The organism is Pseudomonas fjordensis (genome assembly GCF_976987115.1).
In genome coordinates this window covers 2,546,693-2,662,035 of record NZ_OZ336860.1, presented here as the reverse complement: position 1 = coordinate 2,662,035, position 115,343 = coordinate 2,546,693, and the positions used below count along the sequence as shown (strand labels likewise).

At 61.4% G+C, this 115,343-nt stretch carries 93 protein-coding genes and 2 pseudogenes (2 of these 95 running past the window's edge); 48 read left to right on the top strand and 47 right to left on the bottom strand.

Features of this window, described 5'->3' with window-relative positions:
- The 3 genes from ACWHXD_RS12145 to ACWHXD_RS12135 all read left to right on the top strand — a co-directional run.
- Positions 1–460: the 3' portion of a helix-turn-helix transcriptional regulator gene (locus ACWHXD_RS12145; RefSeq protein WP_192901682.1), read on the top strand. It extends 212 nt beyond the left edge of the window; 460 of the gene's 672 nt are visible here — the last part of the coding sequence; its start codon lies beyond the left edge, outside the window; the stop codon is at positions 458–460.
- A gap of 805 nt (positions 461–1,265) precedes the next feature.
- Positions 1,266–2,660, top strand: coding sequence for a PAAR domain-containing protein (locus ACWHXD_RS12140; protein ID WP_138763510.1), 1,395 nt, complete (start codon positions 1,266–1,268; stop codon positions 2,658–2,660).
- Positions 2,657–3,046 carry a hypothetical protein gene (locus ACWHXD_RS12135; RefSeq protein ID WP_138763511.1) on the top strand — a complete coding sequence of 130 codons (390 nt, stop codon included), beginning with the start codon at positions 2,657–2,659 and terminating at the stop codon, positions 3,044–3,046. Before ACWHXD_RS12140 ends, ACWHXD_RS12135 begins: the two co-directional genes overlap by 4 nt.
- A gap of 204 nt (positions 3,047–3,250) precedes the next feature.
- On the opposite strand, the gene ACWHXD_RS12130 is transcribed toward ACWHXD_RS12135, so the two are convergent.
- The gene (locus tag ACWHXD_RS12130; protein WP_138763512.1) at positions 3,251–14,638 is read right to left on the bottom strand and encodes an autotransporter-associated beta strand repeat-containing protein; all 11,388 of its coding nucleotides are present in this window, start codon (positions 14,636–14,638) and stop codon (positions 3,251–3,253) included.
- A 412-nt stretch (positions 14,639–15,050) separates the two neighbouring features.
- On the opposite strand from ACWHXD_RS12130, the gene ACWHXD_RS12125 reads away from it, so the two are divergent.
- Entirely contained in the window at positions 15,051–16,862 is a 1,812-nt protein-coding gene (locus ACWHXD_RS12125) for a monovalent cation:proton antiporter-2 (CPA2) family protein (RefSeq protein ID WP_032897482.1), read from the top strand.
- Positions 16,863–16,934: 72 nt separating this feature from the next.
- Positions 16,935–17,489, top strand: coding sequence for a DcrB/PsbP domain-containing protein (locus ACWHXD_RS12120; RefSeq protein WP_014718107.1), 555 nt, complete (start codon positions 16,935–16,937; stop codon positions 17,487–17,489).
- A gap of 554 nt (positions 17,490–18,043) precedes the next feature.
- Here ACWHXD_RS12120 and ACWHXD_RS12115 read toward each other — a convergent pair.
- From ACWHXD_RS12115 to ACWHXD_RS12090, 6 genes are all read right to left on the bottom strand, one after another.
- Entirely contained in the window at positions 18,044–18,760 is a 717-nt protein-coding gene (locus ACWHXD_RS12115; protein ID WP_138763153.1) for an alpha/beta hydrolase, read from the bottom strand.
- A gap of 10 nt (positions 18,761–18,770) precedes the next feature.
- Positions 18,771–19,526, bottom strand: a complete 756-nt coding sequence (gene cobF, locus ACWHXD_RS12110) for a precorrin-6A synthase (deacetylating) (protein WP_138763154.1) — start codon at positions 19,524–19,526, stop codon at positions 18,771–18,773.
- Between the two features lie 45 nt (positions 19,527–19,571).
- Entirely contained in the window at positions 19,572–20,126 is a 555-nt protein-coding gene (locus ACWHXD_RS12105; protein WP_138763155.1) for a histidine phosphatase family protein, read from the bottom strand.
- A gap of 151 nt (positions 20,127–20,277) precedes the next feature.
- Positions 20,278–21,597: an MFS transporter gene (locus ACWHXD_RS12100; protein WP_138763156.1), complete on the bottom strand. Its 1,320-nt coding sequence runs from the start codon at positions 21,595–21,597 to the stop codon at positions 20,278–20,280.
- Between the two features lie 33 nt (positions 21,598–21,630).
- Complete coding sequence (locus ACWHXD_RS12095) at positions 21,631–23,160, bottom strand: class I adenylate-forming enzyme family protein (protein WP_138763157.1); 1,530 nt, start codon at positions 23,158–23,160, stop codon at positions 21,631–21,633.
- A 3-nt stretch (positions 23,161–23,163) separates the two neighbouring features.
- The gene (locus tag ACWHXD_RS12090; RefSeq protein WP_138763158.1) at positions 23,164–24,342 is read right to left on the bottom strand and encodes an acetyl-CoA acetyltransferase; all 1,179 of its coding nucleotides are present in this window, start codon (positions 24,340–24,342) and stop codon (positions 23,164–23,166) included.
- A gap of 130 nt (positions 24,343–24,472) precedes the next feature.
- On the opposite strand from ACWHXD_RS12090, the gene ACWHXD_RS12085 reads away from it, so the two are divergent.
- The 4 genes from ACWHXD_RS12085 to ACWHXD_RS12070 all read left to right on the top strand — a co-directional run bounded on the left by ACWHXD_RS12085 (position 24,473) and on the right by ACWHXD_RS12070 (position 28,996).
- Positions 24,473–25,045 carry a LuxR C-terminal-related transcriptional regulator gene (locus tag ACWHXD_RS12085; RefSeq protein ID WP_138763159.1) on the top strand — a complete coding sequence of 191 codons (573 nt, stop codon included), beginning with the start codon at positions 24,473–24,475 and terminating at the stop codon, positions 25,043–25,045.
- Positions 25,046–25,799: 754 nt separating this feature from the next.
- The gene (locus ACWHXD_RS12080) at positions 25,800–26,696 is read left to right on the top strand and encodes a VOC family protein (RefSeq protein WP_032892265.1); all 897 of its coding nucleotides are present in this window, start codon (positions 25,800–25,802) and stop codon (positions 26,694–26,696) included.
- The gene (locus ACWHXD_RS12075) at positions 26,693–28,084 is read left to right on the top strand and encodes an alginate export family protein (protein WP_138763160.1); all 1,392 of its coding nucleotides are present in this window, start codon (positions 26,693–26,695) and stop codon (positions 28,082–28,084) included. Before ACWHXD_RS12080 ends, ACWHXD_RS12075 begins: the two co-directional genes overlap by 4 nt.
- A gap of 93 nt (positions 28,085–28,177) precedes the next feature.
- A complete protein-coding gene (locus ACWHXD_RS12070) occupies positions 28,178–28,996 on the top strand; it encodes an alpha/beta fold hydrolase (protein WP_032892268.1) in 819 nt (272 codons plus the stop codon).
- Between the two features lie 147 nt (positions 28,997–29,143).
- On the opposite strand, the gene ACWHXD_RS12065 is transcribed toward ACWHXD_RS12070, so the two are convergent.
- A complete protein-coding gene (locus tag ACWHXD_RS12065) occupies positions 29,144–29,530 on the bottom strand; it encodes a DoxX family protein (protein WP_056784285.1) in 387 nt (128 codons plus the stop codon).
- A 183-nt stretch (positions 29,531–29,713) separates the two neighbouring features.
- Here ACWHXD_RS12065 and ACWHXD_RS12060 point away from each other — a divergent pair, with 183 nt between their 5' ends.
- A complete protein-coding gene (locus tag ACWHXD_RS12060) occupies positions 29,714–30,712 on the top strand; it encodes an NAD(P)H-quinone oxidoreductase (protein WP_138763161.1) in 999 nt (332 codons plus the stop codon).
- Between the two features lie 42 nt (positions 30,713–30,754).
- On the opposite strand, the gene ACWHXD_RS12055 is transcribed toward ACWHXD_RS12060, so the two are convergent.
- The 3 genes from ACWHXD_RS12055 to ACWHXD_RS12045 form a co-directional block, all read right to left on the bottom strand.
- Positions 30,755–31,882, bottom strand: a complete 1,128-nt coding sequence (locus ACWHXD_RS12055) for an alkene reductase (RefSeq protein WP_138763162.1) — start codon at positions 31,880–31,882, stop codon at positions 30,755–30,757.
- Positions 31,883–31,960: 78 nt separating this feature from the next.
- The gene (locus ACWHXD_RS12050; protein WP_098951893.1) at positions 31,961–32,638 is read right to left on the bottom strand and encodes a type 1 glutamine amidotransferase domain-containing protein; all 678 of its coding nucleotides are present in this window, start codon (positions 32,636–32,638) and stop codon (positions 31,961–31,963) included.
- On the bottom strand, positions 32,635–33,264 hold the full coding sequence (locus ACWHXD_RS12045) for a TetR/AcrR family transcriptional regulator (RefSeq protein ID WP_138763163.1): 630 nt from the start codon (positions 33,262–33,264) through the stop codon (positions 32,635–32,637). Before ACWHXD_RS12045 ends, ACWHXD_RS12050 begins: the two co-directional genes overlap by 4 nt.
- A 173-nt stretch (positions 33,265–33,437) precedes the next feature.
- On the opposite strand from ACWHXD_RS12045, the gene ACWHXD_RS12040 reads away from it, so the two are divergent.
- Positions 33,438–34,376, top strand: coding sequence for a GlxA family transcriptional regulator (locus ACWHXD_RS12040; protein ID WP_056784267.1), 939 nt, complete (start codon positions 33,438–33,440; stop codon positions 34,374–34,376).
- 539 nt (positions 34,377–34,915) lie between these two features.
- Here the strand turns inward: ACWHXD_RS12040 and ACWHXD_RS12035 are convergent.
- Positions 34,916–35,554 carry a GNAT family N-acetyltransferase gene (locus tag ACWHXD_RS12035; protein ID WP_138763164.1) on the bottom strand — a complete coding sequence of 213 codons (639 nt, stop codon included), beginning with the start codon at positions 35,552–35,554 and terminating at the stop codon, positions 34,916–34,918.
- Between the two features lie 48 nt (positions 35,555–35,602).
- On the opposite strand from ACWHXD_RS12035, the gene ACWHXD_RS12030 reads away from it, so the two are divergent.
- Positions 35,603–36,475 carry an undecaprenyl-diphosphate phosphatase gene (locus tag ACWHXD_RS12030; protein WP_032892275.1) on the top strand — a complete coding sequence of 291 codons (873 nt, stop codon included), beginning with the start codon at positions 35,603–35,605 and terminating at the stop codon, positions 36,473–36,475.
- Positions 36,476–36,581: 106 nt separating this feature from the next.
- Here ACWHXD_RS12030 and ACWHXD_RS12025 read toward each other — a convergent pair whose 3' ends face one another.
- The 5 genes from ACWHXD_RS12025 to ACWHXD_RS12005 are packed head-to-tail and all read right to left on the bottom strand — an operon-like array spanning position 36,582 to position 41,020.
- Positions 36,582–37,535, bottom strand: coding sequence for a Dyp-type peroxidase (locus ACWHXD_RS12025; protein WP_032892276.1), 954 nt, complete (start codon positions 37,533–37,535; stop codon positions 36,582–36,584).
- A gap of 50 nt (positions 37,536–37,585) precedes the next feature.
- A complete protein-coding gene (locus ACWHXD_RS12020; RefSeq protein ID WP_032892277.1) occupies positions 37,586–38,404 on the bottom strand; it encodes a sugar phosphate isomerase/epimerase family protein in 819 nt (272 codons plus the stop codon).
- 2 nt (positions 38,405–38,406) lie between these two features.
- The gene (locus ACWHXD_RS12015) at positions 38,407–39,606 is read right to left on the bottom strand and encodes an NAD(P)/FAD-dependent oxidoreductase (protein WP_138763165.1); all 1,200 of its coding nucleotides are present in this window, start codon (positions 39,604–39,606) and stop codon (positions 38,407–38,409) included.
- On the bottom strand, positions 39,603–39,929 hold the full coding sequence (locus ACWHXD_RS12010) for a MocE family 2Fe-2S type ferredoxin (RefSeq protein ID WP_034127287.1): 327 nt from the start codon (positions 39,927–39,929) through the stop codon (positions 39,603–39,605). Before ACWHXD_RS12010 ends, ACWHXD_RS12015 begins: the two co-directional genes overlap by 4 nt.
- Positions 39,926–41,020, bottom strand: a complete 1,095-nt coding sequence (locus tag ACWHXD_RS12005; protein WP_138763166.1) for a fatty acid desaturase family protein — start codon at positions 41,018–41,020, stop codon at positions 39,926–39,928. Before ACWHXD_RS12005 ends, ACWHXD_RS12010 begins: the two co-directional genes overlap by 4 nt.
- Before the next feature lie 161 nt (positions 41,021–41,181).
- Here ACWHXD_RS12005 and ACWHXD_RS12000 point away from each other — a divergent pair, with 161 nt between their 5' ends.
- On the top strand, positions 41,182–42,231 hold the full coding sequence (locus ACWHXD_RS12000) for a LacI family DNA-binding transcriptional regulator (RefSeq protein ID WP_138763167.1): 1,050 nt from the start codon (positions 41,182–41,184) through the stop codon (positions 42,229–42,231).
- An 18-nt stretch (positions 42,232–42,249) separates the two neighbouring features.
- Here ACWHXD_RS12000 and ACWHXD_RS11995 read toward each other — a convergent pair whose 3' ends face one another.
- Complete coding sequence (locus ACWHXD_RS11995; RefSeq protein ID WP_138763168.1) at positions 42,250–44,211, bottom strand: sigma-54 interaction domain-containing protein; 1,962 nt, start codon at positions 44,209–44,211, stop codon at positions 42,250–42,252.
- Between the two features lie 187 nt (positions 44,212–44,398).
- Here ACWHXD_RS11995 and ACWHXD_RS11990 point away from each other — a divergent pair, with 187 nt between their 5' ends.
- The 3 genes from ACWHXD_RS11990 to ACWHXD_RS11980 are packed head-to-tail and all read left to right on the top strand — an operon-like array spanning position 44,399 to position 47,140.
- Positions 44,399–45,418: a Gfo/Idh/MocA family oxidoreductase gene (locus ACWHXD_RS11990; protein WP_138763169.1), complete on the top strand. Its 1,020-nt coding sequence runs from the start codon at positions 44,399–44,401 to the stop codon at positions 45,416–45,418.
- On the top strand, positions 45,415–46,194 hold the full coding sequence (locus ACWHXD_RS11985; protein ID WP_138763170.1) for a TIM barrel protein: 780 nt from the start codon (positions 45,415–45,417) through the stop codon (positions 46,192–46,194). Before ACWHXD_RS11990 ends, ACWHXD_RS11985 begins: the two co-directional genes overlap by 4 nt.
- Positions 46,195–46,213: 19 nt before the next feature.
- Positions 46,214–47,140: a sugar ABC transporter substrate-binding protein gene (locus ACWHXD_RS11980; protein ID WP_138763171.1), complete on the top strand. Its 927-nt coding sequence runs from the start codon at positions 46,214–46,216 to the stop codon at positions 47,138–47,140.
- A 107-nt stretch (positions 47,141–47,247) separates the two neighbouring features.
- Here ACWHXD_RS11980 and yghU read toward each other — a convergent pair whose 3' ends face one another.
- The 5 genes from yghU to ACWHXD_RS11955 are packed head-to-tail and all read right to left on the bottom strand — an operon-like array spanning position 47,248 to position 52,249.
- Entirely contained in the window at positions 47,248–48,078 is an 831-nt protein-coding gene (yghU, locus tag ACWHXD_RS11975; protein WP_138763172.1) for a glutathione-dependent disulfide-bond oxidoreductase, read from the bottom strand.
- 44 nt (positions 48,079–48,122) lie between these two features.
- Complete coding sequence (locus ACWHXD_RS11970; protein WP_138763173.1) at positions 48,123–49,223, bottom strand: agmatine deiminase family protein; 1,101 nt, start codon at positions 49,221–49,223, stop codon at positions 48,123–48,125.
- Between the two features lie 8 nt (positions 49,224–49,231).
- Positions 49,232–50,314 carry an extracellular solute-binding protein gene (locus ACWHXD_RS11965; RefSeq protein WP_138763174.1) on the bottom strand — a complete coding sequence of 361 codons (1,083 nt, stop codon included), beginning with the start codon at positions 50,312–50,314 and terminating at the stop codon, positions 49,232–49,234.
- Complete coding sequence (gene aguB / locus ACWHXD_RS11960) at positions 50,311–51,192, bottom strand: N-carbamoylputrescine amidase (RefSeq protein WP_138763175.1); 882 nt, start codon at positions 51,190–51,192, stop codon at positions 50,311–50,313. The genes ACWHXD_RS11965 and aguB overlap by 4 nt, the downstream gene beginning before the upstream one ends.
- Before the next feature lie 4 nt (positions 51,193–51,196).
- Positions 51,197–52,249, bottom strand: a complete 1,053-nt coding sequence (locus tag ACWHXD_RS11955) for an agmatine deiminase family protein (protein ID WP_138763176.1) — start codon at positions 52,247–52,249, stop codon at positions 51,197–51,199.
- Positions 52,250–52,383: 134 nt separating this feature from the next.
- Between ACWHXD_RS11955 and ACWHXD_RS11950 the strand changes: the two genes are divergently transcribed.
- The 3 genes from ACWHXD_RS11950 to ACWHXD_RS11940 are packed head-to-tail and all read left to right on the top strand — an operon-like array spanning position 52,384 to position 54,407.
- Positions 52,384–53,250 (top strand): LysR substrate-binding domain-containing protein, encoded by an 867-nt coding sequence (locus ACWHXD_RS11950; RefSeq protein ID WP_138763177.1) that lies wholly within the window; start codon positions 52,384–52,386, stop codon positions 53,248–53,250.
- On the top strand, positions 53,247–53,780 hold the full coding sequence (mug, locus tag ACWHXD_RS11945; RefSeq protein ID WP_138763178.1) for a G/U mismatch-specific DNA glycosylase: 534 nt from the start codon (positions 53,247–53,249) through the stop codon (positions 53,778–53,780). Before ACWHXD_RS11950 ends, mug begins: the two co-directional genes overlap by 4 nt.
- Positions 53,781–53,810: 30 nt before the next feature.
- Positions 53,811–54,407: a glutathione S-transferase family protein gene (locus ACWHXD_RS11940; protein WP_138763179.1), complete on the top strand. Its 597-nt coding sequence runs from the start codon at positions 53,811–53,813 to the stop codon at positions 54,405–54,407.
- 132 nt (positions 54,408–54,539) lie between these two features.
- Here the strand turns inward: ACWHXD_RS11940 and ACWHXD_RS11935 are convergent, their stop codons facing one another.
- Positions 54,540–55,307, bottom strand: a complete 768-nt coding sequence (locus ACWHXD_RS11935) for an SDR family NAD(P)-dependent oxidoreductase (RefSeq protein ID WP_138763180.1) — start codon at positions 55,305–55,307, stop codon at positions 54,540–54,542.
- A gap of 138 nt (positions 55,308–55,445) precedes the next feature.
- Between ACWHXD_RS11935 and ACWHXD_RS11930 the strand changes: the two genes are divergently transcribed.
- A complete protein-coding gene (locus ACWHXD_RS11930; protein WP_032892291.1) occupies positions 55,446–56,594 on the top strand; it encodes an aldose epimerase family protein in 1,149 nt (382 codons plus the stop codon).
- A 122-nt stretch (positions 56,595–56,716) separates the two neighbouring features.
- On the opposite strand, the gene araH is transcribed toward ACWHXD_RS11930, so the two are convergent.
- The 7 genes from araH to ACWHXD_RS11895 form a co-directional block, all read right to left on the bottom strand.
- The gene (gene araH, locus ACWHXD_RS11925) at positions 56,717–57,685 is read right to left on the bottom strand and encodes an L-arabinose ABC transporter permease AraH (RefSeq protein WP_032892292.1); all 969 of its coding nucleotides are present in this window, start codon (positions 57,683–57,685) and stop codon (positions 56,717–56,719) included.
- A 9-nt stretch (positions 57,686–57,694) separates the two neighbouring features.
- Positions 57,695–59,197: an L-arabinose ABC transporter ATP-binding protein AraG gene (gene araG / locus ACWHXD_RS11920; protein WP_098951929.1), complete on the bottom strand. Its 1,503-nt coding sequence runs from the start codon at positions 59,195–59,197 to the stop codon at positions 57,695–57,697.
- On the bottom strand, positions 59,194–60,198 hold the full coding sequence (locus ACWHXD_RS11915; protein ID WP_032892294.1) for a substrate-binding domain-containing protein: 1,005 nt from the start codon (positions 60,196–60,198) through the stop codon (positions 59,194–59,196). The genes araG and ACWHXD_RS11915 overlap by 4 nt, the downstream gene beginning before the upstream one ends.
- A gap of 138 nt (positions 60,199–60,336) precedes the next feature.
- Entirely contained in the window at positions 60,337–61,200 is an 864-nt protein-coding gene (locus ACWHXD_RS11910; protein ID WP_098951931.1) for an SMP-30/gluconolactonase/LRE family protein, read from the bottom strand.
- Between the two features lie 16 nt (positions 61,201–61,216).
- The gene (locus tag ACWHXD_RS11905; RefSeq protein ID WP_138763181.1) at positions 61,217–62,797 is read right to left on the bottom strand and encodes an aldehyde dehydrogenase (NADP(+)); all 1,581 of its coding nucleotides are present in this window, start codon (positions 62,795–62,797) and stop codon (positions 61,217–61,219) included.
- A gap of 10 nt (positions 62,798–62,807) precedes the next feature.
- Positions 62,808–63,800: an AraD1 family protein gene (gene araD1, locus ACWHXD_RS11900; RefSeq protein ID WP_138763182.1), complete on the bottom strand. Its 993-nt coding sequence runs from the start codon at positions 63,798–63,800 to the stop codon at positions 62,808–62,810.
- Positions 63,801–63,816: 16 nt separating this feature from the next.
- Positions 63,817–65,139 carry an MFS transporter gene (locus tag ACWHXD_RS11895; RefSeq protein ID WP_032892299.1) on the bottom strand — a complete coding sequence of 441 codons (1,323 nt, stop codon included), beginning with the start codon at positions 65,137–65,139 and terminating at the stop codon, positions 63,817–63,819.
- Positions 65,140–65,331: 192 nt separating this feature from the next.
- On the opposite strand from ACWHXD_RS11895, the gene ACWHXD_RS11890 reads away from it, so the two are divergent.
- Together ACWHXD_RS11890 and ACWHXD_RS11885 are read left to right on the top strand one after the other, a co-directional pair.
- The gene (locus tag ACWHXD_RS11890) at positions 65,332–67,068 is read left to right on the top strand and encodes an IlvD/Edd family dehydratase (RefSeq protein WP_003190553.1); all 1,737 of its coding nucleotides are present in this window, start codon (positions 65,332–65,334) and stop codon (positions 67,066–67,068) included.
- Between the two features lie 48 nt (positions 67,069–67,116).
- Positions 67,117–67,839: a FadR/GntR family transcriptional regulator gene (locus ACWHXD_RS11885; RefSeq protein ID WP_003190551.1), complete on the top strand. Its 723-nt coding sequence runs from the start codon at positions 67,117–67,119 to the stop codon at positions 67,837–67,839.
- A gap of 7 nt (positions 67,840–67,846) precedes the next feature.
- Here ACWHXD_RS11885 and ACWHXD_RS11880 read toward each other — a convergent pair whose 3' ends face one another.
- The 3 genes from ACWHXD_RS11880 to ACWHXD_RS11870 form a co-directional block, all read right to left on the bottom strand.
- Complete coding sequence (locus tag ACWHXD_RS11880) at positions 67,847–68,446, bottom strand: hypothetical protein (protein WP_032892300.1); 600 nt, start codon at positions 68,444–68,446, stop codon at positions 67,847–67,849.
- A gap of 660 nt (positions 68,447–69,106) precedes the next feature.
- Positions 69,107–71,242, bottom strand: a complete 2,136-nt coding sequence (locus ACWHXD_RS11875) for a TonB-dependent siderophore receptor (RefSeq protein WP_138763183.1) — start codon at positions 71,240–71,242, stop codon at positions 69,107–69,109.
- 189 nt (positions 71,243–71,431) lie between these two features.
- Positions 71,432–72,523, bottom strand: a complete 1,092-nt coding sequence (locus tag ACWHXD_RS11870) for an NADH:flavin oxidoreductase/NADH oxidase (protein WP_138763184.1) — start codon at positions 72,521–72,523, stop codon at positions 71,432–71,434.
- 90 nt (positions 72,524–72,613) lie between these two features.
- Between ACWHXD_RS11870 and ACWHXD_RS11865 the strand changes: the two genes are divergently transcribed.
- A complete protein-coding gene (locus ACWHXD_RS11865; protein ID WP_050516211.1) occupies positions 72,614–72,913 on the top strand; it encodes an ArsR/SmtB family transcription factor in 300 nt (99 codons plus the stop codon).
- A gap of 602 nt (positions 72,914–73,515) precedes the next feature.
- Here the strand turns inward: ACWHXD_RS11865 and ACWHXD_RS11860 are convergent.
- Both ACWHXD_RS11860 and ACWHXD_RS11855 read right to left on the bottom strand, forming a co-directional pair.
- Complete coding sequence (locus ACWHXD_RS11860) at positions 73,516–74,544, bottom strand: GGDEF domain-containing protein (protein ID WP_032892305.1); 1,029 nt, start codon at positions 74,542–74,544, stop codon at positions 73,516–73,518.
- Positions 74,545–74,546: 2 nt separating this feature from the next.
- Complete coding sequence (locus ACWHXD_RS11855) at positions 74,547–75,398, bottom strand: hypothetical protein (RefSeq protein ID WP_169918629.1); 852 nt, start codon at positions 75,396–75,398, stop codon at positions 74,547–74,549.
- A 328-nt stretch (positions 75,399–75,726) separates the two neighbouring features.
- On the opposite strand from ACWHXD_RS11855, the gene ACWHXD_RS11850 reads away from it, so the two are divergent.
- The 5 genes and pseudogenes from ACWHXD_RS11850 to ACWHXD_RS11830 all read left to right on the top strand — a co-directional run bounded on the left by ACWHXD_RS11850 (position 75,727) and on the right by ACWHXD_RS11830 (position 82,618).
- Positions 75,727–76,617 (top strand): bestrophin family protein, encoded by an 891-nt coding sequence (locus ACWHXD_RS11850; protein WP_138763185.1) that lies wholly within the window; start codon positions 75,727–75,729, stop codon positions 76,615–76,617.
- A gap of 138 nt (positions 76,618–76,755) precedes the next feature.
- A pseudogene (locus ACWHXD_RS11845) lies at positions 76,756–77,835 on the top strand (HAMP domain-containing protein); the annotation flags it as partial.
- Between the two features lie 327 nt (positions 77,836–78,162).
- A pseudogene (locus ACWHXD_RS11840) lies at positions 78,163–78,699 on the top strand (methyl-accepting chemotaxis protein); the annotation flags it as partial.
- Positions 78,700–78,889: 190 nt separating this feature from the next.
- Positions 78,890–81,298, top strand: coding sequence for a glucose/quinate/shikimate family membrane-bound PQQ-dependent dehydrogenase (locus ACWHXD_RS11835; protein WP_032892308.1), 2,409 nt, complete (start codon positions 78,890–78,892; stop codon positions 81,296–81,298).
- A 57-nt stretch (positions 81,299–81,355) separates the two neighbouring features.
- Entirely contained in the window at positions 81,356–82,618 is a 1,263-nt protein-coding gene (locus ACWHXD_RS11830) for a carbohydrate porin (protein WP_138763186.1), read from the top strand.
- Here ACWHXD_RS11830 and ACWHXD_RS11825 read toward each other — a convergent pair.
- The 3 genes from ACWHXD_RS11825 to ACWHXD_RS11815 form a co-directional block, all read right to left on the bottom strand.
- Positions 82,615–83,790 (bottom strand): XylR family transcriptional regulator, encoded by a 1,176-nt coding sequence (locus ACWHXD_RS11825; RefSeq protein ID WP_138763187.1) that lies wholly within the window; start codon positions 83,788–83,790, stop codon positions 82,615–82,617. The two genes, ACWHXD_RS11830 and ACWHXD_RS11825, sit on opposite strands and share 4 nt — an antisense overlap.
- Before the next feature lie 90 nt (positions 83,791–83,880).
- A complete protein-coding gene (locus ACWHXD_RS11820; RefSeq protein WP_138763188.1) occupies positions 83,881–84,270 on the bottom strand; it encodes a hypothetical protein in 390 nt (129 codons plus the stop codon).
- Positions 84,267–85,685 (bottom strand): PAAR domain-containing protein, encoded by a 1,419-nt coding sequence (locus tag ACWHXD_RS11815; RefSeq protein WP_138763189.1) that lies wholly within the window; start codon positions 85,683–85,685, stop codon positions 84,267–84,269. The genes ACWHXD_RS11820 and ACWHXD_RS11815 overlap by 4 nt, the downstream gene beginning before the upstream one ends.
- Before the next feature lie 292 nt (positions 85,686–85,977).
- Between ACWHXD_RS11815 and xylA the strand changes: the two genes are divergently transcribed.
- The 8 genes from xylA (at position 85,978) to ACWHXD_RS11775 (ending at position 95,415) form a co-directional block, all read left to right on the top strand.
- Positions 85,978–87,294, top strand: a complete 1,317-nt coding sequence (xylA, locus tag ACWHXD_RS11810; protein WP_138763190.1) for a xylose isomerase — start codon at positions 85,978–85,980, stop codon at positions 87,292–87,294.
- Between the two features lie 101 nt (positions 87,295–87,395).
- A complete protein-coding gene (xylF, locus tag ACWHXD_RS11805) occupies positions 87,396–88,397 on the top strand; it encodes a D-xylose ABC transporter substrate-binding protein (protein ID WP_138763191.1) in 1,002 nt (333 codons plus the stop codon).
- 163 nt (positions 88,398–88,560) lie between these two features.
- On the top strand, positions 88,561–90,105 hold the full coding sequence (gene xylG / locus ACWHXD_RS11800) for a D-xylose ABC transporter ATP-binding protein (RefSeq protein WP_138763192.1): 1,545 nt from the start codon (positions 88,561–88,563) through the stop codon (positions 90,103–90,105).
- Entirely contained in the window at positions 90,106–91,242 is a 1,137-nt protein-coding gene (locus ACWHXD_RS11795; protein WP_032892316.1) for a sugar ABC transporter permease, read from the top strand.
- 847 nt (positions 91,243–92,089) lie between these two features.
- A complete protein-coding gene (locus ACWHXD_RS11790; protein ID WP_032892317.1) occupies positions 92,090–92,398 on the top strand; it encodes a DUF6124 family protein in 309 nt (102 codons plus the stop codon).
- Between the two features lie 204 nt (positions 92,399–92,602).
- The gene (locus ACWHXD_RS11785; RefSeq protein ID WP_138763195.1) at positions 92,603–93,538 is read left to right on the top strand and encodes an ornithine cyclodeaminase family protein; all 936 of its coding nucleotides are present in this window, start codon (positions 92,603–92,605) and stop codon (positions 93,536–93,538) included.
- A 117-nt stretch (positions 93,539–93,655) separates the two neighbouring features.
- Complete coding sequence (locus ACWHXD_RS11780; protein ID WP_138763196.1) at positions 93,656–94,789, top strand: NAD(P)/FAD-dependent oxidoreductase; 1,134 nt, start codon at positions 93,656–93,658, stop codon at positions 94,787–94,789.
- Positions 94,789–95,415 carry a helix-turn-helix transcriptional regulator gene (locus tag ACWHXD_RS11775; RefSeq protein ID WP_138763197.1) on the top strand — a complete coding sequence of 209 codons (627 nt, stop codon included), beginning with the start codon at positions 94,789–94,791 and terminating at the stop codon, positions 95,413–95,415. The genes ACWHXD_RS11780 and ACWHXD_RS11775 overlap by 1 nt, the downstream gene beginning before the upstream one ends.
- A 124-nt stretch (positions 95,416–95,539) precedes the next feature.
- On the opposite strand, the gene ACWHXD_RS11770 is transcribed toward ACWHXD_RS11775, so the two are convergent.
- The gene (locus ACWHXD_RS11770) at positions 95,540–96,316 is read right to left on the bottom strand and encodes an ABC transporter substrate-binding protein (protein ID WP_014718054.1); all 777 of its coding nucleotides are present in this window, start codon (positions 96,314–96,316) and stop codon (positions 95,540–95,542) included.
- 175 nt (positions 96,317–96,491) lie between these two features.
- Positions 96,492–97,991, bottom strand: a complete 1,500-nt coding sequence (locus tag ACWHXD_RS11765; protein ID WP_138763198.1) for a CoA-acylating methylmalonate-semialdehyde dehydrogenase — start codon at positions 97,989–97,991, stop codon at positions 96,492–96,494.
- A 108-nt stretch (positions 97,992–98,099) separates the two neighbouring features.
- Between ACWHXD_RS11765 and ACWHXD_RS11760 the strand changes: the two genes are divergently transcribed.
- The 5 genes from ACWHXD_RS11760 (at position 98,100) to ACWHXD_RS11740 (ending at position 106,354) form a co-directional block, all read left to right on the top strand.
- Positions 98,100–99,029: a LysR family transcriptional regulator gene (locus ACWHXD_RS11760; protein ID WP_138763199.1), complete on the top strand. Its 930-nt coding sequence runs from the start codon at positions 98,100–98,102 to the stop codon at positions 99,027–99,029.
- An 843-nt stretch (positions 99,030–99,872) separates the two neighbouring features.
- Positions 99,873–100,331 carry a (2Fe-2S)-binding protein gene (locus tag ACWHXD_RS11755; protein ID WP_138763200.1) on the top strand — a complete coding sequence of 153 codons (459 nt, stop codon included), beginning with the start codon at positions 99,873–99,875 and terminating at the stop codon, positions 100,329–100,331.
- Positions 100,331–102,568: a xanthine dehydrogenase family protein molybdopterin-binding subunit gene (locus ACWHXD_RS11750; protein ID WP_138763201.1), complete on the top strand. Its 2,238-nt coding sequence runs from the start codon at positions 100,331–100,333 to the stop codon at positions 102,566–102,568. Before ACWHXD_RS11755 ends, ACWHXD_RS11750 begins: the two co-directional genes overlap by 1 nt.
- Before the next feature lie 16 nt (positions 102,569–102,584).
- Entirely contained in the window at positions 102,585–103,925 is a 1,341-nt protein-coding gene (locus ACWHXD_RS11745; RefSeq protein ID WP_138763202.1) for a c-type cytochrome, read from the top strand.
- Positions 103,926–104,482: 557 nt separating this feature from the next.
- Positions 104,483–106,354, top strand: coding sequence for a D-arabinono-1,4-lactone oxidase (locus ACWHXD_RS11740; protein ID WP_138763203.1), 1,872 nt, complete (start codon positions 104,483–104,485; stop codon positions 106,352–106,354).
- A gap of 275 nt (positions 106,355–106,629) precedes the next feature.
- Here ACWHXD_RS11740 and ACWHXD_RS11735 read toward each other — a convergent pair whose 3' ends face one another.
- Together ACWHXD_RS11735 and ACWHXD_RS11730 are read right to left on the bottom strand one after the other, a co-directional pair.
- The gene (locus ACWHXD_RS11735) at positions 106,630–106,779 is read right to left on the bottom strand and encodes a hypothetical protein (protein ID WP_003190489.1); all 150 of its coding nucleotides are present in this window, start codon (positions 106,777–106,779) and stop codon (positions 106,630–106,632) included.
- Between the two features lie 136 nt (positions 106,780–106,915).
- Positions 106,916–107,359 (bottom strand): DUF421 domain-containing protein, encoded by a 444-nt coding sequence (locus tag ACWHXD_RS11730; protein WP_138763204.1) that lies wholly within the window; start codon positions 107,357–107,359, stop codon positions 106,916–106,918.
- A gap of 235 nt (positions 107,360–107,594) precedes the next feature.
- On the opposite strand from ACWHXD_RS11730, the gene ACWHXD_RS11725 reads away from it, so the two are divergent.
- Positions 107,595–107,813, top strand: a complete 219-nt coding sequence (locus tag ACWHXD_RS11725; RefSeq protein ID WP_032892334.1) for a hypothetical protein — start codon at positions 107,595–107,597, stop codon at positions 107,811–107,813.
- A 3-nt stretch (positions 107,814–107,816) separates the two neighbouring features.
- Here the strand turns inward: ACWHXD_RS11725 and ACWHXD_RS11720 are convergent, their stop codons facing one another.
- Complete coding sequence (locus ACWHXD_RS11720; protein WP_032892335.1) at positions 107,817–108,656, bottom strand: DNA/RNA non-specific endonuclease; 840 nt, start codon at positions 108,654–108,656, stop codon at positions 107,817–107,819.
- Between the two features lie 232 nt (positions 108,657–108,888).
- Between ACWHXD_RS11720 and ACWHXD_RS11715 the strand changes: the two genes are divergently transcribed.
- A complete protein-coding gene (locus ACWHXD_RS11715) occupies positions 108,889–109,581 on the top strand; it encodes an alpha/beta hydrolase (RefSeq protein WP_056784109.1) in 693 nt (230 codons plus the stop codon).
- 59 nt (positions 109,582–109,640) lie between these two features.
- Complete coding sequence (locus ACWHXD_RS11710; RefSeq protein WP_138763205.1) at positions 109,641–110,096, top strand: GNAT family N-acetyltransferase; 456 nt, start codon at positions 109,641–109,643, stop codon at positions 110,094–110,096.
- A gap of 331 nt (positions 110,097–110,427) precedes the next feature.
- Here ACWHXD_RS11710 and ACWHXD_RS11705 read toward each other — a convergent pair whose 3' ends face one another.
- Complete coding sequence (locus ACWHXD_RS11705; protein WP_138763207.1) at positions 110,428–111,963, bottom strand: sensor domain-containing diguanylate cyclase; 1,536 nt, start codon at positions 111,961–111,963, stop codon at positions 110,428–110,430.
- A gap of 418 nt (positions 111,964–112,381) precedes the next feature.
- Here ACWHXD_RS11705 and ACWHXD_RS11700 point away from each other — a divergent pair, with 418 nt between their 5' ends.
- From ACWHXD_RS11700 to ACWHXD_RS11685, 4 genes are all read left to right on the top strand, one after another.
- Positions 112,382–112,558, top strand: a complete 177-nt coding sequence (locus ACWHXD_RS11700) for a con-10 family general stress protein (RefSeq protein WP_003190478.1) — start codon at positions 112,382–112,384, stop codon at positions 112,556–112,558.
- 327 nt (positions 112,559–112,885) lie between these two features.
- Positions 112,886–113,170: a con-10 family general stress protein gene (locus tag ACWHXD_RS11695; RefSeq protein ID WP_003190477.1), complete on the top strand. Its 285-nt coding sequence runs from the start codon at positions 112,886–112,888 to the stop codon at positions 113,168–113,170.
- 53 nt (positions 113,171–113,223) lie between these two features.
- A complete protein-coding gene (locus ACWHXD_RS11690; protein WP_019821492.1) occupies positions 113,224–113,775 on the top strand; it encodes an ATP-dependent Clp protease proteolytic subunit in 552 nt (183 codons plus the stop codon).
- A 40-nt stretch (positions 113,776–113,815) separates the two neighbouring features.
- Positions 113,816–114,205 (top strand): hypothetical protein, encoded by a 390-nt coding sequence (locus ACWHXD_RS11685; protein ID WP_169918618.1) that lies wholly within the window; start codon positions 113,816–113,818, stop codon positions 114,203–114,205.
- A 55-nt stretch (positions 114,206–114,260) separates the two neighbouring features.
- Here ACWHXD_RS11685 and ACWHXD_RS11680 read toward each other — a convergent pair whose 3' ends face one another.
- Together ACWHXD_RS11680 and ACWHXD_RS11675 are read right to left on the bottom strand one after the other, a co-directional pair.
- On the bottom strand, positions 114,261–114,530 hold the full coding sequence (locus ACWHXD_RS11680; protein ID WP_003190473.1) for a DUF6555 family protein: 270 nt from the start codon (positions 114,528–114,530) through the stop codon (positions 114,261–114,263).
- 767 nt (positions 114,531–115,297) lie between these two features.
- Positions 115,298–115,343, bottom strand: the end of a protein-coding gene (locus tag ACWHXD_RS11675) for a hypothetical protein (RefSeq protein ID WP_056784090.1). It continues 269 nt past the right edge of the window; the window shows 46 of its 315 coding nt (coding positions 270–315); the start codon falls outside the window, past its right edge; the stop codon is at positions 115,298–115,300.

Below are 115,343 nucleotides of genomic sequence, written 5' to 3'. Positions count from 1 at the left end.
TGCCGCACAACTGCACCTCACACGCCGCAAGGACGATGTGCGCTACGTACTGTCGGTGTATCGCTCGCACCCGTCCGAGAGTTTTTCTGCGCAAGAACGCAGCATGCTCCAGGACTTCTCCACGCTGTTGCTGCCCATGGTGGAAAAACACATCACTGCGCTGCAGCCATCGCTCCCGGACAGCCCGTCGGCAGTGCCGCAACACCAAGGCATCGACACCCTGCGCCGACGCATCCAGGAGCGCTTGGTGCAATCGGGGCTGACCTTGTCCAACCGTGAACTGGAAGTGTGCGTAGGCCTGCTGGCCGGGCGCACCGCGCCGGAGCTGGCCGAACAACTGGCGTTGAAGGTCAACACCATCGAGAGCTACCTCAAGCGTGCGGCGATCAAGTTGGGAATCAGCGGGCGGCATTCGTTGTTGCGGTGGATGTACTCGACCGAGTCTGACACTGCCCTATAAGCCAAGCAAAAATCCCATGTGGGAGCTGCCTGCGATAGCCATAGGTATCTACACAACTTTGGTGCGACGCCGGACCTGTGGCGAGGGAGCTTGCTCCCGTGACGGCCCTGCAGCCGACGCTGATCTAACTGACGCGCCGAGGTCTAAATGTGGGAGCTGGCTTGCCTGCGAAGACGGCCTGACAGTCGACACAGTCATACCGAGTACATATCCATTCCTGCGGTAACGGCCACCTAGGGTTCCGCCCTGACGGCGGCTCACTTTTGAAAAGCCGGAATGCCGGCAACCCACAAAGTTGTGTAGATACCTATGGCTATCGCAAGCCAGCTCCCACAGGTCAGTCCCTTGCCAATGCCTCTATCGGGTCCAACCGCACCGCATTTCGCGCCGGCACAAAACCGAACACAATGCCGATAAAGGTCGAACAGGCGCTGAACTGCATGGGGAACCTGCCTGATAATTCACGGTTGACGAGAATGTCCGTATTCAGTTTTGCCGCTTGGATCGGCAGTACCGCGCGCCTATAAAAAATGCGGGCGCAGCCGTAGGCCTGGAGGGGCTTCCGGCAGACTTGAAAATTAAGGGATCTGTGGGCTGGGGGGGGACATGGGAAGCGGGGACAAGGAGCGGTACTGCTCTCTCGGAGGACTGTATGGGGTGCTGCGGACTGATCAGATTTGTACGACGAAAAGCCCGGAAACGTCTGACTTTACCCTCAGGAAATCCCTCTCCAAAGTTTGGCTGCCGCTGACTTTCTCACCTCGGAAAGTGCGGCCAAAAACTCTAATGGATAAAGGGCAAAACAATGAGCGTGGGTTATTTCATTGGCAAGGGTGACAAGACCACCTGCGGCGGCGAAGTGCTGGACGGTGATGACAGAGTCAACATGTATGGCCTGCTCCATGCCCGTGCAGGGGATCGAGTCAGTTGCGGGAAAGATGGGCAAATCTATCGGATCGTCGGTGGTATTCATTTCATTAACAGTCATGGCCGGCTTACTGCCGGTACGCTGGACAGCCACAGTGACTGCCCCTGTAAAGCTCGGCTGATCCCTTCGGTTTATAAGGCTACCTATAGGAGCCGAAACGCAGCCCCACAAACCAGCACCGCAGAAACGGCGAGCAGCACCCCAGTGGCGCGTTCTCAGCCCGCCTACCCCCCTTCAAGCAATGCGGCTGCGACTGTCATTAACGGTGTGATGGGCCAGGAGCCAGGTTTTTATATCGTGCCCAAAAGTGTGAGCCGTGAGGCGCTGCAAGCCACACTTTTTCCAACGCTCGACCCGGCTGTAATGCGCAAGTTTCAAGCACTGAACCCAAATACGAGTCACCTCAAAGCCGGCTCGATGATCGTGCTCAGCGATCCGAACAACACCTCCTGCACCTATCAGGAAGCGCAACTGATGCAGGCTGCACAACACGTCAGCGCATCTCTGGATTCGCTGACGCCAGACGAGGCTGACTTTCTGTATCGCCACGGTGCAGAGATCGCCGGTTTCATCGGCCATACCTCAACCTGGCTAGGCGTCAGCGCTGTGGTGATAGAAACGCACCTGAACAACCTGCGCGACACCCTCCAAGCAATCGAACGTTTACATCAAGAAAATTACCGCCAACACGGCCACCTCAAATCGTCGCAGTTCTTCACCGATCGCCAGCGTCTCATGAGCCAGCTGGATGCCCACCTGCTCAACTCCACGCGCTTACGTGGCCAAACCACCCTGGGCGATCCCCCCAAGTTGAAAACGGCCCTGGGCATTTCCAGTCGCAGTCTGGTGCATCACTGGGACAAAGCGGGTGGGCCTGGGCAGATTCCGGGGTATGCCGCGCATGTGGAAGCCACCAGCCGCGCGGCCAGATACATGAAGGCAGGTGGTTATATCGGAATTGCCCTTGGCGGCGTATCCGCCTCATTGGCGATACAGCAGGTTTGCAATAACGATTCCGGACCGGCTTGCGAAAAGATCAAGTTTACAGAGGTTGGAAAGTTCGGCGGTTCGATTGGCGGCGGTGCATTGGCCGGATGGGCAGGCAGCATTGCTGGTGGCGCGATCTGCCTGGGACTTGGCGTTACGACAGGTATAGGCGGTGTTGCCTGTGTTGCGGCGTTGGTAGGGACAGGGGCATGGGCGGGGACGACTTACGGTGGTGAGTGGGGCGAGTATGTGGGAGACAAGATTTATGAGATTTCTCAACCATGACCAGTATCGACACTTGGTCTCCCTGGGTTGCGATTATTGTCGCGGGCGGCTGGCTTATCCTTGGCTATGCGGGTCTCGGACTTAGCCTGTATCTCACCCATCGTCATCTGGACGCCATAAAGGAAGCGTTGAAGAACAGTCGTTATATCTATCTTTGGGGAGACAGCCTGGGGAAGCGCGGTTTGATTTGGTCTCTTTTGGAAATGTCACAAATAGCCGGAATGATCCTGATGCCAAAGTTGCATATCCGGCATGGCAAATTGGATCCGGTGGACTATGAGAACTTCCCTCCCTATCTAAAACGTCTTCTCACAATCGTTACGACGATGATCCTCACCGCTGCGATTTGGTTGGCGGCTATATCCATTCTGCTGGAGTTCAGGTAACCCAAACGGGCCTCACCCGAGGCCCCACATCAACACAGCCAAGTCCAACCTCCTGTAGGAGCGAGCTTGCTCGCGAAAAACTCACAGGCGCCGCGTTTAATCAGGATGCCCGCGTTATCGTTGAGGTTTTTCGCGAGCGAGCTCGCTCCTACATGGGGCAAAAAAAACCGCCCTTGCGGGCGGTTCAAGAAAACTCGGCCTTGATCAGAAACCGAGGGAGAAACTTACCGTCACGGCGTGGTCCTTGTCGTTGCGCGAGAGTTGGCCCGAATAGCCCAGGCCCAGTCTGCCGTTCTGGCTGATCTGGTAGTCCAGGCCCGCTTCCACCACCGCGCTGTCTTTGGCAATCGGCACGCCCTGGGTGCTGAACGAGCCACCGCCATTGATAAAGCTCAGGTCGGCGTCGGGCTTGGTGTCACCGAAGGCATGGCGCCAGCCGATGCTGCCCCGTGGGGTGATTTTCGAGCCGTTGCCCAGGGTGATGGTCTGGCCAATGCGCACGCCCAAGGTCGAGTAGGTGATGTCTTGGTCGGCATCGCCGCGCAGGGCTGCCGAGCCGCCTTTCTCCTTAATGGTGTCGCTGTCGTAGTTGACGTAGGCCAGGCCGGCGAACGGTTCCAGGGCCACGGTAGGGGTTTGAATGGTGTAGCCGACTTCACCGAACACCTGCGCACTGCGTGCCTTGTAATCGGCTTTGAGGCGTTGGCCCTCGCCACCGACGGCCACGTTGCGTTTGCTTTCGATGTCATGCCAGCTGTACGCCACGCCCATGCGTGCGGCGAAGGCTTCTTGCTGGTAGGCGGTGTAGGCCATCAGGTGGTAGCTGTCCACATCGGCGCTGGAGTTGCGGCGCTTGGCGTCCAGGTCGCTGCGGGTGTAGCCGGCGGCCAAACCGACGCGCCAGGCGTCGTCCACTTGCTTGTCGGTGCCGAGCAGGAAGCCGCTGAGGTTGCGGTCCAGCTTGGCGCTGTTGCTGTCACCGCCCATATGGCCCCAGGTGCCGAGTACGCGCATCCAGCCGACCATCTCGCCGTGGCAACCGGCGCTGCTCAGGTGGTTTTCGCTCGGCGCCAGGGCATTGCGCGGGTCGTCCTCGCGGTAGCAACCGGGTTGGCGCAGGCGCTCGTTGACCGCGTCACGTACGTAACGCGAGTCTTCAAGCATGGCGCTGGCAGTGCTGGCGTGGATTTCGCCGGACAAGCTGTCAAAGGCCGCGCGTGCCGCCGCTGCATCACCGTTAAGCAGTGCGTTTTGCACCGCTGCGCCACCGACTGCGGTACCTGTACCCAACGCCGCCGCCACGCCGCGCTGGTTACCGGTGGCCGCCACGCTGGCATAGCTGACGTCGTTGCGGCTGACCGCCAGGGCCACTTGGGTTGGGCTGTAGTTCAACGCGGTAGTCAGGAATGCCAGGTTCTCCAGGTTGGTGGTGGCGAAGGTGCCGTTGACCGCGCCGGCTGTCAGCAGGGTGTAGGTGGTGGCGCCGGCATAGGGTGCCAGGTTGACCACATTCAAGGTGCCGCCCAGGTTGGCGGTGCCGCCTACGGCCAGGGAGCCGGTGGTGGATGGCGTGATCACCAGGTTCAGCGCACCGGTGCTGGCGTTGGTGAAGTTGCCGGCCACGGTCAGCTTGCCGCCGTCGGGTGTCACCGAGCCGTTGTTGACCAGCGAACCGACACTGCCGTTACCGGTCAGCCCTGCACCGTTGGCCACGGTGACCTGGCCGCCAAGTACCGCGCCTGGGTTGGCCGCGTTACCCACTTGCAACACGCCCTCTTCCACTGCCACGGTGCCGCTGAACGGCTGGTTGCCGGTCAGCAACAGCGCGCCTGCGCCTTGCTTGATCAGCGCACCGGTGCCGCTCAAGGTACCGCTGAACTGGCCATTGGTGCGCTGGGTGAACAACAACCGCGCGTTGTTGAGGATCCTGCCACGCAGGCTGGTGGTGGTGCCCGCCAGCGTACCGCCACTGACGGTGGTGCCGCCGGTGTAGGTATTGGCGCCCGTCAGCAGCAAGGTGCCGGCATCCAGCTTGTTGATGCCGCCGGTTCCCACCAGCGGTGCATCAATCTGAGCGGTCACGCCGGAATTGACCCGCACCGGCGCCAGGCTGCCATCCGCGGCATTGGTGGGGCTCAAGCTGCCGCCTTCACCGGCGACCAGCATGTAGCCGGCGTCCAGCACTTGCAGGCCAGTGAAGCCTTGGTTGCCGACCACGGTCACGGTGCCGCCCTGCCCGCCAAATACCGCGAACTGGTTGGTGGACGCCTGCCCTTGGGTGCCGGTGGGGTCGGTCCAGTTGGTGCCTGGGCCCCAGGTACCGCTGCCGCCGCTGATGCTGCCATCGGGGTTGGTGGTGCCGCCGTTCCAGAACTGGATCTGCCCTGGGGTGGTTTGCACCACCAGGTTGAGCTGGTTGGCCAGCGCCGTTTGCAGGCTCAGGTTGCCCAGTGCCACCGGCAAGGTGCCAAAGGTGAGGCCGTTATCGGTCAAGCTGCCGCCGTAGCGGAACAGTTGGTACACACCGACGCCGAAGCCGCCCGTATCGCTGACGTTGAGCGTGCCGTCCAGGGTCAGGTTGCCCGCCACGTTCACCGCTGTACTGGAGGCACCCGGCGCACCGAGGGCGAAGTCCAGGGTGGTGCCCGACGACAAGGCCAGCGAACCCACCGACAGTGGCGTCGCGGCACCAGCCTTGAGCACCGAGCCGTCGGCCATGTTCACCGCACCGCCCAGGGTGCCGCTGCCGCCGAGGGTCGCGCCGCTGGCGACTTGCACCGCGGCGCTGTTCAAGGTGCCGTTGACCAGCAGGCTGCCGGCATTGACGTTGGTGTTACCGGTAAAGGTGTTGTTGCCGCTGAGCAGCAACGCGCCGGTGCCGGTTTTGTTCAACACGCCGGTACCGGTGAGGTTGCCGGTGTAGGTGCCGTCGCTGGCTTGCTCAAAGGTCAACGCCGCGTTGTTGGCGATAGCGCCTTGCAGGCTGGTGGTGTTGCCGGTGGTGCTGCCGCCGTTGAGCGTGGTACCGCCGCTGTAGGTGTTGGCAGCGGTCAGCAACAACGCGCCGCTGCCATTTTTCACCAGGCTGCCGCTGCCGCTGATCACGCCGTTGAGCGCCAGGTCGTGGCTGCCGGCCAGGGTCAGCGGGCCGCCCAGGTTGAGGGCATTGGCCAGTTGCAGGTCGGTGCCGCCATCCAGTTGCGCCGCGCCGCCGACCGTTAAAGCGCCACTGCCCAGGGCAGCATTATTGCCGAGGATCAATTGACCGGCGTTCAGGCCCGTGCCGCCGCTGTAGCTGTTGACGCCATTGAGCGTCAGCGCGGCCGCACCGTTTTTCACCAGGCTGCCGCTGCCGCTGATAACCCCGTCGAGGGTCAGCGCGTTGCTGCCACCCACCGTCAACGCACCGTTGAGCACGGCCGCATTGGCCAGGCTGACCGCCGCGTTGCTGTCCAGGGTGGTGCCGCCTGCCGCCGTCAGAGCGCCAGTGCCCAGGGCACTGTTATTGCCCACCACCAGGGTGCCGCCGTTTAGCGCGGTACCGCCGGTGTAGCCATTGCTGCCGTTGAGCACCAGGGTACCGCTGTCGAGTTTGGCCAGGGTGCCGGCGCCGTTGAGGGTCACGCCCAGGGTGGCGGTGGCGTTCGGGTCGACGCGCACCGCGGTGTTGCCAGTGCCGCCATTGACCAGGTTGAGCACGCCCGCCGTGCCAGCGCCCAGGGTGTAGCCATCAGTGACGAACTGCATGCCGGTGATGTTTTGCGTGCCGTCCACCGTCACGTTGCCTGCTGCGCCTTGGAACACCGCAAAGCTGTTGACCCAGCCCTGGTTGAGGGTGCCGTCGACATTGGTCCAGTTGGCATTGCCCGCGTTCCAGGTGCCGGTGCCGCCGTCAATCGCACCGTTGCCGATCAGGCTGTTGCCATCCCAGAACTGCACGGTGGTGTTGGGCGCGGTCACCAGCAGGTTGACCTTGTTGGTGATCGCGGTCTGCACTTGCAGGTCGCCCGGCACCACGCTGCCTGGCAGTGTGCCGAGGGCCAGGCCGTTATCGGTCAAGGCTCCGGTGTAGTTGATGAGGTTGTAGACGCCGCTGCCAAAGCCGCCGATATCGGTGACATTGAGGTTGCCGTCCAGGGTCAGGTCGCCGCCGACATTCAGCAGGCCTGTGCCGCCACCCAGCACCGGAGTGCCGAGGCCGACATCCAGGTTCGAGTTGCCCCCCAGCACCAACGAGCCCACCGACAGCGTGCTGCCGGTGGCCAGGCCGATGTGCCCACCGTCGGCCACGGTCACCGCGCTGGCCAATGAACCGCTGCCGGCCAGGGTCGCGCCGCTGTTGACTGCCACCGTGCCGCTGGCCAGGGAACCTGTGACATTCAAGGTACCGCCGTTGACGGTGGCCGCGCCGCTGATGGCATTGGTGCCGCTCAGGTTGAGCACCCCGCTGCCGTTTTTATCCAGGTTGCCGGCGCCGTTGAGCGCACCGCCAAAACTGTTATCCAGGTTGCTGCCACCCACCGCCAGCGTAGCGCCGCCAGCCACCTGCACCGTGCCGTTGCCGGCCAGGCTGTTGAGGTTGGCATCGCCACCCAGGTTGAGGCTGGCGCCGCTGCCGACAGTGACGCCGGAGGTGGTGCCCAGCGCACCATTACCCGTCGTGGTCACGCTGCCCGCCGCCACAGTGAGTGGGCCGTTGAAGCTGTTGTTGCCGGTCAGCAGCAGGTCCGCCGCGCCATTTTTGATCAGCGCTGCGTTGCCAGCGAGTACACCGGCCAGGGTGAGGTTGTTGCTGCCAGCGACAGTGAGGTCGCCATTGAGGTTGACCGCATTGGCCAGCACCAGCGGCGTGCTGTTGGCCAGGGTGGCCGTACCGCCGACGGTCAATGCGCCCGAGCCCAGGGCCGTGGTGCTGCCGAGGGTCAGCGTGCCGGCATTGAGCGCCGTGCCGCCGCTGTAGGTGTTGGCGCCGTTGAGGGTCAGGTTGGCGCCACCGGCCTTGGTCAACGAACCCGTGCCGTCCACCACACCGTTGAGGCTCAGGTCGTTGCTCCCGCCGACCGTGAGCGCGGCATTCAGGCTGGTGTTATTGGCCAGGGCCAACGCCGTGTTGGTGTCCAGGGTGGTTGCCCCATTGACCGCCAAGGCACCGCTGCCCAGGGCCGACGCATTGCCCAGGGTCAAGGAGCCGGCATTCAATTGCGTGCCGCCCAGGTAGGCGTTGGCACCGTTGAGCGTCAGGTTGCCCGCGCCGGTTTTGGTCAGGTCACCGGTACCGCTGACCAGGCCGTTGAGGCTCAGGTCAGCGGTGCCCAGAATGCCTAGGTTGCCAGCCAGATTGACCGTGTTGGCGAGGGCAACCGCCGTGCTGCTATCGAGGGTGGTGCCGGCGGCCGCGTTCAGGGCGCCACTGCCCAGGGCCGTGTTGGAGGCCAGGATCAGGCCGCCTGCGTTGAGTGCGGTTGGGCCGGCATAGGTGTTGTTGCCGCTGAGGGTCAGGTTGGCGATGCCATTTTTGATCAGGCTGCCAGTGCCCGCCACGGTGCCGGCCAGGGTCAGGGCATTGCTGCCGCCGAGGGTGAGGCTGCCGTTGACGTTGAGTGCATTGGCCAGGCTGACCGCGGTGTTGCTGTCCAGGGTGGTGCCATTGGCAGTGGTCAAGACGCCGCTGCCCAGGGCGCTGTCATTGCCGACCACCAAGGTGCCGCCATCCAGGGCGGTGCCGCCGGTGTAGCTGTTGACGCCGTTGAGCACCAGGGTGCCGGTGTCGAGCTTGGCCAGGGTGCCGCCGCCGTTGAGCGCGACGCCCAGGGTGGCAGTGACGCCAGGATCGACACGTACGGCGGTGTTGCCGCCCACGCCATTGAACAGGGTCAAGGCGCCCGCTGCGCCACCGGCCAGGTTGTAGCCATCGGTGACGAACTGCAAACCGGTGACGGCTTGCGCGCCGTCAACCGTGACGGTGCCCGCCGTGCCTTGGAACACGGCAAAGCTGTTGGGCGTCCAGGCGGTATTGAATGCGCCGTTGACGCCGGTCCATTGGCTGCCGCCTGCACTCCAGGTGCCGCTGCCGCCTTCGATGGTGCCGTTACCCGTGGTTTGGCTGCCGTCCCAGAACTGCACATTGGTACTGCCGTTGACCAGCAGGTTGATCTGGTTGCCGATCGCAGTTTGCAGGTCCAGGTCGCTGGCCGGGATGTTCACCGGCAGGCTGCCCAGTTGCAGGCCGTTGTTGGTCAGGCCACCGGTGTAGTCGATCAGGCGGTAGATGCCCGCACCGAAGCCGCCTATATCGGTGACGTTGAGGGTGCCGTCCAGGGTCAGGTTGCCGTTGACCTGAACCAGCGCCGTGCCGCCAGTGGCGGGCGCGCCGAGGCCCGCATCCAGGTTGGAGTTGGCATTGAGCAGCAGCGAACCGGTGGTCAGGGTCGCGCCGGAGTTGACGGCCAGGTGGCCGCCATCGGCGATGCTCACATTACCCAGCAAGGTGCCGGTACCGCCGAGGGTGGCGCCACTGCCCACCGCCACATTGGCGCTGGCCAGGGAGCCATTGACGAGCAAGCTGCCAGCGTTGACCTGGGCATCGCCAGTCACCACGCTGAGGCCGCCAAGGGTCAAGGCGCCTGTGCCGTCTTTGGCCAGGTTGCCGAGGCCTGCCACGATCCCGTCGAAGCTGCTGTCCAGATTATTGTTGCCGACGCTCAAGGTGCTGCCGGCGCCTACGGTGGCAATCCCGGTACCCGTGAGGGCGCCCAGGCTGGCGCTGCCGCCCAGGTTCAGGGAAGTACCGCTCGCCAGGTTGACCCCAGCGCCGACACCCAGTGCAGCATTGCCCAAGGTGGTGAGGCTACCCGATTGCACATCGAACAGGCCGTTGAAGGTGTTAGTGCCGGTCAGGCTCACATCCGCCGTGCCGGTTTTCACCAGGCTACCGCTGCCGGCCAGCACGCCGGCCAGGGTCAGGTTATTGTTGAGACCGCCCACGGTCAGGCCAGCATTGAGGTTGACCGCATTGGCCAATACCAGCGGTGTGCTGTTGGCCAGAGTAGCTGCACCGTTTACGTTCAAGGCGCCGGTACCCAGGGCCGCTGCCGTGCCCAGGGTCAGCGTGCCGGCGTTGAGGGTGGTGCCGCCTTGGAAGGTGTTGACGCCATTGAGGGTCAGGTTGGCTGCGCCGTCTTTAGTCAGGCCCGCCGTGCCGGTGACCAGGCCACCCAGGGTCAGGTCGTTGCTGCCGGCGACGGCAAGGTTGGCGTCAAGCACGAGGCCATTGCCCACTGTCAGCGCCGCCGTGCTATCCAGGGTCGCCGCGCCGCCTACAGTGAGGTTGCCCAGGCCAAGGGCAGTGGCGCCGCCCAAGGTCAGCGTACCGGCGTTCAGGGTGGTGCCACCCAGGTAGGCGTTGGCGCCGCTGAGGATCAGATTGGCCGTGCCCTCCTTGGTCAGGCTGCCTGCACCGTTGATTGCGCCGCCGAGGGTCAGGTCTGCGGTGCCGCCGATGCCCAGGTTGCCCGCCAGGTTGATCGCGTTAGTGGTGGTGAGCGCCGTGCTGGCGTCCAAGGTGGTACCGCCTGCGGCGTTCAACACGCCCGCGCCCAGGGCCGTATTGCTGGCCAGGATCAGCCCGCCTGCGTTCAAGGCCACAGGGCCCAGGAAGGTATTGGTGCCGCCGAGTGTCAGGTCTGCCGTGCCGTTCTTGACCAGGCCACCGATGCCGCTGATGGCGCCATTGAGCGCCAATGCGTTGCTGCCGCCGAGCGTCAGGCTGGCGCTGAGTACCGCATCATTGCCCAGGGTTACGGAGGCGTTGCTGTCCAGCGTGGTGCCCGCCGCAGCGGTCAACGTGCCAGTGCCCAGCGCGGTGTTGCTGCCGACCACCAACGTGCCGCCATTGAGCAAGGTGCCGCCGGTGTAGCTGTTGGCGCTATTGAGCACCAGCGTGCCGGTATCGAGTTTGTTCAGAACGCCCGCGCCGGTGATCTCCACGCCGAGGGTGGCCGTCGCCAGTGGGTCGACGCGCACGGCGAAGTTGCCACTGCCGGTACTCAACTGCCCACCGGTGCCATTGACCAGGCTGTAGCCATCGGTGGCGAATTGCATGCCCGTGAGGGTTTGCACGCCGTCTACGCTGACGGTACCCGCCGCGCCTTGGAACACCGCAAAGCCGCCGCCCCAGGTCTGGTTGGAAAGGCCGTCGGCCGAGGTCCAGTTGGTGCCGCCCGCGGTCCACGTGCCGTTGCCACCGTCAACACTGCCGTTTGCGATGGTGTTGCTGCCGTCCCAGAAACGAATATTCGGCGCCGCTACCACCAGGTTGACCTGACTGCCCACTGAAGTCTGTACCAGCAGATCACCCAGGCCATAACCCAGCGGCACCGTGTTGACGTTCAACGCACCGGTCAAGCCGCCGGTGTAGTTGATCAAGCGATACACACCAGCGCCAAAGCCACCGGCATCGCTCACATTAAGGTCGCCGGCCAGGTTCACATTGCCACCGACATTCATCAGCGACGTCAACGACGGCGCGCCGAGGGCCACATCCAGACTGGCCCCGGCACTCATGTTCAGGCCAGCGGCCGACAAGGTCGTGCCACTGCCCAGCGCCAAGTGCCCGCCACTATTGATATTCGCCGTACCCAATAGCGAGCCACTGCCAGTGAGGGTGCCGCCGCTATTCACGTTGACCAACGCGCTGCCCAGGGAACCATCGACATCCAGGGTGCCCGCGTTGATCGTCGTGTTACCGGTGATGCCATTGATTGCGTTGAGCGTGAGCGTGCCGGTGCCCACCTTGATCAAGCTGCCCGCACCGCTCAGGTCTCCGTCAAAAGTACTGCTGGTGTTCACACCACCCACGGTGAGATTCAAACCGCTGCCGACTGCCACGCTACCTGCACCGCTGAGGCCGGCCAGGCTGGAATCGACGCCCAGGTTCAGCGCAGCGCCAGCGCTGACATCAACGCCAGAGGTGCTACCCAATGCACCGGCGCTGCCGGTGGTGACGCTGCCGGAGACAATATTCAATGGCCCGGTAAAGGTGTTATTGCCGCTCAAGGTCAGGTCAGCCAAGCCATTTTTGATCAGTGCACTGGCGCCGCTGATCACGCCGCTGAGGTTGAGGTCATTGTTACCCGCGAGCGTCAGGTCGCCATTCAAGGCAATCCCGTTGCCCAGGGTGAAGGACGCGCTGGTATCCAGGGTTGCCGCACCGCCGACCGTCAAGGGGCCTGCGCCCAATGCGCCTGCCGAGCCCAAGGTCAGCGTGCCGGCGTTGAGGCTGGTGCCACCGGTGAAGGTGTTGGTGCCGTTGAGGGTCAGGTTGGCCAGGCCATCCTTGATCAGCGCACCCGCGCCGCTGACCACACCGCCCAGGGTCAGCGCATTGGTGCCGCCGACGGTCAGCCCGGCGTTGAGGGCAATGTTATTGCCCAGCGCCACCGCCGAGGTGCTGTCCAGGGTGGCGGCGCCGCCGACAGTCAAGTTGCCCAGGCCAAGCGCCGTGTTGCTGCCGACGGTCAGGCTGCCCGCATTCAGGGTGGTGCCACCCAGGAAGTTATTGTTGCCGCTGAGTGTCAGGCCGGCCGTGCCGTTTTTGGTCAGGCTGCCTGCACCGTTGACTGTGCCGCCCAGGGTCAGGTTGGCGCTGCCACCGATTCCAAGGTTACCGGCCAGGTTGACCGCGTTGGTCAAGCTCACCGCCGTATTGGCATCCAGGGTCGTGCCGGCTGCCGCATTCAATACACCGGCACCCAGCGCGCCATCCGTGCCCACCACCAGCTTGCCGGCGTTCAGCGCGGTATTGCCAAAGTAAGTGTTCGCCCCGTTAAGAATCAGGTCAGCCGGCCCGTTCTTGATCAACCCGCCGATGCCCGCCACGGCGCCACCCAGGGTCAATGCATTGCTGCCACCAAGGGTCAAGTTACCGCCCAGGTTGATGTTATTGCCCAGGCTCACCGCTGCGCTGGCATCCAGCGTGGTGCCCGCCGTTGCGTTCAACACACTGGTACCCAGCGCGGTGTTTGAGCCGACCACCAGCGAACCGGCGTTCAAGGCCGTGGTGCCGGTATAAGTATTGTTGCCAGTAAGCGCCAGGCTCGATGCGCCGGTCTTGATCAGCCCGGAGCCACCGCTGACAACCCCGCCCAGGGTCAGAGGGTTCACGCCGCCTACGGTCAGATTGGCGTTCAAGGTGATCGCATTGCTGGTGGTCAACGCTGCATTGCTCTGCAACGTACCCGCACCCGTCACAGTCAAGGCGCCAGTGCCGAGTGCTGCAGCATCGCCCAGTGTGAGCGTGCCGGCGTTCAAGGTGGTGCCACCCTGGAAGGTGTTGGCGCCGCTGAGGATCAATTCGCCCGTACCGACTTTGGTCAAGCCAGTGCTGCCCGAGATCAGGCCGTTCAAGGTCAGCCCGGTAGCAGCCCCCTGCACCGTCAGGCCACCGGTTCCGAGGGTCATCAGGTTAGCCAGTGTCAGGTTGTTAGTGGTGGCTTCGATAGCGCCGCCGTTGGACGTGAGCACACCGCTGCCGAATGTCGCGTTGTTATTGAATTGCGCCACGCCGCCATTGAGCGTGGTGCTACCGCTGACCAGCGGCCCTAGCAAGGTCCAGGTGCCGCTGTTGATGGCCAGGTTGTTGAAGTTGACATAGTTGGCGCTTGAGGCCGTGCCGGTACCCGTACTGCCACCACCGACACCCGTCGTGTTTTCAAGGATCAGTGAGTTGCTGCCGCCTGCCCCGCCGTCCACCTGGCCGGTGGGCGCAAAGGTGAGGTTCACTCCGATCAGTCCGCCCAGGCTTACGCCAATGCCGCCGCCGTTGGTCACTTGCGACCCCGTGACTGCCGTAAAGGTGTTGGTACTGGCGGTCCCCATCGACACGCCGCCAGAGATGGTGCCGGTGTTGCGGAACGTGTTCCCTGTAGTGGAGCTCTCGAACGCCACGCGCCCGGTCAGGGTGCCATTATTCGTCATATTGACCTGGCCGCCACCCTGGACCGCCACCACCGGGGTATCGGAGGCGAACAGCGTCAGGCCGAGCAAAGAGGAAGAACCAATGACACCGTTGTTAACGATCGTGGTGGTGCCGCCTGCGCCGTTAGTGGCGTTCAGGGCCATGCCGTCCAGCGAGGCCAGGTTCAGCCCCAGCAACGCGCCAGTCCCGCGCATGATGCCGGTGGCGCTGTTGGTGATATTCAACACGCTGGCTGCCGTGTTGCCGATCACCACACCACCGCTCAGCACCGAAACCAATCCGAGGAGTGCCGGGTCAATGGTGCCGGCGTTGTTCAACGTCGTGTTGTTGCCGGTCAGGGTCAGTGCTTTACCGCCCAACGTCGCATTGAGCTGCGCCCCCGCGTTGACGTTGACCGTCAGGCTGTTGACTGCACTGCTGAAGGTATTGAGTAACAGCGGCAATGACGGCACACCCGTACAGGTCACCGTCGCTCCAGCGGTGGGACTCGCCGGGCTACAGGCGGCGAACACATCCGGGCTCGCCAGCCCCATCACCAACCCGGCCACTCCCAGGCGGATCGCAAGAGAAAGCGCAGAAATACGAGGTAAAGCGGCAGTCGCAAGTCTTCTATCCACGTTCTACTCCTTGTGGTCCAAGCCTTTCATCCGTGACTGCGTGTAAGCCTTGTTTCAACGATCCACACGCATCGAATTCGAAACACCTGACCGTGGTGACTACTGATCCAGTTTTTCGAAACGTTAGTAGACCTGCGCGAAAGCCATTGAATTAAATGGTATTAATACTTTCGTAAGACCGGCGTAAGAATGGGATGAGAGCCAACACCCATTGACTGTCGCGACAAAAATACAAGTTTCCAAATGTGAAAAAGCGCTCTAATAGCGCCCTATCCTCCCCCACCGTAGGCGCGAGCTTGCTCGCGAAAATCCTCAACGATGACGCGACAAACCAGACACAGCGCGGTGCCCTTGCGTTTTTCGCGAGCACGCTCGCTCCTACCGTTGATCGATGCAAATGCTGGAGTTCGTGATGCCCCATGAAGGCAACCTGTTACAAGCAGCCGTGGTGTTCCTGTTCGCCGCCGTGCTGACCGTGCCCCTGGCCAAGCGCCTGCAATTGGGTGCGGTGCTGGGCTATCTGTTCGCCGGTGTGATCATCGGCCCGTCGGTACTTGGCCTGATCGGCAACCCGCAAAGCGTGGCGCAGTTTTCTGAACTGGGCGTGGTGCTGTTGCTGTTCATCATCGGCCTGGAGCTGTCACCCAAACGCTTATGGGTGATGCGCAAGGCAGTGTTCGGCGTCGGCCTGGCCCAGGTCCTGCTCACCGGCGTGGTGATGGGTGCGGTCGCGCTGTGGCTGTTTGGCCAGTCGTGGAACAGCGCCATCGTGCTGGGCCTGGGCCTGGCGTTGTCCTCCACGGCGTTTGGCCTGCAAAGCCTGGCCGAACGCAAGGAGCTCAACCAACCCCACGGGCGCCTGGCCTTTGCCATCCTGCTGTTCCAGGACATTGCCGCCATCCCGCTGATCGCCATGGTGCCGTTGCTGGCCGGCAGCGATCACCCAACCACCGAGGCCCAGGGCGTGCAACACGTGTTGCAGATCCTGGGCAGCATCGCCGTGGTGATCATCGGCGGGCGCTACCTGTTGCGCCCGGTGTTTCGCATCGTGGCCAAGACCGGCCTGCGCGAAGTGTCCACCGCCACCGCGCTGCTGGTGGTGATCGGCACCGCCTGGCTGATGGAATTGGTGGGCGTGTCCATGGCCCTGGGCGCATTCCTCGCCGGCCTGCTGCTGGCAGACTCGGAATACCGCCACGAACTGGAATCCCAGATTGAGCCGTTCAAAGGCCTGCTGCTGGGCCTGTTTTTTATCAGCGTGGGCATGGGCGCCAACCTCAGTTTGCTGCTCAGCACGCCGCTGGTGGTGATCGGCCTGACCCTGCTGCTGATCGGCTTGAAGCTGCCGCTGCTGTACGCCGTCGGGCGGATGGTGGGCGACCTCAACCGCGAAAGCGCTTTACGCCTGGGCGTAGTGCTGGCGGCGGGCGGTGAATTTGCCTTCGTGGTGTTCAAGATCGGCCGCGATCAGGGCCTGTTCGAACCGCAGCTGTACGACGTGCTGGTGCTGACTATCACCCTGTCCATGGCCGTGACTCCGCTGCTGTTGCTGGTGTGCCCGAAGCTGTTCAAGCCCAAGGTCAAGCCGGTGGAAGTGCCCGAGGAATACCGCGCCATCGAAAGCGATGCGCCCCGCGTGGTCATCGCCGGCATGGGCCGGATGGGCCAGATCGTGGCGCGTATCCTGCGCGCCCAGAACATCTCGTTCATCGCCCTCGATACCTCGGTGGAAACCATCGAGCTGACCCGCAGTTTTGGCGGCATGCCGGTGTTCTACGGCGACCCCCAACGCCCGGAAATCCTCCACGCGGCCAAAGTCGACCAAGCGGAATTCTTCGTCATCGCCATGGACGACCCGGAGATCAACATCAAGACCGCCGAGTTGGTGCGCAACCTCTACCCGCACATGAAGATCATCGCCCGTGCACGTAACCGCCAGCACGTACACCGCCTGGTGGACCTGGACGCTTCACCGGTACGCGAAACCTTCTACTCCAGCCTGGAAATGAGCCGCCGTACCTTGGTGGGCCTTGGTTTGAGCCAGGCCCAGGCCGATGCGCGCATCAACCGCTTCAAGACGCACGACCAGCAGGTACTTGCCGCCCAACACGCGGTATACGACGACGCGGCCAAGGTCATGCAAACCGCCCAGGAAGCCCGTGCGGAACTGGCGCGCCTGTTTGAAATGGACAGGCTTGAGGAAGAATCTTCCGACAAAGTGTGACGGGGCCGATGAACGAGATTGCGAATTTTCTGACAGAATACGCCGCAATTTCGTTCATCCCCGGAGTGCTTCATGGCCACGTTCACCAAGACCGCAATGCTGCTGGCCCTCGCGCTCACCGCCGGCAGCGTGTTCGCTGCTGCCAAGCCCACCACCCAGACCATCTCCACCTTGGGTGGCAAGTTCACCTTCAAACTGCCCAAGGCCTACAGCGCCGACACCCTGCCCTCCGGCACGGCGCAAGACGGCACCGCCGACACCCAAGGCACCCTGTACGCCAACTCGACGACGAAAAGTGTGGTGATCGTCGCCGAAACCGTGCGCAACGACGGGGCAACGATCCAGGATAACGACCCGCAGTTCCTCGACGGCGCCGTGGCCGATTTCGTCAAGGACCAGAGCGCTGCCCTGCCTGACTTCAAGAAACTGGGCGAGAAGAAACTCACCTACAAGGGGTTGGGCCTGCGCCAAGTGGACAGCAGCGCTACCCAAGGTGGTGGCAAGACCTTGAACTCCACATTCCTGGGTGGTTCAGGCAACCATCTGCTGGTGATTCAGGCCATTTCGCGGGCGGATGATGTGAAGGGGCATGCGCAGCTGGTGAAGCAGATTACAGGCGGCAAGTAACCCCCCTCTTCCCGCCAATACAAAACCCATGTGGGAGCGGGCTTGCCCGCGATGGCCATAGGTATCTACACAACTGTGCCGTTCGCCGCAGCCACCGGTAACCACGATGCGAAGCGAGCCGCTCTTGATCTTGATCTGCTTTTGATCTCAGGCGCCCCGTCAAACCACGCTGGCCGGAATTCGACAGGGATTTGGGGGGTAAACCGGCAGGGATGCCGGTTTAGCCGCCCCGCGCCATGGATGGCGCGTGGCGGCGGCCCCCCAAATCTCTGGCGGATTACGGGCACACCGAGCCTAAGCGAGGTGCCAAGTGGTGGGGCGAGGACCTTTTGGTTACTTTTGGGTCCTTCCAAAAGTGACCCGCTGTCAGAGCGGAACCCTAAGTAGCCGTTACCTAAATAACGGATATATACCCGATCCAACTGTGTTAGCTGCCAGGCCGCCTTCGCGAGCAAGCCCGCTCCCACAGTTTGATCGCGGGGTGTCAGGTAGATAGCCGTAGGCTGGGAGGCCGCCATCGCAGGCAAGCCAGCTCCCACATTTTTAACCGCATTTCACTTCAGGCTTTTCTCTAGCCAGGCTTTCAAGTCCTGGATTTCCGCCGCGCTGATGGTGTGATTCATCCCCGGGTACTCATGAAACTCCGGCTTGAGCCCCAACCCCGCCAGCACCTCGTTCGCCTGCGTGGCCGAGCTAAAGGGCAACGCCTGATCCAAAGTGCCATGGCCAATAAAGATCGCCAGCTTGCCCATCGCCGCATCCGGTTTCAGCGCAGACCTGAGCACCGGTAGCACGCTGCCACTGAGCGCGGCGATACCGCGTACCAATTCGGGTTCACGCAAGGCCACCTCGTAAGACATGATCGCGCCCTGGCTGAACCCTACCAGGAACACCCGATCACTTTGGGTGTGATACTTGGCGGTGGCCTTGAGCACAAAATCCTTGATCAACCGGGCGCTGCTGAACAGTTCATCGGTCTCACCGTTGTACTCAGGCTCATCGGTCTTGGTAAACCAACGATAACCCTGCGGTTCCACCGGCAGCGGCGCGCGCACCGAAAGATAAGTCCAGGTGGATGGCAAGGCGTTCTTGATGCCAAACAAATCTTCCTCGTTACTGCCAAAACCATGCAGGAAGATCACCAGTGGCTGGTTGCGCGTATCGCCCTGGGTCTGCTCCAGGTAGGACAACGGCAAGTCGGTGTGCAAGCCGCTATCGGCATGGGCGGCGCCGGCCACCAGGGCCAAGGCAAAGGCAAGCTGTTTGAGCATCGGGTTTACCTCAGGGTTTGCGCAACAAATAGGTGTCCATGATCCAGCCGTTTTCCAAGCGCGCCGCCTTGCGTACCCGTTCGATCTCTTCTGCCACCTGCGCCACTTTACCGCTGATCAGAATCTCGTCCGGCGTACCCAGGTAAGCGCCCCAGTAAATATCCAGGTCCTGATCCGCCACGCTGCGGTAGGAGTCTTCGGCGTCGAGCATCACCACCAGGGTATCGGCATCACTCGCCTGCCCCGCCGCCAGCCGTCGCCCGGTGGTGATTTCGATCGACTTGCCGATACGGTTGAGCGGCACCTTATGCTGCGCCGCCAGGGCCTGCACACTGGTGATACCCGGAATCACTTCAAACTCGAAGACACAACGGCCACTGACAAGAATAGCCTGCAAAATGCGGATGGTGCTGTCGTACAGCGCCGGGTCACCCCAGGCCAAAAACGCCCCCACTTCGCCGTCGGCCATTTCTTCGTTGATCATGCGCTCGAAGGTGTGCTGCTTGTCGCGGTTGAGGTCTTGCACGGCGGTGGTGTAGTCGATCTCACCGCGCACCCGTTCCGGGCAATCGGCCTCGACAAAACGGTAGCCGGGCTTGGTGATATAGGTCTCGCAGATTTCCCGACGCAGGTCGATCAGCTTGTCCTTGCTCTGGCCCTTGTCCATCAGGAAGAACACGTCGGTACGGTTCAGCGCCTTCACGGCCTGCATCGTGATGTAGTCAGGGTTGCCGGCGCCAATGCCGATGATCAGGATGCGTTTCATGGGGAGCTCTCAGTGCGGGGCGTGGATTTTGCCATGTTCCGGGAATCAGGCGGAAGTTTCCAGGCGCAGGCGCCATACACCGTTGAAGCGTAGCTCGGTGGCCGAGAGGGGTTCGACGTCGATCCGATAGAACATCGAGACAGGCAACTGCATGACGGACAGCATCGCCGCACGGATGACGAACGGGTGGGTCACGGCGATGACATGGCCGGGGTGGGTTTCGAGGGATTTGAGCCATTGGCCAACCCGCCTGCACAACTGATCCACCGACTCGCCGCCGTGGGCTGCGCTGGTGCTGTCGGTGGCCCAGGTGTTCAAGGTTTCGCTGTCGAGTTGGCCGATGCGCTGGCCTTTCCATGCACCCACATCAAGGTCGCATAAGGCGGGGTCGACCTGGGCGTTATCGCCGAACAAGCCCGCGGTTTGACAGGCTCTCACTTCAGGGCCGCACACTAGCCGTGCCGGTTGTTTGTAGCGGCCAGCCAGGGACAAGGCCGCGCCCTGCCAGTCCATCGTGACGGACTCGTCATCCGGAAATCGCCCTTGCTTTTGCAGGGGCGTGAGGGCGTGGCAGATCAGGGTCAAGCGAGTGGCCTGCATGGCGATTCTCTTGTAGGAGCGAGCTTGCTCGCGAAGAACGTCAACGATAACGCGTGTTGCCTGAGTAAACGCGGCGCCTTTGAGTTTTTCGCGAGCAAGCTCGCTCCTACAGGGAGTTGGGGCAAGTTCCGTTCCACAGGGTGTTCGTGAATCAGGCCAACGCAGTATTGGCGGGCACGACTGTCGAGTGACCGCTGGCGACAAAATCTTCCTTGCGCAACACCACCAACGCCAGCAACGACACCACCCCGGTCGCCACGTAGAAATACCACGGCGAGGTAATGTCGCCTGTCACCTTGATCAGCCAGGTGGAAATCAGCGGCGCACTGCCGCCAAACACCGCCACTGGCACGTTATAGGCCACCGCAATCCCGGTGGAACGAATGCGCGTGGGCAGCAGTTCGCTCATCAGCGCATAGGTCGACGACGCATACAGCCCGAACAAAATCGCCACCGCCATCAACGGCACGAAGAAGGTCGCCGGGGTGGCGGTCGGGGCGGATTTGAACAGCCAGAACATCGCCAGGGTCGCCAGTGTGCCGATCACCATCAGGAACGGCTTGCGCCCGTATTTATCGGTAAAGGCTCCGCCAAACGGCATCACAAAAGCTGCCGAGAAACTGGCGACGAACACGTACAGCAAGGTGGTGCCGCTGTCGAATTTGAGGATCTTGGCCATGTAGGTCGAGGCGAAGGTCAGCACCAGGTAGAAGATCGAGCTGTGCAAGGTGATGATAAAGAACACCAAGGCAATCGCGCGCTTCCACTGCCAGACCTCACGCAGCGGCGCGCGAGAAGTTTGCCCGGCGCGTTGCAAGGCGAGGAACTCGGGGCTGTCTTCGAGCTTGAGGCGGATGTACATGGAGATAAAGCCCAGGGGCGCGGCGATCAGGAACGGTACGCGCCAGGCCCATTCCTGCATGACCTCGGCGCCCAGCACCCAGGTCATGCCATTGGCCACAGCGCCACCGAGCAGCAGGCCGAGCACGGCGGTGACCATCAGCCAGCAAGTGGCAAAGCCACGACGACCGGGGCCGGCGTATTCGGAGATGAAGCTGGTGACGGTGCCGATTTCACCGCCCGCCGAGAAGCCCTGCACGCAGCGCACCAGGATCAGCAGGATCGGTGCGGCGATGCCCAGGCTGGCGTAGGTCGGCAACAGGCCCAGCATCACCGTGGAACCGGTCATCATCACCAATGCCATGATCAGGGTTTTGCGCCGGCCGATCTTGTCCGCCAGCGGGCCGAAGAACAGCCCACCCAAGGGGCGGATAAAAAAGCTCAGCGCAAACGCGGCAAAGCTGGCCAACAGGCTGGTGGTGGGGTCATCGGAGACGAAGAACGCCTGGCCGATATAGACGGCGAGAAAGCCATATACGCCGTAGTCGTACCACTCGATCAAGTGGCCGGAGGTAGCGCCAAGAAACGCACGGCGGCGCTTGCGGACGGTGTCTTGTGCGGGATTGCCCATCGTGGGGACTCCTTGTCTGATTATCGATCCATGTTAAAGCGCGGCGATACTCGCGGTTTGCAGCCAATGCCGCAAGTCGGTCTTGAGAATCTTGCCGTAGCTGTTCTTCGGCAAGTCGCTGCGCCACACATATTTTTTCGGCTTTTTGAACGAGGCCATGCGCGCCAGGAACCACGCGGTGAGTTCGCCTTCGTCCAGGGGCTGGCCGCTGCGGGTCACCACGAAGGCCACCACCGACTCACCCCATTGCGCGTCCGGCTCGCCCACCACGCACACTTCGAACACCTCGGGATGCTGGGCCAGCACTTCCTCGACTTCACGGGGGTACACGTTGCTGCCGCCACTGATGATCACGTCCTTGGAGCGGTCCGTGAGGGTCAGGTAGCCGGCCGGGTCGAGGTAGCCGATGTCACCGGTCAGCAGCCAACCGTCCACCAGCGTCTGGCGCGTGGCCTGCGGGTTGCGCCAGTAGCCTTGCATCACCGTGGCGCCACGCACCGCGATTTCGCCACGCTGGCCGGTGGGCAGTGGCTGGCGTTCGGCATCGAGAATGCGGATTTCCACACAGGCTTGCGCGTGGCCCACCGAGGCGGCCAGGTTGGCCCAGTCGGGACGCTGGCGCTCGGCGATCAAGGCGCGGGGCAAGACGCTGATGGTCATCGGGCTCTCGCCCTGGCCGTAGATCTGCACCAGGCGCGGGCCGAAGGTGTCGACCGCTTCACGCAGGTCGGCCAGGTACATGGGGCCGCCGCCGTAGACGATGGTCTTGATGCCGGCGCCGTGATAATCCTGGCGCCGCGCCTGCTCCACCATGCGCTTGACCATGGTCGGCGCGGCAAACAGCGACACATCGCCCATCTGCTCGGCCAGCCCGAACAGCTCGGCAGCATCAAAGCCATGGGAGGCCGGCACCACATGGCGGGCGCCACAGCGCACATGGATGAAGTTGTACAGGCCGGCGCCGTGGGACATGGGCGCGGCATACAGCGCCGCATCGTCGGCACTCACCGCGTCGACATCCGTGGCGTAGCACAGCGACATGGCGATCAGGTTGCCGTGGGACAGCATCACGCCCTTGGAGCGCCCGGTGGTGCCGGAGGTGTAGAACAGCCAGGCGAGGTCGTGATCCTGGCGGGGCACTGGCTGTTCCAGGCCGGGCCAACCATGGCTGGGCGGCAGCGGATGGCCGTCCAGTTCCGTGCAACGCGCGGGCAGATCCCGCGAAGAAAACACCTGGCCGCCGTCGGTAAAGATCAACCGCGCCTCGGCATTATCGGCAATCCACGCCGCTTCGCTGGGGTGCAGCTTGGCGTTGATCGGCACCGCCACCCCGCCCATCCACCAGATGGCGTAGAGCAGTTCCAGATAGTCGCAGCTGTTTTTCATCAGCAGCGCCACCGCGTCCCCCGGCACCAGGCCATGCTGTTCCACCAGCTGCGTGGCGCGTTGGCGCACGTGGGCGGCGAAGGTGGCGTAGTCGGCCACTTGCACGCTGCCGTCGAACAAGGCCGGGCGTTGCGGGGCCCGGCGCTGGGTGTCGTGCAACCAGTTGGCAATGTTCATGGCTCAGCTCCGGCGTGCCTGCAGGACCGAGGCGTAGTTGGCCACCGCCATGCCGCCCATGTTGAACACCAGGCCGAACTCCGGGTTGGGCACCGCCAGGCCAATCGGCTCGCCGGTCAATTGCCGGAACGCCAGGGCATGCATGGACACCCCCGTGGCGCCAACGGGGTGCCCCTTGGCCTTGAGCCCGCCGGAAAGGTTGACCGGCAAGCGCCCGCCGGCGCGCACCACGCCGCTGTCGAGCACGCGATGCCCTTCGCCCTTGGGCGCCAGGCCCATGGCTTCGTAGATCAGCAGCTCGGCAATGGTGAAGCAGTCGTGCACCTCGGCGAAACTCAGGTCAGCCAGGGTCACATTCGCCCCGCGCAGCGCTGCATGAATCGCGCGTTGCGGGCCTTCAAAGGCCAGGATGTCGCGCTGGGCGATCGGCAAGGTGTCGTTGACCTGAGTCATCGCGCGGATTTGCACCTCACGACGAAACGCCCGCGCACGTTTGGGCGAAGCGAGGATGATCGCAGCGGCGCCGTCGCTGATCAGCGAGCAATCGGTCAGGCGCAGGGAGTCGGCCACGAACGGATTGCTTTGGGACACGTTGTTGCAGTGCTCGAAATTCATCTCCCGATGCATCTGCGCCAGCGGGTTGGCCATGGCATTGGAGTGGTTTTTGGTGGCGATGGCCGCCATCGAGCCCAGCGGGCAGTGGTAACGCTCGGCGTATTGGCGCGCGGCGCGGCCGAACAACTGGGGGAAACTCAGGCCGGCTTCGGCCGGGTCGTTCTGGTAGCCGGCCCCGGCCAAGGCTTGGGTGACTGCGACGGTGCTGGTGTGGGTCATCTTCTCGGCGCCCACCACCAGCACCAGTTCAGCGCTGCCGGAGAGGATCGCATTGACCCCCGCCTGAATCGCCGCCGAGCCGGACGCACAGGCGTTTTCACAGCGGGTAGCCGGTTTGAAGCGCAGCCCGGGGTCGGCTTGCAGCAGCAATGAGGCGGCAAACCCGTCGGGCACCAGCCCCGAGTTGAAATGACCGAGGAACAACGCATCGATTTGCGACGCGTCAATCTCGGCGTCGCTCAAGGCTTCCCGGGTAACCTGGACGATCAGGTCTTCCAGCGTCGTGCCTTCCAGGCGACCAAAACGGGAGTGACCAGCGGCAACAATGGAGACGCAATCAGCAGGCATAATCAATTTCTTCTGTTCTTGATTCGGACTTTACTTACAATGACCCACCCCTGATCGTGCGCCAATTCGTGTAACTACTTACACGGGTAAGTAGCGCCCCAGGGCATTGAACAACGAGGCAGGATGCCCCATGACCGCGCTAGCCCAGCAATTCCCCGACCTCGAACGCCTGGCGTTCAAGCTGTCCCCTGCCCCGCAGATCGTCACCAGCGACCGCGTGATACTCGACTGCAACGACGCTTTCCTGAAGCTGTTCGGCTATACGCGCGACGCGTTGGTCAACCAGCTGACCCTGCTGATCTACCCGTCCCAGGCCGACTACCACGCCATCGGCAAGCGCAGCCATGACTGGCTGCTCGACAGCGGCAACGGATTTTATTCCGATGAACGCTTCATGCAGCACCACAACGGCGAAGTGTTCTGGGCCAAGTCCCACGGCTACACCCTCACCCCCAAAGACCCGTTCAAACTGATGATCTGGCACTTCGAACGCCTGGACCGCATGCACCAAGGCACCGGCGACCTCACGCCCCGTGAGCGAGAAATCGCCATGCACATCGTCAACGGCTTCAAATCCAAGGAAATCGCCCTGCGCCTGGCGATCTCCCACCGCACCGTGGAAGTGCACCGGGCGCGGCTGATGAAGAAACTGCAGGCCAAAACGGTGGTGGAATTGGTGTCGAAGATCATTATGGTGGCGTAACAGACAACGGCTGTTTAACTGATGCCCCGTGATCCAAATGTGTGGGCATCCCCAATTTCTGTAGGAGCGAGCTTGCTCGCGAAAAACGTCAACAATAACGCGTGTTTGCTGAATGAACGCGGCGCCTGTAAGTTTTTCGCGAGCAAGCTCGCTCCTACAAAAAAGCTTAACTGACTGGCAGTATGACTTTCCTGCGAAAGCGTTAGTGCAGTAGATGCACAACTTGCACGTTGCACACTCCACGGTAACCACGATGCGAAGCGAGCCGCTCTTGATCTGCTTTTGATCTTAGGCGCCCCGTTAAACCACGCTGGCCGAACGCAGGCTTGAATTCGTGGGTAACCCGGCAGGACGCCGGGTTAGCCGTCCTGGGCCAAGGATGGCCCATGACGGCGGCCCACGGATTCAAGCCGGAGTGAGGGCACACCGAGCCTAAGCGAGGTGCCAAGTGGTGGGGCAAGAGCGTTTTGCTTACTTTTGCGCTGTTCAAAAGTGAGCCGCCGTCAGGGCGGAACCCTAAGTGGCCGTTACCGCAGCAATGGATATGTACACAATCCAACCGTGTCGCCTGTCAGGACGTCATCGCAGGCAAGCCAGCTCCCACAGGTTGATCTCGGGGGTGTCAGGTAGATCGGCGTCAGTTGCCTGGGCAGCGTAGCTGAAACGTTCAACCGAGCACGTCCATACAATTCCCCACCGCCCTGCCCCCCTAACCTCACCGCTTTCAAACCCTCATAAGCGCTGGAGAACGGGCATGGGCAACACAACAACCAAGGTATCGCTGGCATTGACGCTGCTGGCAAGTGCGATGATGAACAGCGCGTTCGCCGCCACCCCAAGCGTGGCCGTGGCGCCGCAGTACGACACCAGCCATGTGTATGTGGCACCGGCCGATGTGGACCGTTTTGCCCAGAGTTTCCTCGCCACCTTCGGCGGCAAAAGCACGCCCCAGGTCGTGGTCAACGTGCTGCCAGTGCCGAGCAGCACCACCTCGCAACTGCTGCAGACCCCGGCGGGCACCGTGTCGTTGTTCGGCTTTACCACCCCCGTGCCTCACCCCTTCGGCCAGGAACGCAACGGCTATCTGGTCAAGGACATGGACGTGGCCCTCAAGGCCGCACGGGAAAATGGCGCCGACGTGATCGTCAGCGATTTCCCCGACCCCATCGGCCGTGACGCCGTGGTGCAATGGCCGGGCGGTGTGAACATGCAGCTCTACTGGCACACCAAGACCCCGGATTACGCCGCCTTCGAGACCGTGCCGGAAAACCGTGTGTATGTGTCCAACGACAGCGCCGAGCGGTTTATCAAGGCGTTCCTGGGGTTCTCCCACGGCAAGGTGTTGAGCGACGACAAGCACGCCCCAGGGGTTGATGTCGGCCAAGCCGGCGGCCACTACCGCCGCGTCGAGATTGAATCGCCGTTCGGGCGCATGGCGGTGCTGGTCACCAACGGCCAACTGCCCTACCCGTTCGGCCACGACACCACCGGTTATCAGGTCAACGACCTGGCCGCCACCCTGGGCAAGGCCACCGGGTCTGGCGCAAAAGTGCTGGTGCCGGCGTTCGACAGCAAAGGTCGGCGCAGTGCCTTGGTGGAGTTCCCAGGCGGTTATGTCGCAGAAATCCACCAACTCAGCGCGGCAAAATGATGCGTCACGCAGGCTGGAGCCTGGCTGTGCTGTGGCCGTTGCTTGCTGGCAGCGTGCAGGCCGACGACCAGCCGGTACGCCCGGCGATCAAGGCCAACCGCTGGCAGGAAGACTGGTCCGTGCTCAAGGACCCGGCCTTGCGCACGCAACCGCTGGACAACCTCAAGTACATCCCGTTGTCCGCGGCCAACCCGTTTACCTACCTGTCGTTGGGCGCCACCTTGCGTGAACGCTTCGAGATGAACGACGCCAGCGGGTTCGGCGTGCGCGATGTACCGCGTGACCGCTACCTGATCCAGCGTTTTCAGGTGCACGCCGACTTGCACCTGAACGAACACTGGCGGCTGTTCACCCAGTTGGAAGATGTGCGGGCCTATGACAAGACCACGATTGGCGGTGCCGACCAGAACCGCGTCGACCTGCGCCTGGCCTTTGCCGAATACGTGAAGACCTTCAACGCCGGCACCTTCAAGGCACGGGCTGGCCGCCAGGATTTCGCTTTCGACTTGCAGCGTTTCATCTCGTCACGGGACGGCCCGAATGTGCGGCAGTCCTTCGATGCGTTGTGGGCGGACTGGGAAACGCCGCAATGGCGCTTTATCGGGATCGCCAGCCAACCGGTGCAGTACCAGGATGGTCGGCATTTCGACGACAAATCCAACAGCGACGCGCGCTTCCACATGCTACGGGTCGAGCGGCTGGTGGGCGGTACCAATGAGCTGTCGGCCTATTACGGCGTGTACGAGCGCAGCGCCGCCCATTACCTGGACGCCGACGGCGACGAAACCCGCCAGTTGCTGGACGCCCGCCTCGGCGGCGCAGCCCAGGGGTTCGACTGGGACATCGAAGCCATGCTGCAACGCGGCTCGGTGGGCAGCAAGACGATTCGCGCCTGGGCCGGTGGCAGCCGCACCGGCTACACCTTTGACACGCTGGCCTGGAAGCCGCGTATCGGCCTGCAACTGGATATCGCCTCCGGTGACCGCAAGGCCGGTGACGGCCGGGTCGGCACCTTCAATCCGCTGTTCCCCAATGGCTATTACTTTTCCCTGGCGGGTTATACCGGCTACAGCAACCTGATCCACGTCAAGCCGTCGATCACCGTCAAGCCCATTGCCAAGCTCAGCGTGCAAACCGCTGTCGGCCTGCTGTGGCGGCAAACCACCGCAGACGCCGTCTACACCCAGCCCAACCTGGCCGTGGCTGGCACCGCGGGCCAAGGTGAGCGCTGGACCGGCGCCTATGGGCAACTGCGCACTGACTACGCCTTTACCCCCAACCTCAGCGGTGCGGTCGAGGCGGTGCACTACGCGGTCGGCCAGACCCTGCGTGATGCCGGTGGGCACGACAGCAACTACCTGGGCATGGAGCTCAAGTTCAGTTGGTGAGACAAGCACACCCATACAAGCCTGGGCCCAGGTTTACGGCAATAGTGAGGCGGTTTTTTCACCGCCCTTTTTCAGCCCTGCAAGGAGTTTCAGATGAGCACATTCATTGCCAAAGACGGTACCCAGATCTACTTCAAGGACTGGGGCAGCGGTAAGCCCGTGCTGTTCAGCCACGGCTGGCCGCTGGATGCGGACATGTGGGAATACCAGATGGAATACCTGAGCAGCCGTGGCTTTCGCACCATCGCGTTCGACCGTCGTGGCTTTGGCCGCTCGGACCAACCATGGACCGGTAACGACTACGACACCTTCGCTGACGATATCGCCCAGTTGATCGAACACCTGGACCTGCAGGACGTGACCCTGGTGGGCTTCTCCATGGGTGGCGGTGACGTGGCGCGCTACATCGCCCGCCACGGCAGTGCCCGTGTCGCCGGCCTGGTGTTGCTGGGCGCGGTCACGCCGATCTTCGGCCAGCAAGCCGATTACCCCCAAGGCGTGCCTGGCGAGGTATTCGATGGCATCAAGGCCGGCCTGTTGAAGGATCGTGCGCAGTTCATCAGCGACTTCAACACGCCGTTCTTCGGTCTCAATAAAGGCCAGCACGTCTCGGAGGGTGTGCTCAGCCAAACCCTGCAGATCGCCATGCTCGCGTCGCTCAAATCCACCGTGGATTGCGTCACCGCGTTCTCGCAAACCGACTTCCGCCCGGACATGGCCAAGATCGACGTGCCGACCCTGGTGATCCATGGCGACGGCGACCAGATCGTGCCGTTCGACACCACCGGCAAAGTCGCGGCGCAGATGATCGAGGGCGCGCAATTGAAGGTGTACAAGGATGCGCCGCACGGGTTTGCCGTGACCCACGCTCAACAGCTCAACGAAGACCTGTTGGCGTTCCTGAACCGCTGATACCTCGATGCACTTGTAGGAGCGAGCTTGCTCGCGAAGAACCTCAACGATAACGCGGGCATTCTGTATGCACGCGGCGCCTGTGAGTTTTTCGCGAGCAAGCTCGCTCCTACAGAAGGCAAAAGGCCGGGTTCACCCGGCCTTTTTTCAGGCAAAGCGCTGGCTCAACACCAGCCGCCCCGGCCCTGCGATCAGCACGCTGGTGAAGATGATCAGCAGCAGCCAACCGAACTGCCCTTCGAACAGCGTCCACTCCGGGTGCACCACCAGCAACGCAATCACCAGCACCGCCAGGATCGGCAGACACGCCAGGCGCACCAGCACGCCCGCGATGATCAGCAATGGACACAGCACCTCGGCGAAAATCGCCAGCAGCAAGGTGATAGACGCGCCCAGGTGAAACGGGTCTTCGATCAGCTTCAGTTGTTCGCTGTAGTGCAGCAACTTGGGCAACCCATGCACCCACAGCAAAAACAATGCCCCGCTGACCCGCAGAAACAACAGCCCGATATCCTGATTTCTTGCTTGGTTCATATGCCACCTATTTGCGTCGAAAATGACCGGCAGCCAGTGTGTCCAACGCCGCGGCTCTGCACTTGCAGGCTTGTGCTGAAATCCTGCGTTTGCATTGCCCAAAGAACCCGGCATGATCTTGCTGAACTGCCGACCCCGCGCTACGGTCCCAACCCATACGCTCATCGCTACAGGAACTTTTCCATGACGCTCCCCAAAGAAATGACCCTGATCGAAATCACCACCCCTGGCGGGCCCGAGGTCTTGCAGCCACGCAGCGCCGACGTACCGGTGGCCGGGCCGGGCGAGATTCTGATTCGCGTACACGCCGCCGGGGTCAACCGCCCAGACGCCTTGCAACGCGCGGGCAAATACCCGATGAAGCCCGGCATGAGCCCGATTCCGGGGTTGGAAGTGGCCGGTGAAGTGGTGGCGCTGGGCACTGGCGTGAACGAATACAGCCTGGGCGACAAGGTCTGTGCCCTGACCAATGGCGGCGGCTATGCGCAGTATTGCGCGGTGCCGGCCAGCCAGGCGCTGCCGATTCCCGCGGGCATGGACTGGATTCAGGCCGCTGCCGTGCCGGAAACCTTCTTTACGGTGTGGGCCAACCTGTTCGGCCTCGGCGGTGCCCATAAAGGCCAGCGCGTCTTGATCCACGGCGGCACCAGCGGTATCGGCACCACCGCGTTGATGCTCTGCCAGGAGTTCGGCATCCAGGCGTTCGCCACGGCCGGCAGCGCCGACAAATGCGCAGCGATTGCCAAGCTCGGCGCCGAGCCGATCAACTACCGCGAACAGGACTTTGCCGAGGTCATCGCCAAACAGACCGATGGCAAAGGCGTCAACGTGATCCTCGACATCATGGGTGCCTCGTACCTGAACAATAACCTCAAGGCCCTGGGCATGGACGGCCACCTGGTGATCCTCGGTTTCCTCGGTGGCGCCAAGGCCAACGACGTCGACCTGCTGACCATCCTAGGCAAACGCGCGGTGATCACCGGCTCACTGCTGCGCGCCCGCACCCGCGAAGAAAAGGCCGAAATTGCCGAGCAACTGCGCGAACACGTGTGGCCGGTACTCAGTGCCGGGCGTTGCCTGCCGATGATCGACCAGGTCTACGCCTACACCGACGCCGCCCAGGCCCATGCGCGGATGGAAGGTGGGGACCATATCGGCAAGATTGTGTTGCGGGTGGACTGAGGCATTTTTGATGTGCAGAGGGGTTGCAAGCCCCCTCCCACACTAGTGTTGGGCATACACCGGATAATCCACATACCCCGCCTCTGTCCCGCCATACAAGCCTTCGGCCTTCAACGCATTCAACGGCCAGCCATTGAACAGCCGCTGGGGCAAGTCCGGGTTGGCGATGAAGGGCCGCCCGAAGGCAATCAAGTCTGCCAACCCGGCCTCTACCAAGCGTGCACCGCGCTCGGCGGTGTAGCGGCCGGCATAGATGATCCTGCCGCTGAAGGTGCGGCGTACGGCCTGGCGGAATGTTTCGGGCAGGTCGGGCGCATTGTCCCAATCGGCTTCGGCGATGGACACATAGGCGATGCCCGACGCTTCCAGCACTTTGATCGCTTCGATATAGGTATGGTGCGGGTCTTCCTCCACCAGGCCGATGTAGACCCGGTCCTGGTCGGTGCCACTGAACAGCGGCGAAAAGCGCACGCCCAGGCGCTCCGGCCCCACCACCTTGCACACCGCTTCGACGATCTCGCGCAGCAAGCGCAGGCGATTGTCCAGCGAGCCGCCGTACTCATCTTCACGAGTGTTGGAATGGGCTGAGATGAACTGGTTGACCAGGTAGCCGTTGGCCGCGTGGATTTCCACACCGTCGAACCCGGCGTCCAGGGCATTGCGTGCAGCCTGGGCGTAGTGCCCTACCAGTTCTTCGATTTCCAGCGTGGTCAAGGCACGGGGTACCGGTGGCTCTACCAGTTCACCCACACCCGGCCCGGTTTCAATGAAGGCCTTGGCTTGCACCGCCGCCAGCGCAGACGGGCCCACCGGCGCACCACCGTCAGGTTGCAGCGCGTTGTGGGACACCCGCCCCACGTGCCATAGCTGGGCAAAGATCACCCCACCCTCGGCATGCACCGCTGCGGTGACTTTGCGCCAACCCTGGATTTGCGCCGGTGTATGGATACCCGGCGTCCACGCGTAGCCCTGGCCACGGGGTTCGATCTGCGTACCCTCGCTGACCATGAACCCGGCACTGGCCCGCTGACGGTAATACTCGGCCATCAGGTCGGTGGCGATATTACCCGGCTGGGCGCTGCGCTGGCGGGTCAGCGGCGGCAGTACGACACGGTTGTTCAAGCGATGATGCCCCAGCTTGATCGGGGTGTTCAGGATGCAGTCAGGCACGGCGATATTCCACATTCAGGACGAACGAAAACCGTGGCGACTCCTGGGAGCCGCCACCGTGTAGATCGGTTGATTAACTTAAGCGCAGAGTGTCAGCAGGGCCTTGGCCACTTCGCTGGAGCTGCCTGGGTTTTGCCCAGTCACCAGCAAGCCATCGACGAGGACGAAGGATTGCCAGTCAGCGCCCTTCTCATACCGGCCGCCCAATTTTTTGAATTCGTCTTCAATCAGGAACGGCACGACCTCAGTCAACTGCACGGCGGCCTCTTCCGAGTTGGAGAACCCGGTGACGCGGCGGCCTTTGATCAACGGCTCACCGTTGACCGCCTTGACGTGACGCAAGGCACCCGGTGCATGGCACACAAAGCCGATGGGCTTGCCGGCCCGCTCGAAGGCTTCGATCAGCGCGATGGACACCGGCGACTCCGCCAGATCCCACAGCGGGCCGTGGCCGCCCGGGTAGAACACCGTGTCGAAGTCGGCGGCGTTGACCGAGTCCAGCTTCACGGTGGTCGCCAAGGCTTGCTGCGCGGCCGGGTCTTTAGCGAAGCGTTCGGTCTGCTCGGTTTGCGCATCCGGTTCATCGCTTTTAGGGTCCAGCGGCGGCTGGCCGCCGGCCGGGGAAGCCAACACCACCTCGGCACCAGCGTCCTTGAACGCGTAATAAGGTGCGGCGAATTCTTCGAGCCAGAAGCCGGTCTTGCGCCCGGTATCGCCAAGCTGGTCGTGAGAGGTCAGTACCATTAATACTTTCATTTTCCAGTGCCTCGATCGATGTGAATAACAGGGTTTTCAGGGTCGCCCAACAGCTGTTGGGTCAGCAGCAGCGCCTCAGCGAACGGCGCGGTGGTACGGGTGATCTTGCCCATGACGCTGGTTCCCAACCATAGCGCATACAAGCGCCTGGCCAGGCTTTCAGGGGCCTGCTCGAACCCGAGCGAGCCGTCTTCGACGCCGCGTTGCAGGGCCACGGCAAGCAAATCGATGGTGCGCGAAGTGCCGCGTTGCAGCGCCAGCCGCATGGGTTCTGACAGGTCGGAGACTTCCGCCCCAAGCTTCACGGCCAGGCATTTGCCGGTGTCGGTGCAGCCGGTGTGATTGTCGATCCAACCTTGCCAATAGCGCATCAGCTTGGCGTGGTGGGTGGAGCCCGGCTGATCGAACAACTGCTGCATGCCCTCGACGTAGTGGTCGAAATAGGTATCGAGTAACACCACGCCAAAGGCGTCTTTGGAGTTGAAGTAGTGATAAAACGAGCCCTTGGGTACTTGCGCGGCTTGCAGGATTTCGTTCAAACCCACCGCCGAAAACCCCTTGGCGCCGACAATGGATTGCGCCCGTTCAAGAATCGCTTGCCGCGCACTGCTGCTTGCGTTGCTCATGCTTGCCCCTCTGCGATTAGACCAGTCGTCTAGTGCGTTGGGCTCATGTTAGGCAGCGCGGCATTGGCTCACAATGTCATATCCGCAAGGATTTCGGACATGCACGAAAGCCGGTTGCCGTTTGCCCGGCACACGCCGACAATCGCCTCTCCCCCGCCCCTTGGAGAGATGCAATGCACAGCGTTGCGCTGATGGTTTACCCGAATTTCCAGTCGTTGAGCCTCAGCCTGGGCTCGGTGTTCGAGTGCGCCAACCTGCTGCGCGGCGAGCCGGCCTATGAGTTTCACCTGGTGTCGGAAAGCGGCGGCGCGGTGATGACCTCCCAGGGCTTTTCGGTGAACACCAGTGCGCTGCGGCCAGAGGGCTATGACACGTTGATTGTCAGTGGCTACCTGGAGTTTCGCCTGCCGGAGGCCAACCTGCTGGAGATGGTCAAAGCGGCGTCCGCGCAGTCGCGCCGGGTGGCGTCGTTATGCATGGGCATTTTTGTGCTGGCCGAGGCTGGGCTGCTGGCTGGCAAGCGCACCACCACCCACTGGATCCATGCGCCGGCATTTCGCAAGCGTTACCCGGATATCCGCCTGGAAGAAGACAAGTTGTTCATTGTCGACGGCCAGGTGTGGACCGGTGCGGGCATGAGCGCCGGGGTCGACCTGGCGCTGGCGATGGTGGAGGACGACCTGGGCAGCGACCTGGCCCGGCGTATTGCGCGCAAGCTGGTGATTGCCCAGCGCCGTGGCAGCGAGCAGTCGCAATTGTCGGCCTTGCTGGAACTGGACCCCAAGTCCGACCGCGTGCAGCTGGCCCTGGCTTACGCTCGCGAGAATCTCACTCAGGATTTATCCGTGGAGGCCCTGGCCGACGTTGCCCGGTTAAGCCCGCGCCAGTTCAGCCGGGTGTTTCGCGAAGAAACCGGGCAGACCCCGGCCAAAGCTATCGAAGCTCTGCGGGTGGAAGCTGCGCGGGCGATGATGGAAATCAGCCGGCACCCGGTGGAGGTGGTGGCGCGCGAAACCGGGTTTGGTGATCGCGAGCGCATGCGCCAGGCGTTTCTCAGGGCGTTCGGGCAGCCGCCTCAGGCGATGCAGCAGGTGCTGTTCAACCCGGGCTAGGCCCGTGACGGCCTGACAGCCGCCTCCATCTATCTGACGCCCCTCGGGGCAAATGTGGGAGCTGGCTTGCCTGCGATGGCGGCCTACCAGCCGACGCCTATTTACCTGACACCCCGCGAGCAAACTGTGGGAGCGGGCTTGCTCGCGAAGGCGGCCTGACAGGCGACGCAGTTGGATTGGGTACATATCCATTGCTGCGGTAACGGCCACTTAGGGTTCCGCTCTGACAGCGGGTCACTTTTGGAAAAGAGCCCCAAAAGTAACCAAAAGGGCTCTTGCCCCACCACTCGGCACCTCGCTTAGGCTCGGTGTGCCCGTAATCCGCCAGTGATTTGGGGGGTCGCCGCCACGCGCCATCCATGGCGCGGGGCGGCTAAACCGGCATCCCTGCCGGTTTACCCCCCAAATCCCTGTCGAATTCCGGCCAGCGTGGTTTAACGGGGCGCTTAAGATCAAGATCAAAAGCAGATCAAGAGCGGCTCGCTTCGCATCGTGGTTACCGTAGGATATCTATGCTCATCGGGAGAAAGCCCCCCCCGTCAATGCAACGATGCCCGGGTAATCAGGTAGTTCACCAACTGTGGTTCATCGTCCAGTTCAATGCTCTGCACCGGGCGCGGCAGGTTGTCCAGCACGGTGCGCCAGAACGCCTGGGACACTTCGTCCTGATCATAGAAGCGCACCAGCCAATTGCGCTCGCCGCTGCACAGCACCTGGCTGGCGATGGCGCGGCCGATACCTTTGCGGCGGTAGCGCTTGAGGATGAACAGGTCGGCCAGTTCCAGGGCGTCGATGCCCGGTAGTTCGCTGCCTTCGATCAACAGGAAACCGGCGATGTAGCCGTCTACCAGCAACAGGTTGGCGCTCCATTGCGGGTCGCTCCAGTAGCGGGTCAGGTGTTCGTCGTGGATGTAGAAACGCCCATCGGCCTCGACATCTTCCTGTTCCCAGTCCGAAGACTCATAGGCGTAGTACTGGTAAAGATTGCGGATCAGTTCGGCTTCTTCGGGGCCGGTCTGGATCAATTCGACGGTGGTTTCAGGCATGGGGCTCTCGGTGGAAAAACGCAGGGCGCCATTGTTCACAAAAGTGCTGCCCACGCCAATGGCCTGGCGAATCCTTTCTATTGGCTGAACCGATTGCAAATAGCGGTTGCCCCGGCCGAAATTCTGAAACATTTAGAATAAACTTCGCCGGTTTCTCCCTATTGCTCAAGGACACGTATTTTGACCAACGTCTGTACCGCCGGCCTGGATGTGGGCTTTGCCTCCCTGGATTACCTGCAGATATTCATCCTGGGCGTGATCCAGGGCATTACTGAATTGCTGCCGGTGTCGTCCACCGCCCATATGCGCGTGGTACCCGCCCTGCTCGGCTGGCAAGATCCCGGCTCGGCGTTTTCTGCGGCCATGCAATTGGCGGCGTTGGCGGCGGTGGTCAGTTATTTCTGGCGCGATGTGCGCCAGGTCACCACCGGCAGCATCAGTGCGGTGCGCCGGGGCGACTACAACGACCGCTGGTTCAAGCTCGCCGTGGCGATTGTGCTGGCAACCGTACCGATTGGCATTGCCGGCCTGGCGTTGTCGTCGACCTTGAATGCTTGCAACTCACCTTTGCGCGGGCTGATGGTGATCGGCATTTCCTGCCTGGTGATGGCGGTATTGCTGGCCCTGGCTGAAGTGCGCGCCCGCCATACCCGCGACGTAAGCCAGATGCGTTTGCGAGATGCGCTGATCGTGGGGGTTGCACAGATTGGCGCGTTGATACCCGGCGTATCGCGTTCGGGCTCCACGTTGACCGCGGCGCTGTTCCTGAATTTCAAACGCGAAGAAGCGGCGCGGTTTTCCTTCCTGTTGGGCCTGCCGGCCATCGCCCTGGCCGGTTTGAAAGAGTTGTGGGTGCTGCTGCGCGCCGACCTGCCCGCCCACGCCTGGCCGCACTTGATGTTCGGGTTGGTGGTGGCCAGCGTCTCGGCATTCTTTGCCATCTGGGGCCTGATGAAGTTCCTGGAGCGTTTCTCCACCTGGCCGTTCGTGATCTACCGCGCGCTGCTGGGAGTGTTTTTGATCGTGGCCGTCAGCACCGGCCTGCTTACCTGACGCTTGTAGGAGCGAGCTCGCTCGCGAAAAACGCCCAGGCGCCGCGCTCATCCAGAAAGACCGCGTTATCGTTGACGTTTTTCGCGAGCAAGCTCGCTCCTACAGGTTATTGGCGGTCGGCCAGCGCTTCGAGCAAGTCGGCCGAGGGCACGAAGAACAGGCCGCCGGTCACGGCCGTGCTGAAGTCGAGCAAGCGGTCGTAATTGCCGACCGGGCGGCCGACGAACATGTTTTCCAGCATCTGTTCCAGGGGCTGAGGCGAGCGTGCGTAGCCGATGAAATAAGTGCCGAATTCGCCCGCGCCTGGGCGGCCAAAGGGCATGTTGTCGCGCAGGATCTTCACTTCCTCACCGCTCTCGTCGGTGATAACGGTCAGCGCGCTGTGGGAGTTGCTCGGCTTGGCGTCTTCATCCAGTTCGATGTCCGACAATTTGGTGCGCCCGATCACCTTCTCTTGAGCCTCCACCGTCAAGCCATTCCACGCGGTCATGTTGTGCAGGTATTTCTGCACCAGCACATAGCTGCCGCCTTCGAACTCTGGGTCTTCATCGCCCACCAGGGTAAAAGCCTCGGCCTTGCGCCCCACCGGGTTCTCGGTGCCGTCGACGAAACCGATGATGCTGCGCATATCGAAGTACCGAAAGCCCTGGACCTCATCCACCACTTTCACGCTATCACCCAGGGCCGTCATCAGCTGGGTCGCCAGCTCGAAACACAGGTCCATCTGCTCGGCACGGATATGCAGCAGGATGTCGCCTGGGGTCGACACCGCCATGCGCCCTTCCACGCCGAACTCGCGAAACGGATGCAAGGCCGCCGGGCGCGGCGCGCCGAACAGGCGGTCCCAGGCGTCCGAGCCAAACCCGCAAACGCAGGTCAGGTTGCCCGAGGGCACGCGCTTGCCTACCGAGCGCACCAGGCCTGCGATGTCGGCGCACCAGGCCCGCACGTTTTCAACCGCATCGGGCGCCAGGGTGGCGACCATGAAGATCGCGCTGCTGGTGATCGGATGGCACACCGATTGCGGTTCGAGCGGGGGGCGGACGGGGCAGGTTTTCATGAAGGCGATCCACTGGCTAAGGTCGGTTTGAACCCCGGCAGGTTAGCAGATCATCCCTGACAACTGGCCCACACCTGGCGAATCAGCGCTTTGAGCTTCAAAGCCTCGGCCCAACGATCGGTGAGCTCGCGGCCATCCGCGTCGGTGATCGCATAGGGTGGCGGGCCCAGTTCGCAGGTGAAGGACAGGCTCTGGGGTGTCTCGGCGCGGGCCAGCCAGTCTTCGATCCCGTAGCGCCACCAACCGGTAAAGCGCTCGACCCACGGCTGATGCTGGGGAAAATCCAGGCCCACCTGTACCTGTTCGCTGCTGGCGATGCGGCCATGAAAGCCCCAGCTGTGGCGCAGAATGGTGCGTATCTGTTCGTCGTCTTCCACACTGCCGGGCTCGGGCAACTCGCGGCCAACCACGTAGTGGGACAGGTCAGCGAGCAGTTTCAGATCGGGCATCTGTGCCAGCAGGTCGAGGGTGAACAGCAGGTCGTTGGTGAGCCGATAGCGGTGGGTTTCCAGCAAAATCTGGAAGTCCACCTGTTCGGCCAGGCGTTGCCAGCCGTCGATCAGCCTGGCCGCCTCGGCCTGGGTACGCGGGCGCACGTCGCCTTGCAAGGTGAGGTGGTGACAACCGTAGCGGCTGATCACCTCCAATGCCCTGGCCAAATCATCCACCGATTGCGGGAACAGCTGCCCTTCAATCTGCAAGCCCCTGGCTGTGGCCGCCGCGTGCAGGCGCTGCACCGATGCCGGCGCCCAGTAATGGTCGGTGATGCCGTCAAAACCGGCGGCGGCGATGCGGTCCAATTGTGCTTCCAGGCTGCCGGGCTCGGTTTGCATGGCCCACATCGATTGGAATACTAAGAACTGGCGCATGGTCAGCCTCGCAATAACAGCTTCAGGGATAATTCAGGGTCGGCCAGGCTGGCCGGGTCGAGCGGGATGCGGGCAGTGATCAAGCGCTCGCACAGCTTGATGTCCTTGGCTGCGCGGTTACCTATGGCCCAACCGCAGGCGCCTTGCAAACGGTGATGGTCGTCAAGGTAGAACAGCAGCAGGCCGCCGTCGGGCAATGACCGGCGAACTATCAGTGCAGTCATCACCCCGACGGTGTGCAAGCCCCACGCGTATTGATCGGACCAGAAACCCGGGATCGTCTCGAACGCCAACGCCCGTCCCAGCAGGTTCAACGCCGCGAGACGGCCCTGGGCTTCGGCGTTGCGCCAGGTTTCTTGCCGTTGATAAAGGCCCGCCAGGCGAAACTCGCACACATCCCCCGCCGCGTAGATATCCGCCGCACTGGTGCGCAGGTGCGCGTCGACGCGAATGCCCTGCCCGACGTCCAAGCCCGCCGCTGCGGCCAACTCGATGTTGGGCTGCATGCCAATGCCGACCACCACCAGGTCGCAGGGCAGCCGTTGCCCGTCGACCAGTTGCACGGCGTCGGCATGGATGCATTCCAGGGCAACGTTCAAACGCACGTCCACACCCTGCTCACGGTGCAATGCCAGCAGCGCGTCACTGATCACCGGCGGCAACACCCGCCCTGCCAGCCGTGGCCCGGCTTCCAGCAGCGTCACCTCGCAGCCCAGGCCCCGTGCGGTCGCCGCCACTTCCAAGCCGATAAATCCACCGCCGACTACCACCAGCCGAGCGCCAGAGCGCAGGCGATCGCGCAGGGCCAAGGCTTCGTCGTGGGTGCGCAGGTAAAATACATTCGCCTGCGCCTGGGGCAAACGTCGCGCCCGGCCTCCGGTGGCCAGCAGCAGGCCGGCATAGCTCAACCATTGGCCGTCGGCCAATTGCAACCGGTGGTGCTGTGGCTCCAGGCGGCTGACCGGGTTGGCGGCGATATGCTCGATACCGAGCGCCGCCAACTGCTGGCTGTCGCACAGGCTGCATTGCGCCAGGTCGGTCGAGCCTTGCAGCAAACCCTTGGACAACGGTGGACGTTCGTAGGGCAGATGCGCTTCATCGCCGATCAGGATCAAGCGCCCGCCGTAGCCTTCTTCACGCAGGGTCAGTGCCGCACGGCCACCGGCATGGCCGGCGCCAACGATGATCAGGGGGGCGTTCATCCTTCGGCCGTGACGGCGAGCAGTACTCGCCCCGCATCCACCCGCACCGGGTAGGTCTTCAGATTAACGCACACCGGCGCGCCCAGGGCCTTGCCGGAGCGGTAATCAAAGCGCCCGTTGTGCTTGGGGCACTCGATCACATGGTCCATCACCAGGCCGTCGGCCAGGTGGATTTTCTCGTGGGTGCACAGGCCGGCGGTGGCGAAGAATTCGTTATCGGCAGAACGGAATACCGCGTAGGTCTGCGCGCCATGGTCGAAGCGCAGCACGTCTTCTGCTTCTATTTCGCCCACGGCGCAGACGTCGATCCATTGATCGTTCATGCATTTATCTCCAATGACTGGCTCTTACTCTGTGGCGAGCGAGCTTGCTCGCCACGGGTGGGGCGCTGGACGAAATAGCTGGGGTCGCTGCGCTGGCGCCAGATCGTCGGAATGATTTCCTGATAGGCCTGCCACAGGTTGGCATACGGCGGTGGGCAGTCGCTGCGGATCTCTTCGTGCAGTTGGCTGAGCGCGTGGTACGGCACCATCGGGTACATGTGATGCTCGAGGTGGTAGTTCATGTTCATGTAGATAAAGCGCAGCACGCGGTTCATGTAGATGGTGCGGCAATTGCTGCGGTGGTCGAGCACATCTTCGGCCAGGCCCACGTGCTGGCTGAGGCCAAACAGGTAGCCGAGCCACGCGCCATAGAGGCTGGGCAGGCCCACCAGCATCAGCGGCAACCAGCTGTGCAGGTACAGCGCAGTGCCAATGATCACAGCGTAAAGACCGACCCAGATACGCGCATCTCGGTACACCTTGGGCCATTCGGATTCGGGGATGAAGTCGCGCTCCTGGGCACTCATCCGCCCGAGCGCATGGCGGGCCACGCCGCTGAAAGTCTTCCAGGCCAGGGGCAGGTTGAACAGGCTGAACGCCATCATCCATAAGCTGGGCGGGCGCGGTTCGACGATCTCCGGGTCGCGGCCGACGACGATGGTGTCGGTGTGATGACGGGCATGGCTCCAGCGCCACACGTGGGGTTCGAAGAGGCACATGAAGCTCGCCACCTGATACAGCGCATCGTTCATCCAGCGGGTCTTGAACGCCGTGCCGTGGCCAGTTTCGTGCCAGCGCGGGTTGGAGGCCGTGCCGTAGAGCACACCGTAGGCGATGAAGAATGGCACGCAGGCCCAACTGCCCCAGAACCAGTAGCCGCCGACACCGGTGGCCAACAACGTCGAGCACCACAGGGCGGTGTCGAGCAACGCCGGAGCGTCGCGGCGTTGCATCAGGGCTTTCATGCGATTGCGCGGGATGGGCGACTGGTACCAACGGGCCGAGACCAGGCCCTTGTCGGCGGCGCGGGCCGCTTCGGGGCCGGTGAGGCTGTAGTCGCGCCGAGCGCGGTGAGCGGTGTGTCCAGGCATTGTTATTGTTCTCCGCAAGCGTGGGTTTCAGGGGCTTTGCGAAACCAACCATAGAGCGCGGCTAAATCACCCTCAAGGCCTTGAATCCATTCCCTATCAAGCTATCATCCAGGCCCAGCGGAGCTTGATAGTTTTCTATCAAGACGCTCAAGGGGCCTGCCATGCACAACAACAAACGCCCAACCATCGCCACCGTTGCCGCCCATGCGGGGCTCAGCGTAGCCACCGTCGACCGCGTGTTGAACGCCCGCGCGCCGGTCAACCCCGGCACCGCCGAACAGGTGTTCCAGGCCGCCGAAGCGGTGGGCTATTTCGCCGCACGGCTGATCGGCCAACGCATTCGCGAACGCCGGCCCACCTACCGTTTCGGCGTGCTGTTGCTGGGGACCGCCCAAGCGTTCTATGCGCAGTTGGCCCAGTCCATTAGCGAGGCCGCGCAGCATCACGCCACCGCCAACCTGAGCTGCCAGTTCGACTACATCAACGACCGCACGCCCGGCGCCATCGTCGCGCAAATCGAACAACTGGCCGTGCAGTGCGACGCCCTTGCGGTGGTCAGCTTCGCCCATCCATTGATCAACGCCTGCCTGGCGCAGATCCGCACAGCGGGCGTGCCGGTGGTTGCCCTGCTCTCGGACATCCATGAACACGCCGCCGAACCCTATGTGGGCCAGGACAACCACGTGGTCGGGCGCACCATGGGCTGGCTGCTGGCGCGCACTTGCGGCGCACGCAAAGGCAGCGTGGGCATCCTGTTGGGTGGCCACCGTTTTCTCGGCCATCAGGCACGGGTCGAGGGCTTGCACAGCTACCTGGCCGAACACGCGCCGGGGCTCAAGCCGTTGGAGCCGCTGATCAACCTGGACAACTGCGACATCACCGAAGAAGCCACCCTCGACCTGCTCAGCCGCCATACCGATTTGCGTGGGTTATGCGTGGTGGGCGGTGGTGGCGACGGTGTGATCAACGCCCTGGCGCAACTGCCCAAGCGCCCGGCGCTGTGCTGCATCCTGCAAGAGTCCACGCCGTTGTCGCGCCAGGCATTGAGCAACGGGCTGATTGATGTGGTGATGGACTCGCAGCCACGGCAGACGGCCGTGGCATTGGTGGAGTTGCTGGTGCGCTTGCAGAGTGATGAGGGGTTTGACCCATTGAGGCACCGCGTGCATATACCGCCGCAGATAGTGACCCCGGAAAACCTGTGCAACTGATCGGGTTGGCTTGAGGTTTCAGCGCTCCCGGAAATCGGCGGCGCTCAAGCCAAACCGACTCATCTTGTTGTACAGCCCGCCCCGCGACACATCCAGTTGCTGTGCGGCCAGGCGAATGTTGCCGCGGGTGCTGGTGAGCGCGGCAACGATGGCGTGCATTTCATGGCTGCTCAAATCCTGTGCGGGCTGGGGCTGGTAGGCGCGCAACGTCGGGCGTTGCTGGGTTTCTAACGGCAAGTCGGCCGATTGAATCAGCTCGCCCATCGCCAGGTTGGTCGCCCGCTCAATGACGTTTTCCAGCTCCCGCACGTTGCCCGGCCAGCCATGGGCTGACAGCAACGCCAACGCATCCGGCGCGAAACCTTGCACCGTTTTACGTAGCGAGCGGGCACAGCGCTGCAGGAAATGCCGCGCCAGCAATGGGATATCGTCACGGCGCATGCGCAGTGGCGGCACGCTCAGGTTCAGCACGTTGAGTCGGTAGTAAAGGTCTTCACGAAACGCGCCCTCGGCCACCGCCTGGCTCAGGTTGCGATGGGTGGCGGCGATGATGCGCACGTCGACTTGCCGCGATTGCTTGGCCCCGACGCGGGTGATCTCACCCTCCTGCAAAACCCGTAGCAGACTGACCTGGGCATCGAAGGACATGTCGCCGATTTCATCCAGGAAGATGGTGCCGCCATCCGCCAGTTCGAACTTGCCTGCCGCCCCACCCCGCGCCGAGCCGGTGAACGCACCTTCGACGTGGCCGAACAGTTCGCTCTGCACCAGGTCCCGTGGGATGGCGCCGCAGTTGACCGCCACAAACGGGCCGTTACAACGCTCGCTGCCGTTATGAATGGCCTGGGCAAACAGCTCCTTGCCGGTGCCGCTTTCGCCGAGGATCAAGGTGGTGGACTCGCTGCGACTGGCAATGCGCCCCAGGTGCAGGGCGTCTTGTATCGCCCGCGAGGTGCCCAGGATGGTCTCGAAGGTATAGCGAGCCTGGGTGCCGATAATGCGCCGGGTAATCTCGCGGATACGGCGGTTTTCGCGCACCGACACAATCACCCCACCCTGCTCCAGTGGGCATACCGAAACCAGGCAGGCGAGTTGGCTGCCGTCGTACAAGTGGAAGGTGCAATCGCGGTCGCGCACCGGCTCACCCAGCGCGTCGCTCAGTTCACTGCGGCCCAGGCGCTGGAAAGGACTGCCGATCAACTCGCGCCCCACCCCGAACAGTTGCCGCGCATAACGGTTGAGTGCCTTGATGCAGCCACGCTCATCGAGCACCACCAAGCCTTCGTTGAGCACTTCGAGCAGGGCCTGTTGTTCTTCCAGCAACACCTGCAGCGCCATCTGCCGCGACACCGCTTCGGCCGCCGCTTGAACGGTGCCCAGGGTGTGGAAATGAAACCAGCCGGGCTCGGCGGTCAGGGTAAGCATGGCCAGGGTCTGGCCTTGGGCATCCTTGATCGGCGCGGCGGCGCAGTGCATGTGGCGCTGGCGCAGGCCGCTGGCGAAATTTTCTTCCGCCAGCACATACACCAGGCGATCTTCGGCCAGGGCCAGGCCGGTGCAGTTGGTGCCTTGCACCGCTTCGAGCAAGCGACTGCCCACCGGGGTGATGTCCAGCCCGCAAAAATACAGCGTCGTGCCCTCGGCATCCGTGAGGTTGATATGCCCGCGCGGGTTGTAAGCCAGCAATCCATGCATGACTTGCGCGGCAGCGGCGATCAGGGCGCGATGGTGGGCCAGGGTCGCCGCCAACGCTTGCGGCGCGACAAAGCGATAGTCGCTGTTACCGGGCTCGATACCCGCCTCGACACTGCGTCGCCAGGAATCCCAGATGACCTGGCGCACCCCGTCCGGACGCACGACTTGGCCAGCCAGGCACTCTCGCCACGCCTGTTCCAAGGCGGCGATGGGCCCATCGTTCAGCGCGGCAGGCCCCAGGTTCGTGAGGTATTCGAGGTCTTGCACACTGAACGCCTGGGTCATTGCGGTTATCCATGTTCATATTTTCGACATGTCAGTATAGACATGTCATGAATATGAACATTTTTTGTTTAATTAAAATATTAAATACTTATAAATCAGCTAGTTATAAACTGGCACAGGCCTTGCTTTTGCCCCTGTGTCACCCAGGACGGTCCTGGGGGCCCATAACAACAAAAGGGGTCGTTTCATGAGTACACAGAACATCCGCCTGGGCTTGATCGGTGCCGGCCGCATGGGCAGCTTCCATGGCCTTACCGCTGCACGCCATATTCCCGGTGCCTGCCTCGCCGCCATCGCCGATCCCGTGCCGGGCCAGGCCGCTCGCCTGGCAGCAGAACTGGGGGTGGACAAGGCCTACACCGACCCGCAACAGCTGCTGGACGACCCGGACATCGACGGCGTGCTCATCGCCGCCCCTGCCCGTAGCCACGCGGAGCTGGTGATCAAGGCCGCACGCGCCGGCAAGGGCATCTTCTGCGAAAAACCCATGGCGATTACCCTGGACGAAGCCGACCGCGCTATCGCCGCCGCTGCCGATGCACGGGTGCCCCTGCAGGTCGGCTTCAATCGGCGCTTCGCCAGAAGCTTTCGCACGGCGCACCTCGACGTGGTCGCCGGACGTATTGGCACGCCACAGCTGCTACGCTCGCTGACGCGCGACCCGGCGCTGAACAACCCGGCCAACTCACCGCAATGGGTGATCTTCCTCGAAACCCTGATCCACGACTTCGACACCCTGCGCTACCTCAACCCTGGGGCCGAAGTGGTCCAGGTGCAGGTGATGGCCGACGCGCTGATTGCCCCGCAATTCAAAAGCCAAGGCTTGCTCGACACCGCCGTGGTCACCCTGCGCTTTGACAACGGCGCCATTGCCACCGCCGAAGCCAGCTTCCAGGCCGTGTATGGCTACGATGTGCGCGGCGAAGTGTTCGGCAGCAAGGGCATGCTGAGCATGGGCAGCCTTAACGACTGCGACCTGATGCGCTACCTGGCCGAGGGCATCCAGGCAGACACCCAGCGGATGGACACCGACCTGCTGCGCGACGCCTACATCGCCGAGCTCAACCACTTTGTCGACTGCCTGCGCAGCGGCGCCAAGCCCCTGGCCAGCGGTGAAGATGCGCGTGCAGCCCTGGCAATTGCCCGTGCCTGCATTGAGTCGTATCAAACCGGCATGGCCGTGGCCGTTCAAGGAGCCCGCCAATGATGCCGTTCAAATTGGCCGTCAGCGCCGAAATGGTGTTCCTCGACCTGCCCTTCATCGAGCGGGTCAAACGTATTCATGCCCTGGGCTTCAGCGCCGAAATCTGGGGTTGGGCCGATAAGGACATTCAGGCCTTGGCGGCGACCGGTGCGGACTTCACCTCGATGACCGGCTACCTCACCGGCACCCTCACCGACCCCGACGGCATCCGCCAATTGCTCGACAGCGCCCGTGAGTCCCTGGGCATTGCCGAGCGCCTCAATTGCCCCAGCCTCAACCTGCATGGCACCGGCCTGGGTGAAGGCGGCCTGCCCGTGCAGCCCGTCAGCCACACCACCGGGCGCATGTGGCTGAGCGCATGCAAAAGCCTGGAGAAAATCGCGCGCCTGGGGGAAGACGCCGGCCGCGTGTTCCTGCTGGAAAACCTCAACACCGCCGTCGACCACCCTGGTACACCGTTTGCGCGTGCCGACGACACCCTGGCCCTGATCGAAGCCGTCGGCAGCCCGCATCTGAAGATGAACCTGGACCTGTACCACGCGCAGATTGGCGAAGGTAACCTGATCGAATTGGTCCAGCGCGCTGGCAGCGCCATCGGCGAAATCCAGGTCGCTGATGTGCCTGGGCGCAAGGAGCCCGGCACCGGCGAAATCCACTACCCGGCCATTGCCCGGGCCTTGCACGCCATGGGTTACACCGGTGTGGTCGGCCTGGAGGGCTGGGCCAGCGGCGACAGCGAGACGGCCCTGGAGCGTTTCCGCCAGGCATTCACCCTATAACAATAAAAGGAACCGCCTCATGCACCGTTATTCATTACTAGTGGCCGCGCTGTTATTGATGTTCAGCCAGTGGTCCTTCGCCGCCTATCGCATCGGCGTGAGCATTGCCCGGGTGGACGATAATTTCATGACCTACGTGCGCACCGGCCTGGAGGCGGCAGCGAAACACCAGGACGTGCAGATCCAATTCGAAGACGCCCAGGGCGATGTGGTGCGCCAGCTCAATCAGGTCGAAGGCTTTCTCAACCAGAAAGTCGATGCGGTGATCGTGCTGCCGGTCGACACCGCCGCCACCGCCAACATCACCCGCGCCGCCGTGGCGGCGAAGACGCCGCTGGTGTACGTCAACCGCCATCCGGATGAGCCTACGCTGCCTGAGGGCGTGGTCACGGTGGCCTCCAACGACATCGAAGCGGGGCAATTGCAGATGCGCTACCTCGCCCAAAAACTGGGCGGCAAGGGCAATGTGGCGATCATCATGGGCGACCTTGCACAGAACGCCACCCATGCCCGCACCGAAGGGGTCAAACAGGTGCTCAAGGACTTCCCCGGAATCAAGATCGTCGAGCAGCAAAGCGCCGAATGGCAGCGCAGCAAAGGCATGGACCTGACCAGCAACTGGTTGCTGGCCGGCACCGCGTTCAATGCCATTGTCGCCAACAACGATGAAATGGCGATTGGCGCGGCCATGGCCTTGCAGCAAGCGGGCAAGGCCAAGGGCGAGATTGCGATTGTCGGCATCGACGGCTTGCCCGATGGCCTGGCGGCGATCAAGCGCGGGCTGCTGGCGGGCTCAGTGTTCCAGGACCCCAAGGCCCAGGCTGCCCAGGCCGTGCAAGCGGCGGTGCGGATGATCAAGGGCGAGCAGGTTGAAGCACAGGTGTGGGTGCCATTTGAACTGATCACACCTGAACAGGTGGCGGTGTTTGAGCAGCGCTACAAATAACGCAGCTTTGTAGGAGCGAGCTTGCTCGCGAAGAACGCCCAGACGCCGCGCTCATTCAGGAAGCACGCGTTATCGTTGACGTTTTTCGCGAGCAAGCTCGCTCCTACCTAGTTATCAAGGTCACTTGCATCATGTCGCTCGGGCAACTGATCATCCCCCGACACCCGGTTCACCCGCCGCCCACGCTGCACCGCCGGCCGTGCGTCAATCGCATCCGCCCAGCGCTGCACATGCTTGTATTCATGCACCGACAAAAACTCTGCCGCGCCATACAAACGGCCTTTGACCAACCCACCGTACCAAGGCCATATCGCGATATCGGCAATGGTGTAGTCATCCCCGGCAATGTATTGGCTGACCGCCAGGCGCTTATCCAGCACATCCAGTTGGCGCTTGGTCTCCATGGCAAAGCGGTTGATCGGGTATTCCATCTTGCTCGGCGCATAGGCATAGAAATGCCCGAAGCCGCCGCCCAGGTAAGGCGCGCTACCCATCTGCCAGAACAACCACGACAGGCATTCAGCCCGTGCGGCGGGCTCCGTGGGCAGGAACGCACCGAACTTCTCGGCCAGGTACTGCAAAATCGCGCCTGATTCGAACACGCGAATCGGCGTGGCGCCGCTGTGGTCCATCAGCGCCGGAATCTTCGAGTTCGGGTTCACCGCCACAAAGCCACTGCCGAACTGGTCGCCGTCGCCGATCTTGATCAGCCAGGCATCGTATTCGGCGCCGCTGTGCCCCAGGGCCAGCAGTTCTTCCAGCAGGATCGTGACCTTCTGCCCATTGGGCGTGGCCAGGGAGTATAACTGCAGCGGGTGCTTGCCCACCGGCAGTGGCTTTTCGTGGGTGGCGCCGGCGATGGGCCGGTTGATACTGGCGAAGGTGCCGCCGCTTTCGGCGTCCCAGGTCCAGACTTTGGCAGGTACGTACTCGGTCATAATCAATGCTCCAGAGGCGCTTGTGATCCACTAAGCGTTCCAGACTAAACCAAAGGTTGATGACTCGTCACACAGTGAATGCCACCACCACCCGCTGCGATAGCGTCAATATTGATCTGCACCACCTTGCGGCTCGGATACAGCCGCGACAGCAGCTCCAGCGCCTTGCGGTCCGCCAGTGGGTCGCCGAACTCAGGCGCAATTACCGCATCGTTGATCACAAAGTAATTGATATAGCCCGCGGCGAAATCCGGGTTGCCTTGGCTGAACTTGCTTTTACGCGGCTTGAGCGGCGGCGATACGGTATGCACCTGCAACGGGCGACCATCGGCGTCGGTGGCGTTCTTGAGCATTTCCAGGTGTGCCAGGGTGACCTTGTAGTCATGGGACTGCGGGTCGGTGTCGAGATTGGCCAGCACCACGCCGGGGGACACAAAGCGTGCGTAGAAATCCACGTGGGCGTCGGTGATGTCCTTGCCCTTGATACCCGGCAGCCAAATGATTTTACGCAAGCCCAGGCGCTCCTTGAGTTCGGCCTCCACCTCAGCCTGGCTCCAGTCGGGGTTGCGATTGCGATTAATCCAACTGCTTTGCGTCATGATGCCGGTGCCCAGGCCATCCACTTCAATGCCACCGCCCTCGCCCACCAGTTCGCTGCGCCAGTAACGGGCCCCAGTGTGTTCGGCAATCTGGGCAGCCAGTTGCGCATCCTCGGCGTGCTGCTGTTTGTTGCCCCACCCGTTGAAGTTGAAATCCACCGCCCCCAGCGCTCCGGTGCCATCAATCACGAAGTTGGCGCCGGTGTCGCGTATCCAGATGTCGTCCAGCTCGGTCTCGACAAAGGTGATGTTGCGCGTGCCACAGTGTTTTTCCGCCAGCACCCGTTCGTCTCCACGGCAAAACACGGTTACCGGCTCATACTCGGCAATCGCCCGGGCGATACGGCCCAGCGCTGCTTGAACATCGGCGGTAAAGTCCTCCCAGATGGCCTCCTGGGCACCAAAGGCAATAAACGCCTGGCGGTGTTTTTCACCCTCGTCGGGCATATAGAAGCGGCCACTGACAGCGGCACGTACGTAAGGAGCAATCAGGCTCATGGCGGCGACCACGCTGGTGTGTTTGAGGAAGGTTCGACGGGTTGGCATGGGGGTCTCTACTGAAGAGGGGCGGTCTTGAATTTAGTCCATACGCGCATACGTGCACGTATATCGGCCTGGGGGATATCTTTGCCAGCGATCAACCGTTCAAAGGTGGCGGCATCTGGGTAAATATCCGGGTTGTCGCGCAGGCTGGCCTCCACCTGCGGTCGCGCCTTGGCATTGGCGGTGGGATAGCCGGTCAGGTTGGTGATAGCGGCCATGTTCTGCGGGCGCATCACAAAGTTGATAAAAGCGTAGGCGTATTCCGGGTGCCGGGCATCGACGGGAATCGCCATGGTGTCCATCCAGACTGTCGTGCCCTCGCGGGGGATGTGATAGCCGAAGGTCACCGCCTTGCCAGCCGCATCGGCGGCGCGCTGGGCCTGGGTCATATCGCCGCTGTAGCCTAGGGACAGGCACAGGTTGCCGTTGACCAGATCGGTCACCGGTTGCGACTGGAACTTGCGAATAAAGGGGCGCAGCTTGAGCAACAGTGCACTGGCCGCAGCCAGATCTTCGGGCTTGGCACTGCGCGGGGCGCGGCCCAGGTAGTTAAGCACCACCGCGAGCACTTCATCCGGCGAGTCGATCAGGGAGATGCCGCAATCGGCAAATTGGGCGGCAAACTCGGGCTTGAACAGTAGGTCGAGGCTGTTGACCGGCGCATTCGGCAGGCGCTGGCGGATCTGCTCGGTGTTGTAGGTCAGGCCGATGGTGCCCCAGGTATAGGGCACCGTGGCCTTGTTCGAATTGACGTAATGCGCACGCAACGCCTGCAGGCCCGGTTCAATGTCCCCCAGGGCCGTGAGCCTGGCAGGGTCCAGGGCCTGCAAGCTGCCGGCGCGCATCAGGCGCTCGGCCACTGTGTCGCCTGGGAAGATCAAGTCATAGCCACTGCCACCGGCCATCAGCTTGGCTTCCAGGGTTTCACTGCTGTCCATCACATCGTAGATCACATGGATACCGGTTTCGGCGGTGAACCTGGACAAGGTGTCAGGGGCAAAATAATCGGCCCAGTTATACAGCTTCAGGGTCTTGTCATCAGCCACGACACAGGCGCTGGTGAGGATGAGGGCACAGCTCAACAGGCGTTTCATGATAGGCGCCCATCCAGGGTCAGCAGTGCACCATACAAGTCCGGGCGACGGTCACGGTATATGCCCCAGGTCAGGCGCTCTTCGCCCATGGTGGCCAGGTCCAGGCTGTGCACGAGTACGCCCGTGCTGTCGCGGTCGGCTTCGGCCAACAGCTTGCCTTTGTGATCGCAGATAAACGATGAACCATAAAAATCCATTTGCAGGCTCGCATTACTGTTCGCCACTTCGCGCCCGACGCGGTTGGCCGCCACCACCGGCAGCAGGTTGGCCGCCGCGTGCCCGCGCATGGTCATCTGCCAATGGTCGCGGGAATCGAGGCTGGCACAGCCGGGTTCCGAACCGATGGCGGTGGGAAACAGCAGTACCTCGGCGCCATGTAATGCCAGGCAGCGCGCGGTTTCCGGAAACCACTGGTCCCAGCAGATACCGATGCCCAGGCGCCCGAAGGCGCTGTCCCACACGCGAAAACCGGTGTCACCGGGGCTGAAATATTCCTTCTCCTGGTAGCCGATGGCGTTGGGAATATGGCTCTCGCGGTACACCCCAAGCAATCGCCCGTCAGCATCCGCCACACTCAGGGAATTAAAGAACGCATTGCCGGCTTTTTCGAACCAGCTCAGTGGCAGCACGACTCCTAACTCCTTGGCCAATGCAGCAAAGCGTTTGAGCACTTGGCTGTGCTGATACTCCTCGGCCAAGGCCAGGTGCTGATGCCGTTGTTCGATGCAGAAATACGGCGTAGCGAATAGCTCCTGCAACAGGATTACCTGGGCGCCCTTGGCGGCTGCGTTGCGCACCAGTTGCTCGGCGCGGTCGAGGTTACTCGGTAAATCCCAGGTGCAAGGCATCTGGGTAGTGGCAATCGTCAATAGACGCATGGCATTACCCCTTCACTGGCCAGGCGGGCTGTTGTTGGGTGATGCAATGCACACCGCCGCCGCCATGGGCCAGGTGGTTGATTCGCACCGGTACGATCTCGCGGTCCGGAAAAGCCTGGCCCAGGACATTGGCCGCGACCTGATCTGCGGCGATCCCATAGGCCGGCATGATGATTGCGCCATTGGCGATATAGAAGTTGGTGTAGGAGGCGCAGAAGGCCTCGGCGCCAGTGTCTACGGCCTCGGAGGCCTCATACAGCTCGATCAGCTCAAAGCGACGGCCCCGGGCATCGGTGGCCAACTCCAGGACGCGGCGGTTTTCCCTTGCTACTTGGGCGTAGACCGAGCTGTGGTCGAGGGTCGCGTCTACCAGCAACACGCCGGGGCGAGCAAAGGCGCAGATGCCGTCGACATGCCCATCGGTCATGTCACCGGTGACGTAGTTCGGGTCGCCGGGCAACCAGATCGTCTTCTTGATGCCCAGCCAGCGCGCAAACACTTTCTCGATGTCAGCCTTGGTCACGCCAGGGTTGCGGTTGGGATTGAGCAGCACCGATTCGGTGGTTATCAAGGTGCCCTCGCCGTCCACATGAAAGGCGCCGCCCTCGTTGCTCAACGGTGTGCCGAAACAGACAAGCCCGAGGTGATTGAGCACCCGACGGGCCAGGCTTTCATCCCATTCATGGGCCGACTTTTCACCCCAGGCATTGAAGCGCCAGCTCACACCGGCCAGCCCATGTTGCGGGTGATAGATAAAGGACGGGCCGGAGTCGCGGCACCAGCTGTCGTTGACCGCCTGGGGGATCAGTTCAATGCGCGGGCCGCACAAGGCGATGGCACTGGCAAGCGCCGAAGGGTCGACAACCATCTTCACCGGCTCAAACCGCGCAATGGCATTGGCTACCCGCGCGAAGTCCTGCTGCACCTGCGCCAGCGTCACGCCCCAAGTGTTCTCCCACAACGCCTGGTTATGAGGCCAGACCATCCAGGTCGCCGCATGCTGGGACCACTCGGCGGGCATCCGCCACCCCAGGTTTTCAACTTCATCCATCTGCATGACAAGTACCTTTGAATTAAGTCATTGTGTTCAGTGAAAACTACCCAAGGGGTATTGCCAGGCATGCTACGTTGGAGAAAAAGCGTAAACAAACGATGAATTTTGCAGAAAACTGATTAGAGGAACTTATCAGCATGCTCAACCAATGGCCGCCCCTCGGCACCCTTCGCGGCTTTGAAGCCGCCGCTCGGCTGGGCAGTTTTCACAAGGCGGCCGAAGAGCTGCACTTGACTCAATCGGCTATCAGCCAGCAGATTCGCAGCCTGGAAGCGTACCTTGAACAGCCGCTGTTTTTTCGCAGCGGGCGCAGCGTCAGCTTGACCGACGCCGGCCAGGATTTCCTCAGCACCACCCAGGCCTTACTGCAACAACTGGCCGTCGGCGTACGACGCCTTGGGCAATACCGCAAACCTAATCAACTGGTGCTCAACACCACGCCGGCCTTTGCCCGGCATTGGCTGTTGCCTCGCCTAGCCGACTTTCGCCGCCAACACCCGCAGGTCGATCTATGGATTTTCAGCACCGACGAAGTGCCAGACATGGCCAGCCAGACCATCGATTTGGCGGTGCGCGACGACATCAGCTCCCAGGCCGAATGCAGCTTCAAGGTGCTGCATATCGACCGGCTGTTTCCGGCATGCCACCCCCAGGTGCTGGAGGTGCCTCTTGAGCAACGCACCACCTTGCACGGTGAGCGGGAAATGGACTGGAGTCACTGGGCGGTGGAAGCCGGGATTGATGTGGGGCAACAGGACCAGGGCCTGAATTTTTCCGACCCCGGTTTATTGCTGGATGCGGTGTGCACCGGGTTGGGGATTGGCCTGGTAAGCCAGTTGCTCAGCCGCCAGGGGCAAGCCAAAGGTTTGCTGACGCCGTTGGTAGACGCCACCATTCGCGGCCCCAGCTGGGCGCTACTGACCCATCGCGACAGCGAGAACGACCCCCTGGCGCGGTGTTTTATCGAGTGGCTATCGAGCCGTTTGCAGGGAGATGCGACATGAATGACCGACTCGACGACCTCCTCGCGGACCATTTGCACGTACTGTTCTGCGGCATCAACCCTGGCAAGGGCTCCGCCGCCCTCGGCCTGCATTTTGCCAATCGCAGCAATCGCTTCTCGCGTACGGTGCATCTGGCCGGTTTCACGCCCCATGAGATTCGCCCGCAAGACGGCGCCACCTTGCTGCACTACGGTTGCGGATTAACCACTTTGGTGGCACGGCCAACGGCCAGTGCAGGCGAGTTGGCGCGGCATGAATTCCAGGACGCGGCGGCGGCGTTCGAACACAAGATCCGCCGCCATGCCCCGCGCTTCGTCGCGTTCCTCGGCAAGCCCGGCTATAGCGCGCTGAGCGGCCAGCGCGAGGTCGCCTGGGGTTTGCAAGCGCAGCCACTGGGCGACGCCTCGGTCTGGGTGCTGCCCAACCCCAGCGGGCGCAACCTGGCGTTCAGCCTTGAGCAATTGGTGCAAGCGTATCGGCTGCTGCACAACGCCGTTGCGCACGCCCGGCCCGCGCCCGTAATCTCTTGAGCCCAACACCCTGTAAGCAATGGAGGCTGCATGAAACTGGTCGGAATGCTGGACTCGCCCTACGTACGCCGCGTGGCTGTTTCCCTGGAGTTATACGGGGTGGACTTTGTGCATGAACCGCTGTCGGTGTTCAGCACTTACGCTGAATTTGCCCAGATCAATCCGGTAGTCAAGGCCCCTACCCTGGTGCTGGACGATGGCACGGTGCTGATGGATTCGAGCCTGATCCTCGATTACCTGGAAACGCTGGCGCCGGCTGACAAGAAGCTGCTGCCCCAACAACCGGCGGCACGTGCCCGTGACCTGCAATTGCTTGGGCTCGCGCTGGCGGCATGCGAGAAAAGCGTGCAGATCGTCTATGAACACAACCTTCGCCCCGCTGAAAAATTGCATGCGCCGTGGCTTGAGCGCGTTACCGGGCAACTGCTGGCGGCTTATGCGCTGCTGGACAAGCAGCTGGCAGGCAATGAAGCGCTGACCCAGGCGTCGATTACCGCAGCGGTCGCGTGGTCGTTCAGCCAGCTCATCGTGGCCTCGGTGGTGAAGGCCGATGCGTTCCCCCACCTCAAGCGCCATGCTGAACGCCTGGAGCAGCACCCGGCGTTCAAGCGTTACCCCATCGAATGAACTCGCCCTAATGTGTAGGAGCGAGCTTGCTCGCGAGAAACTCACAGGCGCCGCGTTCATTCAGAAGGCCTGCGTTATCGTTGACGTTTTTCGCGAGCAAGCTCGCTCCTACCAAGGGCTCCTTTCGCGTCGCTATACCCAGCCGCCGTCAACGATAAAGTTCTGCGCCGAGCACATCGCCGAGGCATCCGAGGCCAAAAACAGCGCCATGTTGGCGATGTGTTCCGGCATCACGCTGCCGGGCAGGCACTGGCTGCGGGCGATGAGGTCCTTGGCGGCGTCGTCGACCCACATGGCCAGTTGTTTTTCGGTCATCACCCAACCCGGCACCAAGGTGTTAACGCGGATATGGTTGGGCCCCAGTTCCCGCGCCAGGGCTCGGGTCATGCCGTGGGCGGCGGCCTTGCTGGCGGCGTATACGGGGTAGCCGGCCGAGGCCATCATCCAGCCCACCGAGCCCAGGTTGATGATCGAGCCACCACCGGCCTGTTTCATCATGGGCACCACCGCCTTGGCGGCAAAGAAGGCGTGCTTGAGGTTGACCGCAATCAGCTGGTCGAACATGTGCGAGTCGATTTCTTCCAGGCTGTGGCGCACATCGTTCGCTGCATTGTTGACCAGTACCGTAATCGGCCCCAGGGAATGCTCGAAGCGCCCGATCGCGGCGCGGTAACCGATCTCGTCGGTGATATCGCAGCACTCGAACTCGACACTCTGCCCTTTGGAGTTCAGCAGCGCCGCCAGGCGTTCACCCTGGCTCTGTGCACGGTCCACAAACGCCACCTTGGCGCCCTGCGCGGCGAAGGCCCGCACCATGAACTCGCCAATCCCCGAAGCCCCGCCGGAAACCAGCACGGTTTTGTCCTTGAGGTCGGGATAAATCGCTTGCTGGGTAGTCATAACAATCAGTGCTCCGCTTAATTAGTCTTATTTTATTTTGCAAGAACGGCGTTAAAGGCTATAAATCTGCTGTCATATCGACAAAATATCTCAAATTAGTAGAACTATTCCAGCAAAACAACAAAAGGAAGTTCGACCATGAAGCACCCTCGATACCTGCTGTCCGGCCTCGCGCTGTCCATGCTTATCGCCAGCGGCGGCGCGCACGCTGCCGGCCTTAGCAGCGAACACAAACCCTTCGGCAAAACCAACGATGGCACCGCCGTCGAACAGTACGTGTTGCGCAACAGCCATGGCATGCAAGCCACGGTGATCACCTACGGCGGCGTGCTGCAGTCGCTAAAAGTGCCGGACAAACACGGCAAGCTCGACGACGTGGTGCTGGGCTTCGACGACGTGCAAGGCTATCAGGGCGGTACCGCGTTTTTCGGCGCGACCATTGGCCGCTTCGGCAATCGCCTGGCCGGCGGCGCCTTCGAACTCGACGGCAAACGCTACCAGGTACCGCTCAACGACGGCCCCAATTCGCTGCATGGCGGCGCCCAGGGCTTCGACAAGCAGGTGTGGCAAGCCAAATCGGTCAAGGACAAAGACTCGGTGGGCGTCACCCTCACCTACCTGTCCAAGGACGGGGAAATGGGCTTTCCGGGCAACTTGAAAACCGAGGTCACCTACCGCCTCAACGACAACAACGAACTGCACATCGACTACACAGCCACCACCGACAAACCGACGGTACTCAACCTCACCAACCACAGCTATTTCAACCTGGCCGGCGCGGGCAACGGCGACATTCTCAAGCAGGTCGCCACCTTGCACGCCAGCCACTACACACCAGTGAATGCCACCTTGATTCCCACCGGTGAATTGGCGCCGGTCAAGGGCACGCCGATGGACTTCCTGAAGCCCACACCTATCGGCCAGCACATCAAAGACGACCATCCGCAGCTCAAATTCGCCGAGCCCAAGCAAGGTGGCTTCGACTTCAACTGGGCGCTGGATACCAAAGGGGACGTCAAGCAACTGGCCGCCGAGGTGCATGATCCTGAATCAGGGCGGCGTTTGCAGCTCTACACCACAGAGCCTGGCGTACAGTTCTATACCAGCAACTTCCTGGACGGTTCGGTGAAGGGCAAAGGCGGCAAGACGTATCAGCATTGGAGTGGGTTTACTTTGGAGACCCAGCACTTTCCGGATGCGCCTAACCAACCAGGCTTCGCCTCAACCCGCTTGAATCCGGGGCAGACTTACACCCAGAGCACGCTCTTCAAATTCACCGCTGATTAAAACTGTAGGAGCGAGCTTGCTCGCGAAAAACTCAAAGGCACCGCGTTTGTTCAGGAAACACGCGTTACCGTTGACGTTTTTCGCGAGCAAGCTCGCTCCTACATTGATCTGATGGCCTGGGTTCAGCGTTGTTTCATGCGGTCGATGACCACGGCCAACAGCAGGATCGAGCCGCGGATCACGTACTGATAGAAAGTGTCGATGTTCTTGAGGTTCATCGCATTCTCGATGATCGCCAGAATCAACACCCCGGCAATCACATGCCGGATCATGCCGATGCCGCCGCTCAGCGACACCCCACCCAGCACACAGGCCGAGATCACCGTCAGCTCGAAACCCTGGCCGATCATCGGCTGGCCGGAGGTCATGCGTGAAGCCAGGATTACTCCCGCCAGCGCGCCAATCAGGCCGTGCACGGCAAAGATCAGGATCTTGGTGCGGTCAACGTTCACCCCCGCCAACAGCGCCGCTTCCGGGTTACCGCCGATGGCCATGGTGTTGCGCCCATAGGTGGTGTAGTTGAGCAGCCAGCCGAAGAACAGGAAGCACACGATGGTGATCAGGATCGGCACCGGCACACCAAACAATTGGCCGTTGCCGAACACAAAGAATTGCTCCTGGGACACACCCACCGCTTTGCCGTCGGCAAAGATATAAGCCAGGCCGCGCACGATCTGCATGGTCGCCAGCGTGGTGATCAAGGCGTTGACCCGCAGCTTGGCGATCACGATGCCGTTGATCAGCCCCACCATCAGGCCCATCAGCAGCGCTGCGCCAATGCCCAGCATCACGCTGTCGGTATCGCGCATCACAATCGCCGCGACCACCCCGGCGCAGGCGATCACCGAGCCTACCGACAGGTCGAAGTGCCCTGAAGCCAGGCAGAACAGCATGGTGCACGCGGCGATGCCCACAGTGGAAATAGCCAGGCCCAGACCGCGCATGTTGAGCGGCGAGAGGAAGTTATCGATCAGCAGCGCGCACAGTACGAAGATGCCCACTGCCGCCAAGAGCATCGCCCAGTTATCGAGCAATGCGCGTATATCGAGGGGTTTGCGTGCCGAGGGCAGCGCGTTGTTTTGAATAGTCATGGTCGTCTCTCAGTTCGCCAGGCCGCGTGGCAAGGCCAGCTGCAGCAGGTTGGATTCAGTCGCCTGTTCGCGCCGTTGTTCGCCGCGCAGGGCGCCTTCGCACAGCACCAGGATGCGGTCAGAGATGCCCATCACCTCCATCAGGTCGCTGGACACCACGATTACTGCAATGCCACTGGCCGCCAGGTTATGGATGATCTGGTAGATCTCCGACTTGGCGCCGATGTCGATACCGCGAGTGGGTTCGTCGAGCAGCAACACCTTCATCGGCATCGACAGCCAGCGGCCAAGGATGGCTTTCTGTTGGTTGCCGCCGGACAGGTACATGATCTTCTGCGCCGCGTTCGGCGTTTTGACCCGCATCGCCTGGATCTGTCGGTCGGCGTTACCTTTCTCCCAGCCTTCGCGCAACAGCCAGCCAAAGGTGGAATGGGCGCCACGGGCGCTGATGTTGATGTTTTCAGCGACGCTGCCCAGCGGGATGATGCCCTCTTTCTTGCGGTCCTCCGGACACAGCAATACGCCGGCGGCGATGGCGTCGCGGGGTGAGCGCAACTGCAACGGCTCACCACAGAGTTCCAGGCTGCCGGCACTGGCGCGCTCTAACCCGCTGAGCAGGCGAAACAGCTCGGTACGCCCCGCCCCCACCAGCCCGAACAGGCCCAGGATCTCGCCCTTGCGCACCTGGAAACTGATGGGTTCACGCAGGCCCGGGCCGAGCAAGCCGTCCACCTTGAGCGCCACCTCGCCCTGCTCACGCGCTCGGTAATCGTAGATATCCTGGATATCGCGACCGACCATGCAGGTCACCAGTTGATCGTGGGTCAGCGTGCTCATGTCCTCGAACGTGCGCACATAGCGGCCGTCCTTGAACACCGTCACCGCATCGCAAATACGGAACACCTCTTCCATACGGTGCGACACGTACAGCACCACTTTGCCCTCGTCGCGCAGGCGCGCGATGATCGCCATCAAGCGGTCGATTTCCCGCGCCGACAAACTGCTGGTGGGTTCATCAAAGGCAATCACGTTGGCGCCACGAGACAGCGCCTTGGCGATTTCCACCAGCTGACGCTGGCCCAGGGACAGGCGCCCGAGTTTCTCGTCGGGATCGATTTCATCGGCCAGGCCCTTGAGGCAGGCCAGGGCCTGCTTGCGCAGCAGGCCCCGGTTGACCACGCCAAAGCGCGTGGGCAAATGCCCGAGGAACAGGTTCTCGGCCACGCTCATTTCCGGCACCAGGTGCAGCTCTTGGTGAATCACCGCCACACCGCTGGCGATGCTGTCGGCCGCGCACTTGAAAGCCATGGTTTGCGCGCCGATCTGCACCGTACCGCTGGACGGAATGTAGGCGCCGCCGAGGATTTTCAGCAGGGTCGACTTGCCGGCGCCGTTCTCGCCCATCAGCGCGTGCACCTGCCCCGGGTGGGCGGTGAAGCAGATGCCATCCAACGCCTTGACCCCTGGAAAGGTCTTGCCGATGCCGTCAAACCGCAGGGCCGCAGCGGTCATTTCCACAGCCCGATCTTGGTCAGTTCCGCCTGGAAGTTTTCACGGGTGATCAGCGTCACTTCGTCCATGGCCGTGTATTTCGGCGGCTCGGTGCCCTTGGTGACCCACTCGTACATCATCTCGGCGGTTTTGTAGCCTTCAATGTGCGGGCTGGGCAGCATCGAGCCGAAGAAGCCGCTGTTGGCTTTCTTCAATTCGCCGATGGCGTCGGTGCCATTGATGCCGATACCGATCACGTTGGCTGCGGCGAAACCGGCACTTTCGGTGGCGCGCACGCCGCCGAGTACGGTGTTGTCGTTCATGCCGCCGATGATCAGGTTTTTCGCGCTGCCCGGTAGTTTGACCAGCGCTGAGTTGGTGGCGTCCATGCTGCCGGGCACGTCGAGGGTTTTCAGTGGGGCGGTGAGGATGTGATCTTTAGGAATGCCAGCCTCTTCCAGCGACTTGATCGAGCCATCGGTGCGTTTCTTGCCGGTGTCGAGTTCGTTGAAGGTGTTGATCACCGCATAGGTGTCCTTCCAATCCCAACCGCGTTTTTTCGCTTCGGCGGCCATGGCGGCGCCCTGCTTCTGGCCGACTTCAAATGCGGCCATGCCCAGGTACGGCACGTCTTCCATGAAGTTGCCCTTGGCATCGACAAAGCGATCATCCACGGCCATCACTTTCAAGCCGTTGGCCTTAGCCTTGGCGACAATGGCCGGGCCCAGGGACACGTCCGGCGGGCAGATCACAAAACCCTTGGCGCCGTTGGCGGCCAGGCTGTCAATGGCCGAGAGGGTTTTCTCGCCGTCGGGCACCGCGATCTTGATGAGTTTGAAGCCTTTGTCCTGGGCGGCTTTTTCCGCAAACGCCCATTCAGTCTGGAACCAGGGCTCTTCGGCCTGCTTGACCAAAAAACCGATCTTCACTTCTTCAGCGGCCAGCAACAGGCCGCTCAAGCTCATGGCCGAGACCGCCACAGCGGCGCAGCACAGGGAACGCAAACCACGACGACGATTCATACGGGTGACTCCTTGTTGTTGTTTTAGGTAGAACTTTGTAGGAGCGAGCTTGCTCGCGAAAACCCCGAGGGCGACGCGTTCATCCAGCATGAACGCGTTATCGTTGACGTTTTTTGCGGGCAAGCCCGCTCCTACAGGTTATCCGGCGAAGCGGTGACAGGGCTTGCCTGGCACGTCCACCTCAATGGCCAATACCGCACCGTCAAGGGGATGATTCAAGGGACTCGCAGCACTGGTGATATACAACGTGGTGAGCTCGGGCCCACCGAACACGCAACTGGTGGGCCGGCTGACCGGCAGTTCGATGATGCGATCCACCGCACCCGAGGGCGTCAGCCGCAGCAGACAACTGCCGTCCCAACGCGCGTTCCAGATATAGCCCTCAGCGTCCATGGACGAACCATCCGGCCCGCCGCGTGTGTGCGGCCCGAACCAGGCCTGGGCGGCGCCAAGTTGGCCGTCAACCTGGATCGAATGCTGATAGAGCGTGCCGTCCATGCTGTCGCCGAAATGCACCTGGCTGCCCTCCTCGCTCCAGAGCAAGGTGTTGGGAATGCCCAGGCCGTTGAGCAACCGCGTGACCGTTGCATCAGCATCAATACGAAACAAGCCACCGGAGCGCCGGGTAATCGGCAGGTCTTCACCCTGCTCGCCAATGTTGTTCTGCATGGTGCCCAACCACAGGCGGCCCTGGGCATCGCAGCGTGCTTCATTGCCACGGTTGCCCGCTTGCGGGTCGGCTACGCACAGCAAGGTCAAGGCTTCGGTGGCCAGGTCCAGGCGATACACGCCGCTGCTCAAGGTCACCAGCGCATCGCCGCGTTCACAGGGGATGAACGCCGAGACATGCTCGGGCAACTGCCACACCTGCAACTCCCCGCCCATCAGGCGCAGCGCCTGGCGGGCGGCGATATCCACCCAATACAAGGCCTGGGTCGGTACATCCCAGAACGGCCCTTCGCCCAACCGGGCACGGTGCGAGGTGACTGCGCTCAACGACATGAAGCCTCCTGATCAGTTACAGCGATTCGCGCGATGGCGTGCCATTTACCAGGCGCTGAATACGCAAGGGGTTGGCGTTTTTCAACGCGTCGGGCAGCAGGCTATCAGGGTAGTTCTGGAAGCACACCGGGCGCAGGAAACGGTCGATGGCCAAGGTGCCGACCGAGGTGCCACGCGCATCGGAAGTTGCCGGGTACGGCCCGCCGTGAACCATGGAATCGCACACCTCCACGCCAGTGGGGTAACCGTTGAGCAGGATGCGCCCGACTTTCTGTTCCAGCAGCGGCGTGAGTTCAGCGAACTGTTGCAGGTCGGCCGGTTCGCCGATGAGCGTGGCGGTCAACTGCCCGTGCAGCCCTTGCAGGGCGGCGCTGAGTTGCGCCTGGTCGGCCACTTCGACGAACACCGTGGTGGGGCCGAACACTTCCTCTTGCAGCACTTCGTCACCGTCAATCAACAGACGTACATCCGCCTTGAACAGTTGCGGTTGCGCCTGGTTGCCCGATTGCGCGCTGCCCGCCAGATGCTGGATGCCCGGGTGAGAGAGGAGTTTTTCCAGGCCCTTGCCGTAGCTGCCCAGGGTGCCGGCATTAAGCATGGTTTGTGGCGGTTGCTCGCCGATCAATTGCGCGACCTGTTGGGTGAACGCGGTGAACCCAGGCGAGGCGATACCGATCACCAGGCCTGGGTTGGTGCAGAACTGGCCGCAGCCTTGTACCACCGAGGCGGTGAGGTCGCGGGCGATGCTTTCGGCGCGGGCGTGCAGCGCCTGGGGCAGCACGATTACCGGGTTGATGCTCGACATTTCGGCAAACACCGGGATCGGTTGCGGGCGCGCCGCGGCCATGTCGCACAGGGCGCGGCCGCCTTTGAGCGAACCGGTAAAGCCCACCGCCTGGATCGCCGGATGCTTGACCAGCGCCTCACCGACGCCGCCGCCAAAGATCATATTGAACACGCCGGCCGGCATCTCGGTGGCCTCGGCAGCGCGGATGATCGCATCGGCCACACGCTCGGCGGTCGCCATGTGCCCGCTGTGGGCCTTGAACACCACCGGGCAACCGGCGGCCAGCGCGGCAGCGGTATCGCCGCCAGCGGTGGAAAATGCCAGGGGGAAGTTGCTGGCGCCGAACACTGCCACCGGGCCGAGGCCGATGCGGTATTGGCGCAGGTCTGGGCGCGGCAGCGGCTGGCGCTCAGGCAGGGCCTTGTCGATACGCGCGCCGTAGAAGTCACCGCGGCGCAGCACGGTGGCGAACAGGCGCATCTGACCGCTGGTGCGCCCGCGCTCGCCTTTGATGCGTGCGGCCGGCAAGGCGGTTTCGCGGCAGACCAGCTCGACGAAATCATCGCCCAAGGCGTCCAGCTCATCGGCCACTGCATCCAGGAACTGCGCACGGCGTGCGGCGCTCAAGGCGCGATAGGCCGGGTAAGCCTGAGCCGCGGCCTGGGCGGCGGCATCCACTTCCTGGGCGGTGGCCTGGTAGAAATCCTGGGGCAACGCTTCGCCGGTGGTAGCGTCGATGCTTTGCAGCTTGATGCTGCCGTTGGCGCTGCGTTGGCCGCCGATGTAGTTGTGGCCGAGGAACTGGGTCATGTTGATCTCCTTAAAGGGGGGTGACTTGGCCGGGTTCAAATACCGCATCGCTGCTGCCGATACCGTTAACCAGCGGCGCGCCGAATTCAGCCTGGCTGATCTCGAACACATCGCCCGGTTGGGTACGTATACCGTCGGCGAATGACAAGGTGGCGGTGCCGAAGAAGTGAATGTGCACATCGCCCGGCTTGAGGAACTGGCTGTATTTGAAGTGGTGATATTCGAGATTTTCCAGGCTGTGGCACATATTGGCCTCGCCACTGAGGAATTCGTTCTGCCAGATCACCTCGCCGTTGCGCAGGATGCGGCTGGTGCCCGCCAAGTGCTGGGGCAGCTCGCCCACGCGCAGCTCCGGGCCATAGCTGCAACTGCGCAGCTTGGAATGAGCCAGGTACAGGTAGTTCTTGCGCTCCATCACATGGTCGGAGAACTCGTTGCCCACCGCAAAACCCAGGCGATAGGGTTTACGGTCATGCCCGATCACATAGAGGCCGCCGATTTCCGGTTCTTCGCCGGCATCTTCGGCAAACGGCGGCACCGGGAAGGCCTGGCCCGGGCGCACGACGATGCTGCCATCGCCTTTGTAGAACCACTCCGGTTGCACACCGGCCTGGCCAGCAGCGGGTTTGCCGCCCTCCACACCCCACTTGAAGATGCGCATGGTGTCGGTCATCGCGCTGTCGTCGCCGGCCTGCTGGTGCATCTTGTCGCGGGCCGAGGCACTGCCCAGGTGGGTAAGGCCGGTGCCGCTGATCAGCATGTGGGCCGGGTCCGGGTGGTCCAGCGGGGGCAAAATTTTATGGTCCGCCAACAAGGCGGCGTAGTCATGACTGGCGCCCAGGCCGAGGGCCTCCACCTGTTGCTGCAACTTGCCGCCGGCTTCGATGGCGGCCAGCGCCAGTTCACGCACGCTGTGGGCGCCGCGCACTTCGCGTACCTGGTTGCCTTCTACCACGCCGACGCGGCGCTCACCGTTGCTCAACTCGAACTGAACTAAACGCATGCAGGTTCTCCTGGATTTAAGTGCGTGTGGCGCCACGGGCGCTGGCGGCGAATTGGTCGACGGGCAGCACGTGCTTGCGCTCCAACACGCGGTAGACCACAAGGGTCAGCAGCAAGCCGAACACCATCACACCGGATAAGAAATACAAGCCTGAGGCCAGGTTGCCGGTGTACTCCTTGAGCGCACCGATCACGAACGGGCCGATATAGCCGCCGAGGTTGCCCACCGAGTTGATCAAGGCAATACCGGCCGCCGCACTGGCGCCGGCAAAGAAGCGCCCCGGTAGGGTCCAGAACACGGCGGTGCAGGAAAACATTGCAAATGCCGCCAGGCACAGCGCGGCCATTTGCAGCACCGGTACGGTGAGCCAGGCGCTGCAGAACAGGCCGATGGCGCCCAGTACATAGAGCACGGCGAGATGGCCGTAACGGTCGTTCAAGCGGTCGGAACTGCGCGGGATGATCAACAGGCCGATGATGCCGAAGATATAGGGCACAGCGGAGATGAAGCCGGTGGTGAGGTCGCTGCCGCCAAACTGCTTGATCAGGGTGGGCAGCCACAGGCCGAGGCCGTAGATGCTCAGGGTTACCGGCAGGTAGAACAGCGCCAGCAGCAATACGCGCTTGTCCTTGAGCGCATGCAAGGGGTTGCCATGGCGCGTCTGGCCGTAGGCTTGCAGGTCTTTGTGCAGCTCGCCGGTGAGCCAGGCTTTTTCTTCCTCGCTCATCCAGTTGACCTTTTGGGGGCCGTCCGGCAGGTAGCGCAGCACCGGCCAGGTGAGCAGGATCGCCGGGGTGCCGATCACGATAAACAGCCACTGCCAGCCATGCAGGCCGAGGATGCCGTCCATGCCGAGCAAACCGCCGGACACTGGGCCGGTGATCATCATTGCAATCGGTTGGGAGAGGATGAACAGCCCGAGGATCTTGCCGCGATGGCGCACCGGGAACCACTGGGTGATGTAGTACAGCACGCCGGGAAAGAACCCCGCCTCCGCCGCGCCCAACAGAAAACGCATCACATAGAAGCTGTGTGGCCCCTGCACGAACGCCATGCCGATGGTGATGGCGCCCCAGGTGATCATGATGCGCGCAAACCAGCGCCGCGCGCCGAAGCGGTCGAGCATCAGGTTGCTGGGAATCTCGAACAGGAAATAGCCAATGAAGAACAACCCGGCACCCAGGCCATAGGCGGCGTCGCCGATGCCCACGTCAGCGCCCATGTGCAGCTTGGCGAACCCTACGGCGGAACGGTCCACGTAGGCGATCAGGTACAGCAGGATCAGGAAGGGAATCAGTTTCAGCGTGATGCGCCGAATAAGCCGCAGTTCCTGGCTCATGGGGTCGATCTCCGATTGTTGTTTTTATAGAAGCTCGGGGGACGCCTCTCGCGAAAATCCGCCAGGGTCATACCTCAGTTGAGAAAGACTATATAGTATGACTATTTGCAAAACAACACTTCCAAAGCAGCGATTTTGCGCTTATGTTTAAGCACGCATAGAACATATAGTCATACAATAAGAGAATCGATCATGCCTGACAAAAAGCCCGGCCTACGCTCTGCCCAGTGGTTCGGTACCGCCGACAAGAACGGTTTCATGTACCGCAGCTGGATGAAGAACCAAGGCATTGCCGACCATCAGTTCCATGGCAAACCGATCATCGGCATCTGCAACACTTGGTCGGAGCTGACGCCGTGCAACGCGCACTTCCGCCAGATCGCGGAGCACGTCAAGCGTGGCGTGATCGAGGCCGGTGGCTTCCCGGTGGAGTTCCCGGTGTTTTCCAACGGCGAATCCAACCTGCGCCCTACTGCGATGCTCACCCGCAACCTGGCGAGCATGGATGTGGAAGAAGCCATTCGCGGTAATCCGATTGATGGCGTGGTACTGCTCACCGGCTGCGACAAGACCACCCCGGCGCTGCTGATGGGCGCGGCCAGTTGTGATGTGCCGGCCATCGTGGTCACCGGCGGGCCGATGCTCAACGGCAAGCACAAGGGCCAGGACATCGGCTCAGGAACGGTGGTGTGGCAGCTCAGCGAACAGGTGAAGGCCGGCACCATCACCCTGGATGACTTCCTCGCAGCCGAGGGCGGCATGTCGCGTTCGGCGGGCACCTGCAACACCATGGGCACGGCTTCTACCATGGCGTGCATGGCCGAAGCACTGGGTACTTCCCTGCCCCACAACGCGGCGATTCCGGCCGTGGATGCGCGTCGCTATGTACTGGCGCACATGTCGGGCATGCGCGCCGTGGAGATGGTACGTGAAGACTTGAAGCTGTCGAAAATCCTCACCAAGGAAGCGTTTGAAAACGCTATCCGCGTGAACGCGGCCATCGGCGGCTCGACCAACGCGGTGATTCACTTGAAAGCCATCGCCGGGCGCATCGGCGTCGAACTCGACCTGGATGACTGGACCCGCATCGGCCGCGGCATGCCGACCATCGTCGACCTGCAACCCTCCGGGCGCTTTCTGATGGAGGAGTTTTACTACGCCGGTGGCCTGCCCGCCGTGCTGCGCCGCCTGGGTGAAGCCAACCTGATCCCGCACCCCAACGCCTTGACCGTCAACGGCAAGTCCCTGGGCGAGAACACCAAGGATTCACCGATCTACGGCCAGGACGAAGTGATCCGCACCCTGGACAACCCGATCCGCGCCGACGGCGGCATCTGCGTGCTGCGTGGCAACCTCGCGCCCCTGGGCGCGGTGCTCAAGCCTTCGGCCGCGAGCCCCGAACTGATGCAGCACCGTGGCCGCGCCGTGGTGTTCGAGAACTTCGACATGTACAAGGCACGCATCAACGACCCGGAGCTGGACGTGGATGCCAACTCGATCCTGGTCATGAAAAACTGCGGCCCCAAGGGTTACCCTGGCATGGCCGAAGTCGGCAACATGGGCTTGCCCGCCAAGCTGCTGGCCCAGGGCGTGACGGACATGGTGCGCATTTCCGATGCGCGCATGAGCGGCACTGCCTACGGCACCGTGGTGTTGCACGTGGCACCGGAAGCCGCCGCCGGCGGGCCGTTGGCGACTGTGAAGGAAGGTGACTGGATCGAACTCGATTGCGCCAATGGCCGCCTGCACCTGGACATTCCCGACGCCGAGCTGGCCGCGCGCATGGCCGACCTGCCGCCCGCGCAGAACCTCATCGTCGGCGGCTATCGCCAGCTGTACATCGACCATGTGCTGCAGGCCGACCAAGGCTGTGACTTCGACTTCCTGGTGGGCTGTCGCGGGGCAGAAGTCCCACGGCATTCCCACTAATTGGGATGCTATGATGCGGCGAATCTAAGCCAGAGCCTCCCCGTCGTTATGGATCACCAGCCGCCCAAGCCGCGCAAGAGCCAGCATGCCCAGATCGTTCAGGACTTGGGCATGCACATCGTTTCCGGTCGCTTCAAGCCTGAAGAACGCTTGCCCATGGAAGCCACGCTGTGCGAGGAATACCAGGTCAGCCGCTCGGTATTGCGCGAAGCCACGCGGGTGCTCAGCGCCAAGGGCCTGGTGTATTCCAAACCACGGGTGGGCGCGGTGGTACGGCCACGCTTGAAATGGCACCTGCTCGACCCGGATGTGCTGTCCTGGTTGATGCAGTCCACGCCCCACAGTGAGTTCTTCAACACCCTGGCCGGGGTGCGGCGCATCCTCGAACCGGAGATCGCCGCCATGGCCGCGACCACCGCCACCGATGAAGACATCGCCACCATCGAACACGCCTACCAGGGCATGGAAACCGCCAAGACCCACGAGGAGCTGTTGCAGGCCGACTTGGACTTTCACCGTGCGATTGCCGACGCCACCCGCAACGACCTGCTGGCCTATATGTGCAACATGCTCTCGCTGCCGTTGCGCGAGTCGATCAACATCACCAACCGCCGCCCGGACATTCAGGGCCTGAGTCTGCCGCGACACAAGGCGATCCTCACGGCGATTCAGAACCGCGATGCCCTGGGCGCGCGGCATGCGTCGCTGGTGCAACTGGATGACACGCGAGTGGCGCTGGACACGGTGATGAATGTGTTGACGCCGCTGTAAACCCGCGTCATTCCTGATTGTTATTGTTGGCCCTGGGGCAGGTGTTATCGCCCTCTTTTTTCAGCGCCAGGACGGCCTGGCGCTCGGACAGCAAGTGGGTGATGGCGCCGCCGATCGCCGCGGAAATCAACGCCAACGCCTCTTTAGGCAGATTGATCGCCGCCCAGGTCAACCCGCCGATCAGCAGGATGACAAACAGGATATTGAAACGTGACACGCCGAGTTTTATCGAGCGGACGATATCGGACGTGTCCTGCATTTTTTCGAAGCGTTTAAGGTCTTCGAACTTGCGCACCGATTCCAGGGTTTCCAGGTAATGGGTTTCGGCCCGCTTGAGTTTCTTGATCACATCGGCTTCAAGCATGATCTCCTCTATCTCGATCCTGACCAGGCTGATATTGGCGCCTGGGCGGCCGAGAATTTCCGAACTCAACGAACCCTCGGCCAGCTCGGCCAGCAGGTAGGTATAGGAGGTTTCGCTGATGTCCTTGGCATATTTTTGCAAGGCTGAGGTGTAGCACTTGGTGGCGTATCGGGTGAACAGACGCTCGGCATCGTTAGTCTTTTTGATCAGTTCTTCAACTTCGTCGATCAGTTCCCGTTCCATTTTTAATATCCCTATTAAGCGTGGCTTCGAAAAGCAATGAGCGCCGACCGCTGCGCTGGCACGTTAGGGGCAAACATCCCTCGATCAAGGGCCAGTGTCTACTGTCAAACCTCACAGGTGAATAGGAGGCAGGGCCCCTTGCTCCCGTGACGGCCTACGGTCAGCGCCTATCTACCTGGCGCTCCCAAGATCCAAATGTGGGAGCTGGCTTGCCTGCGAAGGCGGCCTGACAGGCGACACAGTTGGACCGGGTATATATCCGTTATTTAGGTAACGGCCACCTAGGGTTCCGCCCTGACGGCGGCTCACTTTTGAAAAGCGCAAAAGTAAGCAAAACGCTCATGCCCCACCACTCGGCACCTCGCCTAGGCTCGGTGTGCCCGTAATCCGCCAGTGATTTGGGGGGCCGCCGCCACGCGCCATCCATGGCGCGGGGCGGCTAAACCGGCATCCCTGCCGGTTTACCCCCCAAATCACTGTCGAATTCCGGCCAGCGTGGTTTGACGGGGCGCTTAAGATCAAGATCAAAAGCAGATCAAGAGCAGATCAAGAGCGACTCGCTTCGCATCGTGGTTATCGTCCGCTGCTACAGTCCACTAAGTTGTGTAGATACCTATGGCCATCGCAGGCAAGCCAGCTCCCACATATCGACGCTGTTCATCAGAGGGTGTAGGCGATGCCCACCTGCACAGTTCGCGGTGCGCCGGGGTAGGCGTAGATATTGCCGAACGCGCCTTCTTCATACTCGCGGTTGAACAGGTTTTTCACATCCAGGTTCAAGCGCACATGCTCATTGACCTTGTAGTAGCCGAGCAAGTCGACCACGGTATAAGCGTCCATCGAGAATGCCGTGTTGGCAGTCTGGCCGGCGCGCTGGTCGACGTACTTGCCGCCGACGCCCAGGCCCAGGCCTTTGAGCGCGCCGTCCTGGAACTCGTAGACGTTAAGCAGGCTGAAGCTGTTGCGCGGGATGTTCATCAAGCGTGTGCCGGAGCGCAACGTGTTATCACGGGTAACTTCCGCATCTACGTAGGCATAGCCGCCGATCACGCGCCATTCGGGCGTGAGGTTGCCTGCCACATTGAGGTCGAAGCCCCGACTGCGCACCTGGCCAGCCGCGACACTGAAGGTATTGTCCACGGGATCAGTGGTCAGCACGTTCTTCTTCTCGATCTGATAGATCGCCGCATCAACGCTCAACTGCCGGTCCAGCGCCTCCCACTTGATGCCCATCTCGTAGGACTTGCCCTTCTCCGGCGCGAAACCACCGCCTTCGCGGCTGGCGCCGGTGTTGGGCTTGAACGAACGGGCGGCGTCGGCATAGACCGCGACGGTATCGGTGAGGTCGTAGATCACGCCCACACGCGGGGTGACGGCGTTGTCGGCGGCCTGCCAGTTTTTACCGCGTGGCACATAGGTTTCGTAATCATGCTCAAAGCGTTCGAAGCGCGCACCGGCCAGTACTTTCAAACGTTCGGTCAAGGCGACCTGATCCTGCACAAAGGCGGCGTAGGTCTTGAGGTTTTCTTTATCGTGGGTGGGCGTGCGGGTCAGTGCCGGACGCGTTTGGCCGTACACAGGGTTGAAGATGTCGACCGGGTAAGTGCCCACCTCGTCGCTTGAACGTTGAATGATCGACTTATAGTCGTAATCCTCGTACTCGATACCGGTGAGCAAAGTGTGATCGAAGCCGCCAGTGGAGAAGTGCCCGGTCAGGTTGAGCTGATAGTCCTTGTCGGTCCATTCCAGCTTGCGGTAGTTGAAGTTGCGTTGCAGCGTGCGGCCGTCAGCGCCCAGGCTATCCCGCCCGTTGGCTTCGATGGCATTGCCTTTCAAACTGCCGTCCAACCACTGGAAACCGCCGCCCAGGGTCCAGTTGTCGCTCAGCGCATGCTCAAAACGCAGTTGCGCCATGTTGTTGTCGTTATGCAGCTTGCCCGCGTCCTTGTCGCCCCAGAAAGTGTCACGGGATGGCGTGCCGCGCTGGTTGGGGAAACGCGTGAGGCCGCGGTCCAGCGGGTGGTTGTTGCGCATGAAATCGCCTTCGAAGGTCACCTTGGTGTCATCGGTGGCCTGCCAGGTGATCACCGGCGTCACGCCGTAGCGTTCCGTCTCGACGTGATCGCGGAAGGTGTCGCCACCCTCGCCCACCACGTTCAGGCGATAGGCCAGGCGGCCTTCCTCGTCCAGCGGGCCGGAGGCATCCAGGGTGCCGCGCTTCATGCCCTGGTCATTGAGCTGGCTGCCCAGGGTGACGGTGCGTTCGGCCAGCGGCTGCTTGGACACCACGTTGAAGGTGCCGCCCGGGTCGCCACGGCCGTAGAGCATGGTCGCGGGGCCGCGCAGCACTTCAAGACGCTCAATGGTGTTGGCGTCCGGCATGTTCGGGTAACCGCGGTTGATCGGGAAACCGTTGCGGTAGAACTCACCGGTGGTGAAGCCGCGCACGGTAAAGGTGGTCAGGCCCTGCCCGCCGAAATTGTTGGCACGGCCCACGCCGCCGGCGTAGTCGAGGGCATCCTGCAGGCGCGTTGCACCGAGGTCTTCGACCACATCCTTGGACACCACGCTGATGGACTGCGGGGTTTCATGAATAGAGGTGTCGGTGCGCGTCGCACTGGCTGAGCGTGTGGCGTGGTAGCCCTGCACCGGGCCTTGGGCCGACTCAAGGTCCGCGGTGGCGGTCACATTGGTGGCTTGCAGCTCGATGCTGGCGTTCTCGGCAGGCACCTGCTCTGCCCACGCGAAGGGGGAAAACGCCTGGAGCACACAGATGGAAATCAGGGTACGACGCATGGGTGTAGAACCTAGTGAATGAGCCAGATGGGGCGGCAAACCTGCCAAGAATTCGCCGCGCATCATATATCAGGGCATTCTCGTTTGATATCGGTTCTCATTTGTTATTTTTCGCCGCTTAGGTCGAGAAAAACAACAGGCGAAAAAAAGCCACTCAATCGAGTGGCTCATGCAACGCGCAGGCTTACCTCAGCGATAGCGTTCCAACCAATGCGCGTAAGGTGCCGGCAAGGTCCAGGAGGACTTGTCCACGCCCAGTTCCTTGGCAGCAAAGTAGGCCCAATGTGGGTCGGCCAAATGTGCGCGACCTACCGAAACCAGGTCCAGGTGCCCGGCCTGCAACGCGCCTTGCGCCAGTTGCGGCGTGCCGAAGCCCCAGGCTGACGTCACCGGAATACCGGCCTCACGGCGTACACGTTCAGCAATCGGGCCCATGAAGGCCGGGCCCCACGGAATGTTGGTGTCAGGAATGGTAAAGCCGACGCTGACGCTCAGCAGGTCCAGGCCACCGTCCTTGAAACGGCGGGCCAGTTCAATGGACTCGGTGAGGGTCTGCTCATCACGGCCATCGTATTCGATCACACCGAACCGAGCGGTGAGCGGCAGGTTTTCTGGCCAGACTTCACGCACCGCAGCCAGGGTTTCGAGGAGGAAGCGGCTGCGGTTGTCGAAGCTGCCACCGTAGGCATCGGTACGCTGGTTGGAGTGTTCGGAGAAAAAGCTCTGGCCCAGGTAGCCGTGGGCGAAGTGCAGCTCGATCCATTCAAAGCCGGCATCGCGAGCACGACGAGCCGCGTCGACGAAGTCCTGCTGCACGCGGGCAATGTCTTCAAGGGTCATGGCACGGGGTACGTTGGGCAGGTTGGCACCGAACGCGATGGCAGACGGGGCGATGGTTTCCCAGCCACGGGCATCAGAGGCCGGGATGTGGTCATCACCTTCCCAGGGGCGATTGGCGCTGGCTTTGCGGCCGGCGTGGGCGATCTGGATACCCGGCACCGAACCTGCGGCCTTAATGGCCTTGACCATGGGCACGAATGCCTGGGCATGGGCGTCGCTCCAGATGCCGGCGCAGCCTGGGGTAATGCGCCCTTCTGGGGCGACCGCAGTAGCTTCGACCACCAGCAGGCCGGCACCGCCACGGGCCATGCCGGCCAGGTGCACGTGGTGCCAGTCGTTGACCATGCCGTCGTCGGCCATGTATTGGCACATCGGTGGAATAGCAATGCGATTGCGCAAGGTCACATCTTTAAGTTTGAACGGTTCGAACAAGGCCGACATTGGGAGCTCCAGGAAGGGGTGATTGATTCGATAGTTCGATGGTAATCGAACTATGGTATTGAACGCTACCCCCCTGTTATGATCCGCCCCATGCGAGCCTTCAAACACCCTACCCCGCTGGAATTGACGCTTGAGCGTGTGCTGTACGCCTTGAGCGACCCCGTACGCCTGGACATCGTGCGCTACCTGGCCAACGTGCCAGAGGCGACCTGTGGCGAACTGGACGGGGGGCGGCCCAAGTCCAGCATGTCCCATCATTTCCGGGTATTGCGCGATGCGGGCTTGGTGCACACGCGCAATGTGGGCACCACCCATATGAACTCGTTGCGCCGTGACGAGCTGGAGAGCCGCTTCCCGGGGTTGCTGGCCAGTGTGTTGTCACAGCGCTAGACGCATAACCCGACGCTGGGCCTGTGGCGAGGGCGCTTGCTCCCGTGACGGCCTGCCAGCCGGCGCTGATCTACCTGACACCCCGCGGTCCAAACTGTGGGAGCGGGCTTGCCTGCGATGGCGGCCTGACAGCCGCCCCATCTCTACCTGACACCCCATGATCCAACTGTGGGTGGGCTTGCTCGCGAAGGCGGCCTGGCAGTCAACACGGTTGGATTGGGTGTATATCCATTGCTGCGGTAACGGCCACTTAGGGTTCCGCTCTGACAGCGGGTCACTTTTGGAAAAGAGCCCCAAAAGTAACCAAAAGGGCTCTTGCCCCACCACTCGGCACCTCGCTTAGGCTCGGTGTGCCCGTAATCCGCCAGTGATTTGGGGGGCCGCCGCCACGCGCCATCCATGGCGCGGGGCGGCTAAACCGGCATCCCTGCCGGTTTACCCCCAAATCCCTGTCGAATTCCGGCCAGCGTGGTTTGACGGGGCGCCTAAGATCAAAAGCAGATCAAGAGCAAGATCAAGAGCGACTCGCTTCGCATCGTGGTTAGCGTTGGATGCTGCAACTTGGAAAGTTGTTTAGATACCTATGCGCTAGACGGCAAGCCTCAGGACAAGATCGCCTTTAACAGCGCGCCGTCCAGGTGCACACAGTCTTTGCCATTGCGCTTGGCGCCGTACAGGTTCTTGTCCGCCATTTTGAGCACGGCCGATAACTCGTCGCCCGGCGAAAAACGCGCCATCCCCGCACTGCAGGTGTAATGGTGGGGCGCGGGCACACTGCTGCGGATCGCCTGCAACAAGTCCAGGGCGTAATCACAGGCCACCTCCACATCGTCGCCCTGCAATAACACGCCGAACTCTTCCCCGCCGATCCGCCCGAAGCTGTGGCTGCCTTTGGCATTTTTCAGGCACAGGGCCATGGCTCGCAGGATTTTGTCCCCGACGTCGTGGCCATACAGGTCGTTTTTTTCCTTGAAACTGTCGATATCCAACATGATGAAGTAGCCGCCCTGCTCCCCGGCCAGCAACTTCTCGAAGCTCTGCATAAAGGCCCGCCGGTTGAGAATGGAGGTCAGGTAGTCGGTCTCGGCCAAGGCGCGAAACTCGCTTTCCACCAGCAATACCGAACGCAGGTTCTTCAAGTAGGAGTAACTCAAGATAAACCCGATGGACACCGACGCCGCGCAGAACAGCAGCAAATACACCTCATTGCCAGCCTCTATATCCGTCTGCATGGGCGGCCATAGGATCAGCCAGATCAATAGCGCATCGACCAGATAATCCTGGACACTGATAAACAAGATGGCGCTTCCCACCACCAGAGTCACGGCCAACGGCAAGCCGTAGATACGCAACTCTTCGTTCAAATGAATCAGATACGCGAAGCCGACGGACAACAACACCATATAAATGACCCCCAGCACTCGCCAGAGCAGGAAGTTCGCGGTGGTGGCATGTACCCGGCAAACAATCAGCAGGCCGACCGTGACGGCCAACATATAAAGGTCCAACTTCAAGGCCGGAGGAATCAGGAGCATGCCGAACCAGGCAATAATTCCTACCCATTCGGCCTGGGCCACCGCAGGTGACAACAAACTGCGCATTCTGGGCCGCAACTTCAAGTTAGCAGGCATCCTTACGCTCCCATCTCAATAGCATGCAGGCCCATCGCAAATGAAAAGGCCATGAACCGCTTTACCAGGCTGGCAAAGGGTGGCAGAACTTCCAGCCGGGTTTTGGAGTGGGCTTTGAAATAACCCTTTTCAACCCCCTCCTGCACCATACGGATAATGTGGGTCTTGGACACGGAAAGTTGCTTGGCCAAGGCCAGGTAGGAAGACGACCGGAAGGTGGCGCGGCCGTTCTCTGGGGCAAAAGCGTCGTTGTAGATCGCCAGCATCAACAGATGGCCGGCGTCGCGCTTGACCAGCCAATAACATTCGGGCAGCAAGACATCCACCGTCAGTTCGGCCGCGAGGATCATGGCAAAACCCTTGAAGTAGAGCGCCAGGAACTCGCGGTCATCCAGGTCGCGCATCTGCCGGAACACTTCCCTCTCGGGATAGAGCAGCGCCAACGACTCAGTGAGGGCGGTGAGCATCAGCCGCGCTTCGCGGCAGGCTTCATCCGAGGGTGCATACACCCTGAAGCGACTGTCTTCGGGGTGCGGCGCAACCTCCATGAAGCCCAGGGCCTGGAACAGCAAAAAGATCGATTCCAGGCTGTTTTTCGAACAATACTTGCGCGTTACGCACAAGGCTTTAACTTCTGCCAACAACGGCAGCGGTGTGGAAAAGTATTGGCTCAATAATGCAAACGACACCATCAAGCGGCTGTATTTAAGGGCACTCTTGTAGAAAAACGGTCGTCTCGAATAGGGCACGAGCAGCACGTGGTAATGCGCTCTCATGCACGATTCAAAATCCTTATGACGTTCGAGCGCTTGCGCGGTATTACACATAGCCAACTTCAACGAACTGACACGCATGAAAGAGCCCTGATCATCCAACTTGATGCCACTGATCTCAGCTACGAAATCCCTGCAGCCCGGCTCCAAAACAAATCACTTCAATAATCCTGCCATTAATGGCTTTTCGCCTCGAACGCAATGTACAGCGATTGCCGGACAAGACGTCATCAGTACCAAAGTTGTTCCACAGTCAAATGCCCGTGGCACACAGTTGCACGCAACCTTTGGTTACATTCCCTCCGCCTGGCGGTTAGAGGACTAATCGATTCAGCACGCTGCGAACCTTCCCCTCTCAGCGACGTCGTAACAGGGAATTGTTGCCAACCGCCCGCCGCGAGGTTCTCGTTTGAAAGCTGCCCTTCTGAAGAAATACCGCCTGATCATCAAGACCATGGGCTATGTGGGCTGGGCGTTGTTCTGGCTGTTGTTGTGGGATGTGGCAGTGACGGTGGACTTCATGCTGTTTCTCACCGCCAAGATCAATTTGCCGTTGATGCCCCTGACCTTGCTCGGCTCGGCCCTGGTGGTGCTGATCAGTTTTCGCAACAGCAGCGCCTACAACCGCTGGTGGGAAGCACGCACGCTGTGGGGCGCGATGGTCAACAACTCGCGCAGTTTTGCCCGGCAAGTGTTGACCCTGCTCGATGACGCACCCGGTGAGGTGAACCCCGTGAAGTCGACGCTGTTGCGCCGTCACGTGGCTTACGTCAATTGCCTGGCTGCGCACCTCAAGGGCCAGCCGTGCCCGGAGGAAGTGCGAGCCTTTATCCCAGCCGAAGAATTTGCCCGCAACGGCGCCACCAATAACTTCGCCAATGACATCCTCACCGGCTCGGCCTCGTTGCTGGCGCGCGAATACCAGGCCGGGCGCCTGGACAGCATTCGCCTGGCGCGGTTGGAGTCAACCCTGGTGGACCTCTCCAACGCACAGGGCGGCATGGAGCGGATTGCCAACACGCCACTGCCCTACCCTTACGTGTATTTCCCACGGCTGTTCATTTCGCTGTTCTGCCTGATCGTGCCGGTGGGCCTGGTGGAATCTCTTGGCTGGTTCACGCCGCTGGCCTCCACCGTCGTGGGCTTCATGCTGCTGGCCATCGAGCGCATCGGCACCGACCTGCAAAGCCCGTTCAATTCCAGCGAACACCAGATCCAGATGGAAAGCATCTGCGAGACCATCGAGAAGAACCTGCAGTCGATGCGCCGCGATGCCCTGGCCGGTGACCCGATCGCCTGATTCCCCTTGCTCAAGTGCCTGCGCCCTCGGCCGATATACCGAGGGTACGCATGGCCTCGCCTCTCACAAAAACGCCTGCGACACGCAGCACTAATTTTTCTCCCCTTGCCAAAACTATAAATACCCGCGGGTGAAGTCATGAATATCAAGCAGAAGCTGACATGGGCGTTTGCGGCCATCGCGTGCGTGCCGGTCATCCTGGTCGCCATTATCGTGGTGCTTAATCTGCGCGAGGGTGCGCTGGCCAACTTCCTCGACAGCAGCGGCCGCGAGATCCGCCAGATCGACAATGGCATGCAGCAGTTTTTCGACGGCATCAGCCAGAATGTCGACTTCGTCGCCAAGGACCCGCGCGTGATCGCGGCCAAGAACCTCAAGAGCTATGCCGGTGCCGATGCCGCGCAAATCCCGCTTACGCCAACCAACACCGAACTGCTGGCGATTTTCGATCAGTTCGCCAAAAGCCACCCCAGCACCGCCTACCTGTCCCTGGGCCTGAGCGATGGCGGCTACGCCAGTTGGCCGGACGACGCCAAACTGACGCAATATGACCCGCGCACCCGCCCCTGGTACCAGGCCGCCATCGCAGCGCCAGGCAAGACCGTGCGCACAGGCGCCTACTACTGGGCCCCGGACGATGTAGTGCTGATCGGCACCGTACGCACCGTCGCGAATGCCACGGGCAATATCCTTGGAGTAGTCGGCCTGGACGTGTCGCTCAAGCAACTCACCGAGCTGGTGCGCACCATCAAGCTGGGCGACAGCGGCTACCTGATGCTGGTGGAAGCCGACGGCAATGTGCTGGTGGACCCCAGCGATGCCACGCACAACTTCAAGCCCCTGGCGGGCCTGGGCGCGAACTACGCCGAACTGGCCAAGCACGGCGATGGCGTGACCGAGGTGAGCATCGACGGTGTGGCCTACATGGCTAACGTGGTCAGTTCCAAAGACCTGGGCTGGCGCTTTATCGGCCTGATCAAGCGTGACGAAGTGATGGCCGGTGCCACCCGCCTGACGTGGTTGATCGCGGCGATTGCCGCCGTATTGGCCGTGGTGTTCGCCATCGTCGGTGCCAGTTTCGCCCGTGTGATCGTGCGCCCGATTCGCGGCGTGGCCGACGGCCTGCAGGAAATCGCCGAAGGTGAAGGCGACCTCACGCGCCAGCTCAAGGTGCAGGGCAAGGACGAAACCGCGAGCCTGGCCGGCTGGTTCAACCAGTTCCTGAGCATGATCGCGCAACTGGTGCAGCGCATCGGCAACGCCTCCTCAGACCTGCAAACCGCCGCCGCCGACACCAGCGCCGTGGCCAACAATATGAACCAGGCCGCCGGCCGCCAGCGCGAAGCCGTGGAACTGGTGAGCACCGCGTTCAACGAGATGGTCGCCACCGCCAACGAAGTCGCGCGTTCATGCAGCGCCGCCGCCACGAGTGCCGATGAGGGCTATCGCGACGTGCACACCGGTCAGCAGCACATCGGTGAAGCCACCGGCAGCGTGCTCAAGCTCAGCGAAGACCTGCAAAAATCCACACAGACCATGCAGTTGCTCGAGCAAGACAGCCAGAACATCAACACCATCCTCGACACCATCCGTTCGATTGCCGAACAGACCAACCTGCTGGCGCTCAACGCCGCAATCGAAGCCGCCCGCGCTGGCGACCAGGGCCGAGGCTTTGCGGTGGTGGCCGACGAAGTGCGCGCCCTGGCGCGTCGCACCGCCGACTCCACCGGCGAAATCGACAGCCTGCTGGGCAACCTCGCCCGCCGCACCCAGGAAGTCACCCAGCAGATGCAAGGCAGCTTGCTGGTGTCCAACACCAGCGTTGCGCGCATCCAGCAGGCCCGTGACAGCTTTGACAAGATCCGTGGTTCGGTGGATTCGATTCGCGACCAGAACACCCAGATCGCCACCGCCGCCGAAGAGCAGCACCAGGTGGCCGAAGAGATCAACCGGCATATCGCGCAGATCCACGCCGACGCGCAGTTGGTGGAAGGCTTTGCGCATTCGGCGCAGACCGGGTCAGGGCGGTTGACCGATATTTCCGGTCAGCTCAATGGGCTGGTGGGGCGTTTCAAGTTCTGATGCTGTGGCGAGGGAGCTTGCTCCCTCGCCACAGGGTACGCGTCGCCAGGTCCTTCTATGCCGCCTCAGAGGCGGCCCTGGCCATCATCGCAGTACCTGCAACAGTCTATTGCAGGACTCAAATGTACTAACCGGTTACTTATCTTGCTAAAATCGCGTCTTTGCCCTCTCTCACTCGAGTCCATTCGACATGAAACGAGCATCGCGCGCCGCTGGCGTCTCTAGATTCTTACTCCTGGGCCTGGGCGTCGTCATCGCCCTGCTCGGCCTTGCGCTGGCCGTCGGCGGCGCCAAACTCGTCAGCCTGGGAGGTTCCTGGTACTTCCTGCTGGGCGGCGTGGTCATGGCCATTTCCGGGCTGCTGATTGCCCGCTGCAAACCTGCCGGCGCCTGGTTGTTCGCCGCGTTTCTGCTGGCTACCGCCGTGTGGGCGGTGGCCGACGTGGGCCTGGAATACTGGCCGCTGTTCTCGCGACTGTTCATGTTTGCGGTGATCGGCGTGGTGGTCGCGCTGGTGTATCCGTTGCTGGCCGGCAAACCGGCGCGGGGTGCCTATGGCGTCGCCGCCGTGTTGGCGCTGGGCGTGGCGGTGGCAGCGGGCAATATGTTTGTTGCGCACCCAAGCGTTAAGCCCACTGGTGCAGGCCCGGGCATGACCCCGGTGGCTGCAGCCGATGCGCAGAAAGATTGGGCCCACTACGGTAATACCGAAGGTGGCAGCCGTTTCGCCGCGCTGGACCAGATCAACCGTGACAACATCGACAAACTCAAAGTCGCCTGGACCTACCACACCGGCGACGTGGCCATCAGCGACGGTAACGGTGCCGAAGACCAACTGACGCCCCTGCAGATCGGCAACAAAGTGTTTATCTGCACCCCACACAACAACCTGATCGCGTTGGATGCCGACACCGGCAAAGAATTGTGGAAGAACGAAGTCAACGCCAAATCGGCAGTGTGGCAACGTTGCCGGGGCATGGCGTATTTCGATGCCAGCGCGCCGATTGCCCAGCCGACCCAGCCCAACAGCTCGCCGATCCTGGCCGCCAGCGTACCTGCCGGTGCGCAGTGCCAGCGTCGCCTTTTGACCAACACCATTGATGCACGCCTGATCGCCGTGGACGCCGACACCGGCAAGTTCTGCGAAGACTTCGGCACCCATGGCCAGGTAGACCTCAAGGCCGGCCTGGGCAATGTACCGGACAGCTACTACCAACTGTCCTCGGCGCCGCTGATGGCCGGTACCACCGTGGTGGTCGGCGGTCGCGTGGCAGACAACGTGCAGACCGATATGCCCGGTGGCGTGATCCGTGGCTTTGACGTGATCACCGGCCAAATGCGCTGGGCCTTCGACCCAGGCAACCCTGAAGACAAGCAGGCCCCAACGGGCGATGCCACCTACGTGCGCAGCACCCCGAACAGCTGGGCGCCGATGTCTTACGACCCGCTGATGAACACGGTCTTCCTGCCGATGGGCAGCTCGTCCACCGATATCTACGGTGTGGAGCGCACACAGCTCAACCACAAATACGGCGCTTCGGTGCTGGCACTCGACGCCTCCACTGGTGCCGAGAAGTGGGTCTACCAGACAGTCCACAACGACCTCTGGGACTTCGACCTGCCAATGCAGCCAAGCCTGATCGACTTCACCCCGCCAGGCAGCGACAAGGCCGTACCGGCCGTGGTCATCGGCACCAAGGCCGGGCAGATCTATGTGCTCGACCGCGCCACCGGCAAGCCGCTGACGGACGTGCAGGAAGTCCCGGTCAAAGCCGCGAACATTCCCAACGAGCCGTATTCCCTGACCCAGCCGAAATCCGTGGGCATGCCGCAGATCGGCGCGCAAACCCTGACCGAATCGGACATGTGGGGCGCCACGCCGTATGACCAGTTGCTGTGTCGCATCGACTTCAAGGGCATGCGCTACGACGGCCTGTACACCGCGCCGGGCACCGATAAATCCCTGAGCTTCCCCGGTTCCTTGGGCGGCATGAACTGGGGCAGCATTTCCACCGACCCGGTGCACGGTTTTATCTTCGTCAACGACATGCGCCTGGGCCTGTGGATCCAGATGGTGCCGTCGCAGAACAAGGCCCAGGCCTCTTCCGGTGGTGAAGCGCTGAACACCGGTATGGGCGCCGTGCCGCTCAAGGGCACGCCGTATGCGGTGAACAAAAACCGCTTCCTGTCGGTGGCCGGCATTCCGTGCCAGGCGCCGCCATTCGGCACCTTGACCGCCATCGACATGAAGACGCAAAAGGTCGCCTGGCAAGTACCGGTGGGCACCGTTGAAGACACCGGCCCCCTGGGTATCCGTATGCACCTGCCCATCAAGGTTGGCCTGCCGACCCTGGGCGGTACGCTGTCCACCCAAGGCGGCCTGATCTTTATCGCCGGCACCCAGGACTTCTACCTGCGCGCCTTCAACAGCGGCAATGGCGATGAAATCTGGAAAGCCCGCCTGCCCGTCGGCAGCCAGGGCGGGCCGATGACCTACGTGTCGCCCAAAACCGGCAAGCAATACATCGTCGTCACCGCCGGCGGCGCACGCCAATCCACCGACCGCGGCGACTACGTGATCGCCTACGCCCTGCCGTAACCACCCTCTGTTCGCGCGGTGCCCAGGCACCGCGCTTTGTGTTTGGAAAGATCCCCCATGACCCCTACTCCTCATACCGCCTGGCGCCTGGCGCTGGGCCTGGCCTTTGCGGCCGCCCTGCCTGTTCAAGCCGACGACACCACCCTGACCGGCGATTGGGGCGGCCTGCGCCGCGAACTCGACGCGCAAGGTGTGCGCTTTACCGGTGACTACAGCGGCGAGACCGCCTACAACGCCCACGGCGGCCAACATCGTTCGGCGCGCTATTCGCAAAACGTCAAGCTCGGCGTGCAGTTCGACCTGGGCAAGCTCTACGGCTTCAACAACGGTGACCGCATCCAGCTGACCATCAACGACCGACGCGGCAACAGCGCCTCCGAGGACCTGGTGGGCAACCGCCTGCCGATCCAGGAAAACTACGGCGGCCTCTACACGCGCCTCACCGAGCTGAGTTACGAGCGCACCCTGTTCACGCCAGCGCTGAACGTCAAGCTCGGCTATATGGCCATGGGCAATGACCTCGGCGGCCTGGACAGCGGCATCCTGTGCAACTTCATGAACGCCGGGTTCTGCGGGCATCCGCTGAACATGTCCGGTGGCAGCGGCTGGGCCAACTACCCGAACGCGCACCTGGGTGCCCGAGTGAAATACGACTTTTCGCCCAACTGGCAACTGCGCGTGGCGGCGTTCAATGTCGACCCGTCCAGCAACGGCAACTCCAGCCGCGCCTGGCACCTGGGGCCCAAGCACACTACCGGCACCGTGGTGCCCATCGAACTGATCTACAAGCATGCGGGCGCACTGCCCGGTGAATACAAGCTCGGCTATTACTATGACAGTTCCGATGTAAAACGCATTGGCAGCAACAAGGACGTCAGCGGGCGTGGCGGTCACTACCTCTTGATCGACCAGGCTGTGTGGGCCTCACAATCATCCCAAGGCCGTAGCCTGCACGCCTTCGGCCAGTACTCTGCCGCCAGCCAAGCGGCCTCGCCGTTCACCAAGTGGTATGGCGCAGGCGTGGTGCTGTACAAGCCGTTCGAAGGTCGCCCGCGCGATACCGTCGCCCTGGGCTATGGCCGTGCGGTACCGAACCCGCGCAGCCGCGATGTGCAAGAGCTGGCAGCGTTCAACGCCGGCACGGCCTACCCCGACCTGGACACGGCTGAACAATTGATCGAACTCAGTTATGGCTACCAGGCCACGCCTTGGCTGACCTTGCGCCCGGATGTGCAATACATCATCGAGCCGGGGGCGTTTTCCGGGGAGAGCATCGACAATGCGCTGGTGCTGGGCTTGCAAGTCAAAGCGGTGTTCTAGGTCGCACCCTGCTGATACTGACGCGGCGTACAGCCAAATTCGCGGCGAAACACCGTATGCAGGTACTGCGCAGAGGTGAAGCCGCAGCGTGCGGCAATGTCGGCAATCGCAAGGCTGTGGTTTTCCAGGCCCTTGGCAGCGGCAGCGAGTTTGAAGCGCAAAATCTCATCATGCACGCTGCAGCCGCGAGCCTTGCGAAAATGCGCTTCCAGGGACGAGCGGGAAACACCAACATAAGCGGCGACCTGATCGGTCTTGATACCCTGGCAGGCGTACTGGCGGATAAACAACAACGCCTGCATCACGTAAGGGTTGCCCAGGGGTTGATGCAGGCTGGAGGCTTGCACGTTGATGGCGTCCGGCGGCACCAACACCTGGGCGCCCGTGCAGGGTTTGCCGTGCAACATCTGATGCAACAGCGCCGCAGCGGTGCGGCCCATGGTCTCCGTGCCCTGGATCACCGAACTGAGCGGCACCCGCGTGAGCGTGCGGGTCAGCGGGTCGTTGTCGATGCCGATCAACGCCACCTCCTCCGGCACCGCAATGCCTGCGGTCAGGCAGGCTTGCAGCAATTGCCGAGCGCGGGCATCGGTCACCGCGATAATGCCGATAGGCTTGGGCAGGCTGTGCAGCCAGGCAATCTGCTGCTCCACCGCGCTGTCCCACAACGGCGCACTGGTGCCCAGTCCGCGATACACCTCCACCTGCAAGCCATCGCGCTGCATCAAGCGGCGAAAAGCTTTCTCACGCTCCTGGGCCCACCGATTGGCCTGGGCTTCGGGCAGGCTGAAACAGGCAAACCGCGTCAACCCCGCCTCCACCAGATGCTCGTAGGCCAGCTTCATCAGGGCATGGTTATCGGTGGCCACATAGGGAATGCCCTTGGGGTACTTGCCCACATCCTCATAAGAGCCCCCCACCGCCACCACCGGTATCCGACTCCCAGCCAGCGCCTCGCCAATCAGCGGGTCATCGAAGTCAGCAATGATCCCATCGCCCTGCCAACGCTCGATACCGCGCAGGCGGCAGAGGAAGTCTTCTTCCAGGAACAGATCCCAGGATGCACGGGTGCTGCTCAGGTAATTGCCAATGCCGGCGATGATGCCGCGGTCGTAGATTTTGCTGCCGTTGAAGAGCAAGGCGATGCGGTGAACGGGCGGTAGGGTTTTCATTGTTTTTGTCCTGGGGCCGGTCGGTGCAGATGAGTACGCAGAGGTTTGACTGATCAGGATAGCGGGCCTCGGAGGAGGCACGCTTTGAGGTCACCTAAATCTAAGCAGCACAACCACGACACCCATCCAAATACAGGCAACTATCATCATTGCCAAATCGATAACTAAAAGTCGCTTCAGGTACGGTGGGAACTTCTCGATGTCGACTGGATCAACCTCTCCCATAATGATAGAGGCCCTTGGCCAAACCACCATTCCGGCGATTTTCGACATTTCCAAGAGAGACCAAATCAAACCGCGCCTCCCCAAACTTGTCCCCCATATGTACATATAACGACTATTTTTTAGAGCCTCCTTCATGGCTTCCAGATGACAGTGAGTAAGGTAAAGGCTAAAAGCAAGGCCAGCAGCTGCAAGCAGAATAGGGCCTCCGGCAAAGATAATCGCAACCCAAGGTGTCCAAGTATCGATGTTAGTCATGGTTGTATAGCCTCGTAGATCTTTTCACCCACGTATTCACCACCTTGACCACCGTAGGTGGTACCTGCCCATGCGCCAGCTCCTACTAAAGCCGCGACGCAGACCACTCCCCCTATTCCCGTCGTAACACCCAGTGCCAAGCAGACTGAGCCGCCTGTCGCACCGGCTAACGCTCCTGCTCCCACACCAAAAAATGTAGCGCCTGCGAACTTCCCGCCTTCAGTGAACTTAACCCTCTCACATGCAGCTCCAGAATCAGCCTTACACACCTGCTCAATAGCCAATAACGAAGACACTCCCCCAAGTCCAATACCGATGTAACCCCCTGCCTTCATATACTTGGTGGCACGGCTGACCGCCTCCACATGCGCGGCATACCCCGGAATCTGCCCCGGCCCACCCGCCTTCTCCCAGTGATGCACCAAGCTTCGGCTGGATATACCCAGGGCCGTTTTCAACTTGGGGTGATCGCCCAAGGTGGTCTGGCCGCGCAGGCGCGTGGAGTTGAGCAGATGAGCATCCAACTGGCTCATCAACCGCTGGCGATCAGCAAAGAACTGCGCTGACCTAAGGTGCCCGTGCTGCCGATAGCTGTCCTGATGCAGGCGTTCCATGGCCTGCAGCGTTTCGCGCAGATTGCTCAGGTGTTTTTCCATCACCACCGCACTGACGCCGAGCCAGGTTGAGGTTTGGCCGATGAAACCGGCGATCTCTGCACCGTGGCGATACAGAAAGTCAGCCTCGTCCGGCGTCAGTTCGTCCAGTGATGCGCTGACGTGTTGCGCGGCCTGCATCAACTGAGCTTCTTCATACGTGCAGGAGGTGTTGTTCGGGTCGCTGAGCACGATCATCGAGCCGGCTTTGACGGGCCCTGTGTTGGGATTCAGCGATTGAAACTTGCGCATTACAGCCGGGTCGAGCGTCGGAAAAAGTGTGGCTTCCAGCGCCTCGCGGCTCATGCTTTTGGGCACGATGTAAAAACCCGGCTCTTCGCCTATGAGCGCTTTAAATGCGGCAAATGCGGATTGGGGCGACTCACTTGGCGAGGTGGAGGTGCGTTGAGAGGACGCTGCCCAGTGGGTTACTGGCTGGACCGGCTCAGCGGCCAGTCTGTTGGCGCTTACGACCGAGCCACCTCTGCCGTGGTACTCGCCGAATAACGCCAAAGGAATCAGCTCGGCTTTACAGGGACAGCCGCTGTAACTATCCACCGTACCGGCAACAAGCCGGCCATTGCTCTCCATGAAGGAAATGCCGCCGATGATCTTGTACGTTTGCCCATCCTTGCCGCAGGTAACTGGGTCACCTTCGCAGGCACGAAGACGGCCATTCATGTGGGTTGTTTGATCTACGCCCAGCACTTCCCCGCCGCAACTGGTTTTGTCACCTTGACAGATGAAATGACCTACGCTCATTTTTTCGCCTCTTATCCATGTTTTTTTAGCCGTGCTTTCCTGCTCGTCTCGATAAGAAAACTGACGCGTAACGCCTTCCGAGGTAAACGAGCAAGAGCAAGTCAGTGGCAGTCCAAACCTTGAAGAGGCATATCCCCACCGTAAAGTCAGACGTTTCCCTAAATCCTGTACTCCCTGAGCCGTTCTCAGCCCTTCACTCAAAATCGCACTCCCCTTTGGTGATTTTCATAATCAGCCGCCCAGGCGCCATTGCTAGTATCCAGACACCGCCCAGAACAATAAGGAAAACCCCATGCCGTACTTCCCCGGTGTCGAGAAGGTGCGCTTCGAAGGCCCTGCCAGCACCTCTGCCCTCGCGTTTCGTCACTACGACGCCAACAAGCTGATCCTCGGCAAGCCCATGCGTGAGCACCTGCGTATGGCGGCCTGTTATTGGCATACCTTTGTGTGGCCGGGGGCGGATATGTTTGGGATGGGCACGTTCAAACGTCCGTGGCAGCGCAGTGGCGATCCGATGGAGGTGGCCATCGGCAAGGCCGAGGCGGCGTTTGAGTTTTTTTCCAAGCTGGGCATCGACTACTACAGCTTTCACGACACCGATGTGGCGCCCGAAGGCAGCTCGCTCAAGGAGTACCGCAACCACTTTGCGCAAATGGTCGACCACCTGGAGCGCCATCAGGAACAGACCGGCATCAAGCTGTTGTGGGGCACTGCCAATTGCTTCAGCAACCCGCGTTTTGCCGCCGGGGCCGCGAGCAACCCAGACCCAGAGGTGTTCGCCTTCGCCGCCGCCCAGGTGTTCAGCGCGATGAATGCCACGCTGCGGCTCAAGGGCGCCAACTATGTGCTGTGGGGTGGCCGTGAAGGCTATGAGACCTTGCTCAACACCGACCTCAAGCGCGAGCGCGAACAGCTCGGGCGTTTTATGCGCATGGTGGTGGAGCACAAGCACAAGATTGGTTTCAAGGGTGACCTGTTGATCGAGCCCAAGCCCCAGGAGCCGACCAAACACCAATACGATTACGACAGCGCCACCGTGTTCGGCTTCCTGCATGAGTACGGCCTGGAGCACGAGATCAAAGTGAACATCGAGGCCAACCACGCGACGCTGGCCGGGCACAGTTTTCATCATGAGATCGCCACCGCCGTGTCGTTGGGGATCTTCGGCAGCATCGACGCCAACCGCGGCGACCCGCAGAATGGTTGGGACACCGACCAGTTCCCCAACAGCGTCGAGGAAATGACCCTGGCCACCTATGAAATCCTCAAGGCCGGCGGGTTCAAGAACGGCGGCTATAACTTCGACTCCAAGGTGCGCCGCCAGAGCCTCGACGAGGTAGACCTGTTCCACGGCCACGTCGCCGCCATGGATGTGCTGGCCCTGGCGTTGGAGCGTGCGGCGGCGATGGTGCAGGACGACCGCTTGCAGCAATTCAAGGACCAGCGCTATGCCGGCTGGCAGCAGCCATTGGGCCAGGCGGTGTTGGCCGGTGAGTTCAGCCTGGAGTCATTGGCTGAACATGCCTTTGCCAACGCGCTGGACCCGCAGGCGGTGAGTGGGCGCCAGGAGATGCTTGAGGGCGTTGTGAATCGGTTTATCTATCGGTGACATTTGCACGACAAATCTCTGCACAGAGCGTCGAGTGACGCTCTACAGTTCAACCCGCACCACGCTGTGTCTTTCCAACAACAATAAAAGGACGCACCACCATGAAGTCATTCAAACCTGCCCTGCTCGCCGCAGCCCTGGCACTGCTCGCCCTGCCGGTGATAGCGGATCCTACGCACCCGAAAATCGGCTTTTCCATCGACGACCTGCGCCTGGAGCGCTGGTCCCGCGACCGTGATTACTTTGTCGCCGCCGCAGAAAAGCTCGACGCCAAGGTGTTCGTGCAGTCTGCCGATGCCAACGAACAGAAGCAGATTGCCCAGATCGAAAACCTCATCTCCCGAGGCGTGGATGTGATCGTGATTGTGCCGTTCAACGCCACGGTGTTGACCAACGCGGTGGCCGAAGCCAAGAAGGCCGGGATCAAGGTAGTGTCCTATGATCGCCTGATCCTCAATGCCGATATCGACGCCTACATTTCCTTCGATAACGAAAAAGTCGGCGAGATGCAGGCCAGCGGCGTGTTGCAAGCGGCGCCCAAGGGCAATTACTTCCTGCTGGGCGGTGCGCCGACGGACAACAACGCCAAAGTGCTACGCGAAGGTCAGATGAAGGTGCTGCAACCGGCCATCGACAAAGGTGATATCAAGATCGTCGGCCAGCAATGGGTCAAGGAATGGAACCCTACCGAAGCCTTGAGCATCGTCGAAAACGCCCTGACCCGTAACGACAACAAGATCGACGCTATTGTCGCCTCCAACGACGCCACCGCCGGCGGTGCGATCCAGGCCCTGGCTGCGCAGAAGCTGGCGGGCAAGGTGCCGATCTCTGGCCAGGACGCTGACCTGGCGGCGATCAAGCGCGTGATCGATGGCACCCAGACCATGACCGTGTACAAGCCGCTCAAGCTGATCGCCACTGAAGCGGCCAAGCTTTCGGTACAACTGGCGCGCAGTGAAAAGCCTACCTATAGCTCGCAATACGACAATGGCAGCAAGAAGGTCGACACCATCCTGCTTACGCCGACGCCGTTGACCAAGGCCAACATCGAGGTGTTGGAGAAAGACGGCTTCTATACCAAAGAGCAGATCGCCGGGCAATGATGACTGCCTCGATAAAACCTCGCCCCCTGTAGGAGCGAGCTTGCTCGCGAAAAACGTCAACGATAATGCGCGCTTCCTGGATAAACGCGGCGCTCTCGGGTTTTTCGCGAGCAAGCTCGCTCCTACAGGGGTGGGGGCCAGCCTATTTGTGTGAGCCTTTCCCATGTCCGACTACCTGCTGCAAATGAACGGCATCGTCAAAAGCTTTGGCGGTGTCAACGCGCTCAACGGCATCGATATCAAGGTCAAACCTGGGGAGTGTGTGGGCCTGTGCGGTGAGAACGGTGCGGGTAAATCCACCTTGATGAAGGTGCTGTCGGCGGTGTACCCGCACGGTACCTGGGAGGGGGAAATTCTCTGGGAGGGGCAGCCGCTCAAGGCCCAGTCCATCCGCGAAACCGAGGCGGCCGGGATTGTCATCATTCACCAGGAGCTGACCCTGGTGCCCGACCTGTCGGTGGCCGAGAACATCTTCATGGGCCACGAACTGACCCTGCCCGGTGGGCGCATGAACTACCCGGCGATGCTGCACCGCGCCGAAGCCTTGATGCGCGAACTCAAGGTGCCGGACATGAACGTGGCGCTGCCGGTATCGCAGTATGGCGGCGGCTACCAGCAACTGGTGGAGATCGCCAAGGCGCTGAACAAACAGGCGCGCCTGTTGATCCTCGACGAGCCTTCCTCGGCCCTGACCCGTGGCGAAATCGAGGTGCTGCTGGACATCATCCGGGGCCTCAAGGCCAAGGGCGTGGCCTGCGTGTACATCTCGCACAAACTCGATGAAGTGGCGGCGGTGTGCGACACCATCGCCGTGATTCGCGACGGCAAGCACATCGCGACCACTGCCATGGCAGACATGGACATCCCGCAGATCATCACGCAGATGGTCGGCCGCGAAATGAGCAACCTCTACCCCACCGAGCCCCATGACGTGGGCGAGGTGATCTTCGAGGCGCGTAACGTCACCTGCTACGACGTCGACAACCCCAAGCGCAAGCGCGTCGACGACATTTCCTTCGTGCTCAGGCGCGGCGAAATCCTCGGCATCGCCGGCTTGGTGGGGGCCGGGCGCACGGAGTTGGTGTCGGCTTTGTTCGGCGCGTACCCCGGCCGCTACAGCGCCGAGGTGTGGCTGCACGGCCAGGTAATCGACACGCGCACGCCGCTCAAGTCGATCCGCGCGGGGCTGTGCATGGTGCCCGAAGACCGCAAGCGCCAAGGCATTATCCCCGACCTGGGTGTGGGCCAGAACATCACCCTGGCGGTGCTCGACACCTACGCGCACCTGACCCGCATCAACGCCGAAGCCGAACTGGGCAGCATCGACCAGCAAATCAGCCGCATGCACCTCAAGACCGCCAGCCCATCGCTGCCGATCACCAGCCTCTCAGGCGGCAACCAGCAAAAGGCCGTGCTGGCGAAAATGCTGATGGCCAAGCCCAAGGTGCTGATCCTCGACGAACCCACGCGCGGGGTGGACGTGGGCGCCAAGTACGAGATCTACAAACTGATGGGCGCACTGGCGGCCGAAGGCGTGTCGATCATCATGGTGTCCTCGGAATTGGCCGAAGTGCTCGGCGTGTCCAACCGCGTGCTGGTGATTGGCGACGGCCAGTTGCGCGGGGACTTCATCAATGACGGGCTCACCCAGGAACAGGTGCTCGCCGCCGCGCTCAGCCAAAACAATAACAATCGGAAGACCGCGTAGATGAACCAGGTCAAACACCTTTTTACCCGCTACAAAATGCTCGCGCTGGTGATCGCAGTGGCGTTCATCTGGCTGTTTTTCAGTTGGCAGACCGAGGGTGGTTTTCTCACCCCGCGCAACCTCTCCAACCTGCTGCGGCAGATGTCGATCACCGGGATATTGGCGTGCGGCATGGTGCTGGTGATCATCAGCGGCGAGATCGACTTGTCGGTGGGCTCGCTGCTTGGGCTGTTGGGCGGGTTGGCGGCGATTCTGGATGTGGTTTATCACGTACCGCTATTGGCCAACCTGAGCCTGGTGGCGCTGTGCGGCTTGATGATCGGCTTGGCCAACGGCTATATGACCGCTTACCTGCGCATTCCCTCGTTCATCGTCGGCCTGGGCGGAATGTTGGCGTTTCGCGGGATTCTGCTCGGGATTACCGGCGGCACCACCATCGCGCCGGTGTCGCCGTCGCTGGTGTATGTGGGCCAGGGGTATTTGCCCCACAACGTCGGTATCGGGCTTGGGGTGTTGCTGTTTGCGCTGACGCTGTTCCTCACCTGGAAACAACGGCGCAACCGTGCGCTGCATGGCCTGGCCGCGCACTCATTGCTGCGCGATGCGCTGCGGGTGGTGCTGATTGGCGCGGTGCTCGCAGGCTTTGTCACCACCCTCAACCGCTACGACGGCATCCCGGTGCCGGTGCTGCTGTTGCTGGCGTTGCTGGGGGTGTTCAGCTATGTCACGCACCAGACCGTGTTCGGCCGCCGGGTGTATGCGGTGGGCAGCAATATGGAGGCCACGCGGCTGTCGGGCATCAATGTGCAAGCGGTGAAACTGTGGATTTTCGGCATCATGGGGGTGATGTGCGCGCTGGCCGGCCTGGTCAATACCGCAAGGCTGGCGGCGGGTTCGCCGTCGGCGGGCAACATGGGTGAACTGGATGCCATCGCGGCGTGCTTTATTGGCGGCACTTCGATGCGGGGTGGGTCGGGCACGGTGTATGGCGCGTTGTTGGGGGCGTTGGTGATTACCAGTTTGGACAATGGGATGTCGATGCTGGATGTGGACAGCTACTGGCAGATGATCGTCAAGGGCAGCATTTTGGTGCTGGCGGTGTGGGTGGATGTGAGTACGCGCTCGGGCAGGCGATAAGTTATCCGCCAGAGCACCACTGATCACCCTGTGGGAGCTGGCTTGCCTGCGATGGCGGCCTAACAGTCGACGCCTATCTATCTGACACCCCAATGATCCCACTGTGGGAGCGGGCTTGCTCGCGAAGGCGGCCTGGCAGTCAACACAGTTGGATTGTGTACATATCCATTGCTGCGGTCACGGCCGCTTAGGGTTCCGCCTGACGGCGGGTCACTTTGGAAAAGAGCCCCAAAGTAACCAAAGGGCTCTTGCCCCACCACTCGGCACCTCGCTTGAGCTCGGTGTGCCCGTAATCCGCCAGTGATTTGGGGGGCCGCCGCCACGCGCCATCCATGGCGCGGGGCGGCTAAACCGGCATCCCTGCCGGTTTACCCCCCAAATCCCTGTCGAATTCCGGCCAGCGTGGTTTAACGGGGCGCTTAAGATCAAAAGCAGATCAAGAGCAAGAGCGGCTCGCTTCGCATCGTGGTTAGCGGCGATCGCAGGCAAGCCACATTGGTCGTATTGCGCGCTTGGGTTAGTGGCATTTGGTCATGGTTTGTAAAAGGCCAGCAAGGCGTGTCCCTTTAAATTGCAGGACGTTTCCTAGACAATCCTTGCCACCTTGTGCCTGCTGGAATCGGTGGCTAGTCTGCGGTCCGTCACTGCCAAATCAGTGATCGGGTTTAGTCGCCCGGCATTCCAAAAGGCGCATGATCCTCCATGAGTTTTAATGGTGGCTGTGCGCAGGGCGCCCTTGGGTGCGCCGGATTTTGCCTTTTGGCCGGTCGACTAACCTGCGTACAGCCGCCACCCTACGTTTAGTCGCGAAAGGTTCGGCTCCCTGAATCCAAAAGGAAGCTAAACAATGAGTAAAGTCCTACCCGACCCACCCATCGATCCCGCAAAAGACCGCGCCGCTTTCAACCGCGCCATCGACCACTACCTGCCTACCCAGGGCTTCCACTGCGTCAACGAAGACCTGAGTTTCGAAGACGCCCTGCTCTACACCGCCAGCCTGCTCGACAGCGCTTCAGCCACGGCGCTGGATTGCGGTGAGCTGCTTCAAAGCCCTGAACGGGCGAAGATCCTGGCGGTGTGGCATTTGCTGGAAATTGCAAAAACCACCGTAGATCGCTCCATCGAGTGCCTGACCGGCACCAAAGCCACTGCCTGACTGTAGGAGCGAGCTTGCTCGCGAAAAACTCACAGGCGCTGCGTTTATTCAGGAAGCACGCGTTATCGTTGAGGTTTTTCGCGAGCAAGCTCGCTCCTACAATGGGTGGGGGAACAGCCCCCGTAAGCCTCATTTTTCCCTCGGGTTATTGCGGATAAAAACTAAAAGTCCATAATGGACAAATTAGTTTATCCGGAGAACCCCATGCCCACGACGCCCCTCGTTATCGACCAGGCCCAGGCCCGTACCTTGCTGGCTCAAGTCGACGTGCCGTTGATCCTGCGCAAATTGTTTTGCGACCTCGCCGCCGGGCAAGCGGTGCAGCCGGCGCAACAATTGGTGGAGTTTCCCCATGGCGCCGGGGATTTCATCAACTACTTGGGCGTATTGGCCCAAGACGGGGTGTACGGGGTCAAGACTTCGCCCTATATCGTGCGCGAGCAAGGCCCGTTGGTGACGGCGTGGACCCTGTTGATGTCGATGCACAGCGGCCAGCCGTTGCTGTTGTGCGATGCCGCTGAATTGACCACTGCACGCACCGCCGCCACCACGGCGTTGGCGGTGGATGCGCTGGCTCCGGCGGCGGCGCAACGTTTGGCGATCATCGGCAGCGGCAAGGTCGCCCAGGCGCACCTGCGTTATGTGCAGAACCTGCGCGACTGGCAGCAGATCCGCCTGTATTCACCGAGCCTGGGCAGCGCCGAAACGCGAGCGCAGTGGGCCTGCCTGGACCCGCGCCTGACCCTCGCCGCCACTTGCGAGGCTGCCTTGGAAGACGCGGATGTGATCCTGCTGTGCACCTCCTCCGCCGGCCCGGTCATCGACCCGTCACGCTTGAGCAAACCCGCGTTGATCACCTCCATCAGCACCAACGCACCGCGTGCCCATGAAGTGCCGCCGCAATGCCTTAACCAAATGCACGTGTTCTGCGACTATCGCCAGACCACCCCGGATTCAGCCGGTGAGATGCTGATCGCCAGCGAACAGCACGGCTGGGACAAACGCACGATTGTCGGCGACTTGCCCGAATTGTTCAGCGACATGGCCCAACGCCCGGCCTACGACCGTCACGTCTTTTTCCGCTCCATCGGCCTGGGCCTGGAAGACATCGCCCTGGCCAATGCCCTCTACAAATTGTAGGAGCGAGCTTGCTCGCGAAGACCTCACAGGCACTGCAGTCACACAGGATAGGCGCGTTATCGTTAACGTTTTTCGCGAGCAAGCTCGCTCCTACAATGCTTATTTCAGGAGTTCTTCATGAGCCACGCAGACTTCATCATTATCGGCGGCGGCATTGCCGGCGCGTCCACGGGGTTCTGGTTGTCGCAGCACGGCAAGGTGTTGGTGCTGGAGCGTGAAAACCACCCGGCCTATCACTCCACCGGGCGTTCGGCGGCGCTTTATACCGCCGCGTACGGCACCCCGCAGGTACGCGCGTTGACCTTGGCCAGCCGGGCCTTCTTCGACCAGCCACCCGCAGGTTTCTGCGAACACCCATTGCTGACACCACGGGGCGAAATGACCGTGGATTTCAACGGCGACCCGGCCGAACTCGACAGCCAGTACCTGAGTGCCAAGGCCACCGTAGAGCAGGTGCAGCGCCTGACGGCCGACGAAGCCTGTGCACGCTTGCCGATCCTGCGCCGTGAAAAAGTCCACGGGGCTATCTACGACCCCACCGCTTGCGACATCGACACCGACGCCCTGCACCAGGGCTACCTGCGCGGTATCCGCCGCAACCAGGGCGACGTGCGCACCGACAGCCATGTGCTGAGCTTGAGCCGCGACGCCGACGGCCTGTGGCAGGTGCGCACCCAGGATGCGAGCTTCACTGCGCCGGTCATCATCAACGCCGCAGGCGCCTGGGCCGACCATATCGGCGGGCTGGCGGGCGCGGCGTCCATCGGCTTGCAGCCCAAGCGCCGCTCGGCCTTTGTTTTCGCCGGCCCCGAGGGCATGGACAGCCACGACTGGCCAATGCTGGTAGCCCTCGACGAAGCGTTCTACATGAAACCCGATGCCGGCATGTTCCTCGGCTCACCGGCCAACGCCGACCCGGTAGAACCCCAGGATGTACAACCCGAAGAGCTGGATATTGCCATGGGCATCTACCAGATCGAGGAAGCCACCACCCTGACCATCCGCCGCCCGACGCGCACCTGGGCGGGCTTGCGCAGTTTTGTGCAGGACGGTGATTTGCTGTCGGGCTTTGACCCGCAAGTACCGGGGCTGTTCTGGGTGGCGGCGCAAGGTGGCTACGGCATCCAGACCTCACCCGCCATGGGCCAGGCAAGCGCGGCCCTGGTGCGCGGCGAACCGCTGCCCGAGGCACTGACCCGGTTCGGCCTGGACGCTGGTATGCTCTCCCCGGTCCGCCTGGAGCCCCATTGATGAACACTGCTGAACAAGACAAGGTCATGCAGAACTTCCGCGCGATTGCCGATGCAATCGCCACGCTGTTCTTTCCCCATGCAGAAGTGGTGCTGCACGACCTGCGCACGCAAACCGTGGATTACATCGCCAATAACCTGTCCAAGCGCAGCCTGGGTGACGACTCGGCGCTGGAGGATATGCTCGACGGTGACGTCAGCGAGGTGAATATCGGCCCTTACGAAAAGCTCAACTGGGACGGGCAAAAAATCCGCAGCCTGAGCACCGTGCTGCACGACCACAAAGGCCGCCGGCTGGCTGTGCTGTGCATTAACCTGAATATTTCAATGTTCGAAACGGCCAAGGCAGCGCTGGATATGTTCCTGTCGCCGAGCAAGCTGATTGCTCAGCCGGATGCGCTGTTTCGTGATGACTGGCAGGAGCGTATCAACACCTTCCTGCATGCCTGGCTGCGCGAGCGTCAGTTGAGCCTGAACCTGTTGACCCGCGACCACAAACGCGAACTGGTGCTGGCACTGCATGCCGAGGGGGCGTTCAAGGGCAAGAGCGCCTCCAACTATGTGGCCAATGTGCTGGGCATGGGGCGGGCGACGGTCTACAAGCATTTGAAGGAATTGAAGGCATGATCCGTTGTAGGAGCGAGCTTGCTCGCGAAGAACTTTAACGATAACGCGTGCATTCTGGGTAAACGCGGTGCCTGAGAGTTCTTCGCGAGCAAGCTCGCTCCTACAAGAGTTCCATCCGATGGGATCAGTCGCCGTAGATATCGGCCTTGAAGTACTGCTGTGAAATCTTCTGGTATTCGCCGCTGGCGCGAATGCCGTCGATGGCCGCGTTCAGTTCGCTGACCAATTCGCCATTGCCCTTGCGCACCGCAATACCGGCGCCCTCGCCCACGTATTTCGGGTCCTTGAGCTCCGGGCCGACAAAGGCATAACCCTGCCCGCGCGGCATCGACAGGAAGTCGCTCAGGGGGATGGTGTCGGCAAAGATCGCATCCAGACGCCCCGCTGCCAGGTCCATGTAGATTTCTTCGTTATTGCTGTAGCGCTTGACGTTGATGCCCTTGGGCTCGAACACCTCGGTGGCATAGCGGTCGGTGGTGGTGGCGCGCTGCACCCCGACGTTCTTGCCCTTGAGGCTGGCGTACTGGTCATCCACTACGGCGCCGTCCTTCATCACCAGGCGCGACGAGGTGAAGTAGTACTTGTGGGTGAAATCCACCGACTTCTTGCGGTCTTCGTTGATGGTCATGGACGACAACGCCATGTCGATCTTCTTGACCTTGAGGGACGGAATCAGCCCGTCGAACTCACCTTCGATCCACACGCACTTGACCTTCATTTGCGCGCACAGGGCGTTGCCGATGTCGTAGTCGAAACCGACGATCTTGCCGTCGCCGGTCTTGGAGGCGAACGGTGGGTAAGCCGCCTCGATACCAATACGCAGGGTTTTCTCGGCGGCCAGCAAGTGGCTGGAGGCGAACAGGCTCAGGGCCAGGGCGGGAAGGAGGTGGCGTTTCTTCATGGAGGGGTTCTCGCAAGTTGTTGTTGGTTTGGCAAGAGTGAAGAAAAACGTGCAGCGGCTTTTTTGTACTTATAATTCCATACTGGACTTTTATGTGTTTGGCCGTCAACAGGCAAAAAAAATGTGGGAGGGCTTGAGCCCTTCCCACATCAGATCCTGCAGCACAGCTTAAACCTTACTTGGACACCGGCATCGCAAACTCCGCGCCCTGCTCGATACTCTCCGACCAGCGCTGCATGATCGACTTCTGCTTGGTGTAGAAGCGCACGCCCTCGGTGCCATAGGCATGCATGTCGCCGAACAGGCTCTTCTTCCAGCCACCAAAACCGTGCCAGGCCATGGGCACCGGAATCGGCACGTTGATACCGACCATGCCCACTTCGATGCGCCGCGCAAACTCACGGGCAATGTTGCCATCGCGGGTGAAGCAACTGACGCCGTTGCCGAACTCGTGGTCGTTGACCAGCTTCACCGCCTCGGCAAAATCGTTCACCCGTACACAGGCCAGCACCGGGCCGAAGATTTCTTCGCGGTAGATGCTCATGTCCTGGGTCACGTGGTCGAACAAGGTCGCGCCGAGCCAGAAGCCATTTTGCAGGCCGGGCTCGGTGGGCACGTAGTCACGGCCATCAAGCAACAACTGCGCGCCGGCTTGTACGCCCTGCTCAATGTAGCCACTGATGCGTTCCAGCGCAGCCCGCGACACGATCGGGCCCATCTCGGCTTTCAAATCGCTGCCATCGGTGATGCGCAACGTCTTGGCGCGCTCGGTCAAGGCAGCGATGACTTTGTCACCCACATCACCCACCAGCACCGCCACCGAGATCGCCATGCAGCGCTCGCCGGCACTGCCGTAGGCAGCGCCCATCAGCGCGTCAACGGTGCGTTCGATATCGGCGTCGGGCATCACCACCATATGGTTTTTCGCGCCGCCCAGGCCCTGCACGCGCTTGCCGTTGCGGGCACCGCTCTCGTAGATGTATTGGGCAATCGGTGTGGAGCCGACGAAACTCACGGCCTTGACGTCCGGGTGTTCGATCAGCGCGTCCACCGACTCTTTATCACCCTGCACCACGTTGAACACGCCCTTGGGCAGGCCAGCTTCACGCAGCAACTCGGCCATGAACAGCGAAGCGCTCGGGTCAGTGGGGCTGGGCTTGAGAATAAAGGTGTTACCCGCCGCAATGGCAATGGGGTACATCCACATCGGGACCATCACCGGGAAGTTGAACGGGGTCACGCCGGCGACCACGCCCAGCGGCTGGCGCATCGTCCAGTTGTCCATGCCACGGGAGACCTGGTCGGAGTGTTCGCCCTTGAGCAGGTTGGGAATGCCACAGGCGAATTCGAGAATGTCGATGCCACGGTCGACTTCGCCCTGGGCATCGGTGAACACCTTGCCGTGCTCGGCGACGATGATGCGCGCCAGGTCGTCCTTGCGTTCGCGCAACAGGTGCAGGTATTGGAACAACACGCGGGCGCGACGGATCGGCGGGGTGTCGGCCCAGCCGGCAAACGCGGCCTGGGCAGCGGCGACGGCTTCGGCCACGGTCTGGCGGCTGGCCAGGGCCACGCGCGCGGTGACTTCACCGGTGGCCGGGTTGTAGACGTCCTGATAACGGTCATCGCGGCTGACGCGCTGGTCGTTGATGTAGTGCTCGATGGTTGCAGTCATGGCAGTCGATCCAGGTGGGTAGCGTTGGGCCACACGATAGGCTTTCGCTTTGTTCCGAACCAGAGCAGAATCCAGAACTTATTGTCCTTATAGGCGAACAATGCACCCATGGAAAAGGCTGAGATCGAAGGGCTGTGGACCCACATTCACTGGCTGTCGGTGCTGGAGGAACAAGGCACCTACACCGCCGCCGCCGCGCGCCTGGGGGTGAGTAAATCGGCGGTGAGCCAGCGCATTTCCGACCTGGAAAAGGCCACCGGCACGCGCCTGGTGACGCGCACCACCCGCAGCGTGCGGCTGACCGATGCGGGGCTGTCATTGACCCGGGAAGTACGCAGCGCCTACGCGCAGATCGCCCGCAGTTTTTCCTCGGTACGCGACTCGGTCGGGGAAATACGCGGGCTGGTGCGCCTGACCGCCCCCGTGGCGTTCGCCCGGCAACAACTGGTGCCGCACCTGTCTGGCTTTTTGCAGCAGTACCCCCAGGTGCGTATCCAACTGGACGTCTCCGATGCCTTGAGCTCACTGGCCGCCGAAGGTTACGACCTGGCGGTGCGCCACGGCTTCCAGGTGCCCGAAACCCACGTGGCGTGGAAGCTGTGCGACACCACCTCAGTGCTGGTCGCCACCCATGATTACCTGCAACGCCACGGCGAACCCCGCGAGCCGGGCGATCTGTCGGCCCACAACTGCCTGTTTTACCCACGTGGCACCGACCAGCCCGCCTGGACCTTCGAGCGCGGCAGCCAACCCCTCGAGCGCCTCACCGTGCCCATCGCCGGCAGCTTTGCTACCAACAACAGCGAAGCCTTGCGCGACGCCGCACTCAACCACCTGGGCATCGCCCTGCTCCCGGACTTCAGCGCCCAGGCGGCGCTGAACGCGGGCAAAGTGGTGCAGGTCTTGAAGGACTGGACACTCAAAGGCGCGTTTGCCGATGAGATCTATCTGATACGGCCCTACTCGCCCCATGTGCCCAAGTCGGTGAGTGCGTTGGTCAACTACCTGAAGGACAAACTCTCGGGCGGGTTCCGCTAGGCTTAAGGGTTAAAAGTCCACCGTCGCCGACAGTTGCAAGGTGCGCATCGAGCGCTGCAGCCGCGGGCAGCCGCATATTCTGATTGATGGGATTGTGTGAATAGACCATGCGAAAGCATGGGTACCCACGATGCGAAGCGAGCCGCTCTTGATCTTGATCTGCTTGTGATCTTGATCTCAGGCGCCCCGTTAAACCACGCTGGCCGAACGCAGGCTTGAATTCGTGGGTAACCCGGCAGGACGCCGGGTTAGCCGTCCTGGGCCAAGGATGGCCCATGACGGCGGCCCACGGATTCAAGCCGGAGTGAGGGCACACCGAGCGTGAGCGAGGTGCCGAGTGGTGGGGCAAGAGCGTTTTGCTTACTTTTGCGCTTCTCAAAAGTGAGCCGCCGTCAGGGCGGAACCCTAGGTGGCCGTTACCTAAATAACGGATATGTACACAATCCAACTGTGTCGCCTGTCAGGCCGCCTTCGCGAGCAAGCCAGCTCCCACATTTTGAATCTTGGGGTGTCAGGTAGATAGGTGTCGGCTGGCGGGCCGTCATCGCAGGCAAGCCAGCTCCCACAGAAGATCACGGCACATCAGCCAAAATCTCGGATCAGCCACCGCTTCTATCGCTCAATCCTCGCGAATACTTGCCTGATCCTCCGACTTATCGCCCACCGGGATAGATACCCCTTGCGCCGTGGTCTAGAGTCCAACCATGCGCGCGTGGCCAAGTGAAACCGGTTCTCAACCCCGCCGCCATAACCCGTCGCCCATGAGCGACACCAGGGCATGCCACCGCGCACGTCCCTGATAAGAAAAAGCACCACCAACCGATGATCAGCAGGTGAGCCCGCATGGAATTACGTATCAACCAAAAGGCCTATCAGGTCGATGCCGAAGCCGACACCCCGTTGTTGTGGGTGATCCGCGATAACCTGGGCATGACCGGCACCAAATACGGCTGCGGCCTGGCCCAGTGCGGCGCCTGTTCGGTGCTGGTGGACGGCAATGTGGTGCGCGCCTGCGTGACGCCCGTGGCGGGCGTGGTCGGTCGTGAAATCACCACCATCGAAGCCGTGGAGGCCGATGACGTGGGCGAGCGTGTGGTGGCGGCCTGGGTCGAACATCAAGTGGCGCAATGCGGTTACTGCCAGTCCGGGCAGGTGATGGCCGCCACCGCGCTGCTCAAGCACACCCCCGCGCCGACCAAGGCGCAGATCGACGCGGCGATGGTCAACCTCTGCCGTTGCGGCACTTACAACGCCATCCATACCGCCATGGATGCCTTGGCCGCCGGGAAGGAAACCGCCTGATGAATACTAACGAGATCATTCCGGGCGTTACCCTGGGCGAACCGATCAACCTGTCCCGTCGCCGCTTCCTGGCCAGCACCGCCGTGGGCGCGCTGGTGATCGGCTTCGGCTTGCCGCTGGGCACCTCCCGTGTGCAAGCGGCGACCGCTGCCGCGGCTGAACGCGGCACTCAAGTGCCCGCCTTCCTGGAGATTCGCCCCGACGGCAGCGTGCGTTTGCTCAGCCCCTTTATGGAAGGCGGCCAAGGCACCCACACCGCCATGGCGCAGATCGTCGGTGAAGAATTGGATGCCGACCCGGCCACGTTCATCGTCGAAGCGGCCCCGCCCGGCGAAGCCTACGTGGTGATGGAAAATGGCATGCGCATCACCGGCGGCAGTATGTCGGTGCGCATGAGCTACCCGACCATGCGCCGCCTCGGCGCCCTCGCCCGTGCGATGCTGATGCAAGCTGCCGCCGAGCAACTGCGCGTACCGCTCAGCGAGCTGACCACCCAACCCGGTCGCGTGGTGCACGCTGCTTCCGGCCGGTCCCTGGGCTACGGCGAATTGGCCGGACGCGCCCTGGATATGCCGGTACCCGACCCGGCCAGCATTACCCTGCGCGACCCGAGCCAGTTCCGCTGGATCGGCAAGCCGGTCAAGCGCCTGGATGCCTATGACAAATCCACCGGCAAGGCGCAGTACACCATCGACCTGAAAATCGACGGCATGCTCCACGCCGCCGTCCAGCATGCGCCGCGTTTGGGCATGACCGTGGGCAGCCTGCGCAACCAGGCGCAGGTGCAAGCCATGCAAGGCGTGCACTCGGTTCACACCCTGCCCGGCGCCGTGGCGGTGGTAGCCGAACGGTGGTGGCATGCCAAGCGGGCCGTCGAAGCCATCCAGGTGGAATGGCTTGAAGCCGCCGCCGACTCCACTGTGCGGGCGATGCCGGCGGATTTTTCCAGCGACAAGTACCGCGACTTCCTGGCCGCCCAGCAAGGCCCAGCCCGCGATGACGAAAACGAAGGCGATGTGCCCGGCGCACTGGCCAGCGCCAAGACCCGTGTCGAAGCCACCTACCACAACCAGTACCTCAACCATGCCCAGCTGGAGCCGCCTTCAGCCCTGGCACGCTTTAACCCGGACGGCACGCTGGAGGTGTGGCTGCCTAACCAGGCGCCGGATATGTTCCGTGCCGACATCGCCAAACGCACCGGCCTGAGCACTGAGCAAATCACCCTGCACTCACCACTGCTGGGCGGCTTCTTTGGCCGGCATTTCCTGTATGACTCCGCCAATCCGTACCCGCAGGCCATTGCGCTGGCCAAGGCAGTGGGCAGGCCGATCAAACTGATCTGGAGCCGTGAAGAAGAGTTCGTGCGCGATGTATTGCGCCCGGTCGCCGTGGTCAAGTTCCGCGCCGCGCTGGATGACAAAGGCCTGCCTGTGGCCATCGAAGCGGTAAGCGCCACCGAAGGCCCCACCGAAGCCATCGCCGGCAAACAGGGCGACGCCATCGACCCTACCGCCTTGGAAGGCTTGTCGGGCAAGAGCTACGCGATACCCAACAAACGCATCGCGCAGATCTACGTCAAAGGCCCGGCCATGCTCGGTTACTGGCGTTCGGTGGGCAACTCGCTCAATGACTTTTTCTACGAAGCGTTCCTGGACGAACTGGCCGACAAAGGCGGCCATGACCCCTATGAACTGCGCCTGCACCTGCTGCGCGACAACCCGCGCCTGACCACCCTGCTGCAGGCGGCCGCCGAGCTGTCTGGCGGCTGGAAGCGTGGGCCTTACACCGCCGAAGACGGCACCCGCCGTGCACGCGGCGTAGCCATGGCTTCGCCATTTGGCTCCCATGCAGCGGTGGTGGCCGAGGTGTCGATCGAGAACGGCCAGGTCAAGGTTCATCACATCTGGCAAGCGATTGACCCGGGCAGCATCGTCAACCCGGCGATTGTAGAGGCACAGGTCAACGGTGCCGTGGCCTTGGGCCTGTCGCAAACCCTGTTGGAGGAAGCGGTGTACGTGGATGGCAAGCCACGGGCGCGCAACTACGACCTTTATCCGGTGCTGCCGCCTTCGCGTATGGCGCAGGTCCACGTGAAGATCGTAGAGAGCGGCGAAAAGATGGGCGGTATCGGCGAACCGCCGTTGCCGGCCGTGGCCCCTGCCGTGGCGAATGCGGTGGCGCAATTGACCGGCCAACGCATCCGCAGTCTGCCTTTGAGCCGTTACACCTTCAGCTAACCGACAGGGAATGCCCATGAATAACCGCCGATTCGCAAGAACCGCAGGGTGGCTGGTGCTGCCCTGCGTGGTCGCCGCCGGCCTGCTGGCCTGGTATGTCACCCGCGGGCCCGCCTCGCCTTTTGAACAGCAACAGGCCACCAGTTTCGACCCCGCCTTGGTCAGCCGCGGCGAATACGTCGCCCGCGTGAGTGACTGCGTGGCCTGCCACAGCCTGCCAGGCAAGACGCCCTTCGCCGGCGGCCTGGAAATGGCCACGCCACTGGGAGCGATCCACGCCACCAACATCACCCCCGACCGCGAGCATGGCATCGGCACCTATAGCCTGGCCGACTTCGACCGCGCGGTACGCCACGGCGTGGCGCCGGGCGGGCGACGGCTCTACCCGGCCATGCCCTACCCGTCTTACGTCAAACTCAGCGATGACGACATCCAGGCGCTGTACGCGTTTTTCATGAAAGGCGTGCAACCGGCCAATGAGCCCAACCTGCCCAGCAGCATTCCCTGGCCGCTCAACCTGCGTTGGCCCATCGCCCTGTGGAACGGCGTGTTCGCACCGACCGCGACCTATGCTGCCAAGCCAGGCCAGGATGCGCTGTGGAACCGTGGCGCGTATATCGTGCAAGGCCCCGGCCACTGCGGCAGTTGCCACACGCCACGCGGGCTAGCGTTCAACGAGAAAGCCCTGGACGAATCCGGCGCGCCATTCCTGGCCGGTGCCCTGCTCGACGGCTGGTACGCCCCCAGCCTGCGTCAGGACCACAACACCGGCCTGGGCCGCTGGAGTGAGGAACAGATCGTGCAGTTCCTCAAGACCGGTCGCAACCAGCATGCCGTGGTCTATGGCTCGATGACCGAAGCCTTCAACAACTCCACGCAGTTCATGCAGGACGATGACCTGGCCGCGATCGCTCGCTATCTCAAGTCACTGCCCGGCGACCCGCAGCGTGACGGCAGCCCCTGGCAGTATCAAGCAGTCACGGCGCGCTCGGAGGCCCCCGGCGCCCACACGTACGCCACCCGCTGTGCCTCCTGCCACGGCCTCGACGGCAAAGGCCAACCCGACTGGATGCCGCCCCTGGCCGGCGCCACCTCGGCCTTGGCCAAGGAAAATGCGTCCGCAATCAACATCACCCTTAACGGCTCGCAACGCGTGATCACCGCCGGCCTGCCGGACGCCTACCGCATGCCAGCGTTTCGCGAGCAATTGTCCGACCAGGAAATCGCCGACGTGCTGAGCTACGTGCGCGGTACCTGGGGTAACCACGGCGGCGCGGTCGATGCGAAGGCCGTAAGCAAGTTGCGCGGGCATACGGACCCGGCGAGCAGCAGCCCGATTATTTTGCATATGCGCTGAGAACAGACAGTGCAACGCCGCCGGCCATGGATAGGCCCAGGGGGTGCACTGCCTACAAGGGCACGCACCGCAATGTCCGTTATTTCAGAAATGCTGCATATAGCTAAATAGTTTTCTGTCGCGCTGGCAGGCCATCTGCAGCGCGACTAACCTCTGCTCAGTATTCAGGAAGGAACCCACCCGCAGCCACGGAGGCTATCCCGCCCGGATATGTACCAACCTTGTGTTGGACGTTATAAGCAGAAAGCAGAACACTCCATCTATGCAGTGAAGTAGGTCAGTGCGCGATTAAACGCCCACTCACTTGACAGTTATCAGTAAACGGGGCGCGAGGCGACCTGTTTGATTTCTGTGTTCACCATCGCCTCTAAGCCGTGCAATCCAGATAAGCAGTCAAAACACCCTGCCGCCAACAGACAGGGCGCAGGGGTGCGCATCTGTTTTACCCAGGGATCTGAGGCCCCACTTTTCGTGACTTGCCGTTAGAAGTTGGCGCCGACGTTCTTTTTTAACACTCAACTCACCTGACGTTAAAAACCACGTAACAGGAAACCAACATGAAACAAGTCGAACGCATTGGTTGCCTTAACAACGGCATTTTTGTCATGAACTTTTCGATCCAATGGCTTGATTCGGCCGGCCAATGGCATACCTCCGATTGGAACAGCGGCAACTTCGAAAATGGTTTGTACAAGGTCAGCCCTTCACTTGCATTGCTCGGTATTCCCGCGGATGCAATTGGCGTTACGCTCTGCGTATCCGCTATTGCAGGCTGTAAACAACTGGGAGGTCCTTTAGTCAAGTCAGCGAATAATGGCAGGCTGGCCGCCTATGAAGTCACGGGAACAACCTTGAATTTCAAGGTCCAGCCACTCCCATGGAAAAACTGGGCTCAGAACATCGTCGACACCCTGGAAATCGACGGTCAATACTACTTCTCCCCAACCCATCTCGCAGAGCTTCAAGACATCGTTCGCCAGGCCGGCGCGGCGGGTGCCACCGTACGTGTGTCGGGCCAACGGCACGCGCAACCGGCCTTGGTTGCCGAAGACAATCGCATCGCCCCAAACCCCCACCGCTGGCTCATCGACCTCGCCTGTTACGCAGACTTGGGCCCGAACGGGGATGAGTCTATTGTGCTGGGCAGCACCCCGAATACGATCACCGTGAACACTGGCGTGCGCGAGGATGAGTTGGACGCCTTCCTGACCGCCCATGACCTGATGCTCAAGACCGCGACCGCCGGTGGCTTCTTCAGCCTGGGGGGCATGACCGCTGTCGATGTCCATGGCGCAACCATCCGCGCACCGATTTTTGCCGAAACCGCTTCGGCGTTCACCCTCATGGGGCCGGACGGCCAGGTGCGGACCATTGACGCACAGACGCCTGCAGTCGACGGATGGTCGCCTTTGCAATTTGCACGCGTCTCCCTCGGTGCGTTGGGCATCGTCACGTCAGTGACCCTGGATGTATTGCCCCGCCCATGGGCCACCACCTTGAACCCAGGTAAAGACACCAACGTTGTCTGCGCTGACGAGTCAACCTTCATCGCCCGGTTCAAGGCGCTGCTTACGGACCATGACCGCGTCGAATCCTTCCTCAATCCCTACACCGACAATTTCCTGATCTTGTGGTGGGACGTGGTTGCTTCCCCTGCCACCCAGGTTCCCAACCTGAAGACAAGCGTACCGAATGCCTGTGCCCTGGCGGGAGAGAATGTATTCGGGGCGCCCTACCTGATACCGTTTGAGCCCATCATCGAGCCGCCCCTCATCGCCGCCCAGTATGGCAATAACACAACAACGACGAGTGCGATCATTGACGCAGGGTTCCTGACGATCGAAACGCTCTTTGATCAAGCCGCGGCGGTTTATTCAGACTTGTGGCTGACCAAGGCCTCACGCGTTATTTTCATGTCGTACTTTATCGAGCTGCCGGCTCTGGATGACGAAGGCCTCAGTAAAGCCTGGCAAGGGCTCGACGCCGTAAAGGCACGGATCAAGAGTACCAGCGACTTCCTGGTGGTTGCCCCGCTGGAGTTTCGCTTCGTGCGTGGCGGGGACACAGCATTGGCCGGGACGTACACGCAGACCCCAGACGCTACCTTCGTGAACCTGGATCTTATCGGTTACGTACCCGCTGTGGCGGCGTCTGACTACCCGGATCGCCTCCTGCACTTTTTTGCGGATATCGAACGAGACTGGGTTGCCCTGGGTGGCATGCCGCACACCGGCAAAATGTTCGGTTTTTACAACCCGGCTCAACCCTCGGGAACTTACTCTGAGCCGTTCAACCCGGACTTCCTGAAGGACCTCGCACAGCGCCGCAGCGAGAGAACTGCGGCCTTCAACGCCTTTCGCAAGGCCTGCGACCCAGAGGGAGTGTTCCACAACCACTTTGTCGCGACGCTGCTGGGAGACGCTCCGTAGCAGGGATCTATAAGATGCCCCGCGCTTGCCTGTGAACGCATCGACTCGGTTTGTCTGATGTACCGAGGTGTTTGCATCGCAGGCAAGCCCCCACATTGGTTATGTGGTGCCCACAGGATCAACGCCTGGCACAGGGCCCCTGTGGGAGCGGGCTTGCCCGCGAAGGCGGTGTGTCAGTCACTGCATCGTTAACTGAACCACCGCTATCGCAGGCAAGCCAGCTCCCACATTCAGCAATGAGCATCAATGATATAGGCGGCGGCTGGCAGGCCGCTCTATTTGCTCTCGTCCGCCTTGCCCTCCTGCATCTGCACTGACGACTGGGTGCCACTGTTGTTGTCTTTGGTGGCGTTGTCTGCGTTGTCAAAACAGCCGTGCAGCATGAACGCGCTGCACAGGCCCAGGCACATATAAAGCTTCTTCATGATCGTTCACCTGTTGGCGAGTGAGTGATACACGCGTGACGAAAGCACGATTCGTCCGCCCATGATCTATCTGTCTGGAACAGAGGCCCGTGCGTTCAAAAAACAGGCCCTTGACTGACGAATGGAGGGCCAGGAGTTATTCAAACGGGATCACCGAAATCTTGCCGTTGCGCTCAAGAATCGCGAAGCGGATCTGCTTGAGCTCGACAAGCCCTTGGGTGGACCGGGCCGCCTCGAGAATGTCGCCCTCGTCCAGGCGCGCATGCTTGAGGCGTTTATGCAGCACCTGGCCTTGCTCGACCAGCACGGTCGGCCCGCCATCAAGCACCCGTGCGAACCAGGCGGAACGCTGCTTGGCCAGCGAGAAACCAATGTCGATGGCAATCAGGGTGACGATGACCAGCACGGCGTTGGTCATCGAGAAATCCTCGCCCAGCAACGCCTGTTGGGTGGCTTCGCCGATGACCATCAACAGCACCAGGTCAAAGGTGGTGAGCTCGGCCAGCGTGCGCCGGCCGGCGACCTTGAACAGCACCAGCAGCACCAGGTAAATCGCCACAGCCCGCAGTACAGAGTCCATGGTTGACCCTCGCAACAGTGAATGGGAAACGACCGATTCATACGGATTAGGTGACCACCCCACCGCTCAGGTTCATTCTTTCGACGCGCCCCGGCCACCATCTAAAAAGATGATGGTTTCGGCGCAACTGAAGCGTTGAAGTGATCGAAATTTCGACAGCAACACAGTTGATATAGAGGTGTTTGAAGCGGGTCACACCTCTATATCGATCACGCTGAAGAAGGAAACCCCTGTCATGAACGACTCACAACGCGCCTGGGAATTGGCCATGGTGCTGATTGCCAATGGCCGGATCCCCTTTGACCCCGCCAACCCGAGCGGGTCGGTGAAGATCCTGTCCAAGCATTTGCAAGCACTGGAAGAAGCACTGCGTGAACAGGCCACAGACGCCGCCACACATGAGCGCCTGGGCAAGAACAGCAGCCGCAGGCCCTCATTGGTGTGTGCCGACTAGGCGTCAGGCTTGGGTGCGGTTACAGCCGATCCGACTCGGCAACTGGCCCTGCCTGGCCTTCAGCGCGGCTTGCATCGCTTGCGGCAAGGTGCTCCAGAACGTCAGCCCCGAGCGCTCTTCGATGTGATCCACGGTGACCTGGTAATCGCAGAAGTCTGCGCCTTTGGGGGTTTCCTGGTTCATCACAAACGAGGCGTACAGGCCCGTTTCCGGCGAACTGCCGACCACGATGATTTTCCAGTAGCCGCTGGGGATGGTGTGCACTTTGTTCGTGCCCGGCAACGAGCCGACAAAATGCTCATACAACGGGCCGGTAGCCACATACACCTGATCGACGCCTGGCTCCTTGCTGAGGTTGCGCTCCTGGTCTTCCAGGCGTGCCCACGGCCCCTGGTTGAGTTCGGCCTTTTGCGGGGTGATGTTCGACAGGTAGTTGAGCGTTTGCCAGTCGGCCACCCCGGCCATTGACGCAAGGTTGGCCTGATGCCCACGGTCGATTTTGAGCGCGACGTTGGCGCCGTTGTAATCCACCGGGTCCAGGGTTTCCCCGGCTGGAATATCCGGGTCGGTGCGCCAGTCACGGGAACGCCCGCTGGCCGCCGTGGCTTTGGTGATTTTGTAGGAGACCCAATTGGCAAACTTGGTCGAGCCGTTGTTGTTCAAGGTGTAGGCCAGGCGGTTCAACGTCACTGGGCTGCCGCCTGTGGGGCAACCAACCGCGCAGTTATCGAACGACAAGGGTGGCGCCGGGACGACGACGGACTGGCTTGTGGGTGTGGTACAGGCGGCCATCAACGGGATCAACGAAAACGCCAGGTACTTGAACGATGTGCTTCCTTGCATGGTGTTACTCCTTGGGATGAATCTCTTGAAAGATCAAAATGGCCTCGGCCGATGCGCTTCCTGCGCAAGCCGAGATGACCATTGAATCACATAAACATTTCTAAACAACGACAGCAACCAGGCCGACGAACGTAACTCCCGCGCGCGCCATCGCAGCCATAACTGTGCTATCCATAACGCCGCCCTTAGGCGAGCGATAGCACCACCTTATCAATGCACAAGGAACTTACACATGAGTGAGAAACCGGCAATTGTCTTGGTCCATGGTTTTTGGGGCGGTGCGGCGCACTGGAATCGGGTGATTATCGAACTGCACAACAAGGGCTATACCGATTTGCATGCGGTGGAGATGCCGCTGACCTCGCTGGCCGACGATGCAGAACGTACCCGCAAGATGGTTGCGCAAATCAAGGGCCCGGTGTTGTTGGTGGGGCATTCCTATGGCGGCGCCGTCATCACTCAAGCGGGCAACGAACCAAATGTCGCAGGCCTGGTGTACATCGCGGCATTCGCCCCGGATGACGGCGAAAGCCCTGGCGGCATCACCCAGGAACATCTGCCCGAAGCCGCCCCTAACCTGGCGCCTGATAGCGACGGTTATCTGTGGGTCAAGCCTGAACGGTTCCACGACAGCTTCTGCCAGGACCTGCCCCGGCAAGAAGGCCAAGTCATGGGGGTTACCCAAAAGGCCCCGCTGGCCAGCACCTTTGGCGATGTGGTCAGCAACCCGGCGTGGAAGAACAAACCGTCGTGGTATCAGATTTCGAGCCAGGACCGCATGATCCATCCCGACAACCAGGCACGCATGGCCAAACGCCTGGGCACTCGGGAAACCCTCACACTGGATGCCAGCCACGCCTCCCTGGCGTCCAGACCGGCAGAAGTCGCTGCGTTTATCGATAAGGCGGCGTGTTCGCTGTCGTGATGATGTAATCAAGCTCGGGGGGGGTAATGAAGTGTTTAAACAGAGGATGCTCAACGACCATGACTGAATACCTTCTGCCCCCCGCTGCCCCACACTGGCTGATCCGCCAAGCCACCCCCGACGATGTGCATGCCTTGGTCGCACTGGATGCCTACGCAACCGAGCATGCCAGCCGTCGTGTGTTTATCTATGACGCCGTGGTTCGCCAGCAATGCCTGGTAGCCGCTGACGCTAACGTGTGCGCCGGCTACCTGGTGCTCACCCACGATTTTTTCAACCATGGGTTTATTGCCCTGGTGGTGGTTTCACCGCTGTACCAGCGCCAGGGCGTCGGCCTTCGTCTGCTGGCAGCGGCCGAAGCGGCCTGCAAAACGCCCAAGCTGTTCGCGTCGACCAATGCCTCCAACGGCGCGTCCCAGGCCCTGCTGACGAAAGCCGGCTTTATCCCCAGCGGGCAGATCGAGAATCTGGACGATAACGACCCTGAACGTGTGTACGTCAAGTTCATTCGCTGACCCTCAGGCAATGCCTTTTGTAGGAGCGAGCTTGCTCGCGAAAAACTCCCAGGCACTGCACTTCTTCAGGGAGCACGCGTTATCGTTGAGGTTTTTCGCGAGCAAGCTCGCTCCTACAGAAAGCAGAAAGCCTTCTGCGCGGGCAGGAACCTTTTCTTGAATGGGCAATCTGTGGTTCACCCTTTTGAACCGAATGAGACCCTGCGCATGCTTGTGAAAAAAGCCGTCCTCTGCCTTGCACTGCTAAGTGCGGGCTTTATCGCAGGTTATGTGGCAAAACCCACCCCGCAGCTACAAGTCACCGCTGGCCAATTAATGGAGTGCGGGGAACTCATGATCCCGACGCTGGGAATGTGAGTCGGTCCGCCGGATGCACGTTGAACCCATTGCGCCCCGCCGCTTTCGCGCCGTAAAGCGCTGTATCCGCAGCCTCCACCAGACCCAACACCGGCTCCAGCCGTGAACCCGTGCCCGTCGCAATACCGATACTCACACTCACGTGCCCGAAGGGGCTGCCTGGGTGTGTGATGTTCTCCTGCTGCAGACGCGAAAGAATGCGTTGCGCGACCACCGCAGCCCCTGCGTTGTCAGTCGCGGGCAGGATAATCGCCATTTCTTCTCCGCCATAGCGCGCCACCAGGTCCGACGGTCGCCGCACGCACGTTTCCAACAACGTGCTGACCGCCTGCAAGCACGCATCTCCCGCGACGTGACCAAAGGCATCGTTAAAGCGTTTGAAATGGTCGATATCGAGCATCAGCAATGCCAGCGACGTACCTTCGCGCTGCGCCCGACGCGCTTCCACGGCCAGCGTTTCATCAAAACAGCGGCGGTTGGCCAGGCCGGTCAGCGCGTCCTTCTTCGCCAAGAGTGCCAACTGCCGATTGGAGTCGAGCAACTGCTGCTGGGCGACGCGTAACGCCTCTTCCGCCGCCGTACGCCTGCGAATATCCAAGATCAGGAACCAGCCGATCAGACCTGTCAGCCCCAACAGCCCCGCCACCACGACCGCTGACAGCGCCGCCTCGATGCGCCACGCCGCGAGGGCTTCGTGCTTGCCCAACGCGACGGTGGTGATCAGCGGCAGGGTTTCGCTTTTGCGAAAGGCATAGAGCCGCTCTACCCCGTCCAGGCTGGAGGTATAGGCTGCGGTACCCACCGGTTGGTCGACCAGGTACTTGGAATAAATAGGCGAGGAGGAAAAGTTGCGGCCCATGTCCTGCTCGCGGAAGGGGTAGCGCACCAGCAACGTGCCGTCGGCGTAGGACAGGCCGATGGCACCCTCCTGGCCTACATCGAGTTTGCCGAATACCCGCAGAAAGTTTTCCACTCCCAGGGTCACAGCGACCACGCCAGCGAAGTTGCCCGCCGCGTCGTTGAAACGGCGGCTGATGGTCACCACCCATTCATGGTTGGCGCGGCTCTGAATCGGCGGACCGATAAAAGGTTCAACGCTCGGATCGTCGCGATGGTGGATGAAATAGGCCCGATCACTGCTATTGGCGCCCTCTGGGATCGCGCGATTGGAAGACAGCAACCACCGGCCCTGATGATCATAAATGGTGATGCCGCTGAGCTGCGGCATCAGCGGCTGCTGGCGGTTGATCAGCGTACTGATTCGCTGGATTTGCACCGGGCCACTGCCTTCGGTTTCCAAACGCTCAACCAACCCCAGCAACAGCAACGAGCTTTGCCGCACGATGCCTTCGGTATAGGTGGTAAGCGCCTGCGTCAGGTTCAAGCCATGCACATCCACTTCCGCCAGCGCACGGTCGCGGGAAGACAGGACTTTCCAAATCGTCAACGAAGTCAGGGAACAGCCGATCACCAACAGCAACAGCATCACAAGACGGGTATCACGCTTCACGTCAGCACCTTAAGGAAGTCCGGTTTCCATTCCAGCCATCATTCGAACGTCGGTACTCACAGGGGCAACCGGTTCCAGAGTGCCAGCATACAAGCAGTCCGTGCAGGCTGCAGCAACAGAGTGTGCGGCTGAGCGCCGGCCAGAGGAGCAAGCGGCTTTAATGACCACTATCAAGCAGCGTATTGAAGGCTAAACGAACCGTTAAGAACGCCACTAATTCAACATCAATCGAGGCAGAAAAACTTATACGAAGCGGCACTATGGAGGCCTACTTGTACAAGTTTCGCCTGCCCCTCTACCGTTCATCGCCCTTTTAAAAAAATTTCAAAACATCTGCGCACCTGCCCTTATCAGAAAAGATGTCCGTTGCATAAATGGGCAACTAGCGAAACGACATTTCAAAACTGGGAGTATTGTTATGACGACGAGCAATAAAAACCCTGGAAACTTTGCTAATGATCGCGAAAAAGCATCGCAGGCGGGTAAGAAAGGGGGGCAGGCCTCTGGCGGCAACTTCGCCAACGACCGCGAAAAAGCCTCGGAAGCCGGGCGTAAAGGCGGCCAGAACAGCCATGGTGGTGGACGTAAGTCCTGACGAAGCGGCCAGTACCGCTGTTCCGTTTGTTAACAAAGGGCATTCATCATGCGTGCGTCAATTGATAATCAGCGCGGCGAGTTATCTCGCAGGCCGATTGTAGAAGTGCAAACTAAAGCAAGAACCGGCCTACGTTCTAATACGTCCACGTGTTACGAACATCAGCAACTTGCTGAACAAGCTGAAGCGACGATCAGTGCATCTAAAACGCCACCCTTGTGTGAGAGGCACTTGTAACCGTGCACCTTAACGCACGCCCTGAGTGCAAGTTTCCAGCACAATCAAAGTGAACGTTACATTACCGACATAACGACGAGGTAACTGAACATGACTACTCAAGACAAGCAAGGCAACATGAGCGTCAGCGAAGCCGGTAAAAAAGGCGGCGAAGCCACTTCTGCGTCCCATGACAAAGAGTTCTACCAGGAGATCGGCAGCAAAGGTGGTCAAAACAGTGGCGGGAACTTCAAGAACGATCCCGAACGCGCTGCTGAAGCCGGCAGCAAAGGCGGCCAGAACAGCGGCGGCAATTTTGCCAACGACCGTGAAAAAGCTTCCGAAGCCGGGCGTAAAGGTGGCGAACACAGCCACGGCGGCGGACGCAAAAGCTGATGTGCTTGATGCAGGGGAGCCGTGCTCCCCTGCTTTCATTGATGAGGGACACCATGCCTTTACACATTATCAACTTCACCGCACCGGTCACCGCTTCTACGTGCAGCCAACTGATTGAAAAAGCTTCGTTGGCCGTACAACAAGATGCCCAGGGCCTGGTACTGAATATCGCCACCATGGGTGGTGAATGCAGCTACGGCTTTACGATGTACAACTTTTTATTGTCCCTGCCGATCCCGGTGCATACCCATAACCTCGGCACCGTGGAATCCATGGGCAATATTATCTTCCTGGCCGGTGAGCGCAGGACCGCCTGCAAGCACAGTAAATTTCTGTTCCACCCCTTTCATTGGCATGTGCAAGGCGCGGTTGACCACTCGCGCATGTCTGAATACGCGATGAGTCTGGATTACGACTTGCAGTTGTATGCACGCATCGTGGCCGAGCGCACCGCCGATGCTGTCGAAAAACTGGAGACCGAAAAGTACCTGATCGCCGCGCCACGCATTCTCGACCCGCAACAAGCGCTCACCGCCGGCTTGATCCATGGGATCGAACTTCCGGTAATCAAGGCGGAATTCGTGAGCAGCTTCATTCATTCCTAGGGCGTATCAGGCAAAAACTGCACAAAAAGTACGCAGCAGAATGGCAAAAACCTCAACCCCCGAACCGAGCGGGCGCACGCGCCCGCAACTACCCAGCTATCACCACAAAATACTGGCAATAAAACATCAACTAAGCGCTTGTTTGAATTCTTCCTTTTTAGCAGTTGAAAACGTCCACTTCTTAATTGAGAGTGGCCGCTTCATTCAGGGAGGAATCGATGTGACGCATCTACAAGCGAACCGACGTTGCCTGCACTGCAAACAACCTTTCGAGTCAACGCTGGATGACCCGGACTACCTGATGTCGCCAGCGTCAGACATGCTGTGCCCGGCGTGCAAGCAACAGTATGCAGCCGACATCATGAAAGAGGCGCTGCAACGCAGCGTGCAAAAATTGTGCATGTTGCAGGAGCGACGCAAAAAACAGTAGGCACTTGCCTCGCTCCTAACGCTACCCGAATGCACATCATCTATCAAAAACACATTCATTCGGGTGGCGGTGGCACATAAGGTTTCGCAATAAAGGGAATACTCCCAGACGGACGCCACCTTACATTCTCAAGACCGTAGCGTTCGGCCAGCGGCTTACTGATGCGCTTGATCTTTTCATTACGCGATCTAGGAATAATGCCTATACCTGCATCGCAACAGGCCCAATGCCAGGCCTCTGCATTATTCATTACCTCCGCTCTTATAATGAAAGACTTAGGCTCGTGGTGGTATTCGTATTCGATGACATATAAAGAATTTTTCATAACCTCTCCTTCTGATTTTTTGTTATTTGCTCAGAACGAAGGTTCAGAATTTTTAATGTTTGAGTGACGACAAACATGCACTTGCCGTTGCACTACCGCTCGTCGGCCTCGCATTAAAAAAATAAAACGGTTCATGCTTCTTTTGTTTCTTAATAGTGAGTCTGCTCACTCCAGGCTCTTGGTAAAAACTCCTGTCTTGCCCGCACTCCGTGCGGGCTTTTTTATTTGCGGCGGCGCTACACCCTGTGGCGAGGGAGCTTGCTCCCGCGACGTAGCGACCGACGGTAACCACGATGCGAAGCGAGTCGCTCTTGATCTGCTTTTGATCTTGATCTCAGGCGCCCCGTTAAACCACGCTGGCCGAACGCAGGCTTGAATTCGTGGGTAACCCGGCAGGACGCCGGGTTAGCCGCCCCGCGCCATGGATGGCGCGTGGCGGCGGCCCACGGATTCAAGCCTGCGTTCGGGCACACCGAGCCTAGGCGAGGTGCCGAGTGGTGGGGCAAGAGCCCTTTGGTTACTTTGGGGCTTTTCCAAAGTGACCCGCCGTCAGGGCGGCCCCCTAAGTGGCCGTTACCGCAGCAATGGATATGTACACAAACCAACTGTGTTGACTGTTAGGCCGCCATCGCAGGCAAGCCAGCTCCCACATTTGGATCGCGGGGTGCCAGGTGCAGAGGCGTCGGCTGGCAGGCCGCCATCGCAGGCAAGCCACACACAGTTGCAGCGCGGGGCCTCAGGTAGGTCTCGACTATCGGCCGCGCCCTTCAATCGTCGTCGTGCAAGTGAGCATCAGCACAGGGCAGTCGACCG

Bases quoted from the DNA above. Each gene is read 5' to 3' on its own strand.
- araH (WP_032892292.1), bottom strand. From the start codon at position 57,685: ATGACTATTCAAAACAACGCGCTGCCCTCGGCACGCAAACCCCTCGAT.
- ACWHXD_RS12085 (WP_138763159.1), top strand. From the start codon at position 24,473: ATGACCGCGCTAGCCCAGCAATTCCCCGACCTCGAACGCCTGGCGTTC.
- ACWHXD_RS11755 (WP_138763200.1), top strand. From the start codon at position 99,873: ATGGAATTACGTATCAACCAAAAGGCCTATCAGGTCGATGCCGAAGCC.
- ACWHXD_RS11820 (WP_138763188.1), bottom strand. From the start codon at position 84,270: ATGACTAACATCGATACTTGGACACCTTGGGTTGCGATTATCTTTGCC.
- ACWHXD_RS12080 (WP_032892265.1), top strand. From the start codon at position 25,800: ATGGGCAACACAACAACCAAGGTATCGCTGGCATTGACGCTGCTGGCA.
- ACWHXD_RS12050 (WP_098951893.1), bottom strand. From the start codon at position 32,638: ATGAAAGTATTAATGGTACTGACCTCTCACGACCAGCTTGGCGATACC.
- ACWHXD_RS11720 (WP_032892335.1), bottom strand. From the start codon at position 108,656: ATGCAAGGAAGCACATCGTTCAAGTACCTGGCGTTTTCGTTGATCCCG.
- ACWHXD_RS11955 (WP_138763176.1), bottom strand. From the start codon at position 52,249: ATGCAGATGGATGAAGTTGAAAACCTGGGGTGGCGGATGCCCGCCGAG.
- aguB (WP_138763175.1), bottom strand. From the start codon at position 51,192: ATGCGTCTATTGACGATTGCCACTACCCAGATGCCTTGCACCTGGGAT.
- ACWHXD_RS11885 (WP_003190551.1), top strand. From the start codon at position 67,117: ATGGATCACCAGCCGCCCAAGCCGCGCAAGAGCCAGCATGCCCAGATC.
- ACWHXD_RS11830 (WP_138763186.1), top strand. From the start codon at position 81,356: ATGACCCCTACTCCTCATACCGCCTGGCGCCTGGCGCTGGGCCTGGCC.
- araG (WP_098951929.1), bottom strand. From the start codon at position 59,197: ATGACCGCTGCGGCCCTGCGGTTTGACGGCATCGGCAAGACCTTTCCA.
- ACWHXD_RS11970 (WP_138763173.1), bottom strand. From the start codon at position 49,223: ATGCCAACCCGTCGAACCTTCCTCAAACACACCAGCGTGGTCGCCGCC.
- araD1 (WP_138763182.1), bottom strand. From the start codon at position 63,800: ATGCGTTTAGTTCAGTTCGAGTTGAGCAACGGTGAGCGCCGCGTCGGC.
- ACWHXD_RS11690 (WP_019821492.1), top strand. From the start codon at position 113,224: ATGCCTTTACACATTATCAACTTCACCGCACCGGTCACCGCTTCTACG.
- xylA (WP_138763190.1), top strand. From the start codon at position 85,978: ATGCCGTACTTCCCCGGTGTCGAGAAGGTGCGCTTCGAAGGCCCTGCC.
- ACWHXD_RS11725 (WP_032892334.1), top strand. From the start codon at position 107,595: ATGAACGACTCACAACGCGCCTGGGAATTGGCCATGGTGCTGATTGCC.
- ACWHXD_RS12045 (WP_138763163.1), bottom strand. From the start codon at position 33,264: ATGAGCAACGCAAGCAGCAGTGCGCGGCAAGCGATTCTTGAACGGGCG.
- ACWHXD_RS12140 (WP_138763510.1), top strand. From the start codon at position 1,266: ATGAGCGTGGGTTATTTCATTGGCAAGGGTGACAAGACCACCTGCGGC.
- ACWHXD_RS11875 (WP_138763183.1), bottom strand. From the start codon at position 71,242: ATGCGTCGTACCCTGATTTCCATCTGTGTGCTCCAGGCGTTTTCCCCC.
- ACWHXD_RS11795 (WP_032892316.1), top strand. From the start codon at position 90,106: ATGAACCAGGTCAAACACCTTTTTACCCGCTACAAAATGCTCGCGCTG.
- ACWHXD_RS12125 (WP_032897482.1), top strand. From the start codon at position 15,051: ATGCCCCATGAAGGCAACCTGTTACAAGCAGCCGTGGTGTTCCTGTTC.
- ACWHXD_RS12135 (WP_138763511.1), top strand. From the start codon at position 2,657: ATGACCAGTATCGACACTTGGTCTCCCTGGGTTGCGATTATTGTCGCG.
- ACWHXD_RS11835 (WP_032892308.1), top strand. From the start codon at position 78,890: ATGAAACGAGCATCGCGCGCCGCTGGCGTCTCTAGATTCTTACTCCTG.
- ACWHXD_RS11700 (WP_003190478.1), top strand. From the start codon at position 112,382: ATGACGACGAGCAATAAAAACCCTGGAAACTTTGCTAATGATCGCGAA.
- ACWHXD_RS11985 (WP_138763170.1), top strand. From the start codon at position 45,415: ATGATGCCGTTCAAATTGGCCGTCAGCGCCGAAATGGTGTTCCTCGAC.
- ACWHXD_RS11905 (WP_138763181.1), bottom strand. From the start codon at position 62,797: ATGACCCAGTTCCTCGGCCACAACTACATCGGCGGCCAACGCAGCGCC.
- ACWHXD_RS12100 (WP_138763156.1), bottom strand. From the start codon at position 21,597: ATGGGCAATCCCGCACAAGACACCGTCCGCAAGCGCCGCCGTGCGTTT.
- ACWHXD_RS12070 (WP_032892268.1), top strand. From the start codon at position 28,178: ATGAGCACATTCATTGCCAAAGACGGTACCCAGATCTACTTCAAGGAC.
- ACWHXD_RS12095 (WP_138763157.1), bottom strand. From the start codon at position 23,160: ATGAACATTGCCAACTGGTTGCACGACACCCAGCGCCGGGCCCCGCAA.
- ACWHXD_RS11785 (WP_138763195.1), top strand. From the start codon at position 92,603: ATGCCCACGACGCCCCTCGTTATCGACCAGGCCCAGGCCCGTACCTTG.
- ACWHXD_RS11880 (WP_032892300.1), bottom strand. From the start codon at position 68,446: ATGGAACGGGAACTGATCGACGAAGTTGAAGAACTGATCAAAAAGACT.
- ACWHXD_RS11950 (WP_138763177.1), top strand. From the start codon at position 52,384: ATGCTCAACCAATGGCCGCCCCTCGGCACCCTTCGCGGCTTTGAAGCC.
- ACWHXD_RS11935 (WP_138763180.1), bottom strand. From the start codon at position 55,307: ATGACTACCCAGCAAGCGATTTATCCCGACCTCAAGGACAAAACCGTG.
- ACWHXD_RS11745 (WP_138763202.1), top strand. From the start codon at position 102,585: ATGAATAACCGCCGATTCGCAAGAACCGCAGGGTGGCTGGTGCTGCCC.
- ACWHXD_RS11910 (WP_098951931.1), bottom strand. From the start codon at position 61,200: ATGTCGTTGAGCGCAGTCACCTCGCACCGTGCCCGGTTGGGCGAAGGG.
- ACWHXD_RS11735 (WP_003190489.1), bottom strand. From the start codon at position 106,779: ATGAAGAAGCTTTATATGTGCCTGGGCCTGTGCAGCGCGTTCATGCTG.
- ACWHXD_RS11915 (WP_032892294.1), bottom strand. From the start codon at position 60,198: ATGAATCGTCGTCGTGGTTTGCGTTCCCTGTGCTGCGCCGCTGTGGCG.
- ACWHXD_RS11695 (WP_003190477.1), top strand. From the start codon at position 112,886: ATGACTACTCAAGACAAGCAAGGCAACATGAGCGTCAGCGAAGCCGGT.
- ACWHXD_RS11870 (WP_138763184.1), bottom strand. From the start codon at position 72,523: ATGTCGGCCTTGTTCGAACCGTTCAAACTTAAAGATGTGACCTTGCGC.
- ACWHXD_RS12090 (WP_138763158.1), bottom strand. From the start codon at position 24,342: ATGCCTGCTGATTGCGTCTCCATTGTTGCCGCTGGTCACTCCCGTTTT.
- ACWHXD_RS11965 (WP_138763174.1), bottom strand. From the start codon at position 50,314: ATGAAACGCCTGTTGAGCTGTGCCCTCATCCTCACCAGCGCCTGTGTC.
- ACWHXD_RS12015 (WP_138763165.1), bottom strand. From the start codon at position 39,606: ATGAACGCCCCCCTGATCATCGTTGGCGCCGGCCATGCCGGTGGCCGT.
- ACWHXD_RS11865 (WP_050516211.1), top strand. From the start codon at position 72,614: ATGCGAGCCTTCAAACACCCTACCCCGCTGGAATTGACGCTTGAGCGT.
- mug (WP_138763178.1), top strand. From the start codon at position 53,247: ATGAATGACCGACTCGACGACCTCCTCGCGGACCATTTGCACGTACTG.
- ACWHXD_RS12120 (WP_014718107.1), top strand. From the start codon at position 16,935: ATGGCCACGTTCACCAAGACCGCAATGCTGCTGGCCCTCGCGCTCACC.
- cobF (WP_138763154.1), bottom strand. From the start codon at position 19,526: ATGAAACGCATCCTGATCATCGGCATTGGCGCCGGCAACCCTGACTAC.
- ACWHXD_RS11765 (WP_138763198.1), bottom strand. From the start codon at position 97,991: ATGACTGCAACCATCGAGCACTACATCAACGACCAGCGCGTCAGCCGC.
- ACWHXD_RS11980 (WP_138763171.1), top strand. From the start codon at position 46,214: ATGCACCGTTATTCATTACTAGTGGCCGCGCTGTTATTGATGTTCAGC.
- ACWHXD_RS11780 (WP_138763196.1), top strand. From the start codon at position 93,656: ATGAGCCACGCAGACTTCATCATTATCGGCGGCGGCATTGCCGGCGCG.
- ACWHXD_RS11760 (WP_138763199.1), top strand. From the start codon at position 98,100: ATGGAAAAGGCTGAGATCGAAGGGCTGTGGACCCACATTCACTGGCTG.
- ACWHXD_RS11995 (WP_138763168.1), bottom strand. From the start codon at position 44,211: ATGACCCAGGCGTTCAGTGTGCAAGACCTCGAATACCTCACGAACCTG.
- ACWHXD_RS12020 (WP_032892277.1), bottom strand. From the start codon at position 38,404: ATGCGCCAGTTCTTAGTATTCCAATCGATGTGGGCCATGCAAACCGAG.
- ACWHXD_RS12115 (WP_138763153.1), bottom strand. From the start codon at position 18,760: ATGCTCAAACAGCTTGCCTTTGCCTTGGCCCTGGTGGCCGGCGCCGCC.
- ACWHXD_RS11790 (WP_032892317.1), top strand. From the start codon at position 92,090: ATGAGTAAAGTCCTACCCGACCCACCCATCGATCCCGCAAAAGACCGC.
- ACWHXD_RS11825 (WP_138763187.1), bottom strand. From the start codon at position 83,790: ATGAAAACCCTACCGCCCGTTCACCGCATCGCCTTGCTCTTCAACGGC.
- ACWHXD_RS11730 (WP_138763204.1), bottom strand. From the start codon at position 107,359: ATGGACTCTGTACTGCGGGCTGTGGCGATTTACCTGGTGCTGCTGGTG.
- ACWHXD_RS12065 (WP_056784285.1), bottom strand. From the start codon at position 29,530: ATGAACCAAGCAAGAAATCAGGATATCGGGCTGTTGTTTCTGCGGGTC.
- xylF (WP_138763191.1), top strand. From the start codon at position 87,396: ATGAAGTCATTCAAACCTGCCCTGCTCGCCGCAGCCCTGGCACTGCTC.
- ACWHXD_RS11860 (WP_032892305.1), bottom strand. From the start codon at position 74,544: ATGCCTGCTAACTTGAAGTTGCGGCCCAGAATGCGCAGTTTGTTGTCA.
- ACWHXD_RS11940 (WP_138763179.1), top strand. From the start codon at position 53,811: ATGAAACTGGTCGGAATGCTGGACTCGCCCTACGTACGCCGCGTGGCT.
- ACWHXD_RS12060 (WP_138763161.1), top strand. From the start codon at position 29,714: ATGACGCTCCCCAAAGAAATGACCCTGATCGAAATCACCACCCCTGGC.
- ACWHXD_RS12035 (WP_138763164.1), bottom strand. From the start codon at position 35,554: ATGTTTCAGAATTTCGGCCGGGGCAACCGCTATTTGCAATCGGTTCAG.
- yghU (WP_138763172.1), bottom strand. From the start codon at position 48,078: ATGACCGAGTACGTACCTGCCAAAGTCTGGACCTGGGACGCCGAAAGC.
- ACWHXD_RS11750 (WP_138763201.1), top strand. From the start codon at position 100,331: ATGAATACTAACGAGATCATTCCGGGCGTTACCCTGGGCGAACCGATC.
- ACWHXD_RS11740 (WP_138763203.1), top strand. From the start codon at position 104,483: ATGAAACAAGTCGAACGCATTGGTTGCCTTAACAACGGCATTTTTGTC.
- xylG (WP_138763192.1), top strand. From the start codon at position 88,561: ATGTCCGACTACCTGCTGCAAATGAACGGCATCGTCAAAAGCTTTGGC.
- ACWHXD_RS11990 (WP_138763169.1), top strand. From the start codon at position 44,399: ATGAGTACACAGAACATCCGCCTGGGCTTGATCGGTGCCGGCCGCATG.
- ACWHXD_RS12075 (WP_138763160.1), top strand. From the start codon at position 26,693: ATGATGCGTCACGCAGGCTGGAGCCTGGCTGTGCTGTGGCCGTTGCTT.
- ACWHXD_RS11710 (WP_138763205.1), top strand. From the start codon at position 109,641: ATGACTGAATACCTTCTGCCCCCCGCTGCCCCACACTGGCTGATCCGC.
- ACWHXD_RS11770 (WP_014718054.1), bottom strand. From the start codon at position 96,316: ATGAAGAAACGCCACCTCCTTCCCGCCCTGGCCCTGAGCCTGTTCGCC.
- ACWHXD_RS11895 (WP_032892299.1), bottom strand. From the start codon at position 65,139: ATGAGCCAGGAACTGCGGCTTATTCGGCGCATCACGCTGAAACTGATT.
- ACWHXD_RS11680 (WP_003190473.1), bottom strand. From the start codon at position 114,530: ATGAAAAATTCTTTATATGTCATCGAATACGAATACCACCACGAGCCT.
- ACWHXD_RS12105 (WP_138763155.1), bottom strand. From the start codon at position 20,126: ATGCAGGCCACTCGCTTGACCCTGATCTGCCACGCCCTCACGCCCCTG.
- ACWHXD_RS11855 (WP_169918629.1), bottom strand. From the start codon at position 75,398: ATGCGTGTCAGTTCGTTGAAGTTGGCTATGTGTAATACCGCGCAAGCG.
- ACWHXD_RS11715 (WP_056784109.1), top strand. From the start codon at position 108,889: ATGAGTGAGAAACCGGCAATTGTCTTGGTCCATGGTTTTTGGGGCGGT.
- ACWHXD_RS11930 (WP_032892291.1), top strand. From the start codon at position 55,446: ATGAAGCACCCTCGATACCTGCTGTCCGGCCTCGCGCTGTCCATGCTT.
- ACWHXD_RS12010 (WP_034127287.1), bottom strand. From the start codon at position 39,929: ATGAACGATCAATGGATCGACGTCTGCGCCGTGGGCGAAATAGAAGCA.
- ACWHXD_RS12000 (WP_138763167.1), top strand. From the start codon at position 41,182: ATGCACAACAACAAACGCCCAACCATCGCCACCGTTGCCGCCCATGCG.
- ACWHXD_RS11775 (WP_138763197.1), top strand. From the start codon at position 94,789: ATGAACACTGCTGAACAAGACAAGGTCATGCAGAACTTCCGCGCGATT.
- ACWHXD_RS11890 (WP_003190553.1), top strand. From the start codon at position 65,332: ATGCCTGACAAAAAGCCCGGCCTACGCTCTGCCCAGTGGTTCGGTACC.
- ACWHXD_RS11815 (WP_138763189.1), bottom strand. From the start codon at position 85,685: ATGAGCGTAGGTCATTTCATCTGTCAAGGTGACAAAACCAGTTGCGGC.
- ACWHXD_RS11685 (WP_169918618.1), top strand. From the start codon at position 113,816: ATGGCAAAAACCTCAACCCCCGAACCGAGCGGGCGCACGCGCCCGCAA.
- ACWHXD_RS12040 (WP_056784267.1), top strand. From the start codon at position 33,438: ATGCACAGCGTTGCGCTGATGGTTTACCCGAATTTCCAGTCGTTGAGC.
- ACWHXD_RS12005 (WP_138763166.1), bottom strand. From the start codon at position 41,020: ATGCCTGGACACACCGCTCACCGCGCTCGGCGCGACTACAGCCTCACC.
- ACWHXD_RS12025 (WP_032892276.1), bottom strand. From the start codon at position 37,535: ATGAAAACCTGCCCCGTCCGCCCCCCGCTCGAACCGCAATCGGTGTGC.